Source organism: Paenibacillus tengchongensis (genome assembly GCF_008973665.1).
In the GTDB taxonomy this organism is placed as follows: Bacteria; Bacillota; Bacilli; order Paenibacillales; family Paenibacillaceae; genus Paenibacillus_AQ; species Paenibacillus_AQ tengchongensis.
Map to the genome: position 1 here is coordinate 57,672 of NZ_WACP01000004.1, position 115,343 is coordinate 173,014.

At 55.4% G+C, this 115,343-nt stretch carries 112 protein-coding genes and 1 pseudogene (1 of these 113 only partly in view); 94 read left to right on the forward strand and 19 right to left on the reverse strand.

Going from position 1 to position 115,343, the window contains the following annotated elements:
* The 4 genes from nirB to F1381_RS07945 form a co-directional block, all read left to right on the forward strand.
* Nucleotides 1-176, forward strand: the end of a protein-coding gene (gene nirB, locus F1381_RS07930; RefSeq protein WP_281349887.1) for a nitrite reductase large subunit NirB. Its footprint begins 2,251 nt before the window's first position; the window shows 176 of its 2,427 coding nt (coding positions 2,252-2,427); the start codon falls outside the window, past its left edge; the stop codon is at nt 174-176.
* 19 nt (nt 177-195) lie between these two features.
* Nucleotides 196-537 carry a nitrite reductase small subunit NirD gene (nirD, locus tag F1381_RS07935; RefSeq protein ID WP_151734626.1) on the forward strand — a complete coding sequence of 114 codons (342 nt, stop codon included), beginning with the start codon at nt 196-198 and terminating at the stop codon, nt 535-537.
* A gap of 30 nt (nt 538-567) precedes the next feature.
* Nucleotides 568-1,353, forward strand: coding sequence for a formate/nitrite transporter family protein (locus F1381_RS07940; protein ID WP_151734301.1), 786 nt, complete (start codon nt 568-570; stop codon nt 1,351-1,353).
* Nucleotides 1,354-1,528: 175 nt separating this feature from the next.
* The gene (locus F1381_RS07945; RefSeq protein WP_187355245.1) at nt 1,529-2,005 is read left to right on the forward strand and encodes an NUDIX hydrolase; all 477 of its coding nucleotides are present in this window, start codon (nt 1,529-1,531) and stop codon (nt 2,003-2,005) included.
* Between the two features lie 196 nt (nt 2,006-2,201).
* On the opposite strand, the gene F1381_RS07950 is transcribed toward F1381_RS07945, so the two are convergent.
* Complete coding sequence (locus tag F1381_RS07950; protein ID WP_425495254.1) at nt 2,202-2,921, reverse strand: Crp/Fnr family transcriptional regulator; 720 nt, start codon at nt 2,919-2,921, stop codon at nt 2,202-2,204.
* Between the two features lie 431 nt (nt 2,922-3,352).
* Between F1381_RS07950 and F1381_RS07955 the strand changes: the two genes are divergently transcribed.
* The 14 genes and pseudogenes from F1381_RS07955 to F1381_RS08020 all read left to right on the forward strand — a co-directional run bounded on the left by F1381_RS07955 (nt 3,353) and on the right by F1381_RS08020 (nt 22,589).
* Nucleotides 3,353-4,159 carry an alpha/beta hydrolase gene (locus tag F1381_RS07955; RefSeq protein WP_151734303.1) on the forward strand — a complete coding sequence of 269 codons (807 nt, stop codon included), beginning with the start codon at nt 3,353-3,355 and terminating at the stop codon, nt 4,157-4,159.
* Nucleotides 4,160-4,778: 619 nt separating this feature from the next.
* The gene (gene adhE / locus F1381_RS07960; RefSeq protein ID WP_151734304.1) at nt 4,779-7,400 is read left to right on the forward strand and encodes a bifunctional acetaldehyde-CoA/alcohol dehydrogenase; all 2,622 of its coding nucleotides are present in this window, start codon (nt 4,779-4,781) and stop codon (nt 7,398-7,400) included.
* A gap of 257 nt (nt 7,401-7,657) precedes the next feature.
* The gene (gene pflB, locus F1381_RS07965; RefSeq protein WP_151734305.1) at nt 7,658-9,919 is read left to right on the forward strand and encodes a formate C-acetyltransferase; all 2,262 of its coding nucleotides are present in this window, start codon (nt 7,658-7,660) and stop codon (nt 9,917-9,919) included.
* Between the two features lie 141 nt (nt 9,920-10,060).
* Nucleotides 10,061-10,798, forward strand: coding sequence for a pyruvate formate-lyase-activating protein (pflA, locus tag F1381_RS07970; RefSeq protein WP_151734306.1), 738 nt, complete (start codon nt 10,061-10,063; stop codon nt 10,796-10,798).
* A gap of 184 nt (nt 10,799-10,982) precedes the next feature.
* Nucleotides 10,983-11,474 carry an HIT family protein gene (locus tag F1381_RS07975; protein WP_151734307.1) on the forward strand — a complete coding sequence of 164 codons (492 nt, stop codon included), beginning with the start codon at nt 10,983-10,985 and terminating at the stop codon, nt 11,472-11,474.
* A 192-nt stretch (nt 11,475-11,666) separates the two neighbouring features.
* Nucleotides 11,667-13,076, forward strand: coding sequence for an extracellular solute-binding protein (locus tag F1381_RS07980; protein WP_151734308.1), 1,410 nt, complete (start codon nt 11,667-11,669; stop codon nt 13,074-13,076).
* 165 nt (nt 13,077-13,241) lie between these two features.
* Nucleotides 13,242-14,126: a carbohydrate ABC transporter permease gene (locus tag F1381_RS07985; protein ID WP_151734309.1), complete on the forward strand. Its 885-nt coding sequence runs from the start codon at nt 13,242-13,244 to the stop codon at nt 14,124-14,126.
* The gene (locus F1381_RS07990; protein WP_187355246.1) at nt 14,126-14,956 is read left to right on the forward strand and encodes a carbohydrate ABC transporter permease; all 831 of its coding nucleotides are present in this window, start codon (nt 14,126-14,128) and stop codon (nt 14,954-14,956) included. Before F1381_RS07985 ends, F1381_RS07990 begins: the two co-directional genes overlap by 1 nt.
* Before the next feature lie 27 nt (nt 14,957-14,983).
* On the forward strand, nt 14,984-16,834 hold the full coding sequence (locus F1381_RS07995; protein WP_151734310.1) for a cache domain-containing sensor histidine kinase: 1,851 nt from the start codon (nt 14,984-14,986) through the stop codon (nt 16,832-16,834).
* On the forward strand, nt 16,812-17,624 hold the full coding sequence (locus tag F1381_RS08000) for a response regulator transcription factor (RefSeq protein ID WP_151734311.1): 813 nt from the start codon (nt 16,812-16,814) through the stop codon (nt 17,622-17,624). The genes F1381_RS07995 and F1381_RS08000 overlap by 23 nt, the downstream gene beginning before the upstream one ends.
* Before the next feature lie 192 nt (nt 17,625-17,816).
* A pseudogene (locus tag F1381_RS08005) lies at nt 17,817-18,128 on the forward strand (family 4 glycosyl hydrolase); the annotation flags it as partial.
* Nucleotides 18,129-18,897: 769 nt separating this feature from the next.
* Nucleotides 18,898-19,875 (forward strand): ABC transporter permease, encoded by a 978-nt coding sequence (locus F1381_RS08010; RefSeq protein WP_151734313.1) that lies wholly within the window; start codon nt 18,898-18,900, stop codon nt 19,873-19,875.
* Between the two features lie 46 nt (nt 19,876-19,921).
* Nucleotides 19,922-20,887: a carbohydrate ABC transporter permease gene (locus F1381_RS08015; RefSeq protein ID WP_151734314.1), complete on the forward strand. Its 966-nt coding sequence runs from the start codon at nt 19,922-19,924 to the stop codon at nt 20,885-20,887.
* Between the two features lie 103 nt (nt 20,888-20,990).
* Nucleotides 20,991-22,589: an ABC transporter substrate-binding protein gene (locus F1381_RS08020; protein WP_246187953.1), complete on the forward strand. Its 1,599-nt coding sequence runs from the start codon at nt 20,991-20,993 to the stop codon at nt 22,587-22,589.
* 119 nt (nt 22,590-22,708) lie between these two features.
* Here F1381_RS08020 and F1381_RS08025 read toward each other — a convergent pair whose 3' ends face one another.
* The 3 genes from F1381_RS08025 to F1381_RS08035 are packed head-to-tail and all read right to left on the reverse strand — an operon-like array spanning nt 22,709 to nt 27,158.
* Nucleotides 22,709-24,010 carry an ABC transporter substrate-binding protein gene (locus tag F1381_RS08025; RefSeq protein ID WP_151734315.1) on the reverse strand — a complete coding sequence of 434 codons (1,302 nt, stop codon included), beginning with the start codon at nt 24,008-24,010 and terminating at the stop codon, nt 22,709-22,711.
* 6 nt (nt 24,011-24,016) lie between these two features.
* Entirely contained in the window at nt 24,017-25,369 is a 1,353-nt protein-coding gene (locus F1381_RS08030) for a response regulator (protein WP_151734316.1), read from the reverse strand.
* A gap of 19 nt (nt 25,370-25,388) precedes the next feature.
* On the reverse strand, nt 25,389-27,158 hold the full coding sequence (locus F1381_RS08035) for a cache domain-containing sensor histidine kinase (RefSeq protein WP_187355247.1): 1,770 nt from the start codon (nt 27,156-27,158) through the stop codon (nt 25,389-25,391).
* Between the two features lie 267 nt (nt 27,159-27,425).
* On the opposite strand from F1381_RS08035, the gene F1381_RS08040 reads away from it, so the two are divergent.
* The 8 genes from F1381_RS08040 to F1381_RS08075 all read left to right on the forward strand — a co-directional run bounded on the left by F1381_RS08040 (nt 27,426) and on the right by F1381_RS08075 (nt 37,334).
* Nucleotides 27,426-29,657 carry a copper amine oxidase N-terminal domain-containing protein gene (locus F1381_RS08040; protein ID WP_151734318.1) on the forward strand — a complete coding sequence of 744 codons (2,232 nt, stop codon included), beginning with the start codon at nt 27,426-27,428 and terminating at the stop codon, nt 29,655-29,657.
* 145 nt (nt 29,658-29,802) lie between these two features.
* Entirely contained in the window at nt 29,803-30,264 is a 462-nt protein-coding gene (locus F1381_RS08045; protein ID WP_151734319.1) for a Fur family transcriptional regulator, read from the forward strand.
* A gap of 2 nt (nt 30,265-30,266) precedes the next feature.
* The gene (gene yidD, locus F1381_RS08050; RefSeq protein ID WP_151734320.1) at nt 30,267-30,524 is read left to right on the forward strand and encodes a membrane protein insertion efficiency factor YidD; all 258 of its coding nucleotides are present in this window, start codon (nt 30,267-30,269) and stop codon (nt 30,522-30,524) included.
* Nucleotides 30,525-30,901: 377 nt separating this feature from the next.
* Entirely contained in the window at nt 30,902-32,917 is a 2,016-nt protein-coding gene (gene metG, locus F1381_RS08055; RefSeq protein ID WP_151734321.1) for a methionine--tRNA ligase, read from the forward strand.
* 241 nt (nt 32,918-33,158) lie between these two features.
* Complete coding sequence (locus F1381_RS08060) at nt 33,159-34,265, forward strand: metal ABC transporter solute-binding protein, Zn/Mn family (RefSeq protein WP_151734322.1); 1,107 nt, start codon at nt 33,159-33,161, stop codon at nt 34,263-34,265.
* A gap of 45 nt (nt 34,266-34,310) precedes the next feature.
* On the forward strand, nt 34,311-35,060 hold the full coding sequence (locus tag F1381_RS08065; protein WP_151734323.1) for a metal ABC transporter ATP-binding protein: 750 nt from the start codon (nt 34,311-34,313) through the stop codon (nt 35,058-35,060).
* 590 nt (nt 35,061-35,650) lie between these two features.
* Entirely contained in the window at nt 35,651-36,454 is an 804-nt protein-coding gene (locus tag F1381_RS08070) for a metal ABC transporter permease (RefSeq protein ID WP_151734324.1), read from the forward strand.
* A gap of 166 nt (nt 36,455-36,620) precedes the next feature.
* Complete coding sequence (locus F1381_RS08075; protein ID WP_151734325.1) at nt 36,621-37,334, forward strand: cytochrome c biogenesis CcdA family protein; 714 nt, start codon at nt 36,621-36,623, stop codon at nt 37,332-37,334.
* Between the two features lie 30 nt (nt 37,335-37,364).
* Here F1381_RS08075 and splB read toward each other — a convergent pair whose 3' ends face one another.
* Entirely contained in the window at nt 37,365-38,441 is a 1,077-nt protein-coding gene (gene splB / locus F1381_RS08080) for a spore photoproduct lyase (RefSeq protein WP_151734326.1), read from the reverse strand.
* Between the two features lie 188 nt (nt 38,442-38,629).
* Between splB and mntR the strand changes: the two genes are divergently transcribed.
* From mntR to F1381_RS08095, 3 genes are all read left to right on the forward strand, one after another.
* Nucleotides 38,630-39,055: a transcriptional regulator MntR gene (mntR, locus tag F1381_RS08085; RefSeq protein WP_150270716.1), complete on the forward strand. Its 426-nt coding sequence runs from the start codon at nt 38,630-38,632 to the stop codon at nt 39,053-39,055.
* A 193-nt stretch (nt 39,056-39,248) separates the two neighbouring features.
* A complete protein-coding gene (locus F1381_RS08090) occupies nt 39,249-40,910 on the forward strand; it encodes a family 10 glycosylhydrolase (RefSeq protein WP_151734327.1) in 1,662 nt (553 codons plus the stop codon).
* Between the two features lie 67 nt (nt 40,911-40,977).
* Nucleotides 40,978-41,925 (forward strand): patatin-like phospholipase family protein, encoded by a 948-nt coding sequence (locus tag F1381_RS08095; RefSeq protein WP_151734328.1) that lies wholly within the window; start codon nt 40,978-40,980, stop codon nt 41,923-41,925.
* 80 nt (nt 41,926-42,005) lie between these two features.
* Here F1381_RS08095 and F1381_RS08100 read toward each other — a convergent pair whose 3' ends face one another.
* On the reverse strand, nt 42,006-42,296 hold the full coding sequence (locus tag F1381_RS08100; RefSeq protein WP_425495255.1) for a hypothetical protein: 291 nt from the start codon (nt 42,294-42,296) through the stop codon (nt 42,006-42,008).
* A 61-nt stretch (nt 42,297-42,357) separates the two neighbouring features.
* Nucleotides 42,358-43,305, reverse strand: coding sequence for a DUF1385 domain-containing protein (locus tag F1381_RS08105; RefSeq protein ID WP_151734630.1), 948 nt, complete (start codon nt 43,303-43,305; stop codon nt 42,358-42,360).
* A 206-nt stretch (nt 43,306-43,511) separates the two neighbouring features.
* Between F1381_RS08105 and F1381_RS08110 the strand changes: the two genes are divergently transcribed.
* From F1381_RS08110 to F1381_RS08130, 5 genes are all read left to right on the forward strand, one after another.
* Nucleotides 43,512-44,003: a YqhR family membrane protein gene (locus F1381_RS08110; RefSeq protein WP_151734330.1), complete on the forward strand. Its 492-nt coding sequence runs from the start codon at nt 43,512-43,514 to the stop codon at nt 44,001-44,003.
* 75 nt (nt 44,004-44,078) lie between these two features.
* Complete coding sequence (locus tag F1381_RS08115) at nt 44,079-45,149, forward strand: M24 family metallopeptidase (protein ID WP_151734331.1); 1,071 nt, start codon at nt 44,079-44,081, stop codon at nt 45,147-45,149.
* Between the two features lie 44 nt (nt 45,150-45,193).
* On the forward strand, nt 45,194-45,751 hold the full coding sequence (gene efp / locus F1381_RS08120; protein WP_151734332.1) for an elongation factor P: 558 nt from the start codon (nt 45,194-45,196) through the stop codon (nt 45,749-45,751).
* Nucleotides 45,752-45,974: 223 nt separating this feature from the next.
* Nucleotides 45,975-46,304 (forward strand): four-helix bundle copper-binding protein, encoded by a 330-nt coding sequence (locus tag F1381_RS08125; protein WP_151734333.1) that lies wholly within the window; start codon nt 45,975-45,977, stop codon nt 46,302-46,304.
* Between the two features lie 225 nt (nt 46,305-46,529).
* The gene (locus tag F1381_RS08130; protein WP_151734334.1) at nt 46,530-47,783 is read left to right on the forward strand and encodes an aspartate kinase; all 1,254 of its coding nucleotides are present in this window, start codon (nt 46,530-46,532) and stop codon (nt 47,781-47,783) included.
* Between the two features lie 844 nt (nt 47,784-48,627).
* Here F1381_RS08130 and F1381_RS08135 read toward each other — a convergent pair.
* Nucleotides 48,628-49,494, reverse strand: a complete 867-nt coding sequence (locus F1381_RS08135; protein WP_151734335.1) for a YitT family protein — start codon at nt 49,492-49,494, stop codon at nt 48,628-48,630.
* Between the two features lie 437 nt (nt 49,495-49,931).
* On the opposite strand from F1381_RS08135, the gene F1381_RS08140 reads away from it, so the two are divergent.
* The 27 genes from F1381_RS08140 (at nt 49,932) to F1381_RS08270 (ending at nt 72,508) form a co-directional block, all read left to right on the forward strand.
* Nucleotides 49,932-50,195, forward strand: a complete 264-nt coding sequence (locus F1381_RS08140; protein WP_425495256.1) for a YqhV family protein — start codon at nt 49,932-49,934, stop codon at nt 50,193-50,195.
* 82 nt (nt 50,196-50,277) lie between these two features.
* Nucleotides 50,278-51,279 (forward strand): stage III sporulation protein AA, encoded by a 1,002-nt coding sequence (spoIIIAA, locus tag F1381_RS08145; RefSeq protein ID WP_151734336.1) that lies wholly within the window; start codon nt 50,278-50,280, stop codon nt 51,277-51,279.
* Entirely contained in the window at nt 51,272-51,790 is a 519-nt protein-coding gene (spoIIIAB, locus tag F1381_RS08150; RefSeq protein WP_151734337.1) for a stage III sporulation protein SpoIIIAB, read from the forward strand. Before spoIIIAA ends, spoIIIAB begins: the two co-directional genes overlap by 8 nt.
* A gap of 13 nt (nt 51,791-51,803) precedes the next feature.
* Complete coding sequence (gene spoIIIAC, locus F1381_RS08155; RefSeq protein WP_150270743.1) at nt 51,804-52,007, forward strand: stage III sporulation protein AC; 204 nt, start codon at nt 51,804-51,806, stop codon at nt 52,005-52,007.
* 8 nt (nt 52,008-52,015) lie between these two features.
* Entirely contained in the window at nt 52,016-52,405 is a 390-nt protein-coding gene (gene spoIIIAD, locus F1381_RS08160) for a stage III sporulation protein AD (RefSeq protein WP_151734338.1), read from the forward strand.
* A 41-nt stretch (nt 52,406-52,446) separates the two neighbouring features.
* Nucleotides 52,447-53,676: a stage III sporulation protein AE gene (spoIIIAE, locus tag F1381_RS08165; protein WP_151734339.1), complete on the forward strand. Its 1,230-nt coding sequence runs from the start codon at nt 52,447-52,449 to the stop codon at nt 53,674-53,676.
* Between the two features lie 36 nt (nt 53,677-53,712).
* A complete protein-coding gene (gene spoIIIAF / locus F1381_RS08170; protein WP_151734340.1) occupies nt 53,713-54,474 on the forward strand; it encodes a stage III sporulation protein AF in 762 nt (253 codons plus the stop codon).
* A gap of 20 nt (nt 54,475-54,494) precedes the next feature.
* On the forward strand, nt 54,495-55,139 hold the full coding sequence (gene spoIIIAG / locus F1381_RS08175) for a stage III sporulation protein AG (protein ID WP_151734341.1): 645 nt from the start codon (nt 54,495-54,497) through the stop codon (nt 55,137-55,139).
* Nucleotides 55,140-55,221: 82 nt separating this feature from the next.
* Nucleotides 55,222-56,142 carry a SpoIIIAH-like family protein gene (locus F1381_RS08180; RefSeq protein WP_151734342.1) on the forward strand — a complete coding sequence of 307 codons (921 nt, stop codon included), beginning with the start codon at nt 55,222-55,224 and terminating at the stop codon, nt 56,140-56,142.
* Between the two features lie 284 nt (nt 56,143-56,426).
* Nucleotides 56,427-56,936: an acetyl-CoA carboxylase biotin carboxyl carrier protein gene (gene accB, locus F1381_RS08185; RefSeq protein WP_151734343.1), complete on the forward strand. Its 510-nt coding sequence runs from the start codon at nt 56,427-56,429 to the stop codon at nt 56,934-56,936.
* A 54-nt stretch (nt 56,937-56,990) separates the two neighbouring features.
* On the forward strand, nt 56,991-58,334 hold the full coding sequence (gene accC / locus F1381_RS08190; RefSeq protein ID WP_151734344.1) for an acetyl-CoA carboxylase biotin carboxylase subunit: 1,344 nt from the start codon (nt 56,991-56,993) through the stop codon (nt 58,332-58,334).
* Nucleotides 58,335-58,453: 119 nt separating this feature from the next.
* A complete protein-coding gene (locus F1381_RS08195) occupies nt 58,454-58,870 on the forward strand; it encodes an Asp23/Gls24 family envelope stress response protein (protein ID WP_151734345.1) in 417 nt (138 codons plus the stop codon).
* Between the two features lie 74 nt (nt 58,871-58,944).
* On the forward strand, nt 58,945-59,484 hold the full coding sequence (amaP, locus tag F1381_RS08200) for an alkaline shock response membrane anchor protein AmaP (RefSeq protein WP_151734346.1): 540 nt from the start codon (nt 58,945-58,947) through the stop codon (nt 59,482-59,484).
* A 15-nt stretch (nt 59,485-59,499) separates the two neighbouring features.
* Nucleotides 59,500-59,733, forward strand: a complete 234-nt coding sequence (locus F1381_RS08205; protein ID WP_151734347.1) for a DUF2273 domain-containing protein — start codon at nt 59,500-59,502, stop codon at nt 59,731-59,733.
* A 327-nt stretch (nt 59,734-60,060) separates the two neighbouring features.
* Nucleotides 60,061-60,507 carry a transcription antitermination factor NusB gene (gene nusB / locus F1381_RS08210; RefSeq protein ID WP_151734348.1) on the forward strand — a complete coding sequence of 149 codons (447 nt, stop codon included), beginning with the start codon at nt 60,061-60,063 and terminating at the stop codon, nt 60,505-60,507.
* A gap of 132 nt (nt 60,508-60,639) precedes the next feature.
* Nucleotides 60,640-61,497 (forward strand): bifunctional methylenetetrahydrofolate dehydrogenase/methenyltetrahydrofolate cyclohydrolase FolD, encoded by an 858-nt coding sequence (gene folD / locus F1381_RS08215; RefSeq protein WP_151734349.1) that lies wholly within the window; start codon nt 60,640-60,642, stop codon nt 61,495-61,497.
* Between the two features lie 9 nt (nt 61,498-61,506).
* Nucleotides 61,507-62,892 (forward strand): exodeoxyribonuclease VII large subunit, encoded by a 1,386-nt coding sequence (gene xseA, locus F1381_RS08220; RefSeq protein ID WP_151734350.1) that lies wholly within the window; start codon nt 61,507-61,509, stop codon nt 62,890-62,892.
* Entirely contained in the window at nt 62,861-63,127 is a 267-nt protein-coding gene (xseB, locus tag F1381_RS08225) for an exodeoxyribonuclease VII small subunit (RefSeq protein ID WP_151734351.1), read from the forward strand. The genes xseA and xseB overlap by 32 nt, the downstream gene beginning before the upstream one ends.
* Nucleotides 63,128-63,194: 67 nt before the next feature.
* Nucleotides 63,195-64,046, forward strand: a complete 852-nt coding sequence (locus F1381_RS08230) for a polyprenyl synthetase family protein (RefSeq protein ID WP_151734632.1) — start codon at nt 63,195-63,197, stop codon at nt 64,044-64,046.
* Nucleotides 64,047-64,143: 97 nt separating this feature from the next.
* Nucleotides 64,144-66,048 (forward strand): 1-deoxy-D-xylulose-5-phosphate synthase, encoded by a 1,905-nt coding sequence (dxs, locus tag F1381_RS08235; protein ID WP_151734352.1) that lies wholly within the window; start codon nt 64,144-64,146, stop codon nt 66,046-66,048.
* Between the two features lie 53 nt (nt 66,049-66,101).
* Nucleotides 66,102-66,980 (forward strand): TlyA family RNA methyltransferase, encoded by an 879-nt coding sequence (locus tag F1381_RS08240; protein ID WP_151734353.1) that lies wholly within the window; start codon nt 66,102-66,104, stop codon nt 66,978-66,980.
* Nucleotides 66,981-67,084: 104 nt separating this feature from the next.
* Entirely contained in the window at nt 67,085-67,558 is a 474-nt protein-coding gene (locus F1381_RS08245; protein WP_151734354.1) for a hypothetical protein, read from the forward strand.
* A gap of 33 nt (nt 67,559-67,591) precedes the next feature.
* Entirely contained in the window at nt 67,592-68,041 is a 450-nt protein-coding gene (gene ahrC / locus F1381_RS08250; protein ID WP_151734355.1) for a transcriptional regulator AhrC/ArgR, read from the forward strand.
* Nucleotides 68,042-68,089: 48 nt separating this feature from the next.
* Nucleotides 68,090-69,817, forward strand: a complete 1,728-nt coding sequence (gene recN / locus F1381_RS08255) for a DNA repair protein RecN (protein ID WP_151734356.1) — start codon at nt 68,090-68,092, stop codon at nt 69,815-69,817.
* A gap of 114 nt (nt 69,818-69,931) precedes the next feature.
* On the forward strand, nt 69,932-71,065 hold the full coding sequence (gene spoIVB, locus F1381_RS08260) for a SpoIVB peptidase (protein WP_246187954.1): 1,134 nt from the start codon (nt 69,932-69,934) through the stop codon (nt 71,063-71,065).
* A gap of 201 nt (nt 71,066-71,266) precedes the next feature.
* Nucleotides 71,267-72,085 (forward strand): sporulation transcription factor Spo0A, encoded by an 819-nt coding sequence (spo0A, locus tag F1381_RS08265; protein ID WP_151734357.1) that lies wholly within the window; start codon nt 71,267-71,269, stop codon nt 72,083-72,085.
* 135 nt (nt 72,086-72,220) lie between these two features.
* Nucleotides 72,221-72,508 (forward strand): MazG nucleotide pyrophosphohydrolase domain-containing protein, encoded by a 288-nt coding sequence (locus tag F1381_RS08270; protein ID WP_151734358.1) that lies wholly within the window; start codon nt 72,221-72,223, stop codon nt 72,506-72,508.
* Between the two features lie 146 nt (nt 72,509-72,654).
* On the opposite strand, the gene F1381_RS08275 is transcribed toward F1381_RS08270, so the two are convergent.
* The 5 genes from F1381_RS08275 to F1381_RS08295 all read right to left on the reverse strand — a co-directional run bounded on the left by F1381_RS08275 (nt 72,655) and on the right by F1381_RS08295 (nt 77,624).
* Nucleotides 72,655-75,276 (reverse strand): bifunctional 2',3'-cyclic-nucleotide 2'-phosphodiesterase/3'-nucleotidase, encoded by a 2,622-nt coding sequence (locus tag F1381_RS08275; protein WP_425495257.1) that lies wholly within the window; start codon nt 75,274-75,276, stop codon nt 72,655-72,657.
* 317 nt (nt 75,277-75,593) lie between these two features.
* On the reverse strand, nt 75,594-75,773 hold the full coding sequence (locus F1381_RS08280; protein WP_151734360.1) for a sporulation histidine kinase inhibitor Sda: 180 nt from the start codon (nt 75,771-75,773) through the stop codon (nt 75,594-75,596).
* A gap of 195 nt (nt 75,774-75,968) precedes the next feature.
* Nucleotides 75,969-76,310 carry a LytTR family DNA-binding domain-containing protein gene (locus F1381_RS08285; protein WP_151734361.1) on the reverse strand — a complete coding sequence of 114 codons (342 nt, stop codon included), beginning with the start codon at nt 76,308-76,310 and terminating at the stop codon, nt 75,969-75,971.
* A 137-nt stretch (nt 76,311-76,447) separates the two neighbouring features.
* On the reverse strand, nt 76,448-76,972 hold the full coding sequence (locus F1381_RS08290; protein WP_151734362.1) for an accessory gene regulator B family protein: 525 nt from the start codon (nt 76,970-76,972) through the stop codon (nt 76,448-76,450).
* On the reverse strand, nt 76,953-77,624 hold the full coding sequence (locus tag F1381_RS08295; protein ID WP_151734363.1) for a hypothetical protein: 672 nt from the start codon (nt 77,622-77,624) through the stop codon (nt 76,953-76,955). The genes F1381_RS08290 and F1381_RS08295 overlap by 20 nt, the downstream gene beginning before the upstream one ends.
* Nucleotides 77,625-77,758: 134 nt before the next feature.
* Here F1381_RS08295 and F1381_RS08300 point away from each other — a divergent pair, with 134 nt between their 5' ends.
* A complete protein-coding gene (locus F1381_RS08300) occupies nt 77,759-78,277 on the forward strand; it encodes a DinB family protein (RefSeq protein ID WP_151734364.1) in 519 nt (172 codons plus the stop codon).
* An 80-nt stretch (nt 78,278-78,357) separates the two neighbouring features.
* On the opposite strand, the gene F1381_RS08305 is transcribed toward F1381_RS08300, so the two are convergent.
* Nucleotides 78,358-78,927, reverse strand: coding sequence for a thymidine kinase (locus tag F1381_RS08305; RefSeq protein WP_151734365.1), 570 nt, complete (start codon nt 78,925-78,927; stop codon nt 78,358-78,360).
* 211 nt (nt 78,928-79,138) lie between these two features.
* On the opposite strand from F1381_RS08305, the gene F1381_RS08310 reads away from it, so the two are divergent.
* From F1381_RS08310 to F1381_RS08320, 3 genes are read left to right on the forward strand one after another with little or no spacing between them, the layout of a single operon-like run.
* Complete coding sequence (locus F1381_RS08310; RefSeq protein WP_151734366.1) at nt 79,139-79,348, forward strand: hypothetical protein; 210 nt, start codon at nt 79,139-79,141, stop codon at nt 79,346-79,348.
* A gap of 19 nt (nt 79,349-79,367) precedes the next feature.
* Nucleotides 79,368-81,161 carry an ABC transporter ATP-binding protein gene (locus tag F1381_RS08315; protein WP_151734367.1) on the forward strand — a complete coding sequence of 598 codons (1,794 nt, stop codon included), beginning with the start codon at nt 79,368-79,370 and terminating at the stop codon, nt 81,159-81,161.
* Complete coding sequence (locus F1381_RS08320) at nt 81,142-82,992, forward strand: ABC transporter ATP-binding protein (RefSeq protein ID WP_151734368.1); 1,851 nt, start codon at nt 81,142-81,144, stop codon at nt 82,990-82,992. Before F1381_RS08315 ends, F1381_RS08320 begins: the two co-directional genes overlap by 20 nt.
* A 202-nt stretch (nt 82,993-83,194) precedes the next feature.
* Here the strand turns inward: F1381_RS08320 and F1381_RS08325 are convergent, their stop codons facing one another.
* Nucleotides 83,195-84,055: a glycosyltransferase family 2 protein gene (locus F1381_RS08325; protein ID WP_246187956.1), complete on the reverse strand. Its 861-nt coding sequence runs from the start codon at nt 84,053-84,055 to the stop codon at nt 83,195-83,197.
* Between the two features lie 268 nt (nt 84,056-84,323).
* Here F1381_RS08325 and F1381_RS08330 point away from each other — a divergent pair, with 268 nt between their 5' ends.
* Both F1381_RS08330 and F1381_RS08335 read left to right on the forward strand, forming a co-directional pair.
* Nucleotides 84,324-84,719, forward strand: a complete 396-nt coding sequence (locus tag F1381_RS08330; RefSeq protein ID WP_151734370.1) for a hypothetical protein — start codon at nt 84,324-84,326, stop codon at nt 84,717-84,719.
* On the forward strand, nt 84,716-84,904 hold the full coding sequence (locus tag F1381_RS08335) for a hypothetical protein (protein WP_151734371.1): 189 nt from the start codon (nt 84,716-84,718) through the stop codon (nt 84,902-84,904). Before F1381_RS08330 ends, F1381_RS08335 begins: the two co-directional genes overlap by 4 nt.
* A gap of 96 nt (nt 84,905-85,000) precedes the next feature.
* Here the strand turns inward: F1381_RS08335 and F1381_RS29255 are convergent, their stop codons facing one another.
* Complete coding sequence (locus tag F1381_RS29255; RefSeq protein WP_151734634.1) at nt 85,001-85,210, reverse strand: GNAT family N-acetyltransferase; 210 nt, start codon at nt 85,208-85,210, stop codon at nt 85,001-85,003.
* Nucleotides 85,211-85,481: 271 nt separating this feature from the next.
* Here F1381_RS29255 and lpdA point away from each other — a divergent pair, with 271 nt between their 5' ends.
* From lpdA to F1381_RS08360, 4 genes are all read left to right on the forward strand, one after another.
* The gene (gene lpdA, locus F1381_RS08345; RefSeq protein WP_151734372.1) at nt 85,482-86,903 is read left to right on the forward strand and encodes a dihydrolipoyl dehydrogenase; all 1,422 of its coding nucleotides are present in this window, start codon (nt 85,482-85,484) and stop codon (nt 86,901-86,903) included.
* A 329-nt stretch (nt 86,904-87,232) separates the two neighbouring features.
* A complete protein-coding gene (locus F1381_RS08350; protein ID WP_151734373.1) occupies nt 87,233-88,264 on the forward strand; it encodes a thiamine pyrophosphate-dependent dehydrogenase E1 component subunit alpha in 1,032 nt (343 codons plus the stop codon).
* A 2-nt stretch (nt 88,265-88,266) separates the two neighbouring features.
* The gene (locus F1381_RS08355) at nt 88,267-89,253 is read left to right on the forward strand and encodes an alpha-ketoacid dehydrogenase subunit beta (protein WP_151734374.1); all 987 of its coding nucleotides are present in this window, start codon (nt 88,267-88,269) and stop codon (nt 89,251-89,253) included.
* A gap of 581 nt (nt 89,254-89,834) precedes the next feature.
* Nucleotides 89,835-91,313: a dihydrolipoamide acetyltransferase family protein gene (locus F1381_RS08360; RefSeq protein WP_151734375.1), complete on the forward strand. Its 1,479-nt coding sequence runs from the start codon at nt 89,835-89,837 to the stop codon at nt 91,311-91,313.
* Between the two features lie 219 nt (nt 91,314-91,532).
* Here F1381_RS08360 and prli42 read toward each other — a convergent pair whose 3' ends face one another.
* Nucleotides 91,533-91,634 (reverse strand): stressosome-associated protein Prli42, encoded by a 102-nt coding sequence (prli42, locus tag F1381_RS08365; protein WP_150270838.1) that lies wholly within the window; start codon nt 91,632-91,634, stop codon nt 91,533-91,535.
* 101 nt (nt 91,635-91,735) lie between these two features.
* On the opposite strand from prli42, the gene F1381_RS08370 reads away from it, so the two are divergent.
* Nucleotides 91,736-92,863 carry a M20/M25/M40 family metallo-hydrolase gene (locus F1381_RS08370; RefSeq protein ID WP_151734376.1) on the forward strand — a complete coding sequence of 376 codons (1,128 nt, stop codon included), beginning with the start codon at nt 91,736-91,738 and terminating at the stop codon, nt 92,861-92,863.
* Nucleotides 92,864-92,961: 98 nt separating this feature from the next.
* Here the strand turns inward: F1381_RS08370 and F1381_RS28165 are convergent, their stop codons facing one another.
* On the reverse strand, nt 92,962-93,135 hold the full coding sequence (locus tag F1381_RS28165; RefSeq protein WP_187355250.1) for a hypothetical protein: 174 nt from the start codon (nt 93,133-93,135) through the stop codon (nt 92,962-92,964).
* A 76-nt stretch (nt 93,136-93,211) separates the two neighbouring features.
* On the opposite strand from F1381_RS28165, the gene F1381_RS08375 reads away from it, so the two are divergent.
* From F1381_RS08375 to F1381_RS08405, 7 genes are all read left to right on the forward strand, one after another.
* A complete protein-coding gene (locus tag F1381_RS08375; protein WP_151734377.1) occupies nt 93,212-93,784 on the forward strand; it encodes an NUDIX hydrolase in 573 nt (190 codons plus the stop codon).
* Entirely contained in the window at nt 93,775-94,977 is a 1,203-nt protein-coding gene (locus F1381_RS08380) for an endonuclease Q family protein (RefSeq protein WP_151734378.1), read from the forward strand. The genes F1381_RS08375 and F1381_RS08380 overlap by 10 nt, the downstream gene beginning before the upstream one ends.
* Nucleotides 94,978-95,074: 97 nt before the next feature.
* On the forward strand, nt 95,075-95,698 hold the full coding sequence (spoIIM, locus tag F1381_RS08385; RefSeq protein WP_151734379.1) for a stage II sporulation protein M: 624 nt from the start codon (nt 95,075-95,077) through the stop codon (nt 95,696-95,698).
* A gap of 781 nt (nt 95,699-96,479) precedes the next feature.
* On the forward strand, nt 96,480-96,887 hold the full coding sequence (locus tag F1381_RS08390) for an amidohydrolase family protein (RefSeq protein ID WP_246187957.1): 408 nt from the start codon (nt 96,480-96,482) through the stop codon (nt 96,885-96,887).
* A gap of 44 nt (nt 96,888-96,931) precedes the next feature.
* Nucleotides 96,932-97,327, forward strand: coding sequence for a PucR family transcriptional regulator (locus F1381_RS08395; RefSeq protein ID WP_187355251.1), 396 nt, complete (start codon nt 96,932-96,934; stop codon nt 97,325-97,327).
* 115 nt (nt 97,328-97,442) lie between these two features.
* Complete coding sequence (locus F1381_RS08400) at nt 97,443-98,333, forward strand: MerR family transcriptional regulator (RefSeq protein WP_151734381.1); 891 nt, start codon at nt 97,443-97,445, stop codon at nt 98,331-98,333.
* 40 nt (nt 98,334-98,373) lie between these two features.
* Entirely contained in the window at nt 98,374-98,913 is a 540-nt protein-coding gene (locus F1381_RS08405) for a GNAT family N-acetyltransferase (protein WP_151734382.1), read from the forward strand.
* Between the two features lie 58 nt (nt 98,914-98,971).
* Here F1381_RS08405 and F1381_RS08410 read toward each other — a convergent pair whose 3' ends face one another.
* On the reverse strand, nt 98,972-99,187 hold the full coding sequence (locus tag F1381_RS08410; RefSeq protein WP_151734383.1) for a hypothetical protein: 216 nt from the start codon (nt 99,185-99,187) through the stop codon (nt 98,972-98,974).
* A 281-nt stretch (nt 99,188-99,468) separates the two neighbouring features.
* Here F1381_RS08410 and fur point away from each other — a divergent pair, with 281 nt between their 5' ends.
* From fur to F1381_RS08485, 15 genes are all read left to right on the forward strand, one after another.
* Nucleotides 99,469-99,936, forward strand: a complete 468-nt coding sequence (fur, locus tag F1381_RS08415) for a ferric iron uptake transcriptional regulator (RefSeq protein WP_151734384.1) — start codon at nt 99,469-99,471, stop codon at nt 99,934-99,936.
* 256 nt (nt 99,937-100,192) lie between these two features.
* Complete coding sequence (locus F1381_RS28170; RefSeq protein ID WP_187355253.1) at nt 100,193-100,426, forward strand: DUF4227 family protein; 234 nt, start codon at nt 100,193-100,195, stop codon at nt 100,424-100,426.
* A 174-nt stretch (nt 100,427-100,600) separates the two neighbouring features.
* On the forward strand, nt 100,601-101,494 hold the full coding sequence (gene xerD, locus F1381_RS08425) for a site-specific tyrosine recombinase XerD (protein ID WP_151734636.1): 894 nt from the start codon (nt 100,601-100,603) through the stop codon (nt 101,492-101,494).
* Between the two features lie 116 nt (nt 101,495-101,610).
* Nucleotides 101,611-102,789: a phosphopentomutase gene (gene deoB / locus F1381_RS08430; protein ID WP_151734386.1), complete on the forward strand. Its 1,179-nt coding sequence runs from the start codon at nt 101,611-101,613 to the stop codon at nt 102,787-102,789.
* Between the two features lie 28 nt (nt 102,790-102,817).
* Nucleotides 102,818-103,642: a purine-nucleoside phosphorylase gene (locus F1381_RS08435; RefSeq protein ID WP_151734387.1), complete on the forward strand. Its 825-nt coding sequence runs from the start codon at nt 102,818-102,820 to the stop codon at nt 103,640-103,642.
* Nucleotides 103,643-103,689: 47 nt separating this feature from the next.
* Nucleotides 103,690-104,550: a purine-nucleoside phosphorylase gene (locus F1381_RS08440; protein WP_151734388.1), complete on the forward strand. Its 861-nt coding sequence runs from the start codon at nt 103,690-103,692 to the stop codon at nt 104,548-104,550.
* Entirely contained in the window at nt 104,550-105,881 is a 1,332-nt protein-coding gene (locus F1381_RS08445; RefSeq protein ID WP_151734389.1) for a pyrimidine-nucleoside phosphorylase, read from the forward strand. Before F1381_RS08440 ends, F1381_RS08445 begins: the two co-directional genes overlap by 1 nt.
* A gap of 314 nt (nt 105,882-106,195) precedes the next feature.
* Nucleotides 106,196-107,143, forward strand: coding sequence for a DUF1177 domain-containing protein (locus F1381_RS08450; RefSeq protein WP_151734390.1), 948 nt, complete (start codon nt 106,196-106,198; stop codon nt 107,141-107,143).
* Nucleotides 107,144-107,181: 38 nt separating this feature from the next.
* The gene (locus tag F1381_RS08455) at nt 107,182-107,853 is read left to right on the forward strand and encodes an AroM family protein (RefSeq protein WP_151734391.1); all 672 of its coding nucleotides are present in this window, start codon (nt 107,182-107,184) and stop codon (nt 107,851-107,853) included.
* Nucleotides 107,854-107,871: 18 nt separating this feature from the next.
* Nucleotides 107,872-108,816 (forward strand): aminopeptidase, encoded by a 945-nt coding sequence (locus F1381_RS08460; protein ID WP_151734392.1) that lies wholly within the window; start codon nt 107,872-107,874, stop codon nt 108,814-108,816.
* A gap of 37 nt (nt 108,817-108,853) precedes the next feature.
* Nucleotides 108,854-109,507 carry an aspartate/glutamate racemase family protein gene (locus tag F1381_RS08465; RefSeq protein ID WP_151734393.1) on the forward strand — a complete coding sequence of 218 codons (654 nt, stop codon included), beginning with the start codon at nt 108,854-108,856 and terminating at the stop codon, nt 109,505-109,507.
* Nucleotides 109,508-109,734: 227 nt separating this feature from the next.
* Nucleotides 109,735-111,261 (forward strand): PucR family transcriptional regulator, encoded by a 1,527-nt coding sequence (locus F1381_RS08470; RefSeq protein ID WP_151734394.1) that lies wholly within the window; start codon nt 109,735-109,737, stop codon nt 111,259-111,261.
* 257 nt (nt 111,262-111,518) lie between these two features.
* Nucleotides 111,519-112,529: an ABC transporter permease gene (locus F1381_RS08475; protein ID WP_187355254.1), complete on the forward strand. Its 1,011-nt coding sequence runs from the start codon at nt 111,519-111,521 to the stop codon at nt 112,527-112,529.
* 27 nt (nt 112,530-112,556) lie between these two features.
* Nucleotides 112,557-113,456 (forward strand): ABC transporter permease, encoded by a 900-nt coding sequence (locus F1381_RS08480; protein ID WP_151734395.1) that lies wholly within the window; start codon nt 112,557-112,559, stop codon nt 113,454-113,456.
* A gap of 242 nt (nt 113,457-113,698) precedes the next feature.
* A complete protein-coding gene (locus tag F1381_RS08485; RefSeq protein ID WP_151734396.1) occupies nt 113,699-115,300 on the forward strand; it encodes an ABC transporter substrate-binding protein in 1,602 nt (533 codons plus the stop codon).
* The last annotated feature ends 43 nt before the right edge of the window (nt 115,301-115,343 follow it).

A 115,343-nucleotide genomic window follows, 5' to 3' on the forward strand; every position in this document is an offset into this window, starting at 1 on the left:
GGGTGGAACGCCTCGGATTGGAACAGATCAAATCCGCCATTCTGGACAACGCGGACAACCGGAAAGAACTGGCGGCACGCATCGATTTTGCGCTCGCCCAAGTATCCGATCCGTGGCAGAAGATGCTGAAGGACGACAAGACCCGTACAGCTCTGTATGAGCGGACGACGGTCTAGCACGGGAGGAGAGATGATGATGGAAACGGTAAATAACGAATTTGTAATCGGTCAGGTACAGGATTTTCTGCCGCAAATCGGCCGTGTGGTTCTGGCTGGGAACGTGGAGCTGGCTGTCTTCCGTACATCGGACGGCAGCATCTACGCTGTAGAGAACCGCAATCCGCATCCTAAGGGCGGTCCACTGGCGGAAGGCATTGTATCCGGCAAGTATCTGTACGATCCGCTCTACGACTGGAAGATTGACCTGCGTACCGGAGAAGTTCAGGCTCCTGATCAGGGACGTGTGGCGGCTTATCCGGTTACGCTGAACGGAGACAGCGTGAGTGTCAGCCTGAACGGCACCGCAGTGCATAGCTAGTATTTTATAAGAGGAATGGCGGGATAAAGTATGTTTACACAAAATGTGGAGAACATCGTAGAAGCTGCAGTCCAGAAGCGCGACAAAATGAATGAGAGCCTGCCGAGGTATATTCTGTCGGCCCTGTTAGCCGGTGCTTATGTCGGTATCGGAATTATTCTGATCTTCACCCTGGGTGCGCCGCTGGCTGCGGCGAAATCCCCCTTCCAGCCTCTGGTGATGGGCGCTTCCTTCGGGATCGCCCTCACTCTGGTGGTGTTTGCCGGCTCAGAGCTCTTCACCGGTAACAATATGTTCTTCACGGCCAGCACGCTGGCGGGAAGAACAAGCATCAAGGATACGGCGAAGAATTGGGTCATCGTCTTCCTCGGCAATGTGGCCGGGGCGGTTATTCTTGCTTTGCTGATCCAGGGAACGGGCCTGTTCAAGGCGGCTCCGGCGGACCATCTGATCTTTACGGCCGCTGCCAAAAAAATGACCCTGCCGTACTCGGAACTCTTCTTCCGCGGCATTCTTTGTAACTGGCTAGTCTGTCTGGCGCTGTGGATGTCGGCGCGCTCCAAGAGCGAGCCTGCCAAGCTGGTGCTGATCTGGTGGTGCCTCTTCGCCTTTATCGCCAGCGGCTATGAGCATAGTGTGGCCAATATGACCCTGCTCAGCGTTGCCGTGCTGCTTCCGAACCATCCGGAGACCGTCACCTTCGCCGGCTGGCTGCACAATATGATCCCGGTAACCCTGGGGAATATCATTGGCGGCGGTGTGTTTGTCGGCATGGCGTACTGGCTGATTTCGCCGGTGAAGGCAAAGCGCAAATAAAGATGTATAAGTGTGCAATTATATGTGAAAAAAGTAACATAAAAACAGCGCTCCCCGTAGTTTGAGGGACGCTGTTTTGCATTATAAGGCCAGGCGAGCTACCATGGAAAAAGGAGCAGTACACAAAGGTTGCCCCGAAACGTATATCAGGGCCAATCAGAAAGAGGGGAGCATCATGCGCAGCTTCAATCATTTCGGTGTTTACGGGATAGCCGTGCACGGCGGGAAACTGCTGGTTATCCGCAAGGGAAGAGGGGCTTATACCGGAAGATGGGATTTGCCGGGCGGCCGCCTGGAGGCAAACGAGTCGCTGGCGGACGGCCTCGTACGGGAGTTTATGGAGGAGACCGGATATAAAATTACGGTGCAGAACAGTCTGGGAGCTTATGATTTTTTTGTGCGGTATCAGGAGAAAAACTTCACTTATATGCACCATCTTGCAGCGCTGTACACGGTTAACCTTATAGAGCAGCAGCCTTCAACGGTGGGGACTTTTGCCGAACAGGATTCATTAGGAGCCGAATGGGTGGATGCTGCGGCATTGAACCCGGATACAGCTTCGCCTGTCGCGCTGCTGGCGGCAAAATACATAAGCGGCGGCGAACTGTCCGTGCAGGCCGAATATTGGCCGGAATGGGAGGTCAAAGACTGAGGCTGCACAGGATTGTTCTATGACAGAGGCTTTGTCAGGGAGGCCGGTCCAAGTACATTGCTAGGCGCCCGATAGGCACTTTGAGTCATAAAAAAAGACGCCGTGCAGGCGTCTTTGACCACTCTATTATTATTATTAAATTATTTGGGCCATATATGTTTCAGTGAGGAGAATAGAGGGTATTATAACAAAGGAATTAAATGCGGCAAATTTCGTTAGGACAGAGTTCGCAGTGGCAGATGTCCTGCAGCATGCCAAGGTCCTTGATCACGATCATGCCGTTCTCGTATTCCACAGCATCCTTCTTGCGCAGATCGCTCAGCATACGGTTGACGCTCTCACGCGTTGCACCGATCATGTTGGAGAGATCAGTATGCGTTATTTTTTTGTTGATCAGGATGCTGTCGCCGTTCTTCTCACCATAGGTATTGCCAAGACGGATCAGCGTAGAGCATAGCGCACCCGGTTTGCCGTACATCATCAGATCACGGAATTTGGTCTGGGTCAGACGGTGGTGAATGCCCATCCATTTCATGAAGTCGATGGCAAAATCGCAATGCTGGCAGATCAGAATCTCCAGATCCTTCTGTTCAATGACACCGACCTCGCTCTCCTCGATGACTTCGGCAGTGAAGCTATGCTTCGTGCTGAAGAACGGGTCTGCCTGGCCTACCATGTCACCAGCCTGATACATATAAAGGATCAGTTCCTTGCCTTCATCCGTCGATTTGGTCAGCTTCACGCGGCCACGTTTAAGATAGAACAGTTTATCCGAATAATCACCTTCCCAGAAGAGGTGCGAACCCTCAGGAACGATGCGTTCCTTCATTGTAACGAGAAGCCGGTTAAAGTTCTGCTCAGAGAAGCAATTCGTGTTGCCGTGGGCTTCGATAACATTGTAATGTTCCTTTATCATAATCGATATCCCCTTTATTCCCTCAGTTTTTCAGTAAATTTTAAATTAATTATACCTTGAAATTCCTCTTTATGGTTAAAAATTTTCGCGAAAAAGTGTCGAAATTTCAACATTGTGATAATTTTCACTTTTTGCGTAGGATTTGTTCTGATTTTACCCTGAACCCTCCGATAAATCCACCTCTAATTGGTTAAATAGCAGCTTTCGTAGATCTTACCCCATCCTGCCTGATTTCCTGAATTATTTAAAAATGCACATATCTATATTGCCTGATTGAAGATGGTACGCACCAGCTATCCTGATATACAGGGCGGAGTCAAAGGTATACCGGCGGGATTGCATGAATTGTAAGCGCTTGATAGACTAATGTTCATAGGTGCCGGGAGTGCCTGTAATCATCATTATTCTATTATAGATAGGAAGTTGAAGCGATGATCAAGAAGGAATGGATCGAATTATGGCCGGACGCAGTGCCGGGGGCATTGGGCAGCAGCGATGAAGACCGCCCGGCGGTGATGCCGTACCTGCTGCCCGGAGACCGGAACGCCGCCGTTATTGTCTGTCCGGGAGGGGGCTACGGGATGCAGGCCGACCATGAAGGGGTCCCAGTGGCCGAATGGCTGAACACGCTTGGCATTTCGGCGTTTGTGCTGCGCTACCGGGTGGCGCCATATCCATATTCATATGCGCTGCGTGATGCCCAGCGGGCTCTGCAGACCGTGCGCCTGCGGGCGGACGAATTCGGCATCGACCCAGTCCGGCTAGGAATACTGGGCTTCTCGGCGGGAGGCCATCTGGCTTCGACGTCCGCCGTACTGTATAGTCACGGTGACAAGGAATCCGCGGACCCGCTCGAGCGCGAGTCGAGCCGTCCGGATTTCGCCATTCTATGCTATCCGGTTATCTCAATGGATGACGCAGTGACGCACCAAGGCTCAAAGACCAATCTGCTGGGCACGGAGCCTGCGGAAGAACTGGTGAAGCTGCTGAGCAGTGAGCTTCAAGTGACAGCAGAGACGCCGCCGGTCTTCCTGTGGCACACCGCAGACGACGCTGCTGTGCCGGTAGAGAACAGCTTGCGTATGGCTGCATCGCTTGCCCGCCATGGAGTGCCGTATGATCTGCATGTGTATACACACGGCAGGCACGGGCTGGGACTGGCCGGCGAGGAGCCGCATACGTGTCACTGGACCGATGCCTGCGCTTCCTGGCTGAAGCTGCATGGTTATGCTGTTTAGGCATAGACGGTTGAATGCTCAATGGTAGTTTACGGGGGGACTGTCTCAGGGCAGTCCTTTGCTGTGCCAGTCGAGGTTATGATCTGTTTGTGTCCTATGCGCCTGCTGTCAGCGGACCGAACTATAAGCGGAAGACAAATGCTTGAATCCCGCCGCTCCCCAAAATCCTAATAATAAATTTATACTTGAGGCTTTATAAATTTATATTTTCAATTCCGGATAGCGCGGGCAGGGGGGATACGCTTCCTTTTTTATTTTCAAATTTAAGAGGCTTAATGCGCAAAGGTAGGTTCGATTAAAGCAGAGGGCAATATCAATAAATATAATAAGAACGATATGAAAAAGTAACTAACACCACAATATGGATAAAAAAATGCCGAAGATGCCGCTTTTTAACGTTTCTGTTGTCAAGTCCATGTCACAGAAACGTCGAAATAAAGCGTTTCAATTACCTATATATGTTAAAAGAGGTTCTATATGTTTGAATGTAAGCGCTTTGAAAATAAATCAAAAAAAACTTTATACTTTGTGAAAGATTTCACTTTAAAAGCCGGAAAGGTTGTGCTAAGATAAACGTGTAGAGATAAACAACCTAAAAATTGACAGGAGGACGAGGGAGATGGCAGTGAAGAACGAAGTGGCCGCCCAAGTGAAACAAACCACCGCTGAAGAGTATATTCAGACTCTGGTGGATAAAGCTAAGAAAGCTCAGGAAGCGTATATGGCGCTGGATCAGGAGCAAGTGAATACGATTGTTCATGCAATGGCTCTGGCCGGACTCGACAAACACATGTATCTGGCAAAACTGGCCGTCGAAGAAACGGGCCGCGGGGTCTACGAGGATAAAATCACGAAGAACATCTTTGCAACGGAATACATCTGGCACAACATTAAGTATGACAAGACAGTAGGCGTCATCGAAGACAACCCTTATGACAACTTCCAGAAAATTGCCGAGCCGGTCGGAATCGTTATGGGCATCACACCGGTAACCAACCCAACATCCACCACGATGTTTAAAGCACTGATCGCCGCTAAGACACGTAATCCTATTATATTCGGTTTCCACCCGTCCGCGCAAGAGTGCAGTGCCGCAGCCGCCAAAATTCTTCACGATGCCGCCGTTAAAGCCGGCGCTCCTGAGAACTGTATTCAATGGATCGAGCTGCCGACGATGGACAAAACCAACGCACTGATGAACAACCCGGACGTTGCGCTGATCCTGGCAACAGGCGGCGGAGCGATGGTCAAAGCAGCTTACAGCTGCGGCAAGCCGGCACTCGGCGTAGGCCCGGGCAACGTGCCTGCCTTCATTGAGAAGAGTGCGGATATTGACCAGGCCGTTACTGATATTATTCTTTCGAAGACGTTTGACAACGGCATGATCTGCGCTTCCGAGCAAGCGGTTATTATTGAAGAAGCCATCTTCGACCAAGTGAAGAAGAAGATGATCGCCAACGGCTGCTACTTCGTCAACAAGGATGAAGCTGCCAAGCTGACTAACGGAGCAATGAATGTAGAAAAATGTGCGGTTAACCCGGCAATCGTCGGCCAGTCCGCCGTGAAGATCGCTGAAATGTGCGGAATCCAGGTTCCTGCAGGCACGAAGATTCTGGTAGCGGAAATCGAAGGCGTAGGTACTAAATATCCTCTGTCTGCCGAGAAGCTGAGCCCGGTTCTGGCTTGCTACAAGGTGAAGAACGCCGACCAAGGTATCGAACGTGCGGCTGAAATCGTAGAATTCGGCGGCATGGGACACAGCTCGGCTATTCACTCGAACAATGAAGAAGTCATCATGAAATTCTCGAACCGTCTGCAGACCGGACGTATTCTGGTGAACTCGCCTTCGACGCACGGCGCCATCGGCGATATCTACAACACCAACATCCCTTCGCTCACGCTGGGCTGCGGCTCGTACGGACGCAACTCCGTATCGCAGAACGTAACTGCCATCAATCTGATCAATGTGAAAAGGGTGAACCGTCGTACCGTGAATATGCAATGGTTTAAAGTACCGGACAAAATCTACTTCGAAAAAGGCTCCACTCAGTATCTGGCCAAAATGCCTGACATTACCCGCGTTGCGATTATTACTGACCCTATGATGGTTAAACTGGGTTATGTGGAAAGAGTTGAGCATTATCTGCGTCAACGCCAGACTCCTGTAGCTATCGAAGTGTTCTCGGAAGTTGAACCGGATCCGTCGACTACTACGGTAGAAAAAGGCACAGCCATGATGAACAGATTCCAGCCGGACTGCATCATCGCACTCGGCGGCGGTTCCCCTATGGATGCTGCCAAGGGCATGTGGCTGTTCTACGAACATCCGGATGCAGATTTCAACAATCTGAAACAGAAATTCATGGATATCCGCAAACGCGTATACAAATATCCGACACTCGGCAAAAAAGCGAAATTCGTTGCGATTCCGACAACTTCGGGTACCGGTTCGGAAGTAACCTCCTTCGCGGTTATTACCGACAAAACTGCAGGAGCTAACACCAAATATCCGTTGGCTGATTATGAGCTGACTCCTGACGTAGCTATCGTCGATCCGGAATTTGTATATAGCTTGCCAAGAACTGCAGTAGCCGATACAGGTATGGACGTTCTGACCCATGCGATTGAAGCCTATGTGTCGGTAATGGCCAGCGACTACTCTGACGGTCTGGCAATCAAAGCTATCCAGCTCGTATTCCAGTACCTGGAGAAGTCGGCGCTGACCGGCGACAAGCTGGCCCGCGAGAAAATGCACAACGCTTCTACGCTTGCAGGTATGGCTTTCGCCAATGCTTTCCTGGGCATCAACCACAGCTTGGCGCACAAATGGGGCGGCCAGTACCATACGGCTCATGGACGTACCAACGCTATCCTGATGCCGCATGTTATCCGCTACAACGCCAAGAAACCGACGAAGTTTGCTTCGTTCCCGAAATACTCGCATTTTGTAGCTGACGAGCGTTATGCTGAAATCGCCCGTATCCTGGGCCTGCCTGCCCGCACTACGGAAGAAGGCGTTACAAGCCTGATCAACGCTATCCGCGAGATGAACAAGAAGCTGGGTATCGAAGAATCGTTCCAGCAGCTGGGCTTTGATCCTAAGGATTTCGAATCCCGCGTAGACTACCTGGCAGACCGTGCATTTGAAGACCAATGCACCACTGCCAATCCGAAGCTGCCGCTGGTTTCCGAGCTGGCTGACGTATACCGCAACGCGTTCTACGGACGTTTTGACAACTAATTCACGGTTATTTGCCTGAGGATTGGTTAAAAGGTTAATATGGAAGTGGATGGAAGTGACAAATATCACCGAAAAAGTGATATTTGTCACAGTCCATTTTCAGAAAATAAACTAAAATGTTTGTATAAACAACATTGATTCCTGGGATACAGAAGCGATTGTGAAATTTGGAACAACTTTATCTCTTATGGAATCAAGAGACACGGGATAAACCTTCAAACCCGTGATCTCCACAAAAATAGATGGAGGGATTAAGCATGTCGGTGATTGAAAGAGAAGTACAAGAAGTGAAGTCCGGTTGGAGAGGTTTTAACAAGGGCAAATGGTCCAAGAAAGTCGACGTTAACGAGTTTATCTCCAAGAACATTGCACCTTATGAAGGAAATGAAGATTTCCTCGTAGGACCTACCAGCAACACTACTGAACTGTGGAAGATTATCTCCCAATTGAGCAAGGAAGAAAGAGAAAGAGGCGGCGTCTGGGATGTATCCCTGGATACAGTCTCCACAATCACTTCCCACAACCCGGGTTACATCGACAAGGATAAGGAACAAATCGTAGGGGTACAGACTGACGCTCCTTTCAGACGTTCCATTCAACCGTTCGGCGGCATCAAGATGATGATCGACGCTACCAGAGCTTATGGCTTCGAGCTTCCGCAGAACATTGTCGATATGTTTACGAATATCCGCAAAACGCATAACCAAGGCGTATTTGATGCATATACACCAGAAATGAGAGCTGTGCGTAAATCCGGCGTTATCACAGGTCTTCCTGATGCTTACGGCCGCGGACGCATCATCGGCGACTACCGCCGCATTGCTCTGTACGGTATCGATTTCCTCATTAAAGACAAGAAACAGCAACAAGCTGAGCTTGAAGTGGATTCCATGACTGAAGAGGTAATCCGTTTGCGCGAAGAGCTGTCGGAGCAAATCCGCGCACTGGGCGAGCTGAAAGAAATGGCTGCTACGCACGGGATGGACATTTCCAAGCCAGCGAACAACTTCAAGGAAGCTACTCAATGGGTATACTTCGGTTACCTCGCAGCCGTTAAAGAACAGAACGGTGCGGCAATGTCTCTGGGACGCGTATCCTCCTTCCTCGACATTTATGCACAACGCGATTTTGAAGAAGGTACTCTTACCGAAGAGCAAGCGCAAGAAATTGTTGACCATTTCGTAATGAAACTGCGTATCGTGAAATTCCTGCGTACGCCTGACTATAACGAATTGTTCTCCGGCGACCCTACCTGGGTAACGGAATCCATCGGCGGTATGTCCGAGGACGGAACTACCCGCGTCACCAAGAACAGCTTCCGTTTCCTGCATACCCTGTACAACCTGGGTCCGGCTCCGGAACCAAACCTGACGGTTCTGTGGTCCGAAAGACTGCCTGAAGCGTTCAAGAAGTACTGTGCCAAAGTATCCATCGAAACCAGTGCCATCCAATATGAGAACGACGATGTAATGCGTCCATATTGGGGCGATGATTACGCCATTGCCTGCTGCGTATCCCCAATGCGCATTGGTAAGCAAATGCAATTCTTCGGTGCCCGTGCCAACCTGGCCAAAGCATTGCTGTATGCCATCAACGGCGGTGTAGACGAGAAGTCCGGCGCACAAGTAGGTCCTGAATATCCGGCAATCACTTCCGAATATCTGGACTACAACGAAGTGATGAAACGCTTCAAGCCGATGATGGAATGGCTGGCTAAGACTTATGTCAACACCCTGAACATCATCCACTATATGCATGACAAATATTCCTACGAACGCATCGAAATGGCGCTGCATGACCGCGACATTCTGCGTACCATGGCTTGCGGTATCGCTGGTCTGTCCGTTGCTGCCGACTCCCTGAGCGCTATCAAATATGCGAAGGTTAAGCCGATCCGCAACGAACAAGGCATTGCCGTTGACTTCGAAACTGAAGGTGAGTTCCCTTGCTACGGCAACAACGACGACGCTGTTGACAGCATCGCAGTTGAGCTGGTTGAAACCTTCATGTCGATGATCCGCAAACACAAAACTTACCGTGATGCTATGCCGACTCAATCGGTTCTGACCATCACTTCGAACGTAGTATACGGTAAGAAGACAGGTACTACACCTGACGGTCGTAAGAAGGGCGAACCTTTCGCACCTGGTGCCAACCCAATGCACGGACGCGACAAGAAAGGCGCACTGGCTTCCCTGAACTCTGTTGCCAAGCTGCCTTACTCCGATGCACAGGACGGTATTTCCAACACGTTCTCCATCGTGCCAAAGGCTCTGGGTAAAGACGAAGAAACACGCAAGTCCAACCTGGTGTTCATGATGGACGGATACTTCCACAACAACGCTCAGCACTTGAACGTTAACGTATTTAACCGCGAGCAGCTGATCGACGCTATGGATCATCCGGAGAACTACCCGCAGCTGACGGTCCGCGTATCCGGTTATGCTGTTAACTTCATCAAGCTGACCCGTGAGCAACAGCTGGATGTTATCAACCGTACGTTCCACAGCTCCATGTAATATACACTTAAGCTATAAGCTTGGGTCTTGGTATACAGCGCAATAGCTGTGAGAGGATGCCGCCCTTGTCCGCAGGGGCGGTAAAATCTTGCTTTCATTTCATTAAAATTTTAAGTTTTTTCTTCGAAAGGATGTCATCATATGGCTAATGGACATATACATTCCTTAGAAACCTTCGGCACAGTCGACGGTCCCGGTATCCGCTTCGTGCTCTTCATGCAAGGCTGCCTGCTGAAATGCCAGTATTGCCATAACCCGGATACCTGGGGGCTTAATGAAGGCAAGGAAATGAGCCTTGAACAGGTACTGGCTGAAATTGAGCCATACATCAATTATTACCGTACTTCCGGCGGCGGATTGACGGTATCCGGCGGCGAACCCACACTGCAGGCGCATTTCGTCAAGCAACTGTTTACGGAAGTGAAGAAGCGCTGGAACCTGCACACCACGCTGGATACAAACGGCTATAACGACGGTTCGAAGATCAGTGATCTGCTGGATGTGACCGACCTAGTTCTGCTGGACCTGAAGCATATCGACAATGAGGCTCACATTAAGCTTACCGGCAAATCCAATGAGCGCACATTAAAGCTGGCCCGCTGGCTGTCCGACAATAACCGTAAAATGTGGATCCGCCACGTCTACGTTCCGGGGATTCATAATAAGGAAGAGGATCTGCTCAATCTGGGCCGGTTCATCGGCACCTTAAACGGAGTGGAGAAATTCGAAATCCTTCCTTACCACCAGATGGGCATTTATAAATGGGAAATGCTTGGCCGTCCCTATGAGCTGGAAGGCGTGCCTTCTCCGGATGACGAAGAAGTGCAGCGTGCTTACCGGTTGATTGAAGAAGGCCGCAAGCAGACCGCTTTGGTATAATAGCATGCAATGCAGCAGTGGATAAGCCGTTCCCGGGTATCGTTATTCGGGAGCGGCTTTTTGTTTTGAATTCCGTATTACCCTGGAAGCAGTGGCTTATCTTACTTTCAGCACAGGGATGAAATGCTATAATGACTCAAGATTAATTAGTCATATTAATATATTTACATAGGAGGCTCCGCGAATGATTACCCATATGCCTGATTCCTATCCTTGCCCCTTCTGCCTGCTTCTGCAGGGCACGAAGGATTCCCGGGTCGAATCAAAGATAACAGATATCTTTTACAGGGATAAGAACATTACAGCCTTTATTGCTTCGCGGTGGTTCGTGAACAATCCCGGCCATGTGCTGATCATACCGAATGAACACATTGAGAATATTTACTCCCTGCCGGGCGAAATTTCCGACGCCATTCACCGGTTTGAAATTGAAACTGCCAAGGCACTGAAGCAGGTATACGGCTGCGACGGCGTATCCAGCAGGCAGCATAACGAACCGGCGGGGAATCAGGATGTGTGGCATTATCATTTACATGTGTTTCCGCGTTACCGGAACGATGAGCTGTATACATCCGCACACCGCAAGACTACAGCTGACGAACGCAAGGTGTATGCGGATAAATTACGGAACCATTTTAATTTTGACGAGAAAGATGTAGGAGTTATTGACGTATAACATCGCTTTTTAGTGTCGGGAAATAGTATCTGTAATAAAATCTAACCTTATACGTTATTAAAAGTACCTTGTATTCGCTTACATTAGACGTTTTTATCCCTTTTGTAGATAAATCTCAACCTTACGGGACGGATAGACCTTTTCTATAATTAAACCTGTAGAGCACAATCGAAATGGGGAGGGTCACCCGATATGAAAAAGAGTCTGGTATTGCTGCTGTCACTCATCGCCGTCACCTCAGGTCTGCTGGCCGGATGCGGAGGAAACAACAATAATGAAGGAAATAATGCTGCTGCTGGAACCAATGCACCTAACAACACGGCTGCAACAAATGCTCCGGCTACAGAAGAGCCGGCCAGTGCTGAGCCGTTCGAAATGACCATCCGGCATACGCAGGTCGGCGCGGACAAACAGAAGCGTCTGGCCATCCTGCAGGATGTCGTCAACAAGGTGCAGGAAGAAGTGCCGGGATTGACCTTTAAGCTGGATGGGGTAGACTCCGACGTTAACCGGAAGGAGAAGCTGCGCGGGGAGATGGCCGCCGGCAATCCGCCGGAAGTCTTCGATCTGTTCGGCAGCCCGGATTCCAAAATCTACGCCAAAGAGGGCAAGCTGCTTGATCTGACCCCGATTCTTGAAGAGCTGGGCATCATGGATAAATTCTCCAACCTCGATCCGTTCACTTATGAAGGCAAAATCTACGGGCTGCCGATTGGCGGTTCCGGTGAGGGTTTCTTCTACAATAAAGAATACTATGCAAGCAAAGGCTGGAGTGCACCGGCGACCTTCGCCGATCTGGAGAAGCAGCTGGCCGACATTAAGGCTGACGGCAAGGTGCCGCTGGCCGGCGCTTCCAAGGCCGGCTGGGTGCCGCTGATGCTCGCTAATCACCTGTGGTCGCGTTACGCCGGACCGGACGTAACTGCGAAGTTCGCCACAGGCGAAGCCAAGTGGAGCGATCCGAATGTGGTCAAGGGCTTCGCGAAATACAGGGAATGGGTCGACAACGGCTACTTCAAGAAAGGCGAGCTTGGCTTTGAATACGCTGAATACACGACCCAATTCACCAGCGGCGAAGCCATTCTGATGTATGACGGCACGTGGAAATCGTCCGTCTTCAAGGAAGGCCAATCCGGCGAAGGGCTGATCGGCAAAGTAGGCTTCTTCAACATCCCGCCGGTGGACGGCGGCGTAGGCGATCAGACGGCGCTGATGCGCGATGTAAACAACGGATACGGCTTCTCGGCAACGGCAGGGGAAGACGAGCGGCAACTGGCCGCGGTGAAGTCGTTCATAAAGAATATGTACAATGAAGAAATGCAATTGCGCGGACTGGTTGAGGATGGAGTGCTTCCGGCGATGAAGCTGGACCAGTCGGTGCTGGATGCGAACATTACCGATGATCTGATGAAGGAAATCGTGGCCGTGCTGAACAGCTCCGCATCGTCGTTCCCGGCGTTTGACTCGCTGGTGCAGGCTGATGTGACTACCGAGATCAGTAACATCCAGATCCAGAAGCTGATCGGCGGACAGACGACACCGGAGAAGATGGGCGAGGCACTGCAGAAAGTTCAAGAGGAAGCTAATGCAGCGGTGGAATAAGCGGGGCTGATCCGAATGTACCCTGGTGCCCTTGGCTCCAGGGTACTTCCATCTATATATACAGTCTTCGGGGTCCCCGCAAAGTACCTGAATCAGCTTCGATGCAAAGCTTCACTTTGTGGGGGCCTATCACTGCTACAGATGTCTAGCCATCGGAGGTAAACGATGAATAAAGCACTCAGAAGTCCCCTCGTATTTATCCTGTTCGTCATTCCGGCGCTTGTGCTGTTCCTGATGTTCTTCATCTATCCGATTTTCAGTTCATTGTACTACAGCTTAACCAGCTGGAATGGCGTATCCGAGACGGTGAAGTACACCGGCTTTGATAATTACACCAAAGCGCTGGGCGATGAACGGTTCTGGGTATCGGTGAAGAACAACGGCTGTTTTATTTTGTTCTCCGTCTTTATCCAGGTCCCGTTGATCGTGTTCTTCTCCCTGCTGATCGCCAATGTAAAGAAGCTCAAAGGACTGTATAAGACAGCGGTCTTTATGCCGTCCATCATGTCCACGGCCGTGATCGGCATCCTGTGGGGGTTCATTTATGAGCCGAATATCGGGCTGTTCAATAATATTCTCGGTCTATTCGGCATTGAGCCGGTATACTGGCTGTCCGATGAACGGTTCGCGATGCTGTCCATCCTGATCACGAATGCCTGGCAGTGGACCGGATTTTATATCGTAATGGTGCTGGCGGCCATTCTGGCGATTCCTCGCGAACTGGAGGAGGCGGCAGCCATCGACGGCGCCACCGGCTTCCAGCGGGCCACGCGCATTACCCTGCCGCTGATCGTGCCGATTATCTCCGTTGTCATCATGCTGTCCATCGCCGGGGCGATGAAGGCGGCCGACATCGTCATTGTCATGACCAAGGGCGGACCGGCGGGCTCCACCGAAGTCATGGCCACCTATATGATCAAATATGCGATTACCAACTTTAAATATGGATACGGCAATACCATTGCGGTTCTGATCTTCGTGTTCACACTGGTGGTTACCGTCCTGTATCAACTGCTGTTTGCCCGGCGGAGCGAAAGGATTGAGTACTAATGATACGGACCGTGAAGAAAGGTTTGCCCCACGTTGTCCTGCTGGGTTATCTGTGCGTCATTCTTTTTCCGTTCCTGTTCGTGCTGTTCTCCTCGGTGAAGAAGGACAATAACTCAATCGCGCTGAATCCGTTTGGCATCCCGCAGGAACTGGTCTGGAATAACTATGTGGAAGCATGGGTGAACGCGAGAATCAGCACCTTTTTTTTCAACAGCTTGTATATTTCCGTTCTTGCCTCTGTAGTGTCTATACTGATTGCTTCGATGTTCTCCTTCGCGGTCACGCGGATGCGCCACGGGAAATGGAACACGATTCTGTTCTCGCTGATGCTGCTGGGCATGCTTATTCCCAACAATGCACTGATGCTTCCGATTTACATTATTGTGAGCAAGCTGCATATTCTCGATACGCATCTGGCCCTGATTATTCCGTATATCGCCAATGCGATCCCGTTCACGGCCATTATTCTGGCGGCATTCATGCGTTCACTGCCCTCGGAAATTGAGGAAGCGGCGGTCATGGACGGCTTGAAGGCTCCGGGTATCTTTGCTAAGATTATTGTACCTCTGACGGTTCCCGCCATGGTTACGGTATTCATTGTGAATTTCCTGGGAAATTGGAATGAATTCCTGCTGGCCAATTATTTTCTGAAGGATGACGAACTGCGCACGCTTCCGGTGGGAATGGTCCAATTCCGCGATCAATATCAGATGAATTACGCGCAAATGTCCGCAGGGATTGTGTACAGTGTACTCCCGGTCGTTGTGATCTACGCCATACTGCAGGAGAAGATTATTGAAGGCGTCACGGCGGGCAGCGTAAAAGGATAATCCAAGTCCAGTCAGGAGCATGGGCCGATGAATCTGCGCTATAAACTGTTTACGGCTTTTCTGGGCCTGATTATAATCCCCCTATTTATTCTCGGCATGATTATGTTCTTCGTGACTTACAATTCCATTGAGAAAAAATACAGCCAGCAGTCCGAATATTCGCTCAAAGCAATCAGCTACAGCATCTCGGGTGTCTTCAAGGATATGGACAACGTGACCGACAACGGCATTGCCACTTCGGTGTTCCATATGGCGCTCAGCGCGGACGACCCCAGCAAACAGGATTTGACCGATGCCGAGCAGCTCAGCCTCAACAACAGCCAGCGCAACTTCCGCAGCCTCCTCTACAACCATCCGTCGATCAGCTACGCGTTCCTGTACAATTTCGGCGGCACCGGCAATTCACAGGTCGTTTCAATCTTTAACAAGGAAGACTTCCGCCCGCTTCCCTACGATACGTTCAAGGGCAGTAAGCTGTATCAGGAGGTCATGGAGCTGAACGGGGTGCCGAAATGGGTCGCGCCGCATGAATACCCGGAGCTGACCGGCACGGAGCCGGTGTTTACGCAGATCCGCCTGATCAAGGAGCTGAGTTATTTTCAGAATATCGGGATTCTGGTGGTGCAGGTGAAGAACTGGGAGTTCGAATCCATCTTCCGCAATCTCAAGATCGGCGGCAGCGATCAGAAGGTCTCCTTCATGCTTGTTAACGACGACGGTATGATTATGTTTGATCCTGACCAGAAGCTGGACGGACAGAATTTCCATGATTTTACGACCCGGAATATTGCTTTCGGCGAAGGCTTTCAGAGCCATAGAACCCAGTTCAACGGGCAAAAAAGCATTCTCTCCGTCTATCATCTGAAGGATTATCCCTGGAGCCTTGTTTCGGTAACCTCATGGGATTCGCTCTCCCGCGAAGTTACGGTGTTTGCCCGCTGGTTCGTCATCGTCATTCTCTTGTGTCTGCTGGCGGCGGTGATCTTTAATCTGTTCTTCATGAACCGGATTGCCGGCACCATTGCCGTCATCGTCCGCTTCATGCGGCGGGTGGAGGATGGCGACCTGACCTCGCGGGTAGAGGAGAAGGGGAATGATGAGCTGACGCTGCTGGCCCGGGGCGTAAACGATCTGATGGATAAAATCAATGGCCTCTTTAACCGAGTCCATTTGGAGCAGCGCCGCAAGAATCAGGCGGAAATGCGCGTACTGCAGGCGCAGATCAAGCCGCATTTTCTGTTCAACACCCTGGAATCGATCAATGTGCTGGCGGTACAGAACGAAGGGCGCAAGGTCAGTGAAATGGTCTACCGGCTGGCCGGTATTCTGCGGATCAGCATCCAGGACCGGGATGAGATTACGCTCGAAGAAGAGATTACGCATCTGCGGAACTACCTGGATATTCAGAAATTCCGCTTCGAGGATGTGTTCGATTACAACATTGAAGTCCCGGATGAGCTGCTGGGCTGCGGAATTCTGAAGCTGACGCTACAGCCGCTGGTGGAGAACAGCATCCAGCACGGCTTCGAGGGCATCGGCTATACCGGCCGGATCAAGGTCAGCGTACGGGAGCAGCGCGGCAATCTGCTGCTGCGCGTAGAGGACAACGGCCTTGGCATGAGCCCGGCCCAGCTGTCCATGTTCCAGTACATGGCTGGCGAAGCGGCGGAGCCTGCCCTGGAGGCCGGTCAGCAGCCCATTCATCAGGAGCGGCGCGGACTCGGGCTGCGCAGCGTCGCCGACCGGATCCGTATCGAATACGGCCAGCGCTACGGGATTTTTATTTGTTCCGCTCCCGGTATGGGAACGGTCATTCAGTGCGTCATACCTAAATACGGGCAGGGGGAAGATCATCATGCTAAAGGTATTATTGGTTGACGATGAGGCGCCGATTCTGAACAATCTCAATAAGGTGCTCCCCTGGCGGGACATGGGAATGGAAGTGTACGGCCTGGCCCGCAGCGGCATGGAGGCGCTGAAGCTTGCCGAGGAAGAGGCGCCGGACCTGGTGCTCTGCGACATCCGCATGCCGGTCATGGACGGCCTGACGTTCATCGGCAAGCTGCGCGAGATGGGACTGGAGAGCGAGGTGCTGCTGCTAAGCGGATATCAGGAATTTGATTACGCACGCGAGGCGATCACGCTCGGGGTGAAGGAATACATCTGCAAGCCGATTCATTACGAAGAGCTGGGGAACAAGGTCCGCGATATCGGCGCGCGCATCCGCAGCAAGCAGTACAAGGATAAGCTGTACAACAGCATTCCGCTGTTCCAGGAGACGCCGCCTGCTGAGGATTCGCCGAAGAAGACGCCGGAGCAGCTCATGAATCAGGCGGCACAATATATCTCCGAGCGGCTAAGCCGTGATCTCGGGATTGAAGAGGTGGCGGGCCAAATCGGCATCAGCAGCAGTTATTTCTGCCTGCTGTTCAAGAACCGCTTCGCCATGACCTTTGTGGAGTATGTAACCCAGCAGCGGATCGAGGCGGCCAAGTTTCTGCTATCCAGTAGCGACAATAGCATTACGGCAATCAGTGCGGGTGTCGGCTATCAGGAGCGGCGCTATTTCACGAAGGTGTTCCAGAAGCAGACGGGCATGACGCCGAAGGAGTACCGCGACAAGCTCCGCGGAGGGGAAGCGGCTCAGGGTGAGGGAAGCATCGGATAGTTAAGACGGGGTTCCACAAGGGAGCCCCGTTTTTTGGTGCGCAATCAGGGGGAGCAATTATGTGCTATCGGATATACAAGATTACTATAGATTGATTGTATTAAGCGGGTATAAGATAGAGTTGCTAGTGCAATAAACTGCAGCTGGCTGCAAAGCGTGCAGCCAAATTTATAAATGGAAAGGCTGGGAGACATGTCATTCAAAGTCGCTTTCATCGGGGCCGGCAGCATCGGATTTACCCGCGGGCTGCTGCGCGATCTGCTTACGGTACCGGAGTTTCACGATATAGAGGTATCCTTCATGGATATCAATCCGCGTAATCTGGAGATGGTTGCGGAACTGTGCAGGCGGGACGTTGCCGGCAACGGGCTGGACGTCCGGATAACGGCGACGACCGACCGCAGGGAAGCGCTCCGCGGAGCGAAATATATCTTTTGCACCATCCGGGTCGGTGGGTTGGAAGCGTTTGCTAGCGATGTGGAGATTCCGCTGAAGTACGGCGTTGCAGGAGTGCGAAGTGGATGTTTGGAACTGGAGGAGTGCTAATGCCTGCAAGCTTTCCGGAGGAAATCCTGCAGGCGTACGCGTAAGCTGTTACCGGATTTCAACCGCTGTTACCGGATTTCAACCGCAAAAAGCCGGTTTGAAATAAGTAATTTGGGGCAGGCTGGGCCGGAAGTCCAATCATTCCCCGCAGTTACGACAAGACCCCACGATCATTTGAAAATTCAACTTATGTAGTTGGATTTTGGCACACTAATTTTGCTGTTTTTACGGATTTAAAAGATCTAATTGGATTTTCGCATCTTAATTTGGTCGATAAGCTTATATACATTGATATTCGTTCCTATTAAGTGGCGGGAATCCAACTAGATTTACGCTAAGCTCTACACTGGTGAAATTAGGTGGCGATTGTCCAACTAGTGCGTTAACCGCATCAAATTGCAGCTGAGCAGCAGCTAACTTGTAAGTACAAGCTGGGGAGGCGGGCGAATAGGCGGCCGGGAGCCAGCCATTCCACGAAATTACGACAAGACCTCAAGTTTATTTCAAAAGTCCAGGTCATTTTGACCGCGGCAGCCTGAGCATTCAACATGTTCATTAGGCTGCCGTTTTTTTTGTATATGCCGGGAAGTATGAAACTGGAGGAATACTTGAGGATGAGTAGTTGTTTTTATTATAGAAATCTACCATCCCCCTTATTCAAGCCTCCGGCGGTCCTATGATTTAATTAGGGTGTGGGAGCGGATGCAAAGGAAATGGGGGAAAGGATATGAGTACAGTAAATCCTGCGGCCGGGCTGGCTCCGGGCAGGACGCAACGCAAGAGAGGCAAGCCGTCTTTAATGAAGGTACTTAAGAAATACTGGGTGTTCTATCTCATGATGCTTCCGGCCATTGTAATTGTCGTCATCAACAATTATATGCCAATGTTCGGAACGGTCATCGCCTTCAAGGATATCAACTACCAGAAGGGCATCTGGGGCAGCGATTGGGTCGGCTTTGATAATTTCCGCTATCTGTTCGCTACCGATACGGCTTGGGTGATTACCCGGAATACGCTGCTCTACAACTCGGCTTTCATTGTGCTGACGCTGGTATTATCCGTCGCCTTTGCCATCATGTTCAACGAAATGCGCAGCCGGCTGCTCTCCAAATTCCACCAGAGTGCGATGTTCCTGCCTTATTTCCTGTCCTGGGTGGTGGTCAGTTATCTGGTGTACGGTTTTCTGAGCAATGAGCACGGCTTCATCAACGGCACGGTGCTGCCGCTGCTGGGCCTTGAGCCGGTGGAATGGTATGCCCGGGCAGAGTATTGGCCGTTCATTCTGGTAGCGGTGAAGTTATGGAAGGAGCTGGGCTACACTACGGTGATTTATATGGCGGCGATCATCGGGATTGACCAGGAATATTATGAGGCGGCACTGATTGACGGGGCTTCCAAATGGCAGCAGATCCGCAAGATTACCCTGCCGCTGATCAGTCCGGTGATTATTGTCATGACGCTGCTGCAGATCGGCAGAATTTTCAACGCGGATTTCGGCCTCTTCTTCACGGTGACGCGCAATGCCGGAGCGCTGTATTCCACTACCCAGGTCGTGGACACCTATGTCTATCAGACCTTCCTGGCCATCGGCAACATCGGCATGTCCTCCGCCGCAGGCTTGGTGCAATCGGTGGTCGGTTTCAGTCTGATCTTCCTGGCCAATCTGGCGGTCCGCCGGATCAGCAAGGATGATGCACTGTTCTAAATTTCCTGTAACAACGGAATAAACTAAGTTAATTGGGGTGCTGAACATGGGGGTTAAACTCGGGAAGCTAAAGGAGCGCGCGGACATTCTCGGCGAACTGAAGCCAAGCCGCCGCAAGCCCAACGAAATATCGGCAGTTTCCAACACGCTGATCAATATCTTTTTCTGGATCTACTCGGCGCTCTGCGTCATTCCGCTGCTGCTGGTGATCATCGTGTCATTCTCCGACGAGGATACGGTGCTGCGCGAGGGGTACAGCTTCTTTCCGAAACGGTGGGATACCTCTTCCTACGAATTTCTGTTCAAAGACTACAGGCAGATTCTTGATGCTGCAGGCGTCTCGTTGTTCGTAACCGTCGCCGGTACGGTTCTCAGCCTGCTCGTCATGGCTCTGTATGCGTACCCGATTTCGCGCAAAGATTTCCCGCACAGAAACGTATTCGCCTTCTTCATGTTCTTCACAATGCTGTTCAACGGCGGGCTCGTCCCCTGGTATCTGGTATACACACAGGCGCTGCATCTTAAGGATACGCTGTGGATTCTGATGATGCCGCTGCTCGTCTCGGCATTCTATGTCATGCTGCTGCGCACGTTCTTCGCGAACACGATCCCGGCGGCGCTGATTGAATCGGCCAACATTGACGGTGCCTCCGAGCCGCGGATTTTTGTGCGCATCATTCTGCCGCTGTCCTTGCCGGTGCTGGCCACTGTGGGTTTGTTCCAGACCTTGGCGTATTGGAATGACTGGTATCTCAGCCTGATCTTTATCTCCGCCGACGGGCATGTCAATCTCCAGTATCTGATGTATAAGACGATGCTCAACGTCCAGTTCCTGACGGCCAGTCCGCAGGCGATGGCGGCGCTGGCGGCGCAGGGTGTAGAAATCCGGCTGCCGACGGAGACGGTGCGGATGGCGATGGCGGTGGTGGGCATCGGCCCGATTGTGTTCGTCTATTCGTTCTTTCAGAAGTATTTCGTCCAGGGACTTACCGTTGGGGCCGTCAAAGGCTGAACCGGCAAATTCTGCTCCGGCTTTCACCGGCCGCTCACAACTCTGCAATCCACAAATGGCGGCCGGACAGCATATACACATTTTTTGGGGAGGTTATATTCAGATGAAGATGAAGAAGACGCACAGAGGGCCGCTTGTCTCGCTGATCCTGCTGCTGGTGCTTACCCTGGGTCTGGCGGGCTGCGGGGGAAACGGCAATAATCACGAAGGCAAGGCCAGCGATCCGCCGGCGAAGGAAAGTGCAAACGCTGCCAAAACGAGCTCCGCACCGGAGGCTACCGCAGACCCGGCACCAGAACTCAAACCGTACACTGTGAAGCTCATTTACGTTGGTGCTCCGCAGAAGGATGAGAAGCTGGTAGAGGATGAGATCAACAAGCTGCTGGAGCCAAAGATCAACGCCAAGCTCGATATTGCTCCGATTGATTGGGGCGACTGGGACAGCGAGACCAATCTGAAAATCGCCAGCCGGGAGCCCTTCGACCTGATCTTCACCGCACAGTGGAGACATTATGTGACCAATGCGGCCAAAGGCGCCTATCTGGCGCTGAACGATGACGGCGGGCCGGCCGGCAATCTGCTGAAGGAATACGGGCAAGGGATTCTGGAGAGCCTGGACCCGCTGTTCCTGAAAGGTTCGGCCATCAACGGGGTGAACTACGGCGTGCCCACCAATAAAGAGCTGGCTGCACAGGGCGGGGTCGTCTACCGCGCAGATATCGCCGGTGACCTTGGCCTTGACATGTCGGGCGTAAAATCCATCCAGGATCTGGATGCGGTGCTCAAAGTGGTTAAGGAGAAGCGTCCGGATATCACTCCGCTCTATTTCAAGCAAGGCGAAACCTTCAATTCGCAGTATATGGCCCAGTACGATACACTTGGGGATGCCTCCATTCCCGGAGTGCTGCTGAAGGATTCGCAGGATACCACCATCAAGTCGATGATTGAGATGGACCGTTATAAGGAAATTGTCAAGCTGACCCGCGAATATATGAAAAAAGGGTATATCAACGCCGACGCCGCCATTGCCACCACCTCCACCCAGGATGCGATGAAGGCCGGCAATGTATTCATGACCGTACAGTCGCTCAAGCCGGGAAAAGACAGCGAGCTGGCCAATGCTACCGGCCTGGTCGGGAAGCTGAAGCAGATCGCTTTCAACGACCCGACGGTCTCGACAAGCGATGCGGCAGGTTCGATGCTGGCGGTGTCGGCCTCCTCCGGCGATCCTGCGCGGGCGATGATGGTGCTGAATCTGCTGCACACCGACAAGGAGATCAACAACCTGCTTGTATTCGGCATAAAGGGTACGCATTACGAAGTGGTCAGCGGCGATACGATCAAGGCGACCGATAAGACGCCCGATTACAATACGGGTGCAGCCTGGATGCTGGGCAGCCAGTTCCTGAATCCCGTCTGGGAAAGCGAGGCCCCGGATAAATGGGAGCAGTTCAAGGCCTTCAACGCTCAAGGAAAGCCGACTGTAGCGCTGGGCTACAACTTTGACGGCTCCAAGATGGAGACGGAGATGGCGGCCTGCAAGGCGGTGATGGATGAGTTCGACACCAGCCTGGACACGGGAACCGTCGATCCGGACACCGTGCTGACCAAATATGCCGAGAAGCTGAAGAAGGCCGGTGTGGAAAAAATCATCGCCGAGAAGCAGAAGCAGCTCGACGATTTCCTGGCGGCGCAGAAGTAACTGCCCATTGTTCACTTCGATTGTATTTATGCTAAAGGCTTTCTCCGCTGCAGTTCAGGCGGAGAAAGCCTCTTTGCAGCGGGATGGAAGGCTATGCTGTTAACGGCTTAGCCGGCAGCTTACCGGTAGGAGGCGTCCAGCTCCTTCGCTTTCTGGACGGCCAGCGACCAGGCGTGGGCGGGGTTCAATTCCCCAAGCTCGGCTCGGGTAAGATATTGCAGCATGTTCTCTTCGATCACCAGGTGCTGCGGTCCGTAATACGTAGGCTTGATCCGCTGCGCCGATTCGGCATAGACTTCTCCGGCCGGGGCATTGCCGAAATAAGGGTCACGCTGCTCCCGGATTTCCGGACTGCCGTAAATTGCGGGGGTAGAGGGGAAATTGCCCTGCGCCTTAAATACGGCCAGTTGCTGCTCCGGCGCAGTCAGCCAGGAGATGAGTGCATAGGAGGCCCCCGGGTGGCTTCCGCTGCGCGGCAGGGCCAGCACCGAGCCGCCGCGGTTTACGCTGCTGCCGGGAATCTGCGTCATCCGCCACATGCCGCTGGCCGTAGGCGCATTGCTCTTGATATGGCCGATCAGCCACGCGGGGCAGAGCATAACCGCGAAATCGCCGGTCAGCAGCTCTGTGCCCCATTTCTGCGTATCGATCGCCGTATGGGCGGAGAGCTGCAGCTCATTCGCCCGGATGGCGATGTCCCAGGCGGCTTTGACCTGCGGATTGCGTTCTACGAGCAGTTCACCGTCCGGGCTGTAATACTGCAGGGGTGACTGGCGCAGGATGGCGATGTAGAGGTCCTCCAGATTGTTGATAAAGGCTTTGCCGGTATATTCGCGGATGATCCGGCCGGTCTCCAGGAAGGAATCCCAGGTGCCGAGCAGCTGTGCGACCTTCTCCGGGGCGCTGGGCAGACCGGCAGCGGCAAAGATATCGGCCCGGTACACCAAAGCGTAAGGGCCGACATCTGTCGGCAGGCCGAACAGGACGCCGCCGCTTTGCGCCTCCTGCCACTTCCAGCCGAGGTAGCGCTCCCCCAGTCCGGCAGCACCATAATCGTACAGATTATAGAAGTGCTCCGGAAACTGCTTGAACCGGTCCAGATAGCCGATATCGATGGAGGCGATGTCGGGCGAGGAGGAGCCCGTTGCCAGGGCAGTCTGCAGCTTCACGGGCAGCTGGGTGTAGGTCGAGATCTGGACCTGAATATCCAGCTCCGGATGCCGGAGCTGGTATTCCCCGATCAGTGGCTCCAGGCCGGAGCCGGGGATCAGCCATACCGTCAGGGCTGTGGGGCCCTCCGGCTCAGTATAATCTTGAACTGTAGCGGCGGGGGTGCAGCCGCCGCCGAGCAAGAGGAGCAGAGCACAGGCCATCCGGGAGATGGAGCGGCGGAACGGAATGGATTGTTGATTGGTGCGCAAGCAGGTTCACCTCGGGTTCCGGTTATTGTGCTTCTGATACTCCTGCGGAGTCACCCCCACGGCCTTCTTGAACAGCAGGCTGAAATAAGCCGGGTCCCGGAAGCCGACCCGTTCGCTGACCTCGTACACCTTGACGGTAACATCCTCCAGCAGCTCCTTGGCCCGCTTGATGCGGAGCCGCGTGAGCATGCTGGAGAAGCCTTCACCCATATCCTCCTTGAAGATACGGCCCAGATAAGTCGGATTCATGTAGAGCTCATCGGCCATCAGCTTCAGTGACAGGTTCTCCTGCAGCCGGGCTTCCATCCGGTCGATAACGACCGATATAATCCGGCGTTTGGCTTTGGAATGAAGCTCCTCATCAGCCGCTGCGTCCGCGCCGGCAGCACAGGCGCCGCTGTGGCGCACAACCGGCGCAGCTTCCGGCAGCTTCGCCAGTCGGAGCGCTTCAAGACTTTCGCGGTAGGCTTCCGGCAGCGCCTCTAGCTCGCTGTGGAAGCCGGACATACCGGCGCAGAACAACGATTTCAGCAGGGCGGTGAGCTTCTCCAGCCCCTGGACGGCCAACTCGTGGTAGCAGCGGGTGAAGTCAGCTTCAGCCTTAAGGGTGCTGCCGGATTTATCGGCGGCACCCGTATCTCCAGAAGCACCGGTATCATCATAATCGTCAGCAGCGCCGTTCTCACCGGCAGTTCCAGTGGCAAAGAGCAGCATAACCGCCTGCTCTTCCTGAATGCCCACCGTGAAGGCATGCGGACTGAAGTATTCCTCCAGGATATTGATAACCGCGGCATAAATCGACTGCTCAGACCAGCTGCCCGGCAGGGATACTCCGCGCAGCGAGACGGACAGGACGGCAAAGCTGCTGAAGGGAGGAATGAGGTGGCGCTCAAAGAAAGGCAGCGGCATGCCGTACAGCAGATCTGTAAGGAGCTTGCGGCGCAGATTCTTCTCGCGCAGACGAAGCACCTGCTGCTCCTGCCTGCGGCTCTGCAGCCGTTCGCCGGCTGCGGAGACAACGCCGAGGATGCTCTCCACAGAAATTGGCTTAACCAGGTATTCCCGCACCCCGTACCGGAGCGCTTGGCGGGCATAAACGAAATCCTGATGGCCGGTGAGCAGCACCGTTTCGGTATCCGGCTCATGCTCGCTGATATACCTAGCAAGCTCCAGACCGTCCATTCCGGGCATCCGGATATCCGAGATCACCAGGTCCACCTCCCGGGTCTGCAGGATCTGCAGCGCAGCCAAACCGTTCTCCGCAGCGCTGACGGAATGGCAGGCCGCCGGGTCACGCTCCAGAAGCTCCGCCAGCGAACGGCGGACAAAGCTTTCATCGTCGACTATCAGCACATGCATGTGAAAATATCCTCCTCTTTCAGGAATCTTGTGACCATTGCAGCGGCACAGTTACCCGGACCTGCAGGCCGCCGAGATCGCTTGCGGACAGCTCCAGACCATAATGCTGCCCGTAGATCAGCCGGATGCGCTGCTGCAGATTGGAGAGTCCGATGCCGGTGTGAAGCAGCTCGGCAGAAGGGGGCTCTCCGGGAGCAAGCGCTTCCAGCATTTGCGTCCGGCTCATTCCCAGGCCGTTGTCTTCCACGGTAATTACCAGCGAACCGTCTTCGCTGTACAGGCGGATGCGGATCAGCCAGACCTCGCGAACCGCCGGCTCCAGGCCGTGGGTAATCGCATTTTCAATCAGCGGCTGCAGAGTCAGCTTCATGATCAGCCCCTGCAGGACTGCGGGATCAGCCTGAAGATCGACTTGCAGCTTCTCCTCATAGCGGAGCTTCTGCAGGTAGATGAAGCGTTCGAGCTGCTGCAGATCCTGCCCGACGGTTACAAATTCTGAGCCGCGGTCAATGCTGTAGCGCAGCAGGTCGCTGAGGGCCAGCACCATCCGTGCTTCCTCCGGCCGCGTGCCGGCAAGCGACCAGTAAATGGTATTCAGTGTATTGTACAGAAAATGCGGCCTGAACTGGGCCTTCAAGGCGACGATCTGCGCCTGCTTCTCACTGATCTGCTTGCTGGACAGGTCAGCAATGGTTCGCTCCAGATTGTGCAGCATCGAATTATAGCTGCTGTAGAGCATGTTCATTTCCCGGCTGGAGGCCCGCCCGGCAATCGGCCGGATCGTTCCCCGCTCCACCTTGCTCAGCTTGTAGGCCAGGTTGCGGATCGGCCGGGACAACGTCCAGGAGAAAAAGAAGGTGAACAAAAGTGCGGCCACCAGCCCGAGTGAACCGGTCAGGACAATATTGCGGCGGATGGCGTTCAAATCCTTCACGGCTTCATTGGCGTCGATATAGGCATACACGCTCCATCCGCTGTAAGCGGAGGGCGAATAGGAGATGAACTTGCCGCGCGAGGCCGAGCCGGTGCGGATCACCCGCGCCTCCTTGCCGCCGAACCTCCCGGCAATCCCCGGGTCTATATACATCCCGATCTCCCGGTGTTCGGTAGAGTATACAATCGTGCCGAAGCTGTCGGCGATCTGCAGCTTCTCTCCGGGACCAAGCCGGAAGGCTCCGGCTGCCTTGTCGACCACTGCAACAGGAAGCACGAGAAACAGCGTTCCCAGCGGCTGCAGCGTATCGAAGGCGTTGATTTGCCGGGCTCCCATCAGGACATGGATGTTGCCATTCTGCCAGACATCGGCGCCAAACCAGACCATCCGCCCCTTACTCTTACTGATGGACGGATACCAGTAGGCCTCCTTAATCTCCGCCTCCCGTTCCCACAGCACCTTGAAGGAGCTGGTATTGGAGTAGACCTCCCGGTCCAGGAGGCTGAAGAGCTTCAGCTGGATATCATAATCTATGGAGCGGGTGTACTCGTCGATCAGATTCGTCACCTCTAAGGCACTGGTCAAGGGGCGGCCGCCGCGTGCAGCCGCTTCCAGATTCCGCTGGATCAGCGGGTTCAGTACGATGATGGAAGAGAGACGGTCATGCTCCTCCAATATGGCGTCCAGCTTACCCTGCAGCTGTTTGACCGATTCCAGCAAGTACTGGTTGGAGCGGCTTTGTACAGCGCCCGAAGAGGAGCGGTAGGAACCAATGAGCGTAAAGGCCACAATGAGTATAATAATGAGCGAGAAGCCGGAGAAGAGCTGAAAGAGCAGCGATACTTTTTTGGACAATGGCATCACCTGCCTGTGTACGTACTTGAGAATGCTGCGTTAATTGTAGCAGAGGAAAATCAGGAAGAATATAACATAAGACTGCAACCACGGATTTTTAGGCAAAATATCAATATTTTCGGGGCGCCCGCCCGGGGGGAATCTTTTCTCCATCAAGAATGAAACTTTTCGGGGCTGGTTGCGTCTAATACTATGTTTTGCAATAAAGCGTGTGCCTATAGAGACAGATGTGCCGTTACACTACAATTGGGAGCAGAGGAGTATACCATGGATTTCAAAAAAGTAACATTAGCCGCGATTCTGGCCGTATCACAAGCGGCTGCGGCCATACCGGCATTTGCCGAACCCGTTAGCAGCCCCAGCGCTACAACCGGAGTGCAGGCTGAAGTATCGCCTTCGCCGACGTCCGTCGCCGTGCCTGCAGCCACCGATCCGCTGCCAAGCCTGACACCGGAAGCATCGGCGCTGCCGTCGGCTACACCGGACCCGAATGCAACGCCGGACCCGAATGCAACGACCGATCCGAACGGGACACCCGACCCGAACGCGGTTTCTCCAACCCTGGCGCCGGTGCCGACATCCACAGTACCGGGGATTACGACCCTGTCGACAAATGCTGCCGCCAACCAGCTGATTCTGTTTATGAACAGCAACAAGATGTATAAGAACGGCGAGCCTTTTTTTGCCAATCAGCCTATGGCCGTCAAGAACGGCGTTTCCTATGTATCGATCCGGGCCATGGTGGAAATGGTCGGCGTTACGTATTCGTATGAAGCCAAGACGAAGGAAGTTGTCGTGAAGAAGGGCACAAGCGTCATGCGTTTCAAAACCGACAGCAAAATTTATACGGTCAATGGCGCCCAGAAAACGATGAAGGGCCCAGCATACCAATATAAAGGAACATTCATGGTTCCGTTGACTTCCATTACCGCAGCGCTTAACATTCCGTACACGGTAGACAACATCGGCAAACGCGTCATCCTGACGCTGAACACCAAGCCTACCGCATCATTTAAAGTGCAGGCCGGTGATATCTATGCCGGAGATTATATCACTTATACCCCAACTTACTCCTCTCCGAGCGGTACGGCCATTGTGCGGGAAATCTGGGGCGGCGACAAGCGCGATGTGTATGACCAGCCGGGATCCTATGCAGTTTCCTATTCCGTCATCGATGCATCCGGCCTAGAGAGCGATACCTATTGGGGAACGATTAACGTGCTGCAGCCGAACCTGCCGCCGGTGGCCAACTTTACCACCGACAAGGATGAGTACATGATGGGTGAACCGATTACGTTCACTGATCTGAGCTCCGATCCCGAGTACGAGGAGCTGACGGCCGAGTGGAGCAACCGGGCTATTGCGTTCTTCACTCCGGGACCTGTCCAGGTCTCGCTCACAGTAACCGACAAGCACGGCCTGAGCAACACTTTCAGCAAGACGATCAATATTACGAGCCAGCAGCTCTACACCCAGGATGAGGTGGCGAAACTGTTCACCGTGCCGGGGGATGTCGTTTATTATGACGGCGGTTCGATACCGGGGCTTACGAATGTCAACAATACCGTATCTTCCGAGCCTTACACCCTGATCCGCAGCAACAGTCCGGAGACGGTGAATTCAGAAGGTATTCTGTACCGTGAAATGGCGCTGGGCTCGACACGCTTCCTGGTCCATCATATGAACAATATGTCGACCCGACAGAAGCTGTACGTAATTGCCACCAACAACAACCTGTATCCGACGACCATCATTACACAGTACGCCGGGATTGCCGGACCTGTCACTTCGCCGGAATATACGGGCAAGATTTCGATTCAGAAGTATTACAATTCGATGATTACCAATGAGAAATACAGCACGATCGTACTGCAGCCGGGCCAAAGCGTGCCGATCCTGACCGATATCAGCAAGATCGCGATGAAGCCGAAGGAAGTCCTTTCGCTCAGTGCGGACCTGTTCAGCGAGTTGCCTATACAGTACAATGTCGTAATGGTGGAAGAGAATAAAGATCCGATAGCTGCGATGGCCACGCTCCCGATTCTCGACCGCGACGGCGTGCATAACCGCGGAACCTACCCGGATTCCACCCGGATTATTACCGTCAGCGAGACCGTTGGTGCAACCCAGTCGAAGCTGGTGCTCGGCGATAATGACAAAGACAAGAACCTGATCGGCATGGACCCGATGACCGGAACGGAAGCCTCCAACTCCGGCAACTTCGGCGTGCTGTATAAGATTAAGCTCGAACGTGTGGCTCCGAATACCCTGATTACCTTCAATCCGCGCGGCGGAAACTATCTGGGCTCGATCATGGTCAACGGCAATACCATCGTCAATCTTCCGAACAAGGGCAGCCTTTCAAATTCGGATATGAATGCAGTGGTCTACCGTTCCGGGGATTATGAAGGTCCGGTGGAATTGACCTTCTCCGTAGCCTCAGGCAGCAACCTGCCAGTCAATCTCGTATTTACACCAATGCCAGCGAAGAAGCAATAATAAGCCATAATGCCGGTTGTGCCTTCCTTAAGGGAGGTGCAGCCGTTTTTTTTGACATATAGGGCTTAGGCAACGGCTTCATTGACGGAGCTGCCGATTTGCGGCATTATAAAGAGAGTGTAATTAATCCATGGGAGATGAGCGAATGCTGTCGACAGAACAAATATTGGACGCGATGTCGGGGCAGGGACTGCGCATCACCGATCAGCGCAAGACGCTTGCCAAGCTATTCGGCGAGAATACGGGCTATTTGTCGGCGAAGGATGTCTATGATCACATGGGCCGCAAATACAGCGGTCTCAGCTTCGATACCGTCTACCGCAATCTGCGGGTCATGGAAGAGCTGGGTGTGCTGGAGCAGGTGGTGTTCGAGGACGGCGTCAAGTTCAAAGCCAGCTGCAGCGAGGATCATCACCATCATCATATGATCTGCCTGCAATGTATGAAGACATACCCGATCCATTTCTGTCCGATGAATCTGACGGATACACCGGACGAATTCCGGGTCGTGAAGCATAAATTTGAGGTGTTCGGCTATTGTAAGGAATGTGAGCAGAGCCGCGAAGATGAAGGCGCCCTGGCGGTGCCGGGCAAGGAAGGCCGCTGATCATGGCCGACCTGCGCAGAACGGTGCAAGCCCCGATCCGTGTATACCGCAAGTTTATTTCTCCGCTGAAGCCGGCTACATGCCGCTTCTATCCGACCTGCTCGGCTTATGCGCTGGAGGCGATCGAGGTTCACGGTCCGCTGAAGGGCTCGCTGCTGGCTGCAAGACGGATTGCGAGGTGCCACCCTTTTCATCTGGGCGGTCTCGATCCGGTGCCTCCGAAGGAGGACTGGCGCGGCGGGGCGGCCCGCCGGACTTGACATGGCGGCCGGCGATTGGTTATATTTTGGGTATTAGCTTGGCCATAGTTAGAATTCCAAAGAACGGATAAGTAAATCTTGATAACCATAACAGAGAGCCGGGCCTTCGCTGAGAGCCGGTATGGATTACGGGATTGAAGATGGTCCGGGAGGAACCGTATTCGAGCGGATAGGATCCTGGCATCCTTGCGTAAGTCTGCGGCGTGTTCCAGCGTTAATGGACAGTTCCCTTGCGGAACTGGCGAAGCCTGCGCTCTGTGAGGAGCCGGGGAACTTTGGGTGGTATCGCGTGAGTCAACCTCTCGCCCCATATGGGGCGAGAGGTTTTTTGCGTTTCATTAGCCGAGAAGACCAATTTGAAGGGAAGATCTCTAATTATGAGCGACAACAAAACATTTTACCTGACAACCCCGATTTATTATCCCAGCGATAAGCTGCATATCGGCCATGCGTATTCGACGGTGGCCGGCGATGCGATGGCCCGCTACAAGCGGCTGCGCGGCTATGAGGTGCGCTACTTGACCGGTACAGACGAGCACGGCCAGAAGATCGAGCGCAAGGCGGCCGATGCCGGCAAGACTCCGCAGCAGTTCGTCGACGATATCGTCGTCGGCATTAAGGAGCTGTGGCGCAAGCTGGACATCTCGAACGATGACTTCATCCGCACAACCGAAGAGCGCCATAAGAAAGTGGTACAGGAAATCTTCGACCGTCTGCTGAAGCAGGGCGACATCTACAAGGGTGAATACGAAGGCTGGTACAGCATTCCGGATGAGACTTTTTACACGGAAACGCAGCTGGTGGATGTAGAACGCGACGCCAACGGTGCTGTGACCGGCGGCAAGAGCCCCGACAGCGGCCACCCCGTCGAGCTGGTCAAGGAAGCCAGCTATTTCTTCCGGATGAGCAAGTATGCCGACCGGCTGCTGAAGTTCTATGAGGAGAATCCGGAATTTATTTTGCCGGAATCGCGTAAGAACGAGATGATCAATAACTTCATCAAGCCCGGCCTTGAGGACCTGGCCGTATCCCGTACGACCTTCGACTGGGGCGTAAAGGTCAAGGGCGATGAGAAGCATGTCGTATACGTCTGGATCGATGCGCTGACCAACTATATCACCGCTCTGGGCTACGGATCGGAAGACAGCAGCCTGTACGACAAATTCTGGCCTGCCGATGTGCATATCGTCGGCAAGGAGATTGTACGGTTCCATACGATTTACTGGCCGATCATCCTGATGGCTCTCGATCTGCCGCTGCCGAAGAAGGTATTCGCCCACGGCTGGCTGCTGATGAAGGACGGCAAAATGTCCAAATCCAAGGGCAATGTCGTGGACCCGGTGACGCTGATCGACCGTTACGGCCTTGATGCCCTGCGCTACTACCTGCTACGCGAGGTGCCTTTTGGTTCGGACGGCACGTTCACGCCGGAGAGCTTCGTGGACCGGATCAACTATGACCTGGCCAATGACCTCGGCAACCTGCTGAACCGCACGGTAGCCATGGTGGATAAATATTTCGGCGGCGTGCTGCCGGCTTACGAAGGCAAAGTGACCGCGTTCGACGGCGAGCTGGAAACGGCCGTGCAGAATACTTATGCCAAGGTGGAAGAAGCGATGGAGAAGATGGAATTCTCCGTAGCTCTGACCGCCATCGGTGCGTTCATCAGCCGGACCAACAAATATATCGACGAGACTCAGCCTTGGGTGCTGGCGAAGGATGAAGCCAAGACCGGCGAGCTGGCCTCTGTGATGCGCCACCTGGTAGAGTGCCTGCGCACCGCTTCGATCCTGCTGCAGCCGTTCCTGACGGAAGCGCCGGCGAAGATTTGGGCGCAGCTCGGCATCGTCTCCGGTGAACTGACGGCCTGGGACAGCGGCCGCAGCTTCGGCCTGATCCCGGCCGGCACGCAGCTGGTGAAGGGCGATCCGATCTTCCCACGGCTCGACGTGCCGGTGGAAGTGGCCTACATCGCCGAAGCGATGGGCGGCGGAAAGGCCGCAGCCGCGCCGGCGCCCGAGGCGGCGGGGGCTTCTGCTCCGGCAGCCGAAGAGGCGGAGGAGCATAAAGAAGAAATCGGCATCGACGATTTCGCCAAGGCCGAGCTGCGCGTGGCCCAGGTCATCGCCGCCGAGCCGGTGAAGAAGGCGGATAAGCTGCTGAAGCTGCAGCTGGATCTGGGGTATGAGCAGCGCCAGGTCGTTTCCGGCATCGCCAAGTTCTATACGCCCGAGGAGCTGGTGGGGCGCAAGGTGATCTGCATTGTCAACCTGAAGCCGGTCAAGCTGCGCGGCGAGCTGTCGCAGGGCATGATCCTGGCCGCCTCCAAGGGCGACCAGCTCAGCATTGCGACCGTGCCGGACAGCATGCCTAACGGTGCGATTGTGAAATAAGAATCAGCTTTGAAAGTCGCTGCGGCTGTGGCCCGGCGGCAGATAGCTCCAAAGGGAATGCCCGCCGCCGGGTAACGGTGCGGGCGTTCTTTTTGATATCGATGGAAAAGATTGAAGGGCCGCCGTACCCCGGTTTGCAGAGGCCCGGTGAAAAAAAGTTACCTCCTATGGTTGACTTATCGTAACGATTACTATTATACTACTCATTGTAAAAATTACGATTTAAGGGGTCGGTGGCAAAATGTTTTTTAGTCGTTTTCGTAAATCCATAATGCTCGGAGTATCTATACTTACAATAATGGCGCTTGCGGCCTGCGGGCCTAAGAGCAGCGGAAGCATCGTCGAAGGCAAAGTGAACGTAGTGACTACTTTCTACCCGATATATGAATTTGCTGCCGAAATCGGCGGGGAAGATGCCAATGTCATCAATCTGCTGCCGGTCGGCGTAGAGCCGCATGACTGGACGCCGCGCAGCCAGGATATCGTCAATACCTCCAAAGCGCAGCTGTTCCTGTACAACGGTGCGGGATTGGAGGGCTGGGTGCCCAATTTCCTCAAGAGCCTGAATTCGGACAGCCAGGTGGAAGCAGTGGAGGTCAGCACCGGGATCGATCTGATTCTGACCACCGAGGATGACGGGCATAACCACGGCGCTTCCGGGGAACACAGTGAAGAAGAGCATGCAGCGGCTGAACATGCACATGAGGATGAGCACGCGGCAGACGAGCACGCGACAGATGAACATGCAGCAGATGAACATGCAGCAGATGAGCACACGACAGATGAACATGCTGCAGATGAACATACAGAGGAAGCCGACAGCCTGCATACCGACCCCCACACCTGGGTGAGCCCGAAGTCGGCGCTGATCATGGCGGAGAACATTAAGAACAGCCTGCAGAAGGCCGATCCGGATCATAAAGACGGCTATGAAGAGCGTTACAATGCGCTGGCAGAGCGGCTTGAGGCGCTGGATGCGAAGTTTACCGCCGAGCTGGGCAAGCTGCCGAACAAGGAAATCGTTGTATCGCATCAGGCCTTTGGGTATCTGGCACGTGATTATGGCCTGGCACAGCATGCCATTATGGGGCTGTCCCCCGATGCCGAGCCGCGCGGGCAGGATCTGCTGGAGCTGGCCGAGCTGGTGAAGGAAGAGGGCATCCGCTATATTTTCTTCGAGGAGCTGGTATCCGACAAGCTGGCCAAGACCTTGGCCGATGAAGCGGGAGTATCCACTATGGTGCTGAACCCGGTGGAAGGGCTGACCGAGGACCAGGAGAAGAACGGCGACAACTATTTCACTCTGATGGAGAAAAATTTGCAAAATCTGATTCTGGCTTTACAATAAAGAGGACAGTATAGAGGAAAGTTAAAGTGAAAGGCGGTACTTACAATGCAATCGGTATCCCTGGACTGCCATCAGCATATGATCGAAATACAGGACCTGTCCTTCGCCTACGGGGAGCAGAAGGTGATCTCCGGGCTGAATTATACGGTAAAAGAGCGCGATTTCCTTGGCATCATCGGTTCCAACGGCGCCGGCAAAACGACGCTGCTCAAGATGATTGTCGGCCTTTTGCCGCCCACCGGCGGCGACATCAAGCTCTTCGGCGAGTCGGTCCGCAAATTCAAGGATTGGGAACGGATCGGATATGTGCCGCAGAAGAACGCTTTTAATCCGCTCTTCCCCGCTACGGTGCGGGAGGTCGTGTTGTCCGGGCTGTACAACAACAAGAACCTGATCCGCCGCGTCTCGAAGGCCCAGCAGCGCCAGTGCGAGGATGCGCTGGAAGTGATGCGGATTCAGGACATCGCGGGCAAGAGAGTCGGCCAGCTCTCCGGCGGCCAGCAGCAGCGCGTCTTCCTGGCGCGGGCGCTGATCAATCATCCGGACCTGCTGATTCTGGACGAACCTACGGTCGGCATTGACGCCGAGACGCAGTCCAGCTTCTTCGAGCTTATCTTTCATATGCACGCCCATCATCACATGACGTTCCTGATGGTGTCGCATGACATTGATATGATCAAGAACTACCTCGGCCATGAGCCGGTGCAGCGGAGCGGCAAAATCAATTTCTACTGCCGCCATTCGCATGAAGCCCAGGATTGCGTGGAAGAGAATCTGCAGCATACGCTGGTCTAATTATCGCGTCGCATCGCCCCGGGACATTCTGCCGGCGGCATGCGGCGTGTAATTTTGTACAAGTATAGCGTTTGCTGGTTCACCGTTTATAATATCGTAAAGTTGATCGATAACTGTATTCTGTACAATTAAACTATGGTGCGTTGCTTAGAAATGAAGAATAAATGTATTCTATACACTTATTAATGAACAGGCCACTCTTTTTGGGATGAATTCTCAATTATACGTGTACGAAATGCAACTAAGCTCCGTTTTGGCTGTATTAGGAGCTTTTTAGTTGTACAAAATGCAGTAATTAATAAGCGCGCACTATCAAGTGGCCAAATGTCTTCGGTAATGGGAAGTCATTCATCAATGCTTTCTCTAATGCGCTCCTTAATACATTCTTTAATTCATACCTAAGTTAATCCACAGTCAAGCTTGTCCCGCATGGGACGGAAGCGGTCCTTCTACATAGTCGCTAAACCCCGGGTCCCGCTGCTCCCACGCCAACTGTACTTAGCGGGTGTCGGAGAGGGCGGCAGCCCTTGGGGCCATCCCTTTCCAAGGGAGGGTTTGGGAGGGATTGAAACAGTAAAGGAGATACTATCTTGGAAATTATATTCAGTGATTTTTTTCAGCGGGCGCTGGCAGGCGGGCTGATGATCGGCATTACGGCGCCGCTCATAGGCGTCTTTCTGGTGCTGCGGCGTCTGTCCATGATCGGCGATACGCTGGCCCATGTGACTATTGCCGGGGTGGCGCTCGGCTTTTTGACCGGTTTTTATCCGCTGGGGGCCGGTCTGATCTTTGCAGTGCTGGCTTCGTTCGCCATCGAGAAGCTGCGCAAAGCGTACAAAACCTATGCCGAGCTCTCCATCGCCATCATTATGTCGGGCGGCGTGGCGCTGGCCTCGCTGTTTTTTACTTTGGGAAAAGGGTACAACGCCGATGTCATGAGCTACCTGTTCGGCAGCATCTACACGCTCAATAACACGGACTTAATCGTAGTAGGCATTGTAACGGTTGCTGTAGTGGTGATTATATCGCTCTTCTTTAAAGAATTTTTCCTGCTCAGCTTTGAAGAGGACGCAGCCAGTGTCAGCGGTCTGCCGGTCAAGCTGCTGAATATGCTGATTACGGTGCTTACAGCCCTTGTCATCAGCACGGCGATCAAAATCGTCGGCTCACTGCTGGTTTCGGCGCTCCTGACCATTCCGGTCGCTATCAGCCTGCTGCTGTCGCGCAGCTTCAAGACGTCGGTGATCCTGTCGGTTATTATCGCGGAGATCGCCGTGGTGGCGGGACTTGTAGTGGCGGGCGTATGGAATCTGGCACCGGGGGCAACGATTGTGCTGCTGCTGATCGCTCTCCTGGTTCTGACGTTAATCGGCAAAAAGGGGCTGCCTACCTGAGGCGACTGTGAAACAAGCCGTAAGGTTGGGGAGTGGCGAAACTTCATTCATAGAAAAAGCATCCAGCAGCATATATCTTGTACTAGACAGGATAATCAGATGGTTTGACCGCTGCCGCCATTCTGTACGAGCGATTTGACTTTTCGCAAAAGGAGTGCTGCCGCTTATGGCCGGATTGAATGCCGGGATCGCTTTTGCCGCCGGGGTGGCGTCGTTCATCTCGCCCTGCTGCCTGCCGCTGTATCCGTCTTATCTTTCTTATATTACCGGCTTGTCTGTGCAGCAGCTGCGCAGCGGCAGGAACAGCAAAGAGGTCCGTTTCCGGACCTTTTCGCATACGCTGGCTTTTATTTTGGGTTTCTCGGCGGTGTTCTATACGCTGGGGTTCGGTGCCGGACTGCTTGGCGAGCTGTTTCACGGTCAGCGGGAGCTGATCCGGCAGCTGTCGGCGCTGCTGATCATCGCTATGGGACTGGTATTGCTTGGCATATTGCGGCCGCAATTTCTGATGCGTGAACGCAAGCTGCAATGGAGTTGGCGTCCTGCCGGATATATCGGCTCATTCCTGCTGGGGATCGGCTTCTCGGCAGGTTGGTCGCCGTGCATCGGGCCGATCCTGACCGCCATCATCGCGCTGTCCGTCAGCGACCACGACACATGGTTTACCTTGATTACAGCCTACAGCGCAGGATTTGCGCTGCCGTTCTTCGGCCTGGCCTTCTTCATCGGCGGAAGCCGCCGCATCCTCAAATACTCCGGTGCGCTGATGAAGCTGGGCGGTGCGCTGATGATCGGCATGGGTATCCTGCTGTTCACGGGTCAAATGTTCCGCATCACCGTCTGGCTGCAGGGCCTTACGCCCGAGTGGCTGACGATTTAACTTTGTGGGGCTTGATATCGATGGGGGGAATTATGTGAAGTAATCAATTCCCGCCTCCGGAAAATGCTCAAAGATCCGCTCTGTGATGAACTCGCGCAGGGCGGTTTGCTGTTCATCCGGGTAGACGTATTTGTTCTGGCCCCAGCGGCCCCATTTTTTCTTGCGCTTCTCGATATCCATCTCCAGCTTGCTTTTGGGATACCGCTTCTCGATAACGGCCTTGGCCGTCTTGGTGAAGCGGTGCTGGATCATCTCGAAGGTCAGTCCGGCGCCGGTGGTCGGCGGCAGCGCTGCCTTGAGCTTGGCGAGCAGCTCGGCATAGCCCTGCTCCCAGCCGTCGTGCCAGATGATCGGCGCAATGATGAAGCCGAGCGGATAGCCGGCCCGCGCGACTTTGCCGGCGGCCTCGATGCGCTCCTCGAAGCGGGCGGTGGCAGGCTCGAAATTCTTGATGACATAGTCGGCATTGATGCTGAAGCGGATTCGCGTGTGCCCGTTATGCTTCAGCTCAAGCAGCGGCTCGACATGCTGGTATTTGGTTACGAACCGCAGCCGCCCCAGCGGCTCGCCGGCCATGAACGTAATCAGTTCGGCCAAAGAGCCGGTGATATGCTCCAGTCCCAGCGGATCGGAGGTACAGGCTGCCTCGAAGGTGGTAATCTCCGGCGAGCGCTCTTCGATATATTTTTTCGCTGCGGCAATAACATCGTCTGTGTTCACATATACGCGGATATAAGGCTTAGCACCCAGTGTAGTCTGCAAATAACAATAATGGCAGTGTCCCATACAGCCGGTGGCAATCGGAATCGCATAATCGGCGGAAGGCTTCGACTGGTCGAAAGTGAGCGTCTTGCGGAGGCCGACAACCAGGGTGCGTTTGGCGATTTTGTACTGCTCCAGCTCTGTCTCACCGGGCAGGCCGGTAATCCGGTTGTGCGAGGTGGTCATGCGATACTCAATGTTATGCGCTTTGACCCATTCCATAATCCTCTGGCCTTTCGGGTAATTCAGGGCATCCGGCTCAAAATAGACCAGCTCAGGAATGAAAAGGGCGGTGGGTTTGGGCTGCTTTTTAACCCTGGGCCGCTCGGGCGCCGCGATTGTCATGGACTCACACTCCTTGCTGTGGAATACCTTTATTGTGCCGGAAACATGCCTTCCGAAACCGTGGTAATCATCGTTAATGCCCGGATTAGGGCGAAGTGGACTTGCCAAGGGGCGCCGGAAACATGTATCATTGGTAGAGCAAGGTTGGCCCCCGTGCCATGCTCATTATAGAAAAGAGGTAAAAAGGAATGCCAACACCCAGCATGGAGGATTATTTGGAGCGCATATACAAACTGATCGACGAGAAAGGCTATGCGCGGGTCTCGGATATCGCCGAGGGACTGGAAGTCCACCCCTCCTCTGTGACCAAAATGATCCAAAAACTGGATAAGGACGAATATCTCATCTATGAGAAATATCGTGGGCTTGTCCTGACTAGCAAAGGCAAGAAAGTGGGAAAACGCCTCGTTGACCGTCATCAGCTGCTGGAGGAGTTTCTGAGCCTGATCGGAGTGCAGCAGGAGCATATTTATAAGGATGTTGAGGGAATCGAGCATCACCTGAGCTGGGATTCCATTACGCGGATCGAAACGCTTGTGGAGTATTTCCGCCGGGATGAAGCCCGTGTCCAGACCTTATACGATATTCACCAAGAACTGGCCAATGAATCCTAGAGGCTGTTTTTTTGTGCGGTTTACCGCAACCTTTCCAGTTTTTTAACGTCAAACGGTTATCGGCCTGAAGGGTAGGCTTCCGTTTGAGAAGACAACCGGCCTTCTCTCCTTGATGTCAAGGGGAAGAGGGCCGTTTCTTATTTAATGGCTTTTCCGGCCATTATCCACTACTTTAAATGCTTGGGGAGGAATCATGAATTATTGTAAAAAAGGTCTGCTCCTGCTGCTCGGCCTGCTGCTCTGCCTGCCGCTCTGGAGTCCCGGCGCCGGCGCTGCGGCGGCCGCCATTACCATCGAACTGGATGGTAGGGCGCTCAGCAGCGATGTCCCGCCGTTTATTACGGCTTCAAACGTAACGATGGTGCCGGTTTCGGTGGTAAGCCAAGGTCTCGGGGCCCAGGTGACCTGGGAGCAGAGCAGCAAGACGGCAACGATCAGTAAGGACGGGAACGTCATCAAGCTCACCAGCGGCCAAAAGACGGCTTCCGTCAATAATGCTTCAGTCAGCTTGGACACTTCGGTACAGATCAAGCAGGGACGGGTCATGGTCCCGCTCCGCTTCGTCAGTGAGCAGCTCGGCCTTCAGGTCGTGTGGAACCAGGCGGCCAAGCATATCGCGCTCTATACGCAGGCGGAGGTAGGCGGGCCGGGTACGCCAACGGTCCCTACAGTGCCTGAGGTGACAGAGCCGGCTACGCCAACCGTTCCGACGGTGCCCAGTGTGCCCGGCACCAGCACCGGCAAAGCGATGAAAGGCGCGTGGATCTCCACCGTCTATAATCTCGACTGGCCGTCGGCGGCCTCGGCGGGCAATGCCGCCAAGCAGAAGGCCGAGTTCGACAGCCTGCTGGACAAGCTGGAGGCCACGGGGTTTAATGCCGTGTTCGTCCAGGTGCGTCCGGCAGGCGATGCCCTGTATTCCTCGCAACTGGTTCCCTGGTCCAAGGTGCTGACCGGGACGCAGGGCAAGGACCCTGGATACGACCCGCTGGCCTATATGGTCAGTGCCGCACATCAGCGGGGGATGCAAATCCATGCCTGGTTCAATCCGTTCCGGGCGACGACGGAGACATCGGTGACAGGGATCGCCTCGCTGGCCGGCAACTCGGTGGTGAAGCTGCATCCCGAATGGATTGTTACAGCAGACGGCAAAAAATATATTAATCCGGGCGTTCCGGAAGCCAGGCAGCATATCATCGACACTGTCATGGAGGTTGTCAGGGGCTATGATATCGACGGCGTGCATCTCGACGACTATTTCTATCCTTCCGGCGTTACGTTTGCCGATGATGCGGCTTATAAAACCTACAATTCAAAGGGAATCGCGAATAAAGCCGACTGGCGGCGGGATAACATCAACGAATTCATTCAGTCTCTCGGCCAAGAAGTCCATACCTTGAAGCCCGCCGTTTCCTTCGGGGTCAGCCCGTTCGGGGTATGGCGCAATATCAAGAAGGATAGCACCGGATCGGATACGAGTGCGGGCGTTACGGCTTACGACGATATGTATGCCGACACCCGCACATGGATCCGCAGCGGCTGGATCGACTATATCGCCCCGCAGGTGTACTGGAGTCTCTCTTTCAGCGCCGCCCGCTACGACAAGCTGGTGGACTGGTGGGTTGACGAAGTGAAGAACACCAATGTGAAGCTGTACATCGGCCTCGCTTCCTATAAAGTCGGCGACAGCAAAGAGAAAGCCGAGTGGCAGAGCGGCGAGCAGATTATCAATCAGCTGAAATACAATGACCAGTATGAAGAAGTCACCGGCAGCATAATGTTCCGGGCCAACGATATTGTGGTGCGCAATCCGTTTGGCCTGGCAAGCTTACTGACCTTTTACTTTAAATCCTGATTGTCATGAAAGCTCCCCAGTGCACATAGATAAGCAATAGGTCTATGCACGGGGGAGTTTTGCCGATATGGAAATCAATGCAGTCTTTGAAGGCGGAGGGGTCAAAGGAGTTGCGCTGGCGGGAGCAGTAGAAGCGTCGGAGCGGGCTGGGGTAACGTTCAACCGGGTCGCCGGCACATCCTCCGGCTCGATCATCGCTTCCTTCCTGGCCGCCGGCTACGACGGGGAAACGATGAGCCAGGTCATCAAGCAGACTTCATTTACGTCATTTCTGAAACGCGGCGGCATCTTTCGCACAGCCCTGATCGGACCGGCGCTGCGGGTATTGATGAAGAAGGGTCTGTATTCGGGGGAAGCGCTGGAGAATTGGGTCAGATGCATCCTGCGGAGCAAGGGGATTGCCACCTTCAATGATCTGCCTAAAGGCAAGCTGTCGATTATAGCTTCCGATATTACGAACGGACGGATTGTCGTGCTGCCCGATGGTCTGGCCGATTACGGCATCGCTCCCGGAAGCTTTGAGGTAGCCAGAGCGGTACGGATGAGCTGCAGCATCCCGTTCTTCTTCGACCCTGTAATGCTGCGCCTCAGCGGCCCGGCCGCTGCGGGCAGGATATTTACAGAGCAATTTGTGTATCTGGTGGATGGCGGGATGCTCAGCAACTTCCCGCTGTGGCTGTTTGACGAGAAGGAGAACGGCTTCCCGAATCCCGCACACCGGACGCCCACGGTCGGCTACCAGCTGATCGGCAAGACCGATCCGGAGCCGCACCGGATTACGGGACCGATCAGCATGCTGCAGGCCATGGTCGGCACCATGCTGTCAGCGCACGATGAGCGTTATATCGAGACGGAGAAGTTCGTGCGCACCGTCAAAATCCCGACCCTCGGCATCTCCACCACACAGTTTCATCTCTCCGAGGCGAAGAGCGATGAGCTCTATGCCGCAGGGTACCTGGCCGGAGAGGAATTCTTCCGGACCTGGCGTCCGCCGAATACAAGCTCCATCAAGTGAAGTGGATACCGTATGACCTACAGCAAATTAAAAAGGCACCGCCTGCGGCATTAATGCCGGCGGTGCCTTGTACTGTAAAGTCAGTGATATTTCGGCAGCTGATCGTCGTCGTTCTTGCCTTTGCTGCCTTCGATGACCTGAAACGGATAGCTCTTGCGTTTGGGAGGGGCTGGCTGGCCCTTGCGGGCAGAAGCCACCTTGGCCATCGTTTTCTGTGAGGGCTTTACTTTGATTTTCTTGCCGCCCGGCCCGCGTACACGGCTTCTTGGAGCGATCCGGTAAGCATAAAAGATAACCCCCGCAATCAGCAGGGCCGGAAGCAGCAGCCAAAGCACTCCTCCCCAGTCACCCTTAATAATAAGACTAACCACTCCTAGGGCCGCTAAAACGATGATCGTCCAAAAAATCAAAGCCTGCCTTTTCATCGCACACTCATCCTTTCGCAGGATCCAATATGCCGCCGGCAGCGCCGGCTTCCGCATATCCTCTCGCTTCGATTGCGGCGTCAAGCTCCCGCATCCGGTTAAAGGAAGCAATCGAGACTTCCACCATTTCGTCTTTCGGTTCCTTGGTGGTCAGCAGTTGCAGCCACAGCCCCGGATACCCGAGATACTTGAGGCCGGGAACTTCGCGCACCGCGTTGGTGCCTTTGAGCACTTCAAAGGATACGGCAATTACGACCGGCAACAGCACCAGGCGCTGGACCACACGCTCCACCATATTATCCCATGGTACGAGGGAATAAATGATTACGCCCAGAATAATCGTCAGCATCATGAAGCTGCTGCCGCAGCGGTAATGCAGACGGCTGTACTTCTGAACATTCGCTACTGTCAGCTCTTCACCGGCTTCAAAAGCGCTGATGACCTTGTGCTCGGCCCCGTGGTACTGAAAGAGCCGCTTAATGACCGGCGTCTGGGAGATTGCCCACAGATAGATGAGCAGCAGGATGAGCTTGATGCCGCCTTCTACCAGATTATGCAGGATATAGCCGTCAAAGGCTTCTCCAAATAAGAAATCTTCTACAAATACCGGTACTAGCGTGAAAATAACTTTGCCGAACAGGAAGGAGAGAATCCCCATCACGGCTACGCCGAAAATCATGCCCAGGCTCCAGCCTTCCTCTTTCTGCTTGGCCTTCTCCTGCTGCTTGGCATATTCCTCGGGCTCCGTTTCATCCTCAGCATACGATTCGGCCGAATAATTGAGATGCTTCGAGCCTTTGGCGCTGGAATCTATAAGACTCACAATGCCGCGAAGCAGTGGAATTCTGCGCAGCTTAAGCACCCAGCTCTTATCGCTTCTCGGCACCTCCAAAAACGTAATTTCCTGGTTCTTTCTTCGCACGGCTGTTACATTGACATGCTTGCCGCCGAACATAACGCCTTCGATTACGGCTTGCCCGCCGTAACTGGGAGTTTCCTGGGACAACCAATTCACCTTCCCGTGTAATGAATTTATTAATGATAGAACTATTGTAACGAATTTATGCCCACATTGCTAGTTGGATCGGCTTTTCCTGCGCATACTAACCGCATCCGAGCGGGAAGGCCCGCCAATCAGGCAGGAAAGGAAGAACAAAACATATGAGCAAACGTAACAAGCAAGGAAAGAAACAGACCAACCCCTGGTTTTTTGCCATGGAGCTAGGTTTTTTTGCGGGAGCGATCTGGGGGCTTATCCGCTGGCTGCTCTACTGGCTGCGGTTCACCAAGGTTCCGCCGGGATTTCTGGGTGAGCCCTTTTTCCGCCATGACTTTCTGGTGACCGCACCCGGCCATCTTGCGGGGTATCTCCTCTTTATTGCCTTCTCTATGATTGCGGCAATGATCTATGTCCTGCTATTTCGCAAGCTCCGTGGCCCATGGCCGGGCATGCTCTACGGAATCCTGTGGTGGTCGGCCCTGTTCCTGGGAGGTGCACGGACTTTTTTGATGATGCCGCCCTTTCGGCTTCCCTGGAATACGGTGACGACCGAATTTTGCATTTTTCTCCTCTGGGGAATGTTTATCGGCTACACCGCTGCCATCGAATTTACGGATGAACGGGACCGGGAGCAGAAGACAAAGCTTGCATAAACGCCCGAAAAAACTTCTCAAGGGCATGACCCTATGTTAAAATACAATGTGGCTATTTCGAGAGGAGAAATGAACATGGGCAACAAGCGAATCTCCAAGCTGCGCACGGTTTTGCAGGAGCAGGGCTTGGACGCGATGCTGATTACCAGCGGCATCAACCGCCGCTACTTGAGCGGCTTCACCGGATCGTCCGGTTATGTGCTGGTTACCGGAGACGAGAGCTATCTGCTGACCGACTTCCGATATATGACCCAGGCGCCTCAGCAGGCCAAAGGCCTCAAGGTGGTGGAGCATGCCGCCAAATTCATTGACAGCGTCCGAGAACTGCTGCCGGTGAGCAGCAATCTGCGCATCGGCTTCGAGCAGGATGATGTAACGTTCAGCGCTTATACGGCTTATGCGGAAGCGCTCCAGCCGGCGGTGCTGGTTCCGGTCTCCAAGGCTGTGGAGAACATCCGTATGTTCAAGGATGAGGAAGAGCTCGCGGTAATGCAGCGGGCAGCCGATCTGGCGGACAAGACCTTCAGACATATTCTGAACGTGGTCAAGCCGGGGATGACCGAGCGCGATGTGGATCTGGAAATGGAGTTCTTCATGCGCTCGCATGGGGCGACTGCCTCCTCCTTCGATACCATCGTCGCTTCCGGCGAACGCTCGGCGATGCCCCATGGCGTAGCCAGCGACCGGGTGATCCAGGGCAACGAGCTGATTACTTTCGACTTCGGCGCTTTGCTGGACGGGTACTGTTCCGACCTCACCCGCACGATTGCTGTAGGCACGCCTGATCCGAAGCTGAAGGAAATTTATGATATTGTGCTGGAAGCCCAGCTGCATGCGCTGGCCAATATCAAGCCGGGAATGACCGGACGTGAATGCGATGCGCTGACGCGCGATATCATTACGCGGTACGGCTACGGCGAATACTTCGGACACAGCACAGGGCATGGCCTTGGCATGGAGGTCCATGAGTGGCCGCGCCTGTCCAAGCTCAGTGACGATGTGATGAAGCCGGGGATGGTTGTTACTGTAGAACCGGGAATTTATCTGGCTGGACTGGGCGGCGTGCGGATTGAAGACGATATCGTCATCACCGAAACCGGCATTCAGCTGTTGACCCATTCGTCAAAGGATTATCTCATTTTGTAAATCTTGCATAACAGGAAAAATAATGAAACCTGGAGGGATTTGTAGTGATTTCAGTTAACGATTTTAAAACAGGCTTGACCGTAGAGGTGGACGGCGATATCTTCACCGTTCTGGAATTCCAGCATGTGAAGCCGGGTAAAGGCGCGGCATTCGTCCGCTCCAAGCTGAAGAACCTGCGCAACGGCAACACCGTTGAGCGTACCTTCCGCGCCGGTGAAACCATCGGCCGTGCCATGATCGAGAACCGCGGCGTACAGTACCTGTATGCAAGCGGCACCGAGCATGTATTCATGGACAACGAAACCTATGACCAGTTCGAGCTGTCCGAGAAGCAGCTGGAATGGGAGCTGAACTTCCTGAAAGAGAACATGACGGTTAACATCGTCAGCTATCAGGGCGAAATTCTCGGCATTAACCTGCCGACCAGCGTTGAGCTGAAGGTAACGGAAACCGAACCGGGCGTTAAAGGAAACACCGCTCAAGGTGCGACAAAATCCGCTACCCTGGAAACCGGTCATACCGTTCAGGTTCCGCTGTTCATCAACGAAGGCGACGTGCTCCTGATCGACACCCGCGAAGGAAAGTATATTTCCCGCGCTTAGTCTGTACACGGACAAGCCCCCGTCAATTTTGGCGGGGGCTTTTTTTGCTTGAATATTAGTAGAATTCGGCTTCTGGAAGGGGTATAGCTAATCTGCGACATCTGTCAGCAGATATTTCCGCTTATCAGCAGGATTTAAGGATTTCCTGTCTGTTTGTTTATTATATACCGCGTGGGGGTATGTAATGATGAAGCTAAGACACCCGAGAGGAGACTGATGCAAAATGTCGCATGAACAGTATGAAGCCTGTATCAAGGCTTGCCATGAGTGTATGGTTGCCTGCAATCATTGCTATGCCGCCTGTCTGAAGGAGCCACATCTGGAAATGATGAAGGAATGCATTCGGCTCGACCGGGAATGCGCGGATCTTTGTGAATTCGCCGCAGCCAGCATGTCGCAGGGAGCGGACTATGCGAAGCAGCTTTGCGTGCTGTGCGCCGAAGCCTGCGAGGCCTGCGGCAATGAGTGCAGCAAGCATGAAGCGGAGCATTGCCGGCGCTGCGCGGAGGCTTGCTTCGCCTGCGCGGAGGCTTGCCGGATGATGGCAGCGTAACCCTGTGCGGAGAAATTTCTCCGCTGGGCGAACGGCGGCCGGCAGCAGCGGATATGGAGGGCGTCCAAAGTCTGCTGTGTCCGCATAATTAACTTTTTGCGGCTGCGGCCGCTTTTTTTTGTTGAAAATTATTAACGCAATATGTGATTTTCGTATTATACTGTGTTAAAGCGGGAAACCAAATAACAGCTACTACATAGAGCGAAATAGGGAGTGAACTGGACGTTGTCACTTTATGTTATGAAATTCGGCGGAAGCTCCGTCGGCGACATTGAACGCATGCAGCGTGTGGCGAAGCGTATTGCAGACAAGCAAGACGAAGGACACCGCTGTGTGGTGGTGGTATCGGCCATGGGCGATACTACGGATGACTTGATCGATCAGGCGAAGCTGCTGAATGCACAGCCGCCCGCCCGTGAAATGGATATGCTGATGACGACGGGCGAACAGATTTCCGTAGCGCTGCTCTCGATCGCGCTGCACGGCATCGGCCGCGAAGCCGTATCGTATACAGGCTGGCAGGCCGGCTTCCGCACGGATGAGACGCACGGCCGTGCCCGGATCAACGAGATTGTGCCGCGGCGTGTGCTGGAATCGCTGGAACGCGGGCAGATCGTCATCGTTGCCGGGTTCCAGGGCATGACCCTCAGCGGTGAGATTACGACGCTGGGACGAGGCGGCTCTGATACGACAGCCGTGGCCCTGGCTGCCGCAATCAAAGCTGATGTCTGCGAAATCTACACCGATGTGGACGGAATATACTCCACCGATCCGCGCATCGTGAAGAATGCGCGCAAGCTGAAGGAAATTTCCTACGATGAGATGCTGGAGCTGGCCAACCTCGGGGCGGCGGTACTGCATCCGCGTGCGGTGGAATATGCCAAGCAATATCAGGTGAAGCTGGTCGTACGATCGAGCTTTAATTATAACGAAGGTACTGTGGTGAAGGAGGAAGCAAGCATGGAGCAGGGAGTTGTCGTCAGCGGAATCGCGTATGACAAGAATGTGGCGCGGATCAGTATTTTGGGAGTACCTGATATACCGGGTGTACTCGCCCAGGTGTTCGGCAAGCTGGCCGGAGAAGGAGTGGACGTCGATATTATCGTGCAGAGCGGTGTACAGAACGGCACAGCGGACTTCTCGTTTACAGTAGCGCTGGGCGAACTGGACCGGGCGAAGGCGGTTATCGATAGTCTGCACAGCGAGCTGCCTTACCGCGAAGTAACCTCGGAGGACAATCTGGTTAAGGTATCCATCGTCGGTGCGGGCATGGTCAGCCATCCGGGTGTCGCAGCCAAGATGTTCGATGTAATCTCCCGGGAAGGCGTTAGCATCAAGATGGTCAGCACCTCCGAGATCAAGGTTTCCTGTGTGGTGGAAGCCGGAAACCTGCAGCAGATTATCCAGGCGCTGCATACCGCCTACGATCTGGATACCGAGGAGCAGGCATATGTCGGTGGTCCGCAGGACCGCCGGTAACAGCATACAAGAAGAAGCAGGGATGTTTCGCAGCGGAAAGCTGCGGAGCATCCCTATTTTTGTGGCGATGTAACCTTGCTACATGGCTTAAAGGTATAGCGGACCACCGTTGGATTGTGTTCGATTTTTCGCATACAATGGGCTCGTTTGCCATTGCGGCAGCGCAATGTATACGATTTTTCGCATACAATTGGCTCGTTTGCCTTCGCGGCGGCACAATGTGTTTGATTTTTCGCATACAATTGGCCCGTTTGCCTTCGCGGCGGCGCAATGTGTTCGATTTTTCGCATACAATGGGCTCGTTTGGCCTCGCCGTAGCGCAATGTATTCGATTTTTCGAATACAATTGGCTCGTTTGCCTTCGCGGCAGCGCAATGTATTCGATTTTTCGAATACAATGAGCCCGTTTGCCATTGTGGCAGCGCAATGTATTCGATTTTTCGCATACAATTGGCTCGATTGCATTTGTGGCAGCGCAATGTATTCGATTTTTCGCATATAATTGGCTCATTTGCCATTGCGGCAGCGCAATGTATACGATTTTTCGCATACAATTGGCTCGTTTGCCTTCGCGGCGGCACAATGTGTTCGATTTTTCGCATACAATTGGCCCGTTTGCCTTCGCGGCAGCGCAATGTGTTCGATTTTTCGAATACAATGAGCCCGTTTGCCATTGTGGCAGAGCAATGTATTCGATTTTTCGCATACAATAGGCTCGGGTGCCTTCGCCGTAGCGCAATGTGTTCGATTTTTCGCATACATATGGCTCGTTTGCCTTCACGTATACAACAACAGTCCGGTTAACCCACCACGTGGATCACCGGACTGTTTGTTGTTCTAACGATTATGTCAGCCGCTTGAAGCGGCCGAGTATTTCCACCGTCTCCAGCACGTTCACGAAGGCTTTCGGATCGGTCTCGAGAATGGTCTTGCGCAGCTCGGCCAGCTCGTAGCGGGTGGTGACGGTCATCAGCATGGTATTGCCTTCATGGCTGTAGCCGCCTTCCGCATTGACCACGGTGACGCCGTGAGGGAGAAGGTTGAGTCGGCAGAGCATCTTGTCGCGCTCCTTGGTGACAATGAAGCAGGTCAGCTTAACATGGCGGATATGAATTAGATTGATCACTCTGCTCTTGACGAAGATACACAGCATGGCGTACAGGGCGGAGTCCCAGCTCTTGAAGAAGCCGAGGCTCAGTATGACCAAGCCGTCCATCACAAACAGTACGGTGCCCATTGGGATGTCTCTTTTGCGCGTAATGATGGAGCCCAGAATGTCGAAGCCGCCGGAGGAGCCGCCTGCGCGCAGCGAGAAGCCTACGCCCCCTGCGATGATCACACCGCCGAAGATGCTCGCCAGGATCGGGTCCTGGGTCAGCTTCACTAGCGGGATTACGTTAAGAAACCAGGTGGTCGAGAGGACAGAGAGCATACTGAGACAGATATATTTTTTACCGACGGCGATGAAGCCCCAGATCAGGATCGGCAAATTAATGGCAAAATAAAAGATAGAGATATACTTCGGACTCGTCAAATACCCGAGAATTGAAGCTGTACCGGCCACACCGCCGCTGAGCAGCTGATGCGGAATCAGAAACAGCCGCAGCCCGGCCGCCACCAGAAACGCCGAGAAAATAATAGTGGCGACATCCCGCGCCTGCTTGGCTGCCCCCCGTGTGCTGAGCGGTGCAACGACATTGCGAACTTGCATGATAATAATCCCCTTTTTCCCCGATGTCTTTTCCCCGTGACCATGTACCATGATCTCCATGACCACCAAGAAGCTTTATCCAACATAGGTTGAATTAGTGTAACCATCCACTGGCCCGTCTATTTGAGCCAGCCGTTTCGTTAACTGTGCAAAAATTATTTTATCATACTGATGATATTTTTTTATATAGGGTTACACTATGATTTCTTTCACAATTTTACGGTACGGAAGGCCTATTTCAGAAGACTGCGGAGGCTGACGGGAAGTCTGCTGCTGTACCTGCGGGAATTTCACTATTTTGGCCCCCTTCCGGCCGGATTTGCTTGTCTAATCTGCGTTGCTTACGCATATCCATGGATTACAAGCCGTACCGCGATGCTGGAAGTCTATGCGCAGGGCGGCCCATTCAATAGACAGGTAAAAGGAGTTGAGCAGACGTGGACAAGTATGTGGGCTGGATGGCGGCGCTCCGGCTGTTGTCCGGCAGTGTGGAGATTGCGGCGGCGCTTCTGATGCTGCGGCTGAATCAGGTAGACAAAGCGCTTGCGGTCAATTCCGGCCTCGCCCTGGTCGGACCGAGCATTCTGATTCTGACGACGGCGGTAGGGCTGACGGGAATGGCTTCGCAGCTGTCCTGGGGCAAGCTGGGCTGGATTTTCTGCGGGGTCGCCTTTCTCTTAATCGGAATTCTCAAAAAATGATAGATGATAGTCATAAAGCGGGCGTACAAGCATAAATATGTAAACAAGACACGATAAAGAGGACAACTTGGGGGTAATCCGTATGGTCAATGAATGGCTTCTCTTGTTTCCCGAAACGATAAGGGCGCTGCTGAAAGTCCTCCCGGCGGCGCTCCTTGACAAGGTCGAAGAGATCCGGGTCCGCGAGGGGCGTCCGCTGGAAATCAACTATGCCGGCAGATTTCACTTTATCTCCGGCAGAGGCGGTCTGACCCTCAGTGCGGCTGAAGCGTACAAGCCGGGCCGTGAGGATACACACCGGCTGCTCGACCTGATCAGTAATCATTCGCTTTACACGATGGAGGAGGAGCTGCGCAAGGGCTTCATCACCATCCCCGGCGGGCACCGCATCGGCCTCTCCGGCCGCGCGGTGCTCAGCGGGGGGCATGTCGAACATTTGCGCGACATCACCGGCTTCAATGTCCGGATCGCCCGTGAAGTGCCGGGCGTCGCGGACGGTATACTGCCTTACCTGGTGGACCGGGGCCGGCAGCGGATCATGCACACGCTGATCCTCTCGCCGCCCCAGCAGGGCAAGACGACGCTGCTGCGCGATCTGGCCCGGCAGATCTCGGCAGGCGGCATTGCTGGGCGCGAAGGCGGCCGCCCTGCGCTGAAGGTCGGCATCGTCGACGAGCGCTCCGAGATCGCCGGCAGCCGCCGCGGCGTCCCCGCCTTCGACGTGGGGCCGCGCACCGACATCCTCGACGGCTGTCCGAAGGCCGAGGGGATGATGATGATGATCCGCTCGCTGTCGCCCGATGTGCTGATCGCTGATGAGATCGGCCGGCCGGAGGATGCGTCGGCCGTGACCGAGGCACTGCATGCCGGGATCTCGGTCGTCGCGTCGGCGCATGGCAAAGAAGTGACCGAGCTGGCCCGCCGGCCGGGCCTCGGCGGACTGGTGGAGCAGCGGATGTTCGAGCGCTATGTTATCCTCCACCGGGCCGAAGCGGGGCTCAGCTTCCGCATTCTAGACGGACAGAAGCGCGGGCTGCTTCTGGTATCTCCGGGCGAGCGGGCCCTGGGTGATCCCCATGCTTAAGCTGTTCGGAGCGGCGGTCGTCATCCTGGCCGGAACGTTGGCCGGATTCCTCCGCGCCGCCCAGTATGCCGACCGGCCACGGCATATCCGGGGGCTGATTGCAGCGCTGCAGCGGCTGGAAACCGAGATCAAATACGGCTATACCCCGCTCCCGGAAGCGCTCCGGCGGATCGGGGAGCAGTCCAAGGAGCCGCTGAGGGCCCTGTTTATGACGGCGGCCCGGGAGATGAGCCCGCCGCTCGACAAGACGCCCGAGGCCGCCTTCGCCAAGGCGATGGACGACCACTGGAAGGCGGCCTCGCTCAAAGCGGCGGAGCGGGAGGTCATCCGGCAGCTCAGCTGCACGCTCGGGACGAGCGACCGGATGGACCAGGGCAACCATATCGGGCTGGCCCTTCAGCAGCTGAAGCAGGAGGAGGCCGCGGCCAGAGAGGATCAGGGCAAATATGAGAAGATGAGCAAAAGCCTGGGTCTGCTGCTTGGAGCATTGATCGTCATACTGATCTTTTAGCGAGGTGCCAGGAATGAATATTGAAGTCAACGCGATCTTCCAAATCGCCGGCATCGGCATAATTATCGCCATGATCCATACCGTCCTGAAGCAGATGGGCAAGGAGGATATCGCCCACTGGGTGACCATCGTCGGCTTTATCATCGTGCTGTTTATGGTGATCCGGATGCTGGACGGACTGCTGCAGGAAATCAAAACGATCTTTCTATTTAATTAGGCTGCGTTATGGAAATTATTCAAGTGGTAGGAATCGGACTCTTGTCGACGGTGCTGATTCTGGTGCTGAAGGAACAAAAGCCGGTGTTCGCCTTTCTGCTGACGACGGCGGCCGGCATCCTGATCTTTCTGTTCCTGCTCGGCAAAATCGGCACCATCATGGGGAGTCTCGAACGGGTCGCGGAATCGTCGGGCATGGACATGATTTATATCAAAACCGTCTTCAAAATTATCGGCATCTCTTATATTGCAGAGTTCGGCGCGCAAATTGTGCGCGACGCGGGCCAGGATTCTATCGCCTCCAAGATTGAACTGGCCGGCAAGGTGCTGATTATGGTGCTGGCGGTGCCGATCATCAGCATTATTATCGAAACGGTCATGAAGCTGCTGCCGGCATAAGCGGGTGACAGGCTGGACAGCCGGCGGAGAGGAGCAGCAGGATGAAGGCGCACAGAGGATGGAGACCCCTAAACATCAGAATATTGCTCAGTCTCCTGCTCTCATGCTTCATCTTCTGGGGAGCCGATGCCTTTACGGCGGACGCTGCCCCGCAAGATACGGACAACCGTGCCTCGCCGGTGGACGGATGGGTGAAGCAGCAGGTGCAGCAGCTGCCGAAGGACAAGGTGGAGGCGTACTGGGATCAGCTGATGAGGGAATACGGCGGTTTTTTTCCGGACGGGAAGACGCCGTCGCTGATGGATATGCTGCTGCCGGGCGAGGATGGCCTGAGCCTGAAGAGTGTGCTCTCCGGACTCCTGACCTTCATGTGGCATGAGGTGCTGTACAACGGCAAGCTGCTGGTTACCATCGTGATGATCAGCGTGCTCAGCATGATTCTGGAGACGGTGCAGAGCGCTTTTGAACGCAAAAATGTCAGTAAAATCGCCTACATGCTCTGCTACATGGTCGTGCTGGTTCTCGCCGTCAACAGCTTCAATATCGCCATCGGGTACGCTAAGGACGCTATCGACCGGATGGGAGACTTCATGCTGGCTATGATTCCGCTGCTGTTCGCGCTGCTGGCCTCAATGGGAAATATCGTCACCGTCTCCGTGACCCATCCATTGATCGTCTTTATGATCCATACGGTGAGCACGCTGATCCATACGCTGGTGTTTCCGTTGCTGTTCTTCTCGGCGGTGCTGCATCTGGTGAGCGCGATCTCCGTGAAATACAAGCTGACACAGCTCGCCAACCTGCTGCGCAATGTGGGGGCCGGGGTGCTCGGCGTACTGCTGACAGTGTTCCTCGGGGTCATTTCCGTCAGGGGCATTACCAGCTCGGTAACGGACGGCGTCACGCTCCGCGCAGCCAAGTACATTACAGGGAATTTCGTACCGGTCATCGGCAAAATGTTCGCGGATGCCACGGACACTGTCATCTCGGCATCGCTCCTGGTGAAGAACGCCATCGGGCTCTCGGGGGTCATTATCATTTTGTTCCTCTGCGCGTTTCCGGCGATCAAAATTCTGTGTCTCGCGCTGATCTACAACGTGGCCGCCGCCGTGATGCAGCCGCTGGGGGATACGCCGATTGTCTCCTGCCTGCAGACCATCGGGAAGAGCATGATGTACGTGTTTGCGGCGCTGGCAGCGGTATCGCTGATGTTCTTCCTGGCGGTGACGATCATGCTGACTGCCGGCAATCTGACCGTCATGATGAGGTAAGGCGATGAACATAAGGCTGCGGGGGGGAGGGAGAACATGGCTTGGCTTAGCGATTGGCTGCGCGAGCTGATACTGGTTGTGCTGATGGCGGCATTCGTGGAAATGCTGCTGCCGGGCAAGTCGATGGAGCGGTACGCCAGGCTGGTGCTCAGCCTGCTCGTCCTCCTGACCATGCTCAGCCCGGTCATCTCGCTGCTGAAAGGGGATGCCTCCTCGGAGCTGAACCTTGCCATGGAGCAGACGCAGCAGGGAGGCTTCTGGAGCAGCGGCGGCGATGAAGGGGATTCGCTGCAGGAGATTCTGAGGCAGGGCCAGCTGCTGGCCGCCGGCACCCGCGAAGAGAGCCTGAAGCTGGCCGCCGGGGAAGTGGCAGGCCAAATGCAGGAGCAAATCACGGCCGCCACCGGCGTCCGGGGGGTGAATGTAACTGTGGCCCTGGAAGTGAACCACGGCTCCGGCGGCGGTGACGTGCCGGTGATTTCGCGGGTTGCGGTCACGCTGCCCGGGGCGGACGGTACATCAGCGGTTCAACCGGAGGAAGCGGCTATAGGGGAGGCCGAGGCTGCTGCCGAGGAGATCCGTATCGAGCCGGTAAAGCCGGTGCAAATCCAGATCGGCGAGGCGGAAGCTGCGGAAGCGGAAGTGAGGGAAGATGGCGCCGGCGGGAACGGGGGCGCTGCAGATACAGCCGCGGAAGAACAGGCGGAATCCATCATTCAACTGCTGTCGCAGAACTGGAATGTGGAACGCGGCAGGATAGAGGTCAAGAACATCGGCAGCGGCGCTGAAAAAAGCTGACCGAAAAGGGGGTTAACGATGTGGGCAAGTGGCTGAAGAAGCTGGAGCAATGGGCGGGCGGCGGAGCCGGCAACCCGAGGCGCAGCCAGACCTTCCGCTGGCTGATTATTCTGGGGCTGCTCGGCGTGGCGATTATGCTGTTCAACTCCTTCGTCAATGTGAAGAAGCTTGACAGCGAGAACACAGGGCGGGAGCCGCCTGTCAGCGAAAGCTCGCAGGGTGTAATGCAGCAGGGCGAGCTGCCGGCCGCCTCCGACGCTTTCGAGAGCATTGAACTGGCGCTGGAAAGCCGCACCAAAGAAATTCTGGAGAAGATTGTCGGTGTAGGTACAGTTGACATTATGGTCACGGTGGAATCGACAGAAGAGATCGTGGTTACCCGCAACATGAACGATTCGCAGCAGCAAAGCGAGGAAACGGACGCCAGCGGAGGCAAGCGGCATACGACGCAGTATACGCGGGACGGCGAAATCGTCACCTACAGCCAGTCCGGCGATGAAACGCCGATCATTACGAAGCGGATCAAGCCGCAGGTGCGCGGGGTACTTGTCGTCGCCAAAGGCGCGGAGAACAAGGTTGTCCGGGGATTGATCGAGGAAGCCGTGGAGAAAGGGCTCAACGTGCCGGGCTACAAAATATCTGTGGTGCCGCGCAAGCAGGAATAGGCTTTGGATACCGGCAGTAAGCAGACGCATAAATGATACAGCTTGACGCTTATGGCGAACTTATTATTAGGAGGAATAAAGAATGAAGGGCAAAAGACAAACAATCTGGTTGGTTTCCATGCTCAGCTTGATGGTGGTGCTCTCCGCATACTATTTATTCACCGAGGATTCCGGCGGCTCGCTGCCGCAGGAAACGGCCGGCACGGTTCAGGTCGGCGGCGGCGCGGGCAGCGGTGCGGACTCTCAGACCGCGCTTGACAGCGGCCTGGTCATCAATGAAGTGGAAACCGGCGATGCCGCAGCCGACCTTGCCGGCAACACGGCTAACGTTGATACCGCCGCCGTAACCGGTGACTCCGGCGCTGCAGAAGATACGGCAGCGGTGGACGGCGAAGACAGCTCTGCGGCAGCTGTGAGCGAGGACGCTGCCGCAAGCGACGCTGCCGCAAGCGAGACTGCCGCAAGCGACACCGCCGCAGCCGGCGATGCCGCCAAGGATACCGCTGCGCAGCCTACCGGCCAGGACAAAGCGGCGCAGGATACCGCCGCTGCCGGTGATAAAGAAGCGAATGCCGCTTCCACAGCTGCAGAGTCCTCGAAGAGCGACGGCGAAATTCTCCAGGAAGTCGCTTCGCAGAGCATATCCGCCAGCGCGCTGTTCGATGATTACCTGCTGGACCGGGAGCAGAAGAACCTGAAGAATTACAACGACCTTATGGCCCAGATCAACGATATGGATAAGACACCCGCCCAGAATGCAGTCGCCCAGGAGCAGCTCAACCAGCTGGAGGAAAAAGAATCCAAGATCAACGGCATCGAAGAACAGCTCCAGCAAAAATACGGCCAGGCCATCGTCAAGGAAGAAGCGGGAGATTCCTACACCGTTGTGGTGCTGAGCGACAAGCTCGACGTGAAGCAGGCCGTAGGCATCGTGGATCTGGTGATGAAGGAACTGAGCGTTTCGCAGAACAAGATTAAAGTACAGTATGTTTCGGAACAATAGGCTGTACAAAAAATGGAATAAAACCGCGAAAAGGCTCGGGTTCTCCCGGGCCCTTTCCATTTCTATCGTTTGTGATATAATACATAAAGTTAATTGGTAAGACAAGAATTGCATTAGCGACTTCCTCAATTTATTGCCGCAGCGGACATCTGAAAGCGATTCGCATATCGTGGATACCTGAAGCTTATGCTTCCATGAAGTAAGAGCCGGCGCAGCCGGTCCATTTCAGTCCGGCAACACAAGAAGTGTGGCTTTGAGAGAAAGCTGAAGGAGTGAACGATTGAATGTTCAAGTTAAGCGAAATTAAGGAATTGATTAAACTTCTGGACCAGACCTCTTCCGTGCATGAGCTGGAAATCGAAAGCGAGGGCATGAAGCTGGCCATCCGTAAACCGGACCGGGCCGAAAGCGAGCAGACCGCCATTCCTGCGGTGCCTTATGCTTATCCTTTCGCGGCGGCTCCGCAACCGCAGCAGCCGAGTGTGCACCCGGCCGCGCCGGAAGCAGCCGTACCTTCTGCAGCGCCGGATGCTTCCCGGGACAGCCAGGGAACGTTACATAAAATTGTCTCACCGATGGTAGGCACCTTCTATAGTGCCGCCTCACCGGACTCCCCTTCTTTTGTCAGCGTCGGCGACCGTGTCCATGAGAAATCGACGGTCTGCATCATCGAAGCGATGAAGCTGATGAACGAGCTGGAAGCGGAAGTCAAAGGCGAGATCGTCTCCATTCTTGCCGAGAACGGCCAATTGGTGGAATACGGGCAGCCGCTCTTCCTGGTGAAGCCGGAATAGCTGCCGCGGACATACAGACGCTAAATATGGTTCGTTAACTTTGGGGGGAAAGTCATGAATATTCAGAAAGTGCTGATTGCCAACCGCGGCGAGATTGCGGTGCGCATTATCCGGGCATGCCGTGAAATGGGCATTTCCACCGTCGCAGTCTATTCGGAACCCGACCGGGATTCGCTGCATGTCCGGTTGGCCGACGAAGCCTACTGCATCGGGCCGATGCCGTCGAAGGACAGCTATTTGAACTTTACCAATATCGTGAGCGTTGCGACTTTGACCGAATGCGACGCCGTCCATCCCGGCTACGGATTCCTGGCAGAGAATGCCGATTTCGCGGAGATTTGCGAATCGTGCAACATCACCTTCATCGGACCTTCGCCGGAAGCGATCACCCGGATGGGGGATAAGGCAGTAGCCAAGGATACAATGAAGCAGGCCGGAGTGCCGGTCATTCCGGGCTCTGACGGCCTGGTGAACGACGTGAAGGAAGCGGTCGTTCTCGGCCGCGAGATCGGCTATCCGATCATCATCAAGGCTACGGCCGGAGGCGGAGGCAAGGGCATCCGCATCGCCGAGGATGAGGAAGCGCTTGTCAAGCAGATTACGGCGGCCCAGCAGGAAGCCCAGAAGGCGTTCGGCAACGCCGGCGTCTATCTGGAGAAGTTCCTGACCGGCATGAAGCATGTCGAGATCCAGATCATTGCCGACAAGCACGGCAACGTCGTCCATCTCGGCGAACGGGACTGCTCCGTGCAGCGCCGCCGCCAGAAGCTGGTGGAAGAGGCGCCGTGTCCCGTGCTGACCCCGGAGATCCGTACGGCCATGGGCGAAGCCGCCGTACGCGCGGCACTGGCAGTGGACTACTCCGGAGCCGGAACGCTGGAATTCCTGCTTGGTCCAGACGGACAGTTCTACTTCATGGAGATGAATACACGGATTCAGGTAGAGCATCCCGTGACAGAAATGGTGACGGGTGTCGACCTGATCAAGGAAATGATCTCCGTGGCGGAGGGTAACCCGCTCTCCTTCACTCAGGAGGACATCGTCATTAACGGCTGGGCGATTGAATGCCGTATCAATGCCGAGGATCCGGAGCGCAATTTCATGCCGTCGCCGGGCAAGATCGGCTTCTATCTGCCGCCGGGCGGACCCGGCGTGCGGGTGGACAGCGGGGCCTATCCGGGCTACACGATCTCGCCGTTCTACGATTCGATGATCGCCAAGCTGATCGTCTGGGCGCCTACCCGTCAGGAAGCCGTGCTCAAGATGAAGCGGGCGTTGGCCGAATTTGCCGTAGAGGGCATCCACACGACCATTCCGTTCCACCAGAAGCTGCTCGAGCATCCTGTATTTCTGGACGGCAATTTTGATATCAAGTTTCTGGAGGATTATGAAATTTAGTGCGGCCGAAGCTTGTTTGTCATAAAGTTCGTCAAATGATATAGTATGGTTAATAAGAGACGTGCTCCTGCGCCTTAGAATGTCGAACTATCTTTTTGTTGAAAGGTGTGTAGTCCATAATGAGTACAATTGGGACGGAATACGAGCGTACGGAGATCGGCGAAATCCAGATCGCTCCCGAAGTGATCGAGGTTATCGCGGGTCTGGCAACCGTTGAGGTCAAAGGTGTGGCAGGGATGAGCGGCGGCTTCGCCGGAGGTATCGTAGAGCTGCTCGGACGCAAGAACCTTTCCAAGGGTGTAAAGGTTGAGGTCGGACAGCGCGAAGCTGCGGTTGACGTGTCTGTGATTATTGAATACGGCTACCGTCTTCCGGAAGTGGCGGCGGAAATTCAGCGCAATGTGAAGCGTTCCATTGAGACGATGACCGGACTTACCGTTGTGGAAGTGAACGTGCAAATTCACGATGTCCAGTTCAAGAGCAGCGCCGGCGCCGATAAATCCGATGACAGCGAGACCGTTCTGCGCGTGAAATAAGGGCCACCCGGTCTTTCCTAAACCCCCGACGTCACTGTCGAGGGTTTACTCTAATTTTAGGAGGCATGTGATTGATGGCCAAAATTCTGGACAGGCTTCTGCTGTTTATTTACAGCTTAAGCATCGCGATATTATCTGTTATTGCCATCCTCCTCATCAGCGGAGCCATTCCCGATGTGCTGGAGATCGAGGCGGAGCCGCCGGTGTACATCGCATCCATCGCCGTTGCAGTGGTTCTGTTCCTGCTCAGCGTGCGTTTCTTCTACATCTCCCTGCGCCGTGAACGGGCTTCCCGGCCATCCGTGGATCAGCGTACGGAATACGGGGATATTCAAATCTCGATGGAGACTATCGAGAACCTGAGCCTTAAGGCCGCGGGTAAAGTGAAGGGCATCCGCGACCTGCGCTCCCGCATCCGCGTCTCCCAGGCGGGTCTGGAAATCATGATCCGCGCAGTGGTGGACGGCGAGCATTCCCTGCCGCTCCTGACTTCGGAGGTGCAGCGTCAGGTACATGATTTTGTGCAGGAAACGACGGGGATTCCGGTCGCCGACGTATCGGTTTATATTGCGAATCTAACACAAGCGCCAAGCTTCAAAAGCCGTGTGGAATAGAGGTGGGTTTCCCTAATGTCCTGGAAAGAAATTTGGGAAAGTCACGGGGGCCGTATCGCCGGAGTGACCTTCGGCGTCGTCCTGGGTGTTATTTATTTATTGGCCGGGTTTTGGGATATGCTGTTCTTTGCACTGGTTGTGTTCATTGGATATACGTTCGGCAAACGGAAGGATGCCGCCGAGCCTCCGCTTATACCGTGGCGGGAGCTGGTCGAGCGGTTGTCCGGACGCTGGCGTCCTTTTAAATGAACCGCGATATGCTTTTCACCGGAGCCTGGAACCCGTATGTCCGAGTGCCTGCTTATCGGTGGAGGGCTGCGCGGTTTTTTTGTTGGCCGGCAGTTGGCGGTGGTTTGCGGTATTCGGTTACCGCGAGGCGCCTACTTTACGCTTTTCAAGAAAAGGTTCGCCAGCACCTCAGTGACGGACACAGATGCGCTTATTTGGGTGTAGTAGCGCATAGATTAACCGCTGCAGCGGGAATAACAGCATCTGTGTCCTTAATTTAAGAGAGCAGCTAATAAAGAAACAAGGATTGGCTCCATATATGCAAGTTAGACATTTTAGGAGGTTTACATGAAAAGACGATTAGCAAGAGAACTGGTGGTGCAAAGCCTGTACCAGATGGAAATGAACGAAGTGGACAGTGCGGAGGCCGTGGAAATGCTGCTTGAAGAAGCCGGCGAAGAGAATGAAACGGAGCGCGTTATAACAGATGAAGTGCAGCTTAAAGCTTATGTGCTGGAGCATGTGGGCGGCGTATGGGAGCACAAAGCGGCAATTGACGATATTCTGGAGCATTACCTCAAGAACTGGCAGATGAGCCGCCTGTCGCGGGTCGACCGGCAGATTCTGCGCCTGGCCACCTATGAAATGGTGTTCGCCGGTGATGTGCCGGCCAAGGTCGCCGTCAATGAAGCTATTGAGCTGGCAAAGCATTTCGGCACCGATGATTCCGGCAAATTCGTCAACGGCGTCCTCGGTAAAATGATCGTGGAACTGGATTCTTTGAAGAACCGCTGAGCCGGTTGTTGCACCGAAAGGATTGCTTCGGTTTCAGCAGGTGAGCAGCTCCAATTGAGCCTCATACCAGGTTCATGGACATCACAGACTATCATCCCATCAATTACAGCCCCAGAAGGAGAGAGACAACTCATGACAGCAGCCATTATCAGCGGTAAACAAGTATCCGAAGACATTCGTAAGGACATTGCCCGTGAGGTAAAAGAACTTGCCGGACGCGGCGTGCAGCCCGGCCTTGCTGTCGTACTGGTCGGCGAGGACCCGGCTTCGCAGGTCTACGTCCGCAACAAGGAGAAATCCTGCATTGAGCTTGGCTTTCATTCCGAGGTGCACCGGCTGGATGCCGCAACTTCCCAGGAGGAGCTGCTTGCGCTGGTGGACGAGCTGAACCGCCGGGACAACATCGACGGCATTCTTGTCCAGTTGCCGCTTCCGAAGCATATTGAGGAGAAGGCGGTCATCGACGCTATCGCCGTCGAGAAGGATGTGGACGGCTTTCATCCGGTCAATGTCGGCAATCTCGTCATCGGCGACGACAGCCTGCTGCCCTGCACGCCGGCCGGCTGCATTGAGCTGATCAAACGGACGGGCACCGGCATTGCCGGCAAGCATGCTGTAGTCATCGGACGCAGCAATATTGTCGGGAAGCCGGTATCGCTGCTGCTGCAGCGCGAGAACGCTACCGTGACGATGTGCCATTCCCGCACGCAAAATATGGCCGAGCTGTGCCGGCAGGCCGATATTCTGGTGGTGGCCATCGGCCGGGCCCATATGATCGACGCTTCTTATGTGAAGCCGGGCGCTATCGTGATCGATGTGGGCATGAACCGGCTTGAGAACGGCAAGCTGGCGGGGGATGTTGATTATGAAAGCGCGAAAGAAGTCGCCGGCCACATTACTCCGGTTCCCGGAGGAGTTGGTCCGATGACCATTACGATGCTGATGCAGAATACACTGACCGCGGCCAAACGCCGCCACGGTCTGGAGTAGGTCCGGCTTATGGCGGAGAAGCAGGTCTATTCCATCAAGGAGCTTAACCGGTATATCCGCATGAAGCTGGATTCGGACAACCTTCTGTCCGATGTCTGGATCCGCGGAGAGATCTCGAACTTTACCCATCACGGCAGCGGGCATATGTATTTCACGCTGAAGGACGAGAGCAGCCGGATCAAGGCGATTATGTTCGCCTCGCATAACCAGCGGCTGCCCTTTGTACCGAAGGAGGGCACCAAGGTCATTGCCCGGGGCAATGTTACCGTCTATGAGCGGGACGGGCAATACCAGTTCTATGCGACGCATATGCAGCCGGACGGGATCGGCAGTCTGTATATGGCTTATGAGCAGCTTAAACGCAAGCTGGAGCAGGAGGGGCTGTTCGCGGCGGAGCGCAAGCGTCCGCTGCCGCGTTTCCCGCGTTGTGTCGGGGTGATTACCTCCCCGACCGGAGCGGCTGTGCGCGATATTATTATCACGCTGCAGCGGCGTTATCCGCAGGTGCCGATTCTGCTCTATCCTGTGCTGGTGCAGGGCAAAGGGGCCGCCTCTTCCATCGTGAAGGCCATCGAGACCCTCAATGCCACGGGGGAGCCCGACGTGCTGATCGTCGGGCGCGGCGGCGGCTCGCTGGAAGAGCTGTGGGCCTTCAATGAGGAGCCTGTGGCCCGGGCGATCGCCGCTTCGCGCATACCGGTCATTTCGGCCGTCGGCCATGAGACCGACTTTACGATCGCCGATTTCGCCGCCGATCTGCGGGCGGCGACCCCGACGGCGGCGGCCGAGCTGGCTGTGCCGCTGGCCGCTGAGCTGGCCGCGGCGCTGCGCACCGCCGAGGAGCGCCTGCGCCATGCGCTGCAGCGCCGCGCCCAGCGGGGCGGCGAGCGCCTGGCCGCGCTGCGCCGCTCGCTGGCGCTGGCCGGCCCGGGCCGCCAGCTCGCGCAGCACGCGCAGCGGCTGGACATGCTGCGCGTGGGGCTGTCGCGCGCAGTGCAGATGCGCCACCGCAGCGCGCGCGAGCGCCTGGCGGTGCAGCACCACAGCCTGCAGCGGTTTCACCCGCGCAGCAGCGTGAACGCGGCCCGCAAGCAGGCGGAGAGCCTGCAGCGCGAGCTGGCGGCAGCGATGCAGACGGTGCTGGCCGGCAAACGGTCGCGGTATGTCGCCGAGCTGCGGCATCTGGATGCGCTCAGCCCGCTGAAGGTGATGTCGCGCGGCTACAGCCTGGTCTACGATGAACGGGAAGAGCATCTGATCAAATCGCTGCAGGAAGTGAACCTGGGCGATCTGGTCAATATTAAATTAAGCGACGGACAGTTAAACTGCCAGGTATGGGGCATAAAGGAGGATGGCAAGACGGATGGCGAAGGAAACGAAGGAAACGAAACTTGATTTCGAGCAGGCGATGGAGCAATTAGAGGCGGTTGTGCGCGAACTGGAGCATGGGGACGTTCCGCTGGAGAAGGCGATCGATTTGTTTCAGCAGGGGATGAAGCTGTCCCAGCTGTGCGGCAACAAGCTGGAGCAGGTGGAGCGCAAGATTGAAATGATCACTGTGGAAGATGGTGAATTGCGCAAGAAACCGTTTGGCTCCCGGCTGGAAGGAGATGCCGATGAACCGTTCTGAGCATGAAGCAGCCGGTGCGGCACAGCCTTCGCTGGAACAATATATCGCGGAGGTCGGTACGCTCGTTATGCAGGAGCTGGAACAGACGCTTCCTCCTCATTGGAACATTCCGGACAACCTGAGGGAAGCGATGAATTATTCCCTGCAAGCAGGCGGCAAACGGCTGCGTCCGCTGCTCGTCGTTGCCGCCTGCGAAGCGCTGGGGGGCCGCCGCGAGGCGGCGCTGCCGGTGGCGGCGGCCATCGAGATGGTGCATACCTATTCGCTGGTCCATGACGATCTGCCGGCCATGGACAATGACGATTACCGGCGCGGCAAGCCGACGAACCATAAGGTGTTCGGCGAAGCGGCGGCAATTCTTGCCGGAGATGCGCTGCTGACCCACGCCTTCTTCAGTGTAGTGCAGGCTTCGCGGCGCTATGGCGTTCCTGCGGAGCAGGTGCTGTCCATCGTGGAGGACCTGGCCGAGATGGCAGGGCCGCGCGGCATGGTCGGCGGGCAGGTCGCCGACATGGAGGGGGAGCAGGGGCTGACTGACCTTTCGCAGCTGCAGTATATTCATCTGCACAAGACCGGCGACCTGATCATCTTCTCGCTGCTGGCCGGCGGAAGAATCGCCGGCGCGGATGAAGCGCAGCTCGCGGCGCTGTGCGAATTCGGCACCGGGATCGGCCTGGCCTTCCAGATCCAGGACGATATTCTTGACCTGATCGGCGACGAAGGCAAGCTTGGCAAGAAGACCGGCAGCGATATCCGCCAGCACAAAGTAACGTACCCGTACTTTATCGGCCTGGAAGCCTCGCGTGAAGAAGTCAAGCGCCTGACGGAAGCCGCGCGCGGCGCGGTGCTTGCCGGCGGATTCGCCGATCCGGCCAGACTGCTGGAAATTGCCGATTATCTGATGGCCAGAGATCACTAAGCCTTGTCTACATGAACGGCTGTATTTCGACAGCCGTTCAGTTTGTGTTATAATGGGTTTTATATTTTACAACATCCAGGAAAGCGGGGAAATTCTCGTGCTGCTTCCACAAATCAATAATCCTGAACAACTGAAATCCTTGTCCATCGAGGAGCTGGCTACCCTGGCGGAGGAAATCCGCAGGTTTCTGGTCGAGAAGCTGTCCGTTACGGGAGGACATCTTGCCTCGAATCTGGGAGTAGTGGAGCTCACGCTGGCCCTGCATTACTGTTATGATAGTCCGCGGGACAAGATGATTTTCGATGTGGGTCACCAGGCTTACGTTCACAAGATATTAACCGGCCGCCAGGACCGGTTCGATTCGTTGCGCAAGAATGGCGGGCTGTGCGGCTTCGTTAAGCGCACCGAAAGCGAGCATGACGTCTGGGAGGCCGGACACAGCAGCACTTCGCTGTCTGCAGCCATGGGTATGGCGATGGCCCGCGATATGAAGGGCGAAGACAACAAGGTGATTGCAGTGATCGGCGACGGCGCGCTGACGGGCGGCATGGCCTTTGAAGCGCTGAACCATATCGGACATGAGAAGCGCAAGCTGATGGTCATACTGAATGACAACGAAATGTCGATTGCCCCGAATGTCGGCGCCATGCACAACTATTTAAGCAAGATTCGTTCCGACCGTCATTACCTGCGGGCCAAGGACGAGGTGGAGGGGCTGCTAAAGAAGATCCCGGCCATCGGCGGCAAGCTTGCCAAGACAGCGGAGCGTGTCAAGGACAGCCTCAAGTATATGATGGTGCCGGGCGTGCTGTTTGAAGAACTGGGCTTCACTTATCTCGGTCCGGTGGACGGACATGATCTGGAGAAGGTGATCGACGCCTTCCATCAGGCGGACAATGTAGCCGGCCCCGTGCTGGTCCATGTGCTGACCACCAAGGGCAAAGGCTACAAGCCGGCGGAAGCCGATTCTTATAAATGGCACGGCATCTCCCCGTACAAGATCGAATCGGGACAGGTGCTGCAGGCGGTCGGCAATCCGATGTATACGGATGTGTTCGGCCAGACCCTGATTGAGCTTGGCCATCAGGATAAACGGCTGGTTGCCGTAACTCCGGCCATGCCCGGCGGCTCGGGTCTGTTCCCGTTCGCCAAGGAATTTCCGGACCGGATGATTGATGTCGGCATTGCCGAGCAGCATGCCGCGACGCTGTGTGCGGCGCTGGCGATGGAAGGAATGAAGCCGGTGTACGCCGTCTACTCCACCTTCATGCAGCGCGCATATGACCAGATCGTGCATGACATCTGCCGCCATAATGCCAATGTTATCTTTGCCATTGACCGTGCAGGCTTCGTCGGAGCGGACGGCGAGACGCATCAGGGCGTGTATGACATCGCCTTCATGCGCCATATTCCGAACATCGTCCTGATGATGCCGAAGGACGAGAACGAGCTGCGGCATATGATGAAGACCGCCCTTGATTATAACGACGGTCCGATTGCCTACCGCTATCCGCGGATTAACGGCACAGGAGTGGCACTGGACAGCGAGCTGAAATCTCTGCCGATCGGCACCTGGGAGCGTACCCGTCCCGGAGACGATTACGCGGTGCTGGCCTGCGGGCCGATGGTGCAGGTGGCCGAGGAAGCGGCTGACCAGCTGAAGCGCGAAGGCATTCAGCTTGGCGTCGTCAACGCCAGATTCCTCAAGCCGCTGGACGGGCAGATGCTGCTGGAACTTGCAAACGCCGGAACGGGCATGGTCGTGCTGGAGGAGGCAAGCCAGGCGGGAAGCCTGGGCAGTGCCGTGTTGGAATACTACTCCGAGCATGAGATATATGATGCCCGCGTCCATTTGATGGGCGTGCCGGATGTATTCATTGAACACGGCTCGATCAAAGAGCAGCGCCAGCAGACCGGACTGACTGCGGAAGCGCTGTGCGCCCGTATCAAAGCCATGAGGGCGAAGAGCAATTTTAACTATAAGACGACTTCTTTTTCCTAAGATACTGCAAGTCCGCTTACGGGCATGCTGTAGGGAACAATCGGGAGATGACCATGGAACACCCTAAAGAACGGATTGATGTGCTGCTGGTGGAGCAGGGATTTTATGAGAGCCGTGAGAAGGCTAAGGCGGCTATTATGGCCGGCCTGGTGCTGGCGGATGAAGAACGGATCGAGAAGGCGGGAATGAAGGTCTCCCGCGGCTCGGTGCTAAAGGTTAAAGGTGCGGTGCATCCGTACGTCAGCCGCGGCGGACTGAAGCTGGAGAAGGCGCTGCGTCATTTCGGTGTTCCCATGAACGGACGCGTCATGCTGGATATTGGCGCGTCTACCGGCGGTTTTACCGACTGCGCGCTGCAGAACGGGGCAAGTCATGTGTATGCCGTCGATGTCGGATATAACCAGCTGGATTGGAGCCTGCGTAATGATGACCGCGTGACCGTTATGGAGCGGACCAACTTCCGCTACATGACGCCGGGCGATTTGCAGGGGCCTGCGCCTGATGTGGCCAGCATCGACGTTTCTTTTATATCCCTCAAGATTATTCTGCCGCCGCTTATGGCACTGCTGAACCGGCCGGGAGATATTCTGGCCCTGATCAAGCCGCAGTTTGAGGCCGGACGCGAGAAGGTCGGCAAATCCGGCGTAGTACGCGACCCGGCGGTGCATAAGGAAGTGCTGCTCCATGTGCTGGGTATGGCTGCTGAGCTGGGCTATTCCTTGCAGGGGCTGACCTTCTCGCCGATCACCGGGGGAGAAGGCAACATCGAGTTCCTGGCCCACTGGCAGCTGCAGACCGGAAACAAAGCGGAAGCGGAGGAGCCCGGCGGCATTCCGGCAGAGTCCTTTGCGTCCCTCGCCGATACTGTCATTAAGGACGCCGCAGCAACATTTACTGCTAATACGAATGGAAACTCATCGAAGAAACGATGAGTTTCTTTTGTTGCTCCGCTTAAGCTGAAGTATTGCCTCGGACGCCTGGGGGCCGGCAGGAATATGCCACCTGCCGCGCGAACTATTCTAGGATGAGGTGATATATGGTGGCAAACGCGGACAGAGCCGTGATGGCGCTGATTATTCTGGCGGCAGCGGTTTTTGCAATCTACCGGATTTACGTATGGCTGCAGAAATCGCCGGGCTCCTATCTCAAGGACCGGATCCCCCTCAATGATGAGATTGAGCCGCATCCGGCTCTGGAGATTCTGGAGGGGGAAGGCTATGAAGTAGTCGGAGGCAAACTCAAGATTCCGCTAGTCTTCACATTGGACGGCTCTTCATTATACAGCCGGCTGTTTATTGATTATGTAGCGGCCCGGAATGAAGATTCGCTCTATCTGGTCATCTTGTCACGGCCGCGCAAAATGCTGGAGTTTACCGGCAGCGGACTGCGCGATGCACTTTTGCCGTATCTGCTGATCTATCCGGAATGCAGCGGTGTGTTGTATGTAGATACTGCAGCCTCGGCCGTGCATCTGATCCGGCTGGGCAGAGACGACGGAGAATCCGATTAACAGTTTCAAACCTATACCTATACAGGAGGCAATATGAAGGGACACAGGCATATCAAAATACGGGAAATTATTACCCAACAGGAGATTGAAACGCAGGACGAATTGGTGGATGCTCTGCGTGACGCCGGCTTTCAGGTCACTCAGGCCACAGTCTCCCGCGATATTAAGGAACTGCTGCTGATCAAGGTTCCCATGGATGACGGGAGATACAAATATTCGCTTCCCACCGACCAGCGTTACAACCCAGTGCAGAAGCTGAAACGGGTACTCGTCGACAATTTCGTACACATCGATTCCTCCGGCAATCTGGTCGTGATGAAGTGTCTGCCGGGTACGGCCAACTCTGTTGCAGCGCTTATCGACAATATCGACTGGCCGCAGATTATGGGCACGATTTCGGGCGATGACACGATCCTGATTATCTGCCGTCAGGCGGAGGACAGTCAGTTGGTTATTTCCCAGATTATGGGGTATATTTCCTGAGTTTTATCCAGCCTGCTGGGCAATTGTCTTTTCGGAGGTGCAGTATTCGTGTTAGAAACATTGTCGATCCGCAATCTCGCGGTTGTAGAGAGTGTTGATGTGTTATTTTATCCCGGGTTTCATGTGCTGACCGGTGAGACCGGTGCGGGGAAATCGATTATTATTGATGCGCTTGGTATGATTGCCGGGGGCCGCGCCTCTGCGGATTCTATCCGCTACGGCTGCGACAAAGCAGAAATGGAAGCGCTGTTCAGTCTGCCGGCCGGTCATCCCGTATGGGAAACGCTGGATAAGCTGGGCATCTCCGCACAACCGGAGGAGCATTTGGTGATCCGGCGCGAAATTACTTCGCAGGGGAAGAGCATCTCCCGGGTCAACGGTCAAATGGTCAATCTGACGATGCTCCGGGAAATCGGAGAGCAGCTGGTGAACATTCACGGGCAGCATGAGCATCAGAACCTGCTGAAGCCTGAGCGCCATCTCGGACTGCTGGACACCTACGGTGAAGCCGTCATTGGCCCCCTTAAAGCGGACTATCAGGAGAAATACAACGCCTTCGCCAAAGTTGAAAAAGAATTGCGTGAACTGCAGGAATCAAGCCAGAAGGCTTATCAGATGCTTGATCTGTACCGCTTCCAGCTCGAAGAAATATCGGCTGCGCGGCTAAAACCGGGTGAGGATGAATTACTTGCCGAAGAACGGGTCAAACTATCCCATAGCGAGAAAATGATGGATTCCGTCTCCGGCGCCTATGAGATGCTGTATGAACGGCAGGGCATTGATGCCATCGGCAACGTCATCTCTAGGCTGGAGGATGCTGTCCGTTACGATGAGAAAGGCCTGCGCTCGGTGCTGGAGCAGCTGCAGTCGGCCTTTTATCAATTGGAGGATGCCGCTTTCCAGCTCCGCGATTACCGTGAAGACATCGAATTTAATCCGGTGCGCCTGGAGGAGATTGAGAACAGGCTGGATCTGATTACCGGCTTGCGGCGGAAATACGGCGACAGCGTCGAACAGATCCTGGCGTATTATGAGCAAATCAGCCGCGAAACCGACCTGCTTGAGAACAAAGATGAGTATATCGGTAAACTTACGGTCAAACGCGACGCCCTGCTGGTCACTTTGATGGCGGCGGCCGAAGCGCTCAGTGAAGCGCGCCGCCAATGCGCCGCCGACCTCGCCACGCAGGTGGAAGGGGAGCTGAAAGACCTGCAAATGGAGCGAACCTCCCTTCAGGTCAAGCTGGACCGGCTGGAAGATCCGCGCGGCATTGAGTATGAAGGCCGGCGTTACCGGCTGACCCGGCAGGGCATTGACAGCGCCGAGTTCATGATCTCCCCAAATCCGGGCGAGCCGCTCCGGCCGCTTGGCAAAATCGCCTCCGGCGGGGAGCTGTCGCGGATTATGCTGGCGATGAAGAGTATCTTCGCCCGGCACGATGCCATTCCCGTCCTGATCTTCGATGAGGTGGATACCGGCGTCAGCGGACGGGCGGCACAGTCGATTGCCGACAAGCTGTACAAGCTGTCCGGCACCTGTCAGGTGTTCTCCATCACCCATCTGCCGCAGGTTGCCTGCATGGCCGATCACCAATATTTAATCCGAAAGAAAGTCGAAGACGGCCGGACAATGACCGAAGTGGAATCGTTGTCGCCGGATGGCCGGGTGATGGAACTCGCCCGGATGCTGGGCGGCGTGGAAATCACCGAGAAGACGCTGCATCACGCCCAGGAAATGCTCGGCCTGGCTGAGGCCAGCAAGGCGGCGCTGCGTTAGGCGGGACAATGATTGACAGTAATAAAAGCCTGGGGGCAAGGTTATCTTATAGGTACGCAATTGGCGACCACCTTTTTCGTCAAGCGAAAGAAGCAAAAGGGAGCGTGACAGCCATTGAACCGTAACCTCAGGAAGTTTATGCCTGGCCTTTTATTTGCCTTCTTTCTCAGCTTATCAGGCATTATGGGACCCGTACAAAGCTCGGCTGCCCCGGCGGAATATGCACCTTCCCGGCCGGCGCAGAGCTTTGACGAGCCGCTTAAGGTTATTCCCGGCGGCCAGACCATCGGCGTGAAGGTGAAATCCGCCGGAGTGCTTGTCGTGGGTCATCATCTGGTTGAGGTATCTCCCGAGGTAAAGCTTTCACCCGGTGAGAACAGCGGGCTGGTGCCCGGTGATTTAATGGTATCCATCGACGGTATCAAGCTGGATGAAGTATCCAAGGTTTCCAAGCTGGTGGAACGCGCCGGCAAGGCGGATAAGCCGCTCTCCATTGTTTATAAGCGGGACGGCAAAGAGCAGACTGCCAGGCTGAAGCCGGCTTATGACCGCAATGACAGGGTATGGCGGCTGGGGCTATACATCCGCGATTCGGCCGCAGGAGTAGGAACCTTAACCTTCTACGCTCCCGAGCAGGGCGTTTATGGCGCACTCGGTCATGTCATTACCGATATGAACACCGGGACTCCAATCGTAGTCGGCAGCGGTCACATTGTCCAGTCGAGCGTAACCTCGATCTCCAAGAGCCAGGATGGCGATCCCGGCGAGAAGCGGGCGATCTTTCTCAAGGAGAGCCAGGTTCTCGGCAACGTCGAAAGCAACACCGATTTCGGTATTTTCGGCAAGATGACGCGCAATCCGGAGCACAGCCTGTACTCGAGGCCGATTCCGGTAGCTAAGAGCCACGAGGTCAAAGAAGGGCCGGCACAAATTCTGACGGTGGTGGACGGCCAGCAGGTCGAGCGTTTCAATGTTGAGATAATTCATGTCGCCCGCCAGCAGTCCCCGGCTACCAAAGGAATGGTGCTGCGCATTACGGACCCGCGTCTGATCGAGAAGACCGGTGGCATCGTGCAGGGGATGAGCGGCAGTCCGATTGTCCAGGAAGGCCGTCTGATCGGCGCAGTGACCCATGTATTCGTCAACGATCCGAAATCCGGATACGGCTGTTTTATCGAATGGATGCTTAAAGACTCCGGTGTGGCAGGCCAATTGCAGCAGTTCCCTTACAATCTTAAGGCCGTATAGCCTTAAGATTTTTTTGTCGAAGGGAAGTGAGAAAACTCGAACCATGAAGTAAAATATTTAATTATAAATCAATGCTCAAAAAAAATAAAGAAAAATAATTTTCGACAGAAGGAGTTTTGAGCTCGCTGTCGAAAACGTAAAGGAGCTAAAAGCTATGTGTATTTATTTTACAGACAGGCATAAATAAGGAGGAAGCAGCCAGTGCAGAATATTGAAGTGTTGTTGGCCGATGATAACAGGGAATTTACGAATTTATTGGCCGAGTATATTACGGAACAGGATGATATGACCGTAACCGGCATCGCCTATAATGGTGAAGAAGTGCTGCAAATGCTGAGCTCAGCCCGCAAAATTCCTGACGTCCTCATTCTGGATATCATCATGCCGCATCTGGATGGACTTGGTGTTCTGGAGCGCCTGCGCGATATGGATCTGAATCCGCAGCCGAAGATCATCATGCTAACCGCCTTCGGCCAGGAGAACATCACTCAAAGAGCTGTGCAGCTTGGAGCATCTTATTATATTTTGAAGCCGTTTGATATGGAGGTGTTGGCCAACCGTGTACGTCAGCTGGTAGGCACTCCCGGCAATATCAGCACTTCAGCGGGTTCCGCGGTCTTTACGCCCAAGCCGGGCAACAGCAATGTGGTTCCCCTGTCCAAGGGCAAGAACCTTGATGCGAACATTACCTCGATTATTCACGAAATCGGCGTTCCTGCGCATATCAAAGGCTACCAATATTTGCGCGAAGCGATCACGATGGTGTATAACAATATCGAAATTCTTGGTGCCATTACCAAGACGCTGTACCCGGCCATTGCCGAGAAATTCAAGACAACGCCTTCACGCGTAGAACGGGCAATCCGGCATGCGATTGAAGTGGCCTGGACCCGCGGTAACATCGACAGCATCTCCCACCTGTTCGGCTACACCATTAATATCTCCAAATCGAAGCCAACCAACTCGGAGTTTATTGCCATGGTAGCTGACAAGCTGCGGATTGAGCATAAGGTCTCTTGAAAGGGTAAGGATCAGGATACGTGATAACGGAGCATTCTTCACCGGTCTGAACGTTAGCCGGCGGAGAATGCTTTGTTTGTCGTCAGGAAGAATACAGCAGGAGTTATATTACATAGAGGGAGCGGTAAGCAAACCATGAATGCAGCGGAATTTCAGGCATATGTACAGGAGTTTAGCCGGATCAAGGGCTTTGAAAGCACGATTGAACAGAGAATGCTCTATTTGATGAGCGAGGTAGGGGAGCTGGCCAAGGAGGTGCTGGCCGTCTCTTATGCGCCGGATGCGGAGAAGCGGGAGAACCTGGGCCATGAAATGTTTGATGTGGTGTGGAATATTTTTGACCTTGCGAACAAGCTCGGTATCCCGCTGGAGGAAGCCTTCCGCCAAAAGATGGCTATCAACGACAGCCGGACCTGGGACTAAAAAAATACGCCAAACAGGCAAGCCGTATTGTTAACGGCTTGCCTGTTTAGTCTGCTGCTCTATTTACATCCGTCTTGACAGCTATCCTTCATCCGGAAGGTCAACGCCAATCTCTGTACCGGCAATTTATGCTCCGTCATGTCCGCTTAATTTACAGAAGCGGACAGCAAAGCGGAAATAACTTTTGCTGCCTCTGCACGGGTGGCAGTGGCTTTAGGAGCGAAGCTGCCGTCTGCCCGGCCGGCGAGGATGCCTTTCTCGGCGGCGACGCTTACTGCGTCCTTGGCCCAGGCGCTGATGGCAGCGGCATCGCTGAAGGTGGACGCAGCGGATGGAGACAGTGCCTTGCCTGCGCGTAAATCCAGCCCTTGCTTGGCCATCACGGCCATCTGCTCGCGGGTGATGGAAGAGCCAGGTGCGAACGTGTCAGCGGTGATGCCGCCGGCCAGCTTGTTCTCCACAACGGCTGCGACGGAACCGGCATACCAGGCCGATGCCGGCACATCCTTAAAGCCGGCGGCAGCGGTTGCCTTCAGGTTCAAGGCCTTAGCCAGCATACCGGCAAATTCGGCGCGGGTGACCAGGCCGCTCGGATCGAAGGCATCGGCGGTTTTGCCTGAGAGGATTCCTTTGGCCGCGAGTCCGCTGATATACGAAGCAGCCCAGTGATTAGCCGGCACATCCTTAAAGCTGGCTGCCACAGGTTGCTCACTGCTTGCTCCCGGTACCGAAGGGGTTACCGCTTTACTGACATCCAGGGTGAAGATGCCGAAGCCTTTATCATCCACTTGGCCGGTGTACTTAATGTTATCGGTCTCTTTGGCGTATACCTCTGCTTTGGGAGAGGAAGTGAACGTAACCTGCACATTGCCGGAAATCGGAGCAATCGACCAGTTGTTGTCGGCGGTCGGATTAATCGTTTTGCTGGCGGTAATGTAATCCATCAGGATCTGGCGGTTCTCGTCCGGGGAATCAATGATATATTTGCTGCCCTTGACGCCCGGGAAGTTACCGCCGCCGCTTGCACGATAATTATTGGTAGCCACAATGAATTCCTGCTCGGGATCAAGCGGCTGACCGTTGTACTGCAGATTGAGAATCCGGCTGGAGCTTCCATCATTGAGTGTGCCGTCCGGTTTGTACTTGGCCGGCTTGGTCACATCTACCTGGTAGGTTACACCGTCAATGACATCGAAGTTGTAGACGGCGAACGACGGGTTCAGCAGCTCCTGCACTTCGGCCTTCGCCGGGTCGATCTGATTGAATTTGCCGGCCGTCATTTCCAGCCATTCCTTCACAACAGAGCCTTTAACCAGAATAGCTTTCAGAGTGTTGTCATACAGGTACAAATCGCCTGCGCTCTTGATGGCCAGCGGTCCTGCCGCGATATCGGTGTACTCTTCAGGGCCGTTGCGTCCAGCCTTAAATGGGGCGCCTACGGACAGTACCGGAGTATTCGCGTATTGCGGCAGATTTTTTTGGATATAGTCTTCGACATACAGCTTCTGGGCAGTCGTGACAATCTGCACGGAAGGATCATCCTGAACGAGGCCGAAATAGCTGTAAATCGGACCGGTCGTTGTTCCGATTGGACTGTTGGCATACTTAATCGTAGCTTCGTGATCCGGCAGGACAGCGTCCACAATAGCCTGGTCTGCGTCAACTGCCGATTTTTTGGCGACGGAATCATAGATGCCTCTGGTGGAGGACTGCGAGGAGGCGACCTTCCATTTGCCGTTTTCTTTCTCCAGCGTCAGATCGATCAGCCCCAGGTTGCTTCCGCCGTAGCCGGCTTGCACGGCCGGGACGCCGTTGATGGTGCCTTTGGCATTGTCCACGCCCGGCAGAACCTTGCCGGAAGCATCTTTGAACAGCGCATCCAAGGACTTCTCGTCGGCGGCCGGGAACACTTTATGGGTATGGGAGAAGGTGATGGCGTCAATACCCGGCACTTTGCTCAGCGGCAGGATGGCATCCTCTGCTTTGACATTTGCCTCCGCACTGCCGTTAAAGCCGGAGTGGGTCATGGCAATGACAAGATCGGCGCCGGCGGCCCGGATCTCCGGTACGAATTTCTCCGCTGTGGCGACGATATCTTTGGTAATGACTTTGCCTTCCAGATGGGCCTTGTCCCATTCTGTGATCTGTGGAGTCACGAGGCCAAGTACGCCGATTTTGAGGGTCTGGGTGTTGCCGGCTTCATCTTTGTAGGACTTGGTAATTATTTCGTACGGCTTGTACTGGTTGACGTCGTTGTCCGGATTGCTATCCTTATCGTCCTTGTAAACATTGGCATTGATATACGGAAAGTTCGCGCCTTTGATGGCTTGATCCAGATATTCCAGCCCGTAATTGAATTCATGGTTGCCAAAGGTGGCCGCGTCGTAGCCCAGCAAATTCATCGCTTTATAGACCGGGTGGATTTCATTTCCTTCAATGGGGTCAACCAGCGCTTTATAGGTGCCGAGCGGAGTGCCTTGAATCAGGTCGCCATTGTCTACAAGCAGTGTGTTGGCGGCTTCGACGCGCGCTTGCTTGATAAGCGTGGCCGTCCGGGCGAGACCCACAGTCAGCGAGTCAGCGCTCTTGTAATAGTCATAAGACAGCAGGTTGGTGTGAATGTCTGTAGTTTCCATAATTCGTACTTTCATTGTTGCATCTGCCGCGGCAGCCGAGGCAAACATTCCGCCAAGTGGAAGTGTTGCCAGGGAGAGTGTCAGTGCAGACAGGGCTGTTTTACGCCAAACAGAACTTGTTTTGTACGTCATGAAATCTTTCATCCCTTCTATATGTTAAGATATGTAACAAATACAAAGAACATTATAATGGAATTTACTTAAAATTAACATATTGAAAACAAAAAACTCTATTTTCCTTGTGGGGGAGAAACAGATCCTGTGATAAGGGAGACTATATAGAGGTGAAAAATGAGGATTACACACGAAAAAACTAAACTCAGAATGGTTAAAATCAGCATCGGAGATTAGCGGAAGAAAAACGCACATATTCCCCGGCGGCGCCGGGTGAATATGCACACCTTGCAATGAAGAGGAAAATTTATATGTAGGGGAATTGTAGAGGAAGGTTAGGAGTCGCGTTTGCCGGATTCGATTAATTTGCGGCCGGAAAGCACGTTCTTAATGATCTCAATGAAATCAGGTGAAGCCTGTGCTTCTACCGCTAGTTCATAGATGTTCAGCAGTTGTTCGTCAGACAACATTTCCAGGGATGAGGGCCGCGGAGAAGGATGAAAGTAATAATCCATTTGATTCCTCCATCAGATAATTATATAAAGCTAGCAAAGAATCATACCAATCATATCAAATGGTACCATTTGGAATTAAAGCCGTCTCCTGTCATTCGCCCGGTGAATTACCCTTTACAAAAATCTCAATCTATGGGAAAATAGTAATTTTGTCAATTATATCATAATAAGTAACCCCGATTGGCTCAGCCGGGGCTAATCCGGTTTGGCGGAACCCTGATTTCGGGCGGTCAGATATCTCTTGATCCGGGACTCATTGGATTCTGAGACGGTGGCAAATTGTTCGCTCTCTCCAAACAGTACCACCTTACGTTCGGAATCATAGCCTTCAATGTTGCCGATATTGACGACATTGCTGCGGTCGAGTCGCTCAAATCCGCTGCCGGCATACGCCGTACACAGATCTGAAAGAGTGGTGGGAAGAACATATTCGCCTTCTTTGGTATGGACGTATATTGTATTCTTGTAGCTGGAGAAATACAATATTTCTTCTTCCCTAATATCCCGGGAGGAACCGTCATTCAGCAAGACACGCATGTACTTCCCACCTTGTTCGGGTTACTTCCGTAATTCTTCTGGAGCTTGTGGACTGTGGAAAGCCGGTTTCATGATGGACACAAAGAATCTTGCTGAAAAGGTAAGGGCTGAAGACATGCGTTTGGCAAGCGTTCTCTTCATGGAGTCGTCCTCCTTGACGGGTATATTACTGTTAAAGATTGGACCAGGAAGGCCAATCCGATTACAGCCGAGTGGATGGCAAAATTCGAAAGCACCAAAAGAACAGAAACCGCTTTAAGCAAGGGAAACAGCTTGCGTGAGATTTGCGCATTCACGTCGGGATTAGGCGAAAACAGGATCATAATCAATAAAGAAAAAGGGTTTATCAGCCAGAGGTAGGGCTCTGAAAGCTCAGACAGAAGCGGCACGAGTGTGCTCAATAAAATAGTAACTATATTGCATGCCGCTGCACTTTTTAAGTGAACACCCCCGGAAGCAAGACGAAGCAGACAGCAAAACAGCAGGAAAGTCAAGGATTCTTGCAAATGTCCAGTTAATCCGCCTACTGCAGCAGTACCTATTATGATGATAAGCGTATTGAGAATAATATTTAAGGCGTATTGCATGACTTCTATGGAGGCCGTCTCTTCTGCGTTAGCGTTCTTGATGGCGACAGCGATTCTATTCGCTAAAGAGTTCATGGTTATTCATATCCTTTTTGTAGGCGTAGTAAGTATAGCTATACAAGAGCATACCGTAAGCCAAAGGCATTAAAAAGAAAAACCGCGAATATTCATTATTGGTTAATATAATCGTCAAAATGACGATGAGAACGGAAGGTGCGCTTATGGCAAACAGGATAACTTCCCGCAATGAAAGGGTGATTCTTTCGTCCGGCTTATCGGGGATAAAATCAAAGCCTTTACGCTTGCGGTGGATATAACATGCAGCTATCAAGGTAACCAAGGCCGACACGCTTTGCAGCATATATACCGATAGAGTCATAAAGGGGAAAACTAAAGAATTAGCTCCGGTTAAATCCATGATCAGGTAACAGGTGGATTGGATTAACATATACGACAAGTAGGCAAGCCCGTTTACAATAGCCGCATAAAAAAATTGAATCCGGAAAAGCAGCCAGAGGAATAAATAGTTCAGTATATACTGGACAATAATGTCTGCCGTTATCAGCCCATAGTCATACCGGAGAGTATAAGAAATAAAAGCCATAAGGGCACTGGCAAATACAATTTCCTTGGTGTACAGATCAATCTTAAACACTCTGAATGCAAGGAAAAACATCGCAAACGTTTCTAGCATGGAAAAGAGTATATAGAGCGCAAAATCCTGCATGCTGACACTCCTATGGGCATATTGCCCAAATCCAATTCTTGCAAGTATTATACATAATAGACTAGAATACAACAACGGCTTTTTGCGCTAATTACCTTTATTTTTGTAACTTTATCACAGAAAGGGGATTAATCATGCATCAGCGTCCTGAAGCAAATGAATACAACGAGTTTCAAAAGGGGTATATTGCGCATGTCCCGGCAGAGGGCGATTTGCGGGAGATTCTCCGGGAGCAGACGGAGACTCTAACCGGGCTGTTCGGCAGTCTGAGCGAGGAACAGGGGAACTACCGGTATGCACCGGAGAAATGGAGCATCAAGGAACTGATCGGGCATTTGACGGACAATGACCGGATTATGTCCTACCGTTTGCTGTGTTTTGCCAGGGGAGAAGAGGCGCTGCTTCCGGGCTATGAGGAAAAAGGGTACGTGGCTGCGGGGAATTTCGGCCGCTTCACGCTGGCGGAAATGGTTCAGCATTACCGGATTGTGCGCCAGTCGACTCAGGCGCTGCTGGACAGCCTCGAAGACGATGCGTGGACCCGTGCCGGCCGCTTCGGCGGGGTGCAGATGACGGTGCGGGCCCAGGCGGCCCTGATCATCGGGCATGAACTGCATCATCTGCAGGTGTTAAAGGAGCGTTATTTGCACTAATACGCCAACTCCAAAAAAGCATCCCCGCTATTGAGAATGGCGATTCTCGCAGCGGGGATGCTTTTTCCATACATGGACGGTTAGAGCGGCGGATTCTTGTGGCATTTACGGCAGACCGGATAATAGGCTTCATTGCCGCCAATCTGAATCTGTTTGCCGGTATAGACGGGCTTGCCGTTCTCCACCCGCAGCGCCATCGTGGCTTTGCGCTCACAGAACCAGCAGATCGTCTTCATTTCCTCGATTTTGTCCGCATAAATCAGCATATATTTGCTGCCCTCGAACAGGTTGTTCTGGAAGTCGTTCTTCAAGCCGAAAGCCATGACCGGGATGTTCAGCTCGTCCACGATCCGCACCAGCTGCAGAATGCAGTCTTTACTCAGAAATTGGCATTCGTCAATCAAAATACAGTGGGGGCGCGGCAGCGCCTTCTCCACAATCCCGAAGATATCGGTGTGCTCATCGATGGCGATCGCCTGCTTGCGGAGACCGATGCGGGAGGAGATGTAGCCGACTTCGTCCCGGTTGTCCAGGGCAGGTGTGAAGATCAGCACGGACTTGCCCTGCTCTTCGTAATTGTGGGCCACCTTCAGTATTTCAATGGATTTGCCGCTGTTCATAGCGCCGTATTTGTAAAACAACTGTGCCACGTCCATCTATCCTTTCGCTGTTTAGCCTGGGTACTTTAACAAAAAAGACTTATATTAGAGTATCATACACACGGCGGCGGCAGCCAGTGCCAGATGTCCGGGAGGCAAATTTCAGCGGACCTCCGTAAGCATACTCTCAGCGGGTATATGATATAATGTACGCAATTGTGTTTTGCCGCAGGTGAAATTTTACAGAAGGAAGGCTTATGAAATGACGGAGAAATTGACGGAGTTTAAGGAGAAGGCCGAGGCTTTACGGCAGCGGGGCGGCTTGTCCGGGGATGCAGAGCGTCTGGTGGAGGAAATGCTCGCCGGGCTGGAGGAGCTGGAACGCAGCAATAAGGCGCTCAAGCGGGCGGCGCTGAAGGCCGGTCAGGGAACGTCCATGTCAACAAGACTCAGGGAAGCGCTTTACGAGTAAAGCGGACGGGGTATCGCAGGTGAACATTATTTTTGTCTATCTCAAAAAATACCGGGTTGCCGCTATAGCTGCACTGCTCATGATGCTGATTGAGCTGTCGGTGGAGCTGGCCCAGCCCTACCTGATTTCCAAAATCATCGACTCCGGGATACAGCAGCGCGATACGGGGGTTGTTTGGCTCTGGGGCGGCGTGCTGGCGGGCAGCGCGGTCATTGCGTTCGGAGCGGGGGTGCTGAGCTCGTTCTTCGCGGCGCATGCCAGCCAGGGCTTCGCCTTTGACCTGCGGGAGAAGCTGTATAAGCGGGTGCAGTCCTTCACTTATGCGGTATTCAGCCGGTTCGAAACGTCATCGCTGATCACCCGGCTGACCCAGGATGTAACACAGCTGCAGGACACGATTTTTATGGGGCTGCGGTTTATGACCCGCGTTCCGCTTGTCGTGCTCGGCAGCGTTCTGATGGCGCTGATCGTGCATGTGCGGCTGGGGCTGATGCTGGCGGTGACGCTGCCGCTCCTGATCGTATTTCTCCTATGGATGCTGAAGCGTTCTTCGGCGCTCTTCCGCAGTGTGCAGCAGCGGCTTGACGACGTGAACGGCAGCATCCAGGAGAATCTGACCGGGATCCGGCTGATCCGCATCTTTGTGCGGATGGGCCATGAGATCAGCCGGTTCGCGGCGCGCAGCGGCGAGCTGATGCAGGCGACCGTCGCCGCGCTGCGGCTGACGGAAACGACGGCACCGCTGATTATGCTGATTGTCAACATCGTGATTCTTGCCGTGCTGTGGTACGGCCGGATCGAAATTTCCACAGGCGATGCGACGCTGGGACAGACCGTTGCGGTCATTAACTATTCGCTGCGCACGATCGGCGCTATGTCGGCGCTGTCCGGCATTATGGCAACCTTCTCCAGGGCCCGTGCTTCTGCCGGACGTGTGGAAGAGGTCATGGCGGCCGATGCCGCCGGCAGTGAATGGACAGGCTCACCTGAGCATGCCCATGCTAAGACCGCCCCGGTGGACCCGAATGGCCGCATGCGGGCAGAGAAGGTGAAGCCGATCAGGGGCAAGGTGGAGTTCCGGAAGGTCGGGTTCAGTTATCCGGGCAGCGGGCTCGCAGTGCTTGAGGATGTTTCGTTTACGGTGCACCCGGGACAGCGGGTGGCGATTCTCGGGGCAACCGGCTCGGGCAAATCCTCGCTCGTCGGCCTGATCCCCCGCCTGTATGAGCAGAGTGCGGGCGAGATTCTGGTGGACGACATTCCCGTTGCCGGAATGGACATCGCCCGGCTGCGCGGCGCCATCGGCTATGTGCCGCAGGAGGTGCTGCTGTTCTCAGGGACGGTACGCGATAACATTGCCTGGGGGGATGAGCATGCCACCCAGGCACAGATTGAGCGTGCGGCAGCGGCGGCGCAGATTCACGACACCGTGGCTGAACTGCCGCTGGGCTATGATACGCTGCTCGGCCAGCGGGGCGTCAATCTCTCCGGCGGCCAGAAGCAGCGGCTGAGCATCGCCCGTGCGCTTGTACGGCGGCCGCCGATTCTGATTCTGGACGACAGCACCAGTGCGCTGGATGCCGTAACGGAGGGGCGGCTGCTGGACGAATTGCAGCAGCTGTCCTGCACGACATTTCTCATTACGCAGAAGATCAGCTCCAGCGTGTCCGCCGACTTGATCCTGCTGCTCGACGAAGGGCGGCTCATTGCAAGCGGTACCCATCCCGAGCTGATGGCAAGCTCGCCGCTCTACCGGGCTATCTGCGAATCTCAGGACAGGGAGGCATGGGATCATGTTCAAAGCATTAATTGAGCCTTTCCGCCACCCGAAGCTGGGCCTCGGACTCGGGGAAGCGCGGGGGCTCGGGGCGGCGAACAGCCGGAAGCCCAAGGCGAAAGCAAGAGATTCGCGCGCTGCGCTGAAGCGGATCTGGAGCTACCTGGCGAAGCGTAAAGCCAAGCTGACGCTCGTGCTGCTGATGGTGATGTTCAGCTCCGGCCTGTCGCTGCTGGGACCGTATTTGATCAGCAGAGCGGTGGATCACTACCTGGAGGGCAGCGGCGGAAGGCCGTGGCTGCTGTTCCTGATCACATTGGCGCTAGTCTACCTGCTGAATGCGCTGACCTCCTGGCTGCAGAATATCTGGATGATCGAAATCGCCCAGGAGACGGTGCTGCGCATGCGGGCCGACCTGTTCACCCATTTGCACCGGCTGCCGATCTCCTTCTTCAACCGCAGGCAGCAGGGCGAAATCATGAGCCGGCTGACCAATGACATCGAGAATATCAGCTCGACGCTGAACAGCTCGGCGATTCAGATTTTCTCCAGTGTGCTGACGCTTGTCGGCACCGTCGGAGTGATGCTGTGGCTCAGCCCGCTGCTGACTCTGCTGACGTTCATTGTCGTGCCGCTGATGACGCTGGGCATGCGCTGGATTACCCGCCGCACCGGTCCGCTGTTCAAGGAGCGGCAGAAGAATATGGGCGAGCTGAACGGTTTTATTGAAGAAACGTTATCCGGCCAGCGCATCATCAAGGCCTTCTCGCAGGAGGAACGCGTCATTGCCGGCTTCAGGGAGCGCAACAACCGGATCATGCTTTCCGGGTACTGGGCGCAGTCGATCTCCGGCTTCATCCCGAAGCTGATGAACGGCCTGAACAATCTCAGCTTCGCCATTGTCGCCGGAGTCGGCGGTCTGCTGGCGATCCGCGGTATCGTTACCGTCGGCGTAATTATCGCCTTCGTAGAATATACCCGCCAGTTCACGCGGCCGCTGAACGACCTGGCGAACCAGTGGAACACGCTGCTGTCGGCCATCGCCGGCGCAGAGCGCGTGTTCGAGGTGTTGGACGAGCCGACGGAAGCGAAGGATGAAGGCGCGGCGGTCTCGCTTGAACGGGTGAACGGCGCCGTGACGTTCACGGATGTCTCGTTCTCCTATGACGGGGAGAACGAGACGCTGCACGGCATCAGCTTCGAGGCGAAGCCGGGCGAGATGATCGCCCTCGTCGGCCCGACGGGCGCCGGCAAGACGACGCTGATCGGCCTCTTGTCCCGGTTCTATGACCCGGACAAGGGCCGGATTACGCTTGACGGCAAGGACTTGACGAAGGTCAAGCGGGAAAGCCTGCGCAGCCACATGGCATTCGTGCTGCAGGATACGTTCCTGTTCCGCGGAACGATCCGCGACAACATCCGCTACGGCAAGCTTGACGCCTCGGATGAAGAGGTCGAGGCGGCCGCCAGGCTGGCCGGCGCCCATCCCTTCATCATGCGGCTGCACGGCGGCTATGAGCGGATGCTCTCCGTCGGAGGCGGGGGCATCAGCCAGGGTCAGAAGCAGCTGCTCGCTATTGCCCGGGCCATTCTGGCCGATCCGTCGATGCTGGTGCTGGACGAGGCTACAAGCAGTATCGATACCGTGACGGAGATCAAGATCCAGGAAGGGCTGCGCACCCTGATGAAGGGGCGGACGAGCTTCGTCATCGCCCACCGGCTCGGCACGGTCCGCGCTGCAGACCGTATTCTGGTGCTGCGGGGCGGACGGCTGGAGCAGCAAGGCACGCACGACGAGCTGCTGCGCCAAGGCGGGCTGTACAGCGACCTGGTCCGCGGCGCGGCCAAGGAGCAGGGGGAAGCGTAGGGGCTGACAGCGTCAAGGCGGAGAAGTGCAGGCAGCAAGCAGGCTACAGAGAGCTTGGTTGCTGCCTGCTTCTGCAGAGAGGACAGGTGCATACCTCACGCGTTGGCGATTTTAATTCTGTGCACTGAAATACGAAATCCCGCCGGGTGCTTATCCACGGCGGGATTTTGAGTTAGCGGTCATTTTTTATAGGGGTCGCAGATTAATATGGAGCTCTTGAGATACATCTGGACAGAGCCATATTGAGAATATCCTGATCGTATACACGGTATATCCGGTTCTGATCAAGGATCCAATTCGCAAATCCCGTTGCGTTACGGTAGTCCTCAATATCTTCGGCAACTATACGGAATTCGGCTAATTTTACCAGTATGTCGTATTCATGTTCTGAACATTGAATGCCAAGCTGAGACAGCTGTCTCTGACGAATTCTTCTTGCGGTGCTGTCTTGTACGAGCCGGTGTTTATTGGAGATTTGGCCTTCGTGAGTCCGGTAAAACAACAGGTTATGAGGAAGGTTTGCAAATTGCGCGCTTGAAGAAAGCCTGCTCCACAGCTCGTAATCCTCTGCATGAGGATAGTTGTAATCATAACGGATTCCGAGACGCTCTATTGAACTCCGGCGCATCATTACGGAAGGGTGCAGGAGACAGGAATGAAATAACAGCCAAACCTTAATTTCTTCATGATGCATAGGGTTTAACTTAACCGGCCCAAGGTAATTGGTAGTATATCCCGTTCCGCAAATATCGATATGGGGATTCTGATCCATAAAATAAGCCTGCACTTCCAGGCGGTTCAGTGCTGAGGCATCATCGCTGTCCATACGGGCGATATACTCCCCCTGGGACCAATCGAGTCCTTGATTCAGCGAAGCCACAATCCCCAAATTTACGGAATGAAATATTTTCTTGACTCTAGTATCTTGTATTTCATGTATGATTCCCGCCGATCCGTCAGTGGAACCGTCATCAATGATGATCAGCTCCAAATCGCTGAACGTCTGCCACAAAATGGTATTGATGGCTTCCTGTAAATACATAGCGTTATTGTAGACCGGCATTATTACAGAAATTCTGGGCACCAGGCATTCCTCCTAGATACTTGTCTCTTGATACACATTATGAGGAGTAAAATTAACTTGCAACCGAAAACCGGAAAAAAGGCCTTTCTCCAAAAAAGGAACAGAAGCAGAGACAGAAGCAGCATAAACGGACCTCTTCGGCAGGCACAGCAATTAGCAATTCTCCGCTCAAGCCGGGTCTTTTTTAATTGCAGGGAAATATAATGTATCTAATACATATATCTGAATTCGATGGGGGAGTGCAGACATGGAATTGCGGGATATAATGGTGCTGCTCATATCGGGAGGCTTTGGCGGCGTTCTTTCAGGGCTGTATCTGAACGATGGCAACTGGGTATCGCCGGCCAAGATTGAAATTGACACGCTGCATGTAAAGAGGAATATATATAATTTAGGGATCTATTCGGACATCCTGTTGGGTATGGGGGCCGGACTCATTGCTGCGTTACCCTTGGGGCTGGAGTACCCGAAATATATTTATGTAGCGATGCTGGGAGGTTTTGGCGGCGGCAGCTTCATCGCGAAACAAGCCAAAATGACCCTGGATGCCAAGCTGAAGACCCATGAAGAATTGCCTGAACTGTCAGCAAACAGCGAAATCGAGGTCGAAATCACTCAGGAGAACGGGAGTGAGGCAAAATGAAAAATAAGATCATCCTGACCCAATCCGAGCTGAACGAATATAACCGGCTAAAGACTAAAATCAAGCTGGCCAGAACGACGACAGAGGTCTCTGCCTACAGCACTCAAGCCAAGGAGATTTTGGATACAGGCCGCAAAAGATACATCTCACAGCTGGAAAATAAGCGTATCACATTTCTTTCTTAAACAGGTCCTTGCAGCGATTTCACTCTAAGCATTTATTAAACCAGAAGAAATAACCCGCCGTGCTTTTTGCGTGACGGGTTCGTTTTTTTCTATCTGCTATAGCAGCTTTGTAAAATACTTGGGAGATTCTGAATAACCCTGCCGATTATAAAATCGGTGTGCGTCAATTCTTCTCAAATGGCAATGAACCTGGATGTTGCCGCAGTTTCTTCTTCTGGCAGCCCTGCTTGCATACTCTTCAATTTGCTGCCCGGTTCCCTTGCTTCTAACCGTAGAATCGACGATGAGGTAACTTATGCAGGCAATATCTCCTGCGAGAGAGCAAGCTGGGCCTCCCCATCCTCAGCCGTTGCTTGTCTAAACATGCGTACACTCCTTAACTATATCCTCTTAAAAAAGACATGTCCAGAACCACCATGGTTCATTTTTTCCGTTGGCTGGTACTTGGCAGTAACTCTGTTAAGCAGTATTTCTTTGCTCAGATATGACGTTTATTAGTTTTGAATTAGGTCCGGAAGGGAGTACAATATAATAGGTTATGCCCAACTTGTGAAGTACGGACTGGAGGATACATATTATGACGATTTCTTGTGACGTGGCGGTCTTGGGAGGCGGCACCGGCGGCTATGTGGCGGCGATCCGCGCGGCCCAGCTCGGCAAGTCTGTCGTTGTTATCGAGCAGGACAAGCTCGGCGGCACCTGCCTGCACCGCGGCTGCATTCCAAGCAAGTCGCTGCTGCGCAGTGCGGAAGTATACGCTGAAATGAATGAGAGCGAGAATTACGGAATAGAGACCGACGGGGTACGGCTGGTGTTCCCCAAGGTACAGCGCCGGAAGGAAGCGGTGGTTGAGCAGCTTCACCAGGGCGTGCAATATTTGATGCGCAAAAATAAAATCCAGGTCCTGAAGGGCAAAGGGCGGATTATCGGCCCTTCGATCTTCTCGCCGCGCAGCGGCGCTGTGGCAGTGGAGCTGGAGGACGGGGAGATGGAAACCGTTGTCCCCGCCCATCTGATCATTGCCACAGGCTCGCGTCCGCGCGTGCTGCCGGGCCTTGCGCCGGATGGCCAGGCTATCCTGAGCAGTGAAGAGGCACTCACGCTGGAGGAGCTGCCGGCGTCGATGATCATTGTCGGCGGCGGAGTCATCGGCGTGGAATGGGCCTCGATGCTCGCTGACTTCGGCGTACAGGTTACTGTGGTGGAAGCTGCCGGGCAGCTGCTGCCGCAGGAGGATGAAGAAGTGGCCCGCGAGCTTCAGCGGCTGCTGAAGAAACGCGGCGTCAAGATCCTGACCGGCACGCTGGTCGATGCGGAGAGCTGCCGGGTGACGGCTGCGGGTGTCACTATCGGCGCCCGCAAAGGAGACAAGCTGGAACAGCTGTCTGCGGAGAAGCTGCTTGTATCGGTTGGCCGGGTAGCCAATGTTGAGAACATTGGGCTGGAGAATACCGACATCCGCTTTGACAAAGGCGTGATTGAGGTGAACGCTAATATGCAGACCGGCGAGCCGCATATTTATGCCATCGGCGACTGCATCGGCGGGCTGCAGCTGGCCCACGCCGCCAGCCATGAAGGCATCCGGGCGGTGGAGCATCTGGCCGGTGAGCCGCTGCAGCCGTATCACACCCATCTTATTCCGCGCTGCGTTTACACGCGGCCTGAAGTTGCGAGTGTAGGCTACAGCGAGAAGGAAGCAGCGGAAAAGGGCCATGATGTGATTACCGGCAAATTCCCGTTCTCGGCCATCGGTAAAGCGGTTGTGCACGGCCTGAAGGACGGTTTTGTCAAAGTGGTGGCTGACAAGACAACCCGCGACATTCTTGGTGTACAGATGATCGGGCCGCATGTGACCGATCTGATCGGGGAAGCGGCACTGGCCCAGGTGCTCGACGCGACACCGTGGGAGATTGGCGAAGCGATCCACGCCCATCCGACGCTTTCAGAGGCGATCGGGGAAGCGATGCTGGCCGTGGACGGCCGCGCAATCGGAATGTAACGGACAGACACAGCCGTATAAGAATGCCGGATTGAGCCAAGGACGGAGGACCCGCCGAAATTGCTCCGCTCCGGCATTTCTTTAGCTTTTCTTTTTGCAAGGAGTTGGCTTATAATGGGGTTAGGTCTAGTATTAGTACCTGGTTATAAGATCAGGGCAAAGTTTACTGGCAATATGCGGAGATGGGCAGAATTTCTCTCCATACCTTGACCAGTATAGTGAACAGATTGGGCAACGTTTGAACGTTGGTACCGGAAACGGATAGAAACAGGGGCCTGCGGCAATGCAGGTTCTGAGAAAAGTACAAAACTTTTAGGAGGTTCTCCATTATGGAATCCCAAAAGACTGGCGGAACGGTGGACCGGCACAAGCCGCTTGGACTCACTGACGGTCAGGTCATCGATATGTACAGATTTATGCAGATGGGCCGCAAGTACGATGAGCGCAGTCTGCTGCTGCAGCGCGCCGGCAAGATCAACTTCCATGTCTCCGGCATCGGCCAGGAGGCGGCGCAGGTGGCGGCGGCTTTTGCGCTGGACCGCGAGCAGGACTATTTTCTCCCTTATTACCGCGACTATGCGTTTGTGCTGTCGGTGGGGATGACAATGCGCGAGCTGATGCTGTCCGTCTTCGCCAAGGCGGAGGACCCGAACAGCGGCGGGCGGCAGATGCCGGGCCATTTCGGCCATAAGAAGCTGCGGATTGTCACGGGCTCCAGCCCGGTAACCACTCAGGTTCCGCATGCGGTCGGGTTTGCGCTGGCTGCCAAGATGCAGAAGAAGCCTTTTGTCTCCTTCGTCACATTTGGCGAGGGCTCGAGCAATCAGGGGGATTTTCACGAAGCGTGCAATTTTGCCGGGGTCAACAAGCTGCCGGTCATTATTATGTGCGAAAACAACCAGTATGCGATCTCCGTTCCGGTCCACAAGCAGCTCGGCGGCAAGGTCAGCGACCGGGCGCTCGGCTACGGCTTCCCTGGTGTCCGGGTGGACGGCAATGATCCGCTGGAAGTATACCGGGTCATGAAAGAAGCGCGCGAGCGCGCGCTGGCGGGCGAAGGACCGACGCTGATTGAGGCGATGATGTACCGGCTGTCCCCGCACTCGACTTCGGATAATGATCTGGCGTACCGGACGAAGGAAGAAGTAGACGAGAATTGGAAAAAAGACGGCGTAGCCGCATTCCGCACTTATCTGACGGAGCTGGGGCTGTGGAGCGAGGAGCAGGAGCGCGATCTGCTGGCTGAGATTAATCTTGAGCTTAAAGAAGCGATTGCGTATGCCGAGAACGCCCCGTTCCCGAAACCGGAGGACACGCTGCTGCATGTATACAGCGATTCGGCCCGCGAAGGAGGCATATAACCATGGCGATGATGGAATATATCGATGCCATCCGTTTGGCAATGAAGGAAGAGATGGAGCGCGACGATTCGGTGTTCGTGCTTGGTGAGGATGTCGGCGTCAAGGGCGGCGTGTTCACGACGACCAAAGGATTACAGGAGCAGTTCGGCGAAGAGCGTGTAATGGATACGCCGCTGGCGGAATCCGCCATTGCCGGTGTGGCCATTGGTGCGGCGATGTACGGAATGAAGCCGATTGCCGAAATGCAGTACTCCGACTTCATGCTGCCGGCGACCAACCAGATTATCAGCGAAGCGGCCAAAATCCGTTACCGCTCCAATAACGACTGGACCTGTCCGGTAGTGGTGCGTGCGCCGATCGGCGGCGGGATTTTCGGCGGACTGTATCATTCGCAGTGTCCGGAGTCGATCTTTTTCGGTACGCCGGGACTGAAGATTGTGGCGCCTTACTCGGCCTATGACGCCAAAGGGCTGCTGAAGGCTGCGGTACGCGACCCGGATCCGGTGCTGTTCTTCGAGAACAAGAAATGCTACAAGCTGATCAAGGAGGATGTGCCGGACACCGACTATATCGTGCCGATCGGCGAAGCGAACCTGCTGCGTGAGGGCAGCGATATCACGGTGATCGGTTACAGCTTGCCGCTGCATTTTGCAATGCAGGCGGCGGAGGAGCTGGAGCGCGAGCAGGGCATTACCGCGCATATCCTTGATCTGCGCACGCTGCAGCCGCTGGATCAGAATGCGATCCTTGCGGCGGCGCGCCAGACCGGCAAGGTGCTGATTGTCCACGAGGACAACAAGACCGGCGGCGTCGGCGCCGAGGTGGCGGCGATCATCGCCGAGCATTGCCTGTTCGAGCTGGACGCGCCGATCTTCCGGCTGTGCGGCCCCGATGTGCCGGCGATGCCGATCAGCCCGCCGATGGAGAAGTTCTTCATGCTCAGCAAAGACAAGCTGAAGGCGGAAATGCTGCGGCTGGCGGAGTACTGAGGCTGAACGGAAAGTTAGCCAAGACTGGCTGAAGCTTAAACGATGACAGCTTTTCATGAAGTTGCTTGATTATAGTGAATCATCCGGTTGCATATGGGTCGGCGGGGATGGAACTAATTCGATTTCCGCCAACTAATTATGGACTATACCCTGTATTTGCAGATTTAGGTGGATAACTGCCACTTAAATCTGCCGATATTGCCGTTTCGCAACGAAACAGCCTGAATTAAGTGGCAGAAATCGAATTAGTTCTTCTGAAATCAGGAATACGCTTGAATTAGATGGACGAAATCGACTTAGGCCAATGGCCGATCCCGAAGCGTCTGAAAAAAACGGACAGCTGCCTGTGGAAACAATCGATTTGGCGCTTTTCAGATAAAAGCGGATGCTTCCGAAGCAAGTTTATCCGAAGTAACTCATAGACGCTTATGCTAACAAACAAAGCGGATGCTTCCGAAGCAAGTTTGTCTGAAGTAACTCATAGACGCTTATGCTAACAAACAAAGCGGATGCTTCCGAAGCAAGTTTGTCCGAAGTAACTCATAGACGCTTATGCTAACAAACTTTTAAGGAGTGACATTATGTCTGACCATACCAAGCTGACGGATGTGACGATGCCGCAGCTGGCGGAATCGCTGGTGTCGGCGACGATCGGAAAGTGGCTGAAGCAGCCGGGCGACCGGGTGGATCAGTATGAGCCGCTGTGCGATCTGATTACGGATAAAGTCAACGCGGAGCTGCCTTCCACCGTGGAGGGCACGCTGGTGGAGCTCCTGGCCGAGGAAGGCCAGGTCGTCAGCGTCGGCGAGGTGATCGCCCGCATCGCCGAAGATGTGCCGGCGGGTGCCCCGGCGCCGGCTGAACCTGCTGCTGCGGCCGTTCCGCCGCAGCAGGCCACCGGCGCTGCGCCAGGCAGCAGCGCCGCCGCACACCCGGCGCGGGCCGCAGCCCCGGCGCCGGCCTTTGACGCGAGCGCGCCGATGCGCTCGCGCTACTCGCCCGCCGTGCAGACGCTGGCCGCGCAGCACGGCATTGACCTGACGGCCGTGCCGGGCACCGGCCTGGGCGGCCGCATCACACGCAAGGATGTGCTGGCGTTCCTGGAGCGCGGCGCCGCCGCTGCTCCTGCGCCTGCCGCATCCGCGCCTGCCCCGGCAGCCGCGCAGCCTGCGGCACCAGCTGCAGCTGCGCAGCCTGAAGCAGCGGCATTTGCGCAGCCGCCTGCCCCGGTGGCCCAGGCCGGCTATGCCGCGCCAGGCCAGGCTCCTGCCGCAGCGCCGGAGCCGGTGCGCCACTCCGGCCTGCACCTGAGTGAATCGCCGCGGATCCCGACGATTGAAGTCGAGGGCGGTCCCGGCGGCAGCTCCGAGTATCTGATCGACGTGACGCCAATCCGCAACACCATTGCAACGCGCATGCGCCAGAGTGTCTCGGAGATTCCGCATGCCTGGACGATGATTGAGGTCGATGTAACCAATCTCGTGAGCCTGCGCAACAAGCTCAAGGATGAATTCAAACGCAAGGAAGGCATCAACCTGACCTATCTGGCCTTCCTGATGAAGGCCGTCGTCAGCGCGATCAAGGATTATCCGATCATGAATTCTGTCTGGGCCGTCGACAAAATCATCGTGAAACGTGACATCAACATCTCGCTGGCCGTAGGCACCGAGGATTCTGTGCTGACGCCGGTAATTAAGCGCGCCGACCAGAAGAATGTCGCCGGACTGGCCCGTGAAATCGATGAATTGGCCCAGAAGACCCGCGAAGGCAAGCTGCGTCTTGACGATATGCAGGGCGGAACCTTTACCGTCAACAATACAGGTTCCTTCGGCTCGATTCTGTCCTATCCGATTATCAACTATCCGCAGGCGGCGATTCTGACCTTCGAGTCGATCGTGAAGCGGCCGGTGGTCATCAATGACATGCTAGCCGTCCGTTCCATGGCGAATATCTGTCTCTCGCTCGACCACCGGATTCTGGACGGGGTCATCTGCGGGCGTTTCCTGCAGCGGGTGAAGGATAACGTGGAAAGCTACACGCCGGATACCAAGCTATACTAATTACAACCTGCAACTACATTACCTCTCCCCGGCCGCCGCAGGAAGGCAGTCCGTTGGTTACGGCGGGGAGAGGCCCTACATATCTTAAGCCGCATCGCTTCTTGGCTATATCTGCACCAGAACATTAGCTATAATAAGTCCAACCGTTAGCAATAATATACTGAACGCCAAACAGCGCCCGGGGAACCCGGACGCCATAAACCGTATATTGCAAGCCGCTTAACCGAGCAGGAACGGCTCGATAACCATCAGCAGCGTAGAGGCGACCATTGCGATCAGCATGAGATAGATAACGATGCGGAACCATTTTTGACGATTCATGAGTGACTCCTTTGGAATTAGTTTAAGTTAAAAGCATACAGTCTACAGATTTGCAGCAATACAACTATTGTACCGTATCCGTGAAAGAGAGGGAAGTCAGAATGGTAGAACAAGACCGGCTGATTCAAGAGTTTATGGAGCTTGTCCGGGTTGACAGCGAGACAGGCAACGAGCGGGAGATTGCTGACGTGCTGAAGGCCAAGTTCAGCGCTCTCGGGCTTGAAGCTGTGGAAGATAACTCGCAGGAGCGCACCGGCCACGGGGCAGGCAATCTATTCGTCACCTGGAAGGGCGACAGCGGCGTGAGCGCGCCGAAGCTGCTGTTTACCTGCCATATGGACACCGTGGTTCCCGGGCGCGAGATTAAGCCGACCCTGCACGGGGACGGCTGGATTACCAGCGACGGCAGCACGATTCTGGGCTCAGACGACAAGGCGGGACTCGCTGCGCTGTTCGAAGCCATCCGGGTCATTCAGGAGCAGAACATCCCGCACGGCCAGATTCAGTTCGTCATTACCGCCGGCGAGGAATCCGGGCTGCTCGGCGCGCGCCATCTGGACCCGAGCTATCTGGACAGCGAGCTTGGCTTCGCGCTCGATTCCAACGGTGAAGTCGGCGCGATTGCCGTGGCGGCTCCGAGCCAGGCCAAGATTCAGATGCAAATCTTCGGCAAATCTGCCCATGCCGGTGTGAATCCGGAAGACGGCATCAGCGCGATCCAGGTGGCCAGCAAGGCGATCTCGGCGATGAAGCTGGGCCGCATCGACAATGAAACGACAGCCAACATCGGCAAGTTCGCCGGCGGCGGTCCGACCAATGTTGTCTGCGACCATGTACAGCTGGATGCGGAAGCGCGCAGCATCGTGCAGGAGAAGGTGGAGCGGCAGGTGGCTGCCATGCGCGAGGCGCTGGAAACGACGGCCCGCGAATATGGGGCGGAAAGCGAATTCCGCAGTGAAATTATTTACCCTGCATTCAGCTTCAACGAGAATGATCCGGTGGTGCAGCTGGCCAGCCGCGCGATTAGCGCCGCCGGTCTTAAGCCGCGGCTGTTCCCGTCCGGGGGCGGCAGCGATGCGAATATTTTCAACGGACTGAAGGTGCCGACGGTCAATCTGGCGATTGGCTACGAGCATATCCATACGACACAAGAACGGATCAAGGCCGAGGATATCGTCAAAGCGGCGGGTCTCGTCGTAGCCATCGTGCAGGAAAGCACGAAAGGTTAAGTATTTGCCGCATAGAACGGGATGAAGGAGCTGCCGCAGGGGATAATACCCCCGCAGCAGCTCCTTACTGTTTGCCTAAACGCTGCGCTGCGGAGCGTTTATCCGGCCTTGGGCGCAGAAGCCTGATTCCCGGCATGCAGCCGCAGCACGTAGACCAGAGGCATATCCCGCCCGTATTGCCGGATCCATCCGGCGAGTACCGCTTTGATCTGATCGGGCTTGCCTGAGAGCGTCAACGCAATGGGGCTTGAACGGATAATGGGTGCTTTCATGCCGGCATTCCTTCTTTCCCTTGAAGTTTGCTATAATACACCCTATGCAGACCCGAAGCAAAGGAGACCATATTCTATGAAAAATAATGAAATTCACAGCAATCCGCTTTTAGATGAAAAGACTGTAGCGACACAGCCGATCTTCTCCGGCAAAATCATCTCCCTGCAGGTGGATACAGTAACGCTTCCCGACGGCAATACCGCTACGCGTGAGGTGATCAAGCATCCCGGAGCGGTGGCTGTGCTGGCGCTGAACCAGGGCAAAATGCTGGTGGTGGAGCAGTACCGGCAGGCGATGGGCCGCACCGAAGTAGAGATTCCGGCCGGGAAGCTTGACCCGGGGGAAGATCCGCTGGCCGCCGCCGGCCGCGAGCTGCAGGAGGAGACCGGCTTTCACAGCGGCGAGCTGCAGCTGCTGCAATCGTTCTATACCTCGCCGGGCTTTGCCGACGAGATCATTCATTTATATGTGACAGAGAACGCTCAGCCCGGCGACATGGCGCTGGATGAGGATGAATTCCTGGAAGTCTCCGAGCTGACGCTGGAGGAGGCCTATCAATATATCCGGGACGGCCGCATCGCCGATGCCAAGACCATGATGGCGGTCTATGCCTGGCATCTGTACACCTTGACGGGACAATGGCACTAGACCGGGATTTGCGCGGCTACTATTGCGATCTGCATGTGCATATCGGCCGCACATCGGAGGGGCAGGCCGTGAAGATCAGCGGCAGCCGCGATCTGACCTTTGCGAATATCGCCAAGGAGGCCGCAGAGCGCAAAGGAATAGAACTGATCGGCATCATCGACTGCCATTCACCGGGCGTCCTGCAGGATATCCACACCGCGCTGGATTCGGGCGAGATGGCGGAGGTTCCGGGCGGAGGCATCGCCTACCGGGGAACTACGATCCTGACCGGCAGCGAAATTGAGCTGCGCGAGCCCGGCCGCAAGGAATTCCATGTGCTGGCATTTATGCCGGACCTTGCGGCGATGGAGGATTTCAGCTCCTGGATGAGCCGGCATATGCGCAACGTCAATCTCAGCTCCCAGCGTCTGTATGCACCGGCCAGAGAGCTGCAGGAACAGATTACCGGCCGGGGCGGGCTGCTGATTCCGGCGCATATTTTCACGCCGCATAAGGGGCTTTATGGCTGTGCGGCCGAGCGGATGGCGGACATCTTCGACCTGGATGGTATTGCCGGCGTGGAGCTGGGACTGAGCGCCGACTCAGAGATGGCGGGCTACCTCCCGGAGCTTGACCGGTATTCGTTCCTGACCAATTCCGATGCCCATTCACTCGGCAAGATCGGCCGTGAGTACAATGTCATCGACATGGCGGCCCCTTCGTTCAGCGAGCTGCGGCTGGCGCTGGCCCGCGAAGAAGGGCGGAAGGTCAGCGCCAATTACGGGCTGAACCCGCGGCTCGGCAAGTACCACCGCTCTTATTGCGGCGGCTGCGGCAGCATCATCGACGAAGCTGCGGTGACGGCGGAGCGCTGCCCGTATTGCGGCAGCCTGAAGCTGGTGCAGGGCGTCTTCGACCGCATTCTGGGCATCGCCGGCCGGGAGCAGCCGTACGTTCCGGCAGACCGGCCGCCGTATCATTACCAGGTGCCGCTGGAGTTTATTCCGAAGCTCGGCAAGGCCAAGATGAATGCCCTCCTGGCCGCCTTCGGTACGGAGATGAACATTCTGCACCGGGCAGGCGAAGCGGAGCTTGCTGTCGTGGCGGGAGCGGAGCTCGCTGCGAATATCGTCAAGGCCCACACCGGGCAGCTGAGCCTGAGCGCAGGCGGCGGGGGGACCTACGGGAAAGTTGTGCAGCCGGCTAAGGAGTAAGTCTGCACAGGGCCGTAACCTGAATGCCGGACAAGTCATAGAATGGGACATTCCTTCATATGGTGTAACAATGTGAACACCGAAAGGAGAACGTCCCATGCGCAGCTTAAGGCAGATGGTGAAGGAGCAGACGCCGCTGTATATTTTTGTCGCCGTCTTATTTCTGGTCGGGGTGGTGTTCGGTGCGTTGATTGTCGGTGCCTTAACCCTGGACCAGCAGCAGGAGCTCGGGGATTACCTGGGCAATTTCTTTGTCACGGTGGACCAGCAGGGCCTGCCTGCCGCTCCGGATACGTACTGGAGCATTGCTGCGCTCAATCTGAAGTGGATCGGGCTGATCTGGATTCTCGGCCTGTCCGTGATCGGGCTGCCGGGCATTCTGATCCTTGATTTTCTCAAAGGGGTGCTGATCGGGTTCACGGTAGGCACACTGGTCAGCGAATACTCCTGGCACGGTATGCTGTTTGCCCTGGTCTCGGTCGCCCCGCACAATCTGGTGCTGATCCCGGTGCTGCTCGTCTCCAGCGCGTCGGCGATCGCCTTCTCCCTGCTGATGATCCGCAGCCGCGTCCTGGGCGGGCGCCGCATGCCGTTTACGCGTCCGTTTACCAGCTACACGCTGCTGACGCTGGGACTGGCCGTGCTGATTCTCGCCATCTCCGGCTTCGAGGCATGGGTGACGCCGGCGATGATGCGCTGGGTGACACCGATGCTGGTCTAGAAACCCCGTAGATACTGGTGTTATGGGCTTTAGGTGGCGTTTGTATGGCGAAAAAATAACGGAAAAATCACATTTACTGCAGATTCTCTGGATTTAGTATGGAGTGGTTAGCTTCACTTGGGCTTGGATAGGGTAGCTTAAGGTATGCAGGGGTATGTTGAGGTATAAAAGGTAATATGCTAAGATAACAATAACAAAAGGAGCCGGCCGCACACCGACTCCCTGCACAACACTTGGATGGGAAACCTCCAGAGCAAGCTGAAAATAACCCGTTCCCTTGGCGCTAACCTGGGCGGGTTATTTTCGTTTCAGATAAGTGAGCAGCGCCAGCAAGAACATGCCGAGCATAATCACTTCGGACAACGAAAATTTCATAAGCATCACCTCCGATCTGGAGGCGATACTTTCCCACCCAAGTTCAGTTGTACAAGCCAAATTATAGCACATAGAGTCTCGCTGCGGAGGGGCTCTTTTTATTTTCCCGAAAGGAGGTGATCCCCCTGGCCAAAGCAACCCAATTGAACGTGTCGCATGATCTCAGCCAGCCAGTGCAGGGAGCCGTGGAAACGGTACTACTCCTTTATGCACATTAAGTATCATTTCCACATGGTTATACAAGTATTGGAAAGGCGGGTTTTTAGGCCGATCTCCTTTCGGCTTCGGGATAACCGGGCTGGGCCAATAAATCGGCTACCGCACGGCTGTCTTGGGTGTCCGCTTGTCTTATCATGTCTTATCATCCTGGGTAACGATGGCCTGTATTTATAGACATCCTGGTTGGTTGAGATTCGCTGCCTGGGGCGGCATTTCGGCTGTGCAAAGCACACTGGAGCTGATGCTGGATGAGGGGCATCTGAAACGGGGGCTTCCGCTGCCGCAGCTGGCCCGTCTGCTGTCAGGAGCCCCCGCTGAACGCTTCGGTCTCGGGCCAACGAAGGGCCGCATAGCGCCGGGCTGCGACGCTGATCTCGCCCTGGTCGACCTGAATGCCGGCTATACGCTGCAGGCAACTGATCTCTACCAGCGGCATCCGGTCTCGCCTTATGTTGGCCGTTCCTTCCGCTGCAGAGTGAAGATGACGCTGCTGCGGGGCCGTGTTGTCTACAGTTGCGGTGAGGGTCTTCTTCCCCGTCCGGCCGGGAGGGAATGCTCGCCTGTCTATCCGGGAACGGCCAATATCCATATGTAGCGCGGTCCACTGACCGTGCAGCACGATTCCAAGGAGGGAATACGATGATAACGGCATCAGTCGGCGGATTGTCCGCCGTACAAGAAGATTTCCTGCTGTTCGTCCAAGGAATCTCCCGCGAGGAGATGCGGCAATATGTCGACCGCTATCTCGGCGCCCTGCTGGCGGGAGACGGCTGCGATGCGGAGCTGCTGCTTACGCTGGAAACCTTCGTATCCTGCAGCGGTCAGATGAATGAAATGTCGGCAAAGCTGTATATTCACCGCAACACGGCAGCGTATCGCCTCGAGAAGCTGGAACGGCTGCTCGGCATGCCGCTGCGGGAGCCCGGGAACCTGCTGCTGCTGAATCTGGTCTTTCTCTTCCGCAGGCTGCTGGAGCCTGGCGCGGAAGCACTGAGCGGGCTTTCGCAAGGGGGTAACGGGGCATCCCGGAGCTGAGCCTTCACAGCGTCCGCCCTTCTTGAGACAAGCGGCTGGATGGCGGACAGAATTGCGACATTGCTCCTTGACCGGGCCCCAAGGGCATGGGCTATGATCCTCTTGGGGTGATGATATGCGGGTGACCACCGGAGAATTTGCACATATGCATCGAGTATCCAAGAAGACGCTCAGGCATTATAAAGACATCGGTCTCCTGTTGCCGGCGGAGACGGATTTCGGTAATGGCTATTCATTCTACAAAGAGGCGCAGCATGAGCGCATGCGCCGCATCCTGTATCTGCGCAGGCTGCGCTTTTCCCTGGAAGAGATCCGGATAATGCTCGATTCCGGTGCGGAGCAATGGGTGAAGCCCGTCCGGCTGCAGCTTGCCGCTTTGGAGGCAGAGGAACGGCTGTTGCATGAAATTAGAAATGAACTTCTGGCACTGCAGGTGCGTGTCGGGGAGGGGAACGAGCCCTATATTCCTGTGCCAGAGACGTCTCTGTATGCAATTGACTACCGTGCGGAAACCTTCGAGCTAAAGCAGCCGCTGTTCACGGTCGGCCGGGCGGCACGTGTGCCCTATGCAGAGCAAGAGGTGAAGCAGCGGCTTATCGACGAGCTTATCGGCAATTTCTTCGGCAACGACGAGGCGGAGCTGATTGCCAATCATGCCGTGCCGGCCGTAAACATTGGCCTGGTATGCGAGTGTGAGCAGGATATGAGCGCAGGCACTTACATGATGGGTATACAGGTGTCGGCACCCGGACCCATTCCGCAGGGCATGAGCTGCAATACACTTCCGGCGGGCTTGTATGCGCGGGTGATTTTCCGGGCCGGAGACCGGGAGACCCTGACAGGCGCTGCGCTTGAAGGTGCATACGGTTATTTGTACAACGAATGGCTGCCGGGGTCGCCTTATGATGGAGCAGAAATTCTGACGGCCGAGATTTACCGGGAGGAGCGGATGGAGCTTCCCGTCAATCCGGAGATGGAATTGTGGCATCTGCTGGAGCGTGTGTGAGGAGGGAAACTGTGAGTTTTTGCAGAACTGGAGGAGCTGTATGCCTGAATTCGTAACAATAACCAGTGAACGCCTGGACTACCGGCCGTTACGGGAGGAAGATATGGAGACGTATGTCCGTCTGCGCAATGAAGCCTCCTACCGGAGGTGGTTCTATTTTCAGGACCCGCCGACGTTGGCGTCAGCAGCCCGCGAGATCAGGGAGATGCAGGAGAAAAGTAAGCGGAGGATTGACCTGCTCCGCGAAGCGTTTGATTCCGGATTGTACTTGAAAGCCACCGGCGAGCTGATCGGCACGGTGTCGCTGAACAAGTTCCATGGACCGGAGGAGGAGCTGGAGCATGTGGAGATCGGATACGGCATCGGCGAAGCGTACCAATGCAGAGGCTATGCCACTGAAGCGGCGGGTGCTGCGGTTCGCTGGGGACTGCTGCGGCTGCGCGAGCTCGGCGCCGAGCCGGTGATTACAGGCTGTGCGGAGCATGAGAATTGGGCTTCCCGCAAAGTGCTCGAGAAAACCGGATTCTCTTTTGTATGCGCCAAACAGTATGTAAGTATGTACATAATCACCGGGGCATAGCGGTTGCGCGGATATGAACTAAACGGTCCTCTTGCGAGGACCGCCTGCTCCGGTAAGCTTATCCCGCAAATCTCTGCAGCGCAGCCGGAATGTCGGTGTCGCCCAGGATGGCTTCGACCGCTTGCCACGCTTCCTTGAAGTCGGGACCGCTGTAACGGGTGCGCTGGCGCACCGGACCGGATAAAGACATATCAAAGACGATGAATTCGCCCGCCTCCTCAGCGATTCTGAAGCTGACCACGCGGGTTTGCTTTTGTAAACGGAGCTCTTGCATATGTGTCCTCCTCGCGGCTTATGGCCCGGGACGAACCTGCTGAACGATTGTTTCTATTATAATAGGCCAATCTGCAGGTTCCCGGCCATTTTTCAAGAAGTATACCCCCATCTTGGCTTTGGCTGCTATGAAAGGGGTCATGCCCAAAAGCGTTTGACTTCTCAAAGCGACTCCACCTATAATGGAAGGAGCGGTTTTGTGCGGGAGAACGGACTGTCCTTGCTGAAAGGACAAAGAACCGTTTTCGTAGACGGTGGGTAAGTTGTGGAGGGGGGAGACAGGTGGAAGCCCGGATAGACAAAATCAAGCAGCAGCTGCAATCGCAAGGGTATAAGCTGACGCCCCAGCGCGAAGCAACCCTGCGGGTATTGCTGGAGAATGAAGAAGATCATTTAAGCGCCGAAGATGTATTTATGCTTGTGAAAGAAAAGGCCCCCGAGATCGGTCTTGCCACGGTATACCGTACCCTGGAACTGCTCAGCGAGCTGCATGTGGTGGAGAAAATCAACTTCGGCGACGGGGTTGCCCGTTACGATCTGCGGACGGATACGGCTAAGCATCATCATCATCATTTGATCTGCGTGCAATGCGGCAGTATGGATGAGATCCGTGAGGATTGGCTCGGGCCGCTGGAAGAGCGTCTGGAGCAGGAGTTTAATTTTACGGTGCTGGATCACAGACTGGATTTTCACGGCATTTGCCACCGTTGCAAGGATAAGAACAGCGCGGAAGGCCAATCGCCGGAATAAGCGCACTATTATAAGGTAACCGCACAAGCTCTCCCCGGCTGCTGGCCGGAGGGAGTTTTTTATCGGCTGTGAACGGTTATGGTCCCGGATTTGAACAATCAGACTCTTTCGCATTTATGCATGAATGATGCTGATTGTGGGATTAGAGCCCGGATTTACCATACATAACTCCGGACACCCCGGCATATCGTGTAGGACGGGTCATCTGCTGCACAAGCGCTTGTACACATATTGCGGTATAAGGGAGGTCTTGCCTGTGATTATCTCTGTTCCAAAGACCGTTCGGCGGCTGTATTTCTTGACGCTGCTTGTTGCGCTGAGCTGCCTGTTCTATTATCTGCTGAGCTGGGCCGGAGCCTGGCTGAATCCGCTGGACCGGCAGGAGATCCCGGAAGGAACGGCGGTCCGGGCGTTTCAATATGAATACCGTGGTGAGAATAAGCTGAGCCCGGGCGAACGCCTGCGGCTTTATTATTGGCTCGGTGAGTAGAACTGCGGCCCTTTAAGCAGGAAGGTGCCCCAAGTTTGTCGAAATGAAGCTATGGCGGATGGATGCCGCGGAGCTGCCGGACGCTGATCCGGCGGCCTGCGTTTGTTATGCCCGTATGCTGCAAGGGAGCGAGTAGCCTTAGGAAGACGGGAGTGTGAACCCATGGAAATACAGATCAAAGCACAATTACAGCCCTTCATAGCGTATCTGTCCGGTGATAAAGGATTATCCTCCAGCACCCTGGAGTCGTACGGCCGGGATGTGGCGCAGTTTCTTGATTTTGCCGGAGAGAAGGGGCTTGTCGCTCCTGAGGACATCAGGCGGGTGCATATCCAGTTGTACCTGGGCGAGCTGCGGAATGCGGGCAAGGCTGCGGCTACAGTGAACCGGACGACGGTATCGCTGCGCGCTTTTTTTCATTATATGCTAAGAGAACGTGTGATTTCGCAAGACCCGACGCTGGATATGGAGGCCATCAAGCCAAACAAGAAACCGCCGATGGTGCTGAGCATTGAAGATATAGAGCGGCTGCTTGCAGCTCCCGATGTAACGGCCCCGCCGGGCAAACGCGACAAAGCGATGCTTGAACTGCTGTATGCCACCGGCATCCGGGTCTCCGAGCTGATCGCACTGGATACGGGGGATGTGCAGACCGAGCTGAAATTCGCCCGCTGCACGGGCGCTTCCGGCAAGGAACGGGTGGTGCCGATCGGCAGCATTGCAGCCCAGTGCGTCGCTGAATACGAGAGTGGGAGCCGGGAGCAGCTGCTGCGCGGAAATGCGGACGAGCCGGCGCTGTTCCTGAATAGTCTGGGCGGACGGCTGACACGCCAGGGCTTCTGGAAGATCATCAAGAAATACGCGCGGGGAGCGGGCATTGCCGAGGAGATTACGCCGCATACGCTGCGGCATTCGTTCGCAGCGCATCTGCTGGAAGGCGGCGCCGATTTGCGCTCCGTGCAGCAGATGCTCGGCCATGCCGATATTTCGACCACACAGGTATACAGCGGCATCGCCCGGCGCAATATGAAGGAAGTCTATGAGAATTTCCATCCGCGGGCTAAGTGAGCCGTCGTCGGATGCTAAAAGATGCTTTTCAGGATGATTATGGGTATGATGGAGATATGGAAGGGATGTCCTCTTTGAACAAGAGTATACACAAGGGTGAAGGAGTGAGAGGGATAATGTCCTCATTTAAACGGATCGGATTTATAGTACTTGATAGTGTGGGTATCGGCGAAGCTCCCGATGCGGAAAGCTTTGGAGACAAGGGCGCCCATACACTGGGCCATATTCTGGAACGTGTGCCGGGACTGAAGCTGCCGAATCTGCAGCGGCTGGGACTGGCCAATATTGCTCCGCTGCCTCCGCTGCAGCCGGTGGACGAGCCTGCTGCCTACTACGGCAAAATGCAGGAGGTATCGGTCGGCAAGGACACGATGACCGGACACTGGGAGCTGATGGGCCTGAAGATTGAGACCCCGTTTAATGTCTATCCGGACGGCTTCCCGGCCGAACTGATCACGAAGTTTGAGGAAGCTACCGGCCGCAAGGTGATCGGCAATAAGCCGGCATCCGGCACGGAGATTCTGGTGGAATACGGCGAAGAGCAGATGAAGACCGGCGCATGGATTGTTTATACTTCGGCGGACAGCGTATTCCAGCTCGCTGCCCATGAAGAAGTGATTCCACTCGACGAACTGTACCGCGCCTGCCACATCGCCCGTGAGCTGACCATGGCGCCGGAGTTCTCCGTCGGCCGGGTCATCGCCCGCCCGTATGTCGGACAGCCGGGCAGCTTCACGCGGACGCCGAACCGGCACGATTATGCGGTGAAGCCGCCGGAGCCGACCGTTATGAATGCTCTGCAGGATATCGGCAAGGATGTTATTGCCGTAGGCAAGATCAACGATATTTTTACCGGAGAAGGCGTTACCGCCAGCTATCCGACGAAGAGCAACGAGCACGGCATTGAAGTGACGATCGCCGAGCTGCGCAAGCCGTTCGACGGCCTGCTCTTCACCAATCTCGTCGACTTCGATTCCCTGTACGGACACCGCCGTGATCCGGAAGGCTACGGACGGGCGCTGGAGGTCTTCGATGAGGCGCTGCCGGAGCTGATCTCGACACTCGGCGAAGAGGATCTGCTGATTATTTCCGCAGACCACGGCAATGACCCGATCCACAGCGGAACCGACCACACCCGTGAATATGTGCCGCTCCTGGTCTATAGCCCGCGGTTCAAGAAGGCGGGCAATCTCGGCATCCGTGCCACCTTCTCCGATGTGGCGGCAACCATAGCCGACAATTTCGGGGCCAAGGCTCCGCAGTACGGGACAAGCTTCCTGCCGGAGCTGCAATAATCAGCGGTAAATATGAGGAGGTATAACAGTGAGCATCGTAACCCAAAAGAACATTCAGGAAGCTGCAGTTTATATTAAGGATAAATGTACCGTCGCCCCGGAGATCGGGCTAATTCTCGGCTCCGGCCTGGGCGTGCTGGCCGATCTGATTACCGATGCAGTGGTCATTCCGTATCAGGACATTCCCCATTTCCCGGTATCTACCGTGGAAGGCCATGAGGGCGAGCTGCTGATCGGCATGATTGAAGGCCGCCGCGTAGTCATGATGAAGGGACGCTTCCACATGTACGAAGGCTATGGCCCGGAAACAACGGCCTTCCCTGTGCGCGTCATGAAGGAGCTTGGCGTCACCAGCCTGCTGGTGACCAACGCCGCCGGCGGTGTGAACACGGACTTCACGCCCGGCGACCTGATGCTGATTACCGACCATCTCAATCTGACCGGACGCAATCCGCTGATCGGACCGAACGACAATGCGCTCGGGGTACGCTTCCCGGATATGTCCACCGCTTACAGCCCGCGCCTGATCGCTGCAGCTAAGGAAGCCGCGGCAGAGCAGAATTTCACCTTTAAGGAAGGCGTCTATGCCGGACTTCTGGGACCTACCTATGAAACACCTGCCGAAATCGTCATGCTGCGCCGTCAGGGCGCCGATGCCGTAGGCATGTCCACCGTTTCAGAGACGATTGTGGCCCGCCATTCCGGCATTGAGGTGCTGGGCATCTCCTGTATTACTAATATGGCTGCGGGCATTCTCGACCAGCCGCTGAACCACGCCGAAGTTATGGAGACGGCGGAGCGGGTGCGCGAGCGTTTCCTGAAGCTGGTGCTGGCGTTTATTCCCAAGATGTAAGCTCGCGAGTGAGCGCAATTTACTTTTGAATACGGGAGGAACCATCGATGACACAAACAACCACTCCTTACGGCACGCAGGTAAAAGAGGCGGCTGAATATATCAAGGGCAAGCTGGGGGCATACTCCCCTGTAATTGGACTCATTCTCGGCTCCGGCCTGGGCGATCTCGGCGATCAGATTGAAGATGCCGTGTATCTGCCTTATGAAGAGATTCCGCATTTTCCGCGTTCCACGGTGGAAGGCCATGCCGGTCGGTTCGTCATCGGCAAGCTGGAAGGCAAGGATGTCATCATCATGCAGGGCCGCTTCCATTACTATGAAGGCTATGACATGCGCAAGGTTGTGCTGCCGGTCTATGTGATGGCCAAGCTGGGTGTAGGCACACTTGTGATTACCAATGCCGGCGGAGGCATGAACAAAGCATTCAAAGCCGGGGATCTGATGCTGATTACCGACCATCTCAACATGACCGGGGACAACCCGCTGATCGGGCCGAACGATCCCGAGCTGGGCGTACGCTTCCCGGATATGTCGGCCGCCTATGACCGTGAGTATATGGCGCTGGCCAAGAAGCTGGCGGAAGGCGTTAAGGGTGTGGACGGTGAAACGCTGGTGCTGCAGGAAGGCGTATACGCCGGAATCAGCGGCCCGACTTATGAGACACCGGCCGAGCTGAAGATGCTGGCCTACCTGGGCGGAGACGCGGTGGGAATGTCTACGGTGCCGGAGGTTATTGTCGCCAGCCACAGCAGACTGCGTGTGCTCGGCATTACCTGTATCACCGATATGGCCATCGCCGATGAGCTGGAGCCGCTCACCCATGAGCAGGTGGTGAAGGTTGCCAATCTGACCAAACCGAAATTCATCGGACTGGTCCGTGCGTTCGTGCGCGAGGTGCAGGTCTAATGCGTGCGGTGGATCTGATCCAGAAGAAGCGGGACGGCGGCGAGCTGAGCCGCGAGGAGATCGCTTATCTGATTCAGGGGTACAGTAAAGGTGAAATTCCGGATTATCAAATCTCGGCCTGGGCGATGGCGGTCTATTTCCAGGGGATGAATGCGCGGGAGACCGGCGATCTGACCCTGGAGATGGCGATGTCCGGCGACCAGGTTGACCTTAGTCCCATCGCCGGGATCAAGGTGGACAAGCATTCCACAGGCGGCGTGGGCGATAAGACGACCGTTGTGCTCGCCCCGCTGGTAGCTTCGGCCGGCGTACCGGTCGCCAAGATGTCCGGGCGGGGCCTGGGTCACACCGGCGGCACGCTCGACAAGCTGGAGTCGATCAGCGGCTTCTCGGTGGAAATGGACCGCGAGCAGTTCTTCGCCCAGGTCGGCGAGATCGGCGCCGCCGTTATTGGCCAGTCGGGCAACATTACGCCCGCCGACAAGAAGCTCTACGCACTCCGGGATGTAACGGCTACCGTAAATTCGATTCCGCTGATTGCCAGCTCGGTCATGAGTAAGAAGATCGCCGCCGGCGCAGACGCCATTGTGCTCGATGTGAAGACGGGCAGCGGCGCGTTCATGAAGACGCTGGAGGACTCGATTGCACTGGCACAGGCCATGGTCGATATCGGCACACATCTGGGCCGTCATACGGTTGCGGTCATCAGCGATATGGATCAGCCGCTGGGGTATAATATCGGCAATGCGCTGGAAATTAAGGAAGGCATCGAGATTCTGCAGAACAGAGGTCCACAGGACCTGCGTGAGGTCTGCCTGTTCCTGGGCAGCCAGATGCTGGTGCTTGGGGGGAAGGCGAAGGATGAAGCGGAGGCCCGCGATATCCTGGAGCATCATCTCGCCGACGGCAGCGCGCTGGAGAAGCTTAAGCAGATTGTAGCTGCTCAAGGCGGGGATGCGGGCCAGATCGAAGCACCGGACATGCTTCCAACTGCCAAGACCTTGATTGAGGTAAAGGCGGAGGCTTCCGGCTTTATTGAGAGCATTAAGGCTGAGACCGTCGGCATTGCCGCCATGCTGCTCGGTGCCGGGCGGGAGACAAAGGAATCGCAGATCGACTACGCTGTCGGGATCCGGCTGGCGAAGAAGGTCGGCGACACTGTTACCGAAGGCGATGTCCTGGCCGTGCTGCATGTGAATGAGGCCAGCGCGGATAAGGTGCGGGAGGCGGAGGACAAAGTGCGGGAAGCATACCGTATCAGTTCGCAGCCGGTGCCGCCCCAGCCGCTCGTATTCGCGCTCGTCACGAAGGACGGGGTTACCCGTTACTAAAGTTTAATAGCCATACATGCAGGAGAACCCGCATTTCATGAACCGTATGGTTGGTGATCTGCGGGTTCTTTGCGTTCAGGCGGAACAGCGGGTGCAAGCTACAGGCCGCGTCAGCTTTATAGCCCGGGGACAAGAAAGGGGCTGCAGTTTTGGCAGAAGGGTACATTGTGGACATTTCGGAAATTACGATAGTATAAACACAACATCGGCACACGGGTACCGCATAACAGGAGGCGGGCCGTTCTGTTGACTGTCGTTTACTTTTCTGCAGAAGCAGCGATCATCATTCAACATACATCCGGGGAGGAATTGAAATGGCACTTCATCAGACCATGACCGTACTTAACACACTGGACAGCGCATACGCCAGCGGAGAAGGGGTAAGACAATTATTCGCCGGGTATCCCGGGGTGGAGGTAACCGCCCTTAAAGTGGAAGGTGAGAAGGGCAGCACGGAATTTGTCAAAATCGTAATCCGGGGCAGCGAGGGCAAGCTGTCCGGCGGCAGCGCGCCGACCTTCGGCATCGTCGGCCGTCTCGGCGGCATCGGGGCGCGTCCCAGCCGGATCGGGATGGTCTCCGACGCCGACGGGGCCGTTGCGGCCGTTGCAGCGGCGCTGAAGCTGGCGGATATGCAGCAGAAAGGCGATGTGCTGAAGGGCGATGTGCTCATCACGACCCATATTTGCCCGGATGCGCCGACACTGCCGCATGAGCCGGTCGATTTCATGGACTCGCCGGTCGATATTCTGCAGATGAACGAGCATGAAGTGCTGCCGGAGATGGAAGCGATCCTCTCCATTGACACGACCAAAGGCAACCGGGTGGTGAACCATAAGGGAATCGCCATTTCTCCGACCGTGAAGGAAGGGTATATCCTGCGGGTCAGCGAAGATCTGCTGCGTCTGGTCGAGATGACTACGGGCCAGCTTCCGGTGACCTTTCCGGTCACAACTCAAGATATTACGCCGTACGGGAACGGCCTGTATCATATCAATTCCATCCTGCAGCCTGCCGTCGCGACGGATGCTCCGGTAGTGGGACTGGCCATTACCGCGCAGACCATGGTTCCGGGCTGCGGCACCGGTGCAAGCCATGAGGCGGATATAGCCTCGGCGGTCCGCTTTGCCGTGGAGACGGCCAAGGAGTTCACACAGGGCATCTGCCACTTCTACAATCAGGAAGAATTTGGACGCATCACCGGGTTGTACGGTGATATGAAGGTGCTGCAGACGCTCGGCAAGCCCGTAGCCTCACTGTAACAGCTGAGCCTCGGCTATTCTATGAAGGAGGAACAAGCATGCGACAGCTGGGGATGATTACGATTGGACAGGCGCCGCGCTCCGATGTTGCGCCGATCCTGGAGCACTGTCTCGGCGGCAGGGCGGAGCTGGTTCAAGCCGGCGTGCTGGACGGATTCACCGCACCTGAGGTGCAGGAACGCTTCGCCCCGCAGGCGGGGGAATATGTCCTGACCACGCGGATGCTTGGCGGCAGCGCGGCGGTGATCTCGCGGGAGCGGATCAAATCCGTGCTGCAGGGCAAGATTGACGCCATGGAAGAGGCCGGCATCCGCCAGATCCTGCTGCTGTGCACCGGCACCTTTCCCGGACTTACGGCACGCAGCGCGCACCTGATCGAGCCGGATCAGCTGATTCCGCCTGTGGTGCAGGCGATGCTTGGCGGAAGGCGGCTGGCGCTGATCGGGCCGCTGCCGGAGCAGGAGGCCAATCTGAATGAGAAATTCGCGGTGCCGGGCGGCAGTAGCTTGCCGTTTGCAGCCGCCTCCCCGTACACCGGAACCGAGGCGGAATTCCGCGCAGCCGCCGAGAAGCTGAAGGGCCAGGCGGATCTGATTGTGCTTGACTGCATGGGCTATGTGGAGCAGCATAGAGAATGGGCCGCCTCATCCGGGGTGCCCACAGTGCTGTCAAATGCCCTGATGGGCAAGCTGATCGCCGAAATGGTGTGAATTCAGGAGGATACAGGCATGAGTGAAGAACGGATTGCAATCAGTATGAACGTATTGAGAGACTGTCTGGGACTGGCCGGCGGCGAGCTGCTGGCCGTTGTCGCCGACGATGATAAACGCGAGCTGGCCGAATCGGTCTATGAAGCAGGCAAACGCCTCGGCGCGGAAAGCATGCTGCTGGTGATGCAGACACGCAGCAAATCGGGCGAGGAGCCGCCCGCTCCGGTGGCCGATGCGATGGCAAGCGCGGATGTGGCGGTGTGCATCACCAGGCATTCGTTGACACATACCGCCGCCCGCAAGCGGGCAGCGGCGAACGGCACGCGTGTGGCGACCATGCCGGGTATCACGGACGACATGTTCAGCCATGGAGCCATTACGGCGGATTACGGCCAGGTAAAGGCGCTAACGGAGCAGGTGGCTGCACAGTTAAGCGGTGCCCGCCAGGTCCGAGTGGAGAAGGACGGGCTGAGCCTCGCTTTCTCCATCGAAGGACGGGAAGGCGTGCTCAGCACCGGGCTGTATCTGAACCCGGGGGAATCCGGCAACCTGCCTTCCGGAGAAGCCTACATCGCTCCGCTGGAAGGTACGGCGGAAGGGAAGATCAAGGTGGATGGCTCCATTGCGGGGATCGGAGCGCTGTCGAGCCCGCTTGTATTGACCGTGGAGAAGGGCCGGCTAACCGGTGCGGAAGGCGAAGACGGCAGCCGGCTGCTGGAGATGCTGGGCAGCGGCGACGGCCGGCTGCTCGGCGAGTTCGGCATCGGTACTAACAACAAAGCACGGATTACCGGTGTCGTGCTGGAGGATGAGAAGGTCTACGGGACCATCCATGTCGCTTTCGGCAGCAATAACACCTTCGGGGGGACCGTAGCCGCCGGGGTGCATATCGATGCCGTGGTGATGAAGCCGGATGTTTATCTGGACGGCAAGCTGATCATGCGTGCCGGGGAATTGCTGTAAGCAATAACAACAGGCTGACGCGAAGGGGAGGATATGTATGCTCGGAATCATCCGTGTAATTACATTGCAGGAAGAGAGCGCCATTCATTTGCATGGTGCGCTGATTGAGCACCGCTATGGCCTGCCGGTCATCAGCCGCTGCATACCGGATCAGCCGCAGGGCGTGTACAATGAAGCGACGGAGGCACAGTCGGTGCCGAAGATTATCGCGCTGGCCCGTGAGCTGGAGCAGGCCGGCTGCTCTGCGGTCGGCATCAGCTGCGCGGCTGATCCGGCGCTGGCGGAGGCGCGCGAGGCCGCCCGGATTCCGGTGCTCGGAGCGGGCTCCTGCGCCGCGCATCTGGCGCTGGCCTACGCCTCGCGCATCGGTGTGCTGACCATCCTGGAGGAGGTTCCGCCGCTCATCCGTTCCATCCTGGGCGATTCCTATATCGGAATGGACCGCCCGGATGGTGTCACAACCACGCTTGACCTGAATACGCCGGCCGGCCGCGCCGGCGCCCTTGCCGGAGCGCAGCGCCTGGCAGACCGCGGCGCCGAAGCCATTGTGCTCGCTTGCACCGGCTTCGCCACCATCGGGCTGGCCGCCGAGCTGGAGGCCAAGATCGGCGTGCGGGCGCTCGATCCGATCCTCGCGCTGGGTGCCGCCGCGGCTGCAGCGGCAAGCGCGCCGCTCTCCTTGCGTACTTGACCGAAGGGCTGCGGATCTATCCGTCCGCCTCTGCCTGGCTGCCAATTCGCATAACGCCTTTTCCGGTTTAACAGCGGGAAGGGCGTTTTTGCATACGTGTTATCTGCAATTTTATATATTTTTCCTGTGGTTTGCGGGGGATGTCTGGTAAACTAGCGTGATATCGGCTGTGGCATAGACCATAGGACAACAAGAGATACTGATAACAACAAGGGAGGCCGAACAGATTGAATACTCAAGGGATTACGCTGCGGGAATTGCTGCAGCTGCCGGTTCTCTCCAAAGCGAAGGTCATCAGCGGCGCGCAGGGGCTGGACCGGATTGTACGGTTCGTGGATATTATGGAGGTTCCCGATCTTCAGGGCTGGATCAGTGAGGGGGTTATGCTGCTGACCACGGCCTATTCCATCCGCCATGATCCTTCGCTGCTGACGGAACTGATTTATACACTTAACGGGCTGGGTGCGGCAGCTCTGGCCATTAAGCCAGCCCGCTTTCTGAAGGAAATCCCCGGGGAAGCCATTGCCGCCAGCAACGACTGTGGTCTGCCCATTGTGGAGATTCCGCCGGAAATCCCCTATACCGATATTACCCAGCCAGTGACAGAGCTGCTGCTGGGCCGCCAGGCGCTGCTGCTGCGCCGCTCCGAAGAGGTGTACCGCACACTGACCACGATGGTGCTGGAGAACAGCGGCATCCAGGCGGTCAGCGACAATGTGGCTGAGCTGCTCAAGGCGCCGGTGGCGCTTATCGATAATGAAGGGCGGACTATAGTCTCTTCCCCGCCGGATTACGGCTGGCAGCCCGGGGAAGCGCCGCTCGGCTGGAACATCCACGTGGACAAGCGCACCGTAGCACGGCTGGTGATCGACAAGGAGAAGCTGGATGATCTGGAGGAAGTGGGCGTGGAGCAGGCCCGCGTCGTGTTCGCGCTGGAGCTGATGCGCCGCAAGGTTGCCGAGGACACGGAATTCCGGCTGCGCGGCAATTTCATCGACGAGCTGATGACGCCGCCCTTTCCCTCGCGCCATGAAGTGGAGCGGCGGGCCCGACAGCTCGGGATGAACCCCGAGCACCAATGGGAGGTGGCTGTGATCGAAGGGACGACAGCACCCAGCGAGGAGACGGTGTACCGGCTTCTGGACCGCGAAGCGCGTCGCCGCGGGGTTACGCCCCATGCCGAATACCGTTCGAACCGGGCGGTGCTGTTCCTGCCGACGCAGGAAGGGCGCAAGGTTTCCCCTGCCGGGGAGGAGCTGGAGCCCTGGGCGGCGACGCTGCAGGAATGGATGCGGGACAAAGCCGGAGGGCTCAGCGGTTACCGCGCGGGCATCGGCAATCCGCAGCAGCTGTGGAACATACACACCAGCTATGGTGAAGCCCGCAAGGCGCTATCTGTCGCCCGCAGACTCGGCGCAGGGGCCGGAGAAGTGACGAATTACGGCGATATTGAGGTCTACCATCTGCTAGAGGGCCTGAGCGGACCCGGCTTCGAAGCCTTGTTCGAGCGGAAGCTGGGCAAGCTGCTGCGTTATGACAAGGAGCATGACAGCAACATGCTGCTGACCTTTTACCATTATCTCGAATGCAACGGCAGTCTGATCGACACGGCAGCCAGCCTGTACATCCACCGTAATTCGGTGAAATACCGGCTGGAGCGGATCCGCGACATCACCGGTTTCGATCTGAATGATCCGCGAGAGCAGTTCGTCTGCCACCTGTGTCTGATTTATTATTATCTGCAGGAAAAATAGGCGGGACTGGAAGTTTCCGGTCCCTGTGTAAGGTAAGATAACACAATAGGCGTTTCTTAGTGCACAACCGACAAACGGTTGTGCTTTTTTTTAGTGGAACGGGACGTAGAGGGGCGGCCGGAAAGTTTGTAGAATTAGCACAACCGCTAAAGAGAACGAAGAAATAACACAGTTCCTGATAAGAAACCTCCCCTCTGGCAGGTTAAAGCGCCAAAGCCGCAGGGGTGGACACAGAAAGCCGTAAGGGGGTTGATTCATTGTTTGCCTACACGCTCAAAAGATTGCTGCAAATGATTCCGGCCTTGCTCGGCATCATCGTCATCACCTTCATCCTCTCCCGGGTGCTGCCGGGCGATCCGGCCATTATGCTCGCCGGGGAGCAGGCTCCGCCGGAGACGGTCGACAAAATCCGTCAGGACATGGGACTGGACAAGTCGCTGTATCTGCAATTCTTCACTTATTTCGGCCAGCTGTTCCAGGGAGACATCGGTTATGCCTACCATACGGGACATTCCGTGGCCAGCGACTTAGCTTCGCGGTTCCCGGCTACCCTGGAGCTGACGTTAGCCAGTATTCTCATTGCGATTGTGGTCGCCATTCCGGTCGGTATCATTGCCGCCACCCGCAAGGAATCGGTCATTGACCACATTTCCCGGGTGTTCTCGCTGATCGGGGCCTGCGTGCCTATCTTCTGGCTGGGACTGATGTTCGTGTATATTTTCTACTCCATTCTGGGCTGGGCGCCGGCGCCGATGGGCCGGATCAGCGGAGATCTGAACCCGCCGACGCATATTACCGGGCTGTATGTGCTGGACAGCCTGCTCACCGGTGACACAGCTGCACTGAAAAGCAGTCTCGCCCATCTGCTGCTCCCGGCAATCTGCCTCAGCACCGGCACGATGGCCATCGTGGCCCGCATGACGCGCTCCAGCATGCTGGAGGTGGTCGATCAGGACTTCGTCCGCACCGCCCGGGCCAAAGGGCTGAAGGAATCGGCGGTCATCTACCGCCATGCGCTGGTTAATGCGCTGATCCCTACGCTGACCGTTCTCGGCCTGCAGTTCGGCTATCTGATGGGCGGCGCGGTCATCACCGAGACGATCTTCGCCTGGCCCGGTATCGGCGGGTATGTTACCGATTCGATTCTTGCCGCCGACTATGCGCCGATCCAGGCGTTCACACTGATCAGCGCCATACTCTACTGTGGCATCAACCTGGCGGTGGACTTGATCTATGGGACAATCGATCCGCGTATCCGCTATGAATAACCGCAAACTGAAAGGAGGAGCCCCACTATGAGCACTGCAGCGCAAACCGCACAGGGCGTGCCGCCGAAGCCGGCGGCCCCGTCCAAACCGACAACTCTCTGGAGCCTGCTTCTACATAACCGGCTGGCCGCGGTCGGGCTTGCTTTCATCCTGCTGTGGACGGTCATTGCGCTGATCGCCCCCTGGATTGCGCCATACGATCCTTATGCGACGGACATGGCGAACAAGCTGCAGCCCCCTTCGGCCGGCCACTGGTTCGGCACTGACAACTTTGGCCGCGACATTCTCAGCCGGGTGCTCTACGGCGCACGGATCAGCATCTGGACCGGCCTGATCGCCGTAGCCATTTCCTTCTTCATCGGTGTGCCGCTCGGCGGCATCGCCGCCTACTACGGCGGCCGCACCGGCACCGTCATCATGCGGGTGATGGATGTGCTGCTGTCCTTTCCGTCGCTGGTGCTGTCGATGGCCATCGCCGCTTCCATCGGCGCGGGCCTCAGCAGCGCAATGATTGCCGTCGGCGTCGTCGGCATTCCCGAGTTCGCCCGGCTCATGTTCGGGCAGACCGTTTCGCTGCGCGAGAAGGAATACGTAGAGGCCAGCCGGGCCATCGGGGTGAAGGACTCCGTTATTCTCTACCGCCACATCCTTCCCAATGCGCTCGCTCCGCTGCTGGTACAGGCTACGCTGGGCATGGGCTTCGCCATTCTGACGGCTTCCAGTCTCAGCTTTCTCGGTCTCGGGGTCAAGCCCCCGATTGCTGAATGGGGCGCCATGATTTCCGAGGGCAGGGAGTACATTATCTCCGGCCAGTGGTGGCTGGTTACCTTCCCGGGCCTGTCCATCGCCACGTCGATTCTCGGGTTCAACCTGCTCGGCGACGGGTTCCGGGATGTGCTTGATCCGCGGTTGCGGTCGGGGAAATAAGCGCTCCGGGGCAGCAGCCCCGGGAAGTCTTATGTGCCCGGTAAATATAGATAGGCCTGGCTCAGGCGGCATCCTCTTGAAGGACGGGCCATCCGGTGGTCCCCCTAAAATCACAGCTGTGATCCGTTTCTTCAACCGGGCCGCAATAAGAGCCAAGCGGCAACACGGCATCCGTACCCGTCCGGACGGACGGATACGGGCGCTCTTTAAGGCAAGCAGGATAACCAAAGGGAGGTTTCACGATGAAGAAAGTTAAATTGCTGTCCACACTCATCGCATTTTCAGTCATGCTGGCCGGCTGCGCCAGCAGCGCCAACCCGCAGACCCCTGCCGCCACCAATTCGGCAAATTCGGGAGCAGCGGCGCAAAGCGCGGCGAAACCGTTCCTTACGGTCGCTTATTCGGAGGGCGGCACCACGCTGGACCCGGCCGAGGCGAATGACCTGACTTCGGATACCCTGGTGCTGGCCGCCTACGACCAGCTGGTCACCTACGGCATCAAGACAGAGAACGGCGTGAACCTGGCGAACACCGAGGATATCCAGCCGATGCTGGCCGAGAGCTGGGAGGTTTCGGACGACAATACCGTCTACACCTTCAAGATCAGACCGGGCGTAACTTTCCAGAGCGGCAATCCGGTGGACGCCGCGGCAGTGGCCTACTCTTTTGAACGTGTAGCGAGTTCCAGCTCCGGCAGCTTCCTCTACGGTATGGCTTCCATTAAGTCAGTAACCGCCAAGGACGATTCCACCGTGGAAATCACCCTGACGGCGCCGAACCATATGTTCCTGCAGATCATCTCCATGTACACCTTCTCCATTGTGGACCAGAAGACAGTGGAAGCGCAGGGTGCGGATTATTTGAAGACCAACGCCGCCGGATCCGGCCCGTTCACGCTGGAGAAGTGGGATCCGGCTACGGAAGCGGTGTTTACGCCCTATGAGGATTACTGGCAGGGTGCAGCACAGCTCGGAAAAGTTACGCTGAAGTTCACCAAGGAAGCGTCCAACCGCGTCCTGCTGCTGGATAAGGGCGATGTGGATATGGCAATCGAAATTCCGCCGAAGGATGTCTCCGCACTGGAGAGCAACAGCAATCTGACCGTAGCCTCGAATGCGAGCAACCGGATTCTCTATTTTGCCATGAACAGCAAGGTGGAGCCGTTCAACAACGTGAAGGTCCGTCAGGCGATCAACTATGCCATCCCTTATGACGAACTGCTCAGCGGTGTCATGTATGGACAGGCCAGCCAGATGAAGAGCTCTGTCGCCAGCAATACGCCGGGCTTTACGGATGCGGGCTATGTATACGAGCACAACCTCGACAAGGCCAAAGAGCTGCTGAAGGAAGCGGGCTACGAGAACGGCTTTACCTTCGACTTCACACTGGGCTCCGGTTTTGACGACTGGGAAGACGACGCCGTGCTGATCCAGGCCGAGCTGGCCAAGATCGGTGTGACGATGAACATCAACAAGCTGGCCCGGGCGCAGTTCCTGGAGCAGCAGAAGACGCATAACCTGACCTCTTATATTTCAAAATGGACTTCTTTTGTCAATGATCCCGGCTATCACCTTGGTTTCCTGATGTACGGCAGCGGCTCCTCCAACTACAACAACTATCAGAATGCCGAAGTCGACAAGCTGTGGGAGCAGGCCAACGCCGAACCTGACCAGGCGAAGCGCGAGGAGTTGTACAAGCAGGCGCAGGAGATCATTACGACGGAAGCGCCATGGGCTTATCTGTATGAGTACAACCGCATTGTCGGCATGAGCAACAAGATCAGCGGCTATGCGTTCTACCCGGATGAAGTCATCCGTTTCTACCCGCTGACGAAGCAGCAATAATTCAGCTTGGCACAAAAAGAGCGGGCGGGCCCAAAGAGCCCGT

Excerpts from the sequence above, each read along its gene's own strand:
- nirD (WP_151734626.1), top strand. The coding sequence starts at position 196 with ATGGAAACGGTAAATAACGAATTTGTAATCGGTCAGGTACAGGATTTT.
- F1381_RS07940 (WP_151734301.1), top strand. The coding sequence starts at position 568 with ATGTTTACACAAAATGTGGAGAACATCGTAGAAGCTGCAGTCCAGAAG.
- F1381_RS07945 (WP_187355245.1), top strand. The coding sequence starts at position 1,529 with ATGCGCAGCTTCAATCATTTCGGTGTTTACGGGATAGCCGTGCACGGC.
- F1381_RS07950 (WP_425495254.1), bottom strand. The coding sequence starts at position 2,921 with ATGATAAAGGAACATTACAATGTTATCGAAGCCCACGGCAACACGAAT.
- F1381_RS07955 (WP_151734303.1), top strand. The coding sequence starts at position 3,353 with ATGATCAAGAAGGAATGGATCGAATTATGGCCGGACGCAGTGCCGGGG.
- adhE (WP_151734304.1), top strand. The coding sequence starts at position 4,779 with ATGGCAGTGAAGAACGAAGTGGCCGCCCAAGTGAAACAAACCACCGCT.
- pflB (WP_151734305.1), top strand. The coding sequence starts at position 7,658 with ATGTCGGTGATTGAAAGAGAAGTACAAGAAGTGAAGTCCGGTTGGAGA.
- pflA (WP_151734306.1), top strand. The coding sequence starts at position 10,061 with ATGGCTAATGGACATATACATTCCTTAGAAACCTTCGGCACAGTCGAC.
- F1381_RS07975 (WP_151734307.1), top strand. The coding sequence starts at position 10,983 with ATGATTACCCATATGCCTGATTCCTATCCTTGCCCCTTCTGCCTGCTT.
- F1381_RS07980 (WP_151734308.1), top strand. The coding sequence starts at position 11,667 with ATGAAAAAGAGTCTGGTATTGCTGCTGTCACTCATCGCCGTCACCTCA.
- F1381_RS07985 (WP_151734309.1), top strand. The coding sequence starts at position 13,242 with ATGAATAAAGCACTCAGAAGTCCCCTCGTATTTATCCTGTTCGTCATT.
- F1381_RS07990 (WP_187355246.1), top strand. The coding sequence starts at position 14,126 with ATGATACGGACCGTGAAGAAAGGTTTGCCCCACGTTGTCCTGCTGGGT.
- F1381_RS07995 (WP_151734310.1), top strand. The coding sequence starts at position 14,984 with ATGAATCTGCGCTATAAACTGTTTACGGCTTTTCTGGGCCTGATTATA.
- F1381_RS08000 (WP_151734311.1), top strand. The coding sequence starts at position 16,812 with ATGCTAAAGGTATTATTGGTTGACGATGAGGCGCCGATTCTGAACAAT.
- F1381_RS08010 (WP_151734313.1), top strand. The coding sequence starts at position 18,898 with ATGAGTACAGTAAATCCTGCGGCCGGGCTGGCTCCGGGCAGGACGCAA.
- F1381_RS08015 (WP_151734314.1), top strand. The coding sequence starts at position 19,922 with ATGGGGGTTAAACTCGGGAAGCTAAAGGAGCGCGCGGACATTCTCGGC.
- F1381_RS08020 (WP_246187953.1), top strand. The coding sequence starts at position 20,991 with ATGAAGATGAAGAAGACGCACAGAGGGCCGCTTGTCTCGCTGATCCTG.
- F1381_RS08030 (WP_151734316.1), bottom strand. The coding sequence starts at position 25,369 with ATGCATGTGCTGATAGTCGACGATGAAAGCTTTGTCCGCCGTTCGCTG.
- F1381_RS08040 (WP_151734318.1), top strand. The coding sequence starts at position 27,426 with ATGGATTTCAAAAAAGTAACATTAGCCGCGATTCTGGCCGTATCACAA.
- F1381_RS08045 (WP_151734319.1), top strand. The coding sequence starts at position 29,803 with ATGCTGTCGACAGAACAAATATTGGACGCGATGTCGGGGCAGGGACTG.
- yidD (WP_151734320.1), top strand. The coding sequence starts at position 30,267 with ATGGCCGACCTGCGCAGAACGGTGCAAGCCCCGATCCGTGTATACCGC.
- metG (WP_151734321.1), top strand. The coding sequence starts at position 30,902 with ATGAGCGACAACAAAACATTTTACCTGACAACCCCGATTTATTATCCC.
- F1381_RS08060 (WP_151734322.1), top strand. The coding sequence starts at position 33,159 with ATGTTTTTTAGTCGTTTTCGTAAATCCATAATGCTCGGAGTATCTATA.
- F1381_RS08065 (WP_151734323.1), top strand. The coding sequence starts at position 34,311 with ATGCAATCGGTATCCCTGGACTGCCATCAGCATATGATCGAAATACAG.
- F1381_RS08075 (WP_151734325.1), top strand. The coding sequence starts at position 36,621 with ATGGCCGGATTGAATGCCGGGATCGCTTTTGCCGCCGGGGTGGCGTCG.
- splB (WP_151734326.1), bottom strand. The coding sequence starts at position 38,441 with ATGACAATCGCGGCGCCCGAGCGGCCCAGGGTTAAAAAGCAGCCCAAA.
- mntR (WP_150270716.1), top strand. The coding sequence starts at position 38,630 with ATGCCAACACCCAGCATGGAGGATTATTTGGAGCGCATATACAAACTG.
- F1381_RS08090 (WP_151734327.1), top strand. The coding sequence starts at position 39,249 with ATGAATTATTGTAAAAAAGGTCTGCTCCTGCTGCTCGGCCTGCTGCTC.
- F1381_RS08095 (WP_151734328.1), top strand. The coding sequence starts at position 40,978 with ATGGAAATCAATGCAGTCTTTGAAGGCGGAGGGGTCAAAGGAGTTGCG.
- F1381_RS08105 (WP_151734630.1), bottom strand. The coding sequence starts at position 43,305 with ATGTTCGGCGGCAAGCATGTCAATGTAACAGCCGTGCGAAGAAAGAAC.
- F1381_RS08110 (WP_151734330.1), top strand. The coding sequence starts at position 43,512 with ATGAGCAAACGTAACAAGCAAGGAAAGAAACAGACCAACCCCTGGTTT.
- F1381_RS08115 (WP_151734331.1), top strand. The coding sequence starts at position 44,079 with ATGGGCAACAAGCGAATCTCCAAGCTGCGCACGGTTTTGCAGGAGCAG.
- F1381_RS08125 (WP_151734333.1), top strand. The coding sequence starts at position 45,975 with ATGTCGCATGAACAGTATGAAGCCTGTATCAAGGCTTGCCATGAGTGT.
- F1381_RS08135 (WP_151734335.1), bottom strand. The coding sequence starts at position 49,494 with ATGCAAGTTCGCAATGTCGTTGCACCGCTCAGCACACGGGGGGCAGCC.
- spoIIIAA (WP_151734336.1), top strand. The coding sequence starts at position 50,278 with ATGGTCAATGAATGGCTTCTCTTGTTTCCCGAAACGATAAGGGCGCTG.
- spoIIIAB (WP_151734337.1), top strand. The coding sequence starts at position 51,272 with ATGCTTAAGCTGTTCGGAGCGGCGGTCGTCATCCTGGCCGGAACGTTG.
- spoIIIAC (WP_150270743.1), top strand. The coding sequence starts at position 51,804 with ATGAATATTGAAGTCAACGCGATCTTCCAAATCGCCGGCATCGGCATA.
- spoIIIAD (WP_151734338.1), top strand. The coding sequence starts at position 52,016 with ATGGAAATTATTCAAGTGGTAGGAATCGGACTCTTGTCGACGGTGCTG.
- spoIIIAE (WP_151734339.1), top strand. The coding sequence starts at position 52,447 with ATGAAGGCGCACAGAGGATGGAGACCCCTAAACATCAGAATATTGCTC.
- spoIIIAF (WP_151734340.1), top strand. The coding sequence starts at position 53,713 with ATGGCTTGGCTTAGCGATTGGCTGCGCGAGCTGATACTGGTTGTGCTG.
- F1381_RS08180 (WP_151734342.1), top strand. The coding sequence starts at position 55,222 with ATGAAGGGCAAAAGACAAACAATCTGGTTGGTTTCCATGCTCAGCTTG.
- accB (WP_151734343.1), top strand. The coding sequence starts at position 56,427 with ATGTTCAAGTTAAGCGAAATTAAGGAATTGATTAAACTTCTGGACCAG.
- accC (WP_151734344.1), top strand. The coding sequence starts at position 56,991 with ATGAATATTCAGAAAGTGCTGATTGCCAACCGCGGCGAGATTGCGGTG.
- F1381_RS08195 (WP_151734345.1), top strand. The coding sequence starts at position 58,454 with ATGAGTACAATTGGGACGGAATACGAGCGTACGGAGATCGGCGAAATC.
- amaP (WP_151734346.1), top strand. The coding sequence starts at position 58,945 with ATGGCCAAAATTCTGGACAGGCTTCTGCTGTTTATTTACAGCTTAAGC.
- F1381_RS08205 (WP_151734347.1), top strand. The coding sequence starts at position 59,500 with ATGTCCTGGAAAGAAATTTGGGAAAGTCACGGGGGCCGTATCGCCGGA.
- nusB (WP_151734348.1), top strand. The coding sequence starts at position 60,061 with ATGAAAAGACGATTAGCAAGAGAACTGGTGGTGCAAAGCCTGTACCAG.
- folD (WP_151734349.1), top strand. The coding sequence starts at position 60,640 with ATGACAGCAGCCATTATCAGCGGTAAACAAGTATCCGAAGACATTCGT.
- xseA (WP_151734350.1), top strand. The coding sequence starts at position 61,507 with ATGGCGGAGAAGCAGGTCTATTCCATCAAGGAGCTTAACCGGTATATC.
- xseB (WP_151734351.1), top strand. The coding sequence starts at position 62,861 with ATGGCGAAGGAAACGAAGGAAACGAAACTTGATTTCGAGCAGGCGATG.
- F1381_RS08230 (WP_151734632.1), top strand. The coding sequence starts at position 63,195 with ATGCAGGAGCTGGAACAGACGCTTCCTCCTCATTGGAACATTCCGGAC.
- F1381_RS08240 (WP_151734353.1), top strand. The coding sequence starts at position 66,102 with ATGGAACACCCTAAAGAACGGATTGATGTGCTGCTGGTGGAGCAGGGA.
- F1381_RS08245 (WP_151734354.1), top strand. The coding sequence starts at position 67,085 with ATGGTGGCAAACGCGGACAGAGCCGTGATGGCGCTGATTATTCTGGCG.
- ahrC (WP_151734355.1), top strand. The coding sequence starts at position 67,592 with ATGAAGGGACACAGGCATATCAAAATACGGGAAATTATTACCCAACAG.
- F1381_RS08270 (WP_151734358.1), top strand. The coding sequence starts at position 72,221 with ATGAATGCAGCGGAATTTCAGGCATATGTACAGGAGTTTAGCCGGATC.
- F1381_RS08275 (WP_425495257.1), bottom strand. The coding sequence starts at position 75,276 with ATGACGTACAAAACAAGTTCTGTTTGGCGTAAAACAGCCCTGTCTGCA.
- F1381_RS08280 (WP_151734360.1), bottom strand. The coding sequence starts at position 75,773 with ATGGATTATTACTTTCATCCTTCTCCGCGGCCCTCATCCCTGGAAATG.
- F1381_RS08285 (WP_151734361.1), bottom strand. The coding sequence starts at position 76,310 with ATGCGTGTCTTGCTGAATGACGGTTCCTCCCGGGATATTAGGGAAGAA.
- F1381_RS08290 (WP_151734362.1), bottom strand. The coding sequence starts at position 76,972 with ATGAACTCTTTAGCGAATAGAATCGCTGTCGCCATCAAGAACGCTAAC.
- F1381_RS08295 (WP_151734363.1), bottom strand. The coding sequence starts at position 77,624 with ATGCAGGATTTTGCGCTCTATATACTCTTTTCCATGCTAGAAACGTTT.
- F1381_RS08300 (WP_151734364.1), top strand. The coding sequence starts at position 77,759 with ATGCATCAGCGTCCTGAAGCAAATGAATACAACGAGTTTCAAAAGGGG.
- F1381_RS08310 (WP_151734366.1), top strand. The coding sequence starts at position 79,139 with ATGACGGAGAAATTGACGGAGTTTAAGGAGAAGGCCGAGGCTTTACGG.
- F1381_RS08320 (WP_151734368.1), top strand. The coding sequence starts at position 81,142 with ATGTTCAAAGCATTAATTGAGCCTTTCCGCCACCCGAAGCTGGGCCTC.
- F1381_RS08325 (WP_246187956.1), bottom strand. The coding sequence starts at position 84,055 with ATGCCGGTCTACAATAACGCTATGTATTTACAGGAAGCCATCAATACC.
- F1381_RS08330 (WP_151734370.1), top strand. The coding sequence starts at position 84,324 with ATGGAATTGCGGGATATAATGGTGCTGCTCATATCGGGAGGCTTTGGC.
- F1381_RS08335 (WP_151734371.1), top strand. The coding sequence starts at position 84,716 with ATGAAAAATAAGATCATCCTGACCCAATCCGAGCTGAACGAATATAAC.
- lpdA (WP_151734372.1), top strand. The coding sequence starts at position 85,482 with ATGACGATTTCTTGTGACGTGGCGGTCTTGGGAGGCGGCACCGGCGGC.
- F1381_RS08350 (WP_151734373.1), top strand. The coding sequence starts at position 87,233 with ATGGAATCCCAAAAGACTGGCGGAACGGTGGACCGGCACAAGCCGCTT.
- F1381_RS08355 (WP_151734374.1), top strand. The coding sequence starts at position 88,267 with ATGGCGATGATGGAATATATCGATGCCATCCGTTTGGCAATGAAGGAA.
- F1381_RS08360 (WP_151734375.1), top strand. The coding sequence starts at position 89,835 with ATGTCTGACCATACCAAGCTGACGGATGTGACGATGCCGCAGCTGGCG.
- prli42 (WP_150270838.1), bottom strand. The coding sequence starts at position 91,634 with ATGAATCGTCAAAAATGGTTCCGCATCGTTATCTATCTCATGCTGATC.
- F1381_RS08370 (WP_151734376.1), top strand. The coding sequence starts at position 91,736 with ATGGTAGAACAAGACCGGCTGATTCAAGAGTTTATGGAGCTTGTCCGG.
- F1381_RS28165 (WP_187355250.1), bottom strand. The coding sequence starts at position 93,135 with ATGAAAGCACCCATTATCCGTTCAAGCCCCATTGCGTTGACGCTCTCA.
- F1381_RS08375 (WP_151734377.1), top strand. The coding sequence starts at position 93,212 with ATGAAAAATAATGAAATTCACAGCAATCCGCTTTTAGATGAAAAGACT.
- F1381_RS08380 (WP_151734378.1), top strand. The coding sequence starts at position 93,775 with ATGGCACTAGACCGGGATTTGCGCGGCTACTATTGCGATCTGCATGTG.
- spoIIM (WP_151734379.1), top strand. The coding sequence starts at position 95,075 with ATGCGCAGCTTAAGGCAGATGGTGAAGGAGCAGACGCCGCTGTATATT.
- F1381_RS08395 (WP_187355251.1), top strand. The coding sequence starts at position 96,932 with ATGATAACGGCATCAGTCGGCGGATTGTCCGCCGTACAAGAAGATTTC.
- F1381_RS08400 (WP_151734381.1), top strand. The coding sequence starts at position 97,443 with ATGCGGGTGACCACCGGAGAATTTGCACATATGCATCGAGTATCCAAG.
- F1381_RS08405 (WP_151734382.1), top strand. The coding sequence starts at position 98,374 with ATGCCTGAATTCGTAACAATAACCAGTGAACGCCTGGACTACCGGCCG.
- F1381_RS08410 (WP_151734383.1), bottom strand. The coding sequence starts at position 99,187 with ATGCAAGAGCTCCGTTTACAAAAGCAAACCCGCGTGGTCAGCTTCAGA.
- deoB (WP_151734386.1), top strand. The coding sequence starts at position 101,611 with ATGTCCTCATTTAAACGGATCGGATTTATAGTACTTGATAGTGTGGGT.
- F1381_RS08440 (WP_151734388.1), top strand. The coding sequence starts at position 103,690 with ATGACACAAACAACCACTCCTTACGGCACGCAGGTAAAAGAGGCGGCT.
- F1381_RS08445 (WP_151734389.1), top strand. The coding sequence starts at position 104,550 with ATGCGTGCGGTGGATCTGATCCAGAAGAAGCGGGACGGCGGCGAGCTG.
- F1381_RS08450 (WP_151734390.1), top strand. The coding sequence starts at position 106,196 with ATGGCACTTCATCAGACCATGACCGTACTTAACACACTGGACAGCGCA.
- F1381_RS08455 (WP_151734391.1), top strand. The coding sequence starts at position 107,182 with ATGCGACAGCTGGGGATGATTACGATTGGACAGGCGCCGCGCTCCGAT.
- F1381_RS08460 (WP_151734392.1), top strand. The coding sequence starts at position 107,872 with ATGAGTGAAGAACGGATTGCAATCAGTATGAACGTATTGAGAGACTGT.
- F1381_RS08465 (WP_151734393.1), top strand. The coding sequence starts at position 108,854 with ATGCTCGGAATCATCCGTGTAATTACATTGCAGGAAGAGAGCGCCATT.
- F1381_RS08480 (WP_151734395.1), top strand. The coding sequence starts at position 112,557 with ATGAGCACTGCAGCGCAAACCGCACAGGGCGTGCCGCCGAAGCCGGCG.
- F1381_RS08485 (WP_151734396.1), top strand. The coding sequence starts at position 113,699 with ATGAAGAAAGTTAAATTGCTGTCCACACTCATCGCATTTTCAGTCATG.